Genomic DNA, 96,090 nt, shown 5'->3' on the forward strand with positions numbered 1-96,090 from the left:
GAAATCCGGCAGGTCGACGAGAGCGAGCAGCAGGCCGGCGACCCAGAAGACGTGCATGTGGGTGAAGAGCGCGAGCAGGCCGAGCACGGCGACGATCTCGAACTGCAGCTTGTGGCCGCGATGGGCCATGCGCTCGGGCAGGGTGTGGATGCGCAGGAAGACCAGCCCGAAGCCCAGCACCGAGACCAGCAGGATGCCGCCCGCCACGAGCAGAAGCGGGTCCGCGCCGTCCGCCCCCGGCAGGAAGAACGGAAGCGCATGCGGCGCGGCCGGATGCATCTCGGCAGTCGTTGTCACGGCCCCTCTTCCCCTGCCTTTGCCAGGAGGATAGCGCCGCGTGGCGCGGTCGTCACCGCCGCTGCGCCGATCCCTTCACCCCGACCGCAGCGCGAAGACGCCAAGCTCGCTGAGGCTGCGCAGCATGACCTGCAACCCGATGCCGACCTGGGTGACGCCGAGCACCACGCCGAGGATCTGCAGCGGCGTGCCCAGCCAGCGCAGGATGGCGTGGGCGTAGATCATTGCGAGCCAGTCGACCGCCAGGATGGCCATCACCACGCCGCCGACCATCAGCTTCGACGCCATGTCCTCGGCCAGCGCCACGAAGACGATGGTGGCCGCGATGCCGTAGGGCGTCACGATGGTCGGGAAGGCCAGCGGGTTCATCGCGAGCCGCCTGGCGTCGCCGGCCGGGACCTCGGCGGGTTGCGGGGCGGCCGGCGGCGTCGCGGCGAACTGCTCCATCACTGTCTTCAGCGCGACCAGGAACAGCACCAGCCCGCCAGTCAGCGCCAGGACATTCGGCGACATGTTGAAATTGTCCATCGTGCTGCGACCGAGCGCGCCGGCGACGACCAGGGCGGCGGCCGAGGCGAGGATCGCTCGCGTGGCCATGTTCCGGCGCGCCGCGGCCTCCAGGCCGCGCGTCAACCGGACGAAGGGCATCAGGATCTTGATGGGGCCGAGCATCAGAAAGAGCAGCATGAACATCTGCTTCCAGCCGATGTCCGACAGCTGGCGGGCGCTGTCCATCACGTCCGTCCCGTGAGCGCGGCGCGGATCTCGGCCACCGCCGCGTCGATCCGGAGCGGCAGGATCGCTTCGCCCCGCTCGGCCGAGGCGCGGGACGGATCGCCGGTGGCGCCGAGCGGGGCCAGCGCCGACCCGCGCCGACCTTCCAGTCGCGAGAGGTCCACGCCGCGCGGCTGAACCGCCATCAACTCCGAGGTGTCCATGATGCCGGCATGCCCGCCGATCGTCGCTGCGGTCTCCCCGCGCTCCCTGAGCCACGCCTCCTGCCGGTCCGCGGCCGTGTAGAAGGATGCGACCGAGAGCACCCTAGTGCCCCGCGCCCGCCAGGCCGCATCCAGCCGCGTCGCGACGGCCTGCTGCGGCGCCTGGCTCTCGCCATGGTCGGCGATCAGGCAGATCGCGGTGAATCCCGCCGACTTCAGGCTGCGCGCGATGCCGTCGAGCAGGCCCTCGAACACCGCGGGCGTGACGCCGATCGTGCCGGGGAAGCGCATGTTGTTCGACGGCGGATCCCAGTCGCCCTGCGGCACGAAGGAGATCACCGGCGCGACGAGCGTGCGGCCGAGCGCGCGGGCGATCCGCTGCGCGGCGTGGCGCACGATGTGGTCGTGCTTGGACAGGATCATGTGCGGGCCGTTCTGCTCGATCCCGCCGCTCGGGACGATCACGGTCCGCCAGCCCGCTTCGATAGCCGCGCGCACCTCGGGCCAGGTCATGTCCGCGAGTTCGAGCGTCTCCGGCAGCGGGGTCGCGGCCGGGCGCGGGGCCAGCAGCAGGGCCGCCCCGCCCGTTGCCACGGCGCCGAGGCCGATCCCGATGGCCGCCCGCCGTCCTCTCATCCCCGCTGCCCGCGGTCGCGTTGCGTCATGACGTGGGCTCCCCGGATTCCCTTCGGCGTCCCGATGGCCGATACTGCACGCCAGGTGACCTTCCAGCCACTGCCCCGTCACACGAGCGAATGACCTTGCCCGACTACGACCCCGCCCAGGCCGCGTCCCGCTGGCTCGACAGCCTGGGCGGGCTGCTGACCGATGCGGGCTCCCCCTTCTGGTGGCCGACGCTGCTCGCGGCGGGCGTCGCGGCGGTGCTGCTGTCGCTCTTCGCCGGGGTGAAGCTGCGCGACATCCCGCGCGCTCTCTTCCCGCACAGCCGGCAGGACATGCTGCGCGAGCTGCCCGTGGACATCGCCTGTTTCGTGATCGGCAGCGCGGTGCCCTTCCTGCTCGGTCCGGCACTGTTCCTGACCAGCATCGCCGGCGCCTCGGTCGCGGTGCTGTTCCTGTCGCCATTGACCGGAATCCCGCAGGCCGGGGGGCCGGCCCCGGGGATGGCGATGCTGGTGGCGGCGGCCGTGCTGGCCTTCACCGCGGGCGACTTCATGCTCTACTGGTCGCACCGGCTCTTCCACCGCATCCCGCTGCTGTGGCGGTCGCACCAGCTCCACCATGCTCCGCCGGTGCTGACCCCGCTCACGGCCTTCCGCTTCTGGCCGTGGGAGGCGCTGGTGCATTTCTGCTTCGGCGCCTTCGGGCAGGGCTTCGGCCTCGGCCTCTGCGCCGCCATCGCCGGGGTCGAGGTGACGCCCTACCAGGTGCTGGGCGTGAACGTGGTGGCGCTGGCCTGGAACATCGCCTTCGCCAATCTCCGCCACAGCCATGTGCCGCTGGGCTTTCCGCGCTGGATGTCTTTCGTCCTGGTCAGCCCGCACATGCATCAGGTCCACCATTCCGTGGCCGCGGAGCATCACGACCGGAATTTCGGCACGGCGCTGGCGCTGTGGGACTGGCTGTTCGGGACGCTCTACCTCCCCCGCAAGGACGAGCGCTTCCGCTTCGGCCTCAGTCCCTAGCGACGGGCTGGCGGAGACGGCGCGCCGGACAGGTCGATCAGCCGCTGCGACGCGACTGCCAGGCCGGCGTGTCGCGCATCAGGCCGAGCGCGACCAGCTGCTGCGGCCCGACATAGGCGAGGCTGCGCGGACCGGCGAGCGAGAAGCCAGGTTCGCGCTCGATCCGCGCGAGATAGCGGCGGTATTCGCGCGAGCCGTCGTAATGCGCGCCGCGCGCCACAGCATCCAGCGCGCGGGCGTGGAAGTCCTGCAGGAACTTGAAGTGCAGCAGCACGCCGGTCGGCTGGTCCTCCGCCATGGCCATCGGTGCCACCAGATGCGTGGAGGAGAGCAGCCGCGCGCCCTCGCGCCAACGCAGCAGCGGCAGCTTGGTGACGGTCGGGGAACGCGGCGGCGCAAGCCAATCGAGCCGTTCCCGCAGCGCCGGCACGCGCCAGGCCAGGTTCCAGGCGCGCTGCCGCAGCCAGGTCAGCGGGCGATGCGGGTCGGCCTCGGGGAAGAAGAGCCGTTCGCGCACGCCGCCATAGTCCAGCGCATAAGGAAAGTCGGGCACCTCCTCCCGCCTCAGCCTCGGCGCTTCGAACAGCGGCGCCGCCTCCGTCAGGTCGTCGCCGGATCGGTAGGCAACGTCGGCGAGCGGACCGCGCGGGAAGCAGTCCAGCATCACGGTCCGCAGCGCCTCCGACCCCAGCGCGTCGAGGTGATCGCAGAGCGCGGGCAGGCCGACGCGGTCGCTGCCGGGGAAGACCAGCAACTCGTCGGCATCCACGACCAGGGCCCAATGACCGCGCGCCCAGCGGTCCAAGACCGCATTGGCCCATTCGATCCCGAAGCCGGAGCCGGCGTAGCTGCCGGGCGCGTGGATCAGATGCGCCCCTGCGCCACGCGCGATCTCCGCCGAGCCGTCGGTGGAGCCGTTGTCGATCGCGATCAGCCGAGCGACGCCGAGCTCGCGCAGATGCCTCAGCGCCGCCGGCAGCCGCAGCGCCTCGTTGCGCAGGACCATGAGGCAGATCACCTCCCCCTGACGGGGACGCGGCGCGTCGCCGATCGGGGCCAGGTCGTCGGGCAGGTCGTGCGCAGACATGGCCATGCTCATGCCGCGGAAAGCGTCGCGGGGGTGGAAGGGTTCCGCCCGGCGGCCGGCGCGGCCATGATGGCGCCCGGGGAACCAGGGACACGGATCAGGACGATGACGACCCCCATCACCTCGCCGAGCGTCGCGAAGGCGAGCGCCATGCTGCTAGCCGTCCGTCAGGGCGGCGCCGTCCTTCGAGGGCTCGGCGACGGCGCGCCGGCCGACGAGGCCGAGGCCTGGGCCGTGCAGCTCGAGGTCCTGCGGCGCCGAGACGGCCGGATCGGCGGCTACAAATGCGCGACACCCCAGGGCAAGCCGACCTCCGCCGCCCTGCTGGATGCGCGAGGGCTGAAGACCTCTCCGGCGTCCTGGCCGTTGCCGGCCGGTGCGCGAATCGGGATCGAGACGGAGGTCGCCTTCCGCCTGGCGCGCGACCTGCCGCCGCGCGCCGCGCCGTACGAGGGCGCGGAGATGCCGGACGCCATCGAGTCCTGTTTTCCCGCGATCGAACTGGTGGTCAGCCGCTTCGCCGACGTCGGGGCGGTGTCGCGGCTGGAGGTGGCGGCCGACAACATCGCGCATGAGGCGCTGGTCTGCGGAGCCGCGGTGGCGGATTGGCGGCGGCTCGACCTGAACGACCTGCATGTGCGCCAGAGCGCCGGCGGTGCCGTGCAGGTGGAGCGCCGCGGGGCCTCGCCGCCCGGCCATCCCCTGCAGTCGCTTGCCTGGCTCGCCAACCACCTCCAGTCCTTCGGACTGCACCTCAGGGCGGGCGAGGTCGTCACGACGGGAAGCTGGACCGGCCTGCTCCATGTGCCGGGCGGCCAGCGCGTGGTGGGCGGCTTCCGCGAACTCGGCGAGGTCGTCGTCGAGCTAGGCTGACGCTCCGCGCAGCGCAGCCCAGACGCGCTCCGGCGTCGCCGGCATGTCGAGATGCGCGACGCCGATCGCGTCGCAGACCGCGGAGATCACCGCGGGCAGCGCGCCCACCGTGCCGGCCTCGCCCGCGCCCTTGGCACCGATCGGGTTGGTCGCCGTGGGCTGTGGGTTGGACAGCACGGCGACAGCGGGCAGGTCGGCCGCGCGCGGCAAGGCATAGTCCATGAAGCTCGCGGTCAGCATCTGCCCGCCCTCGTCGTAGCGCATCGTCTCCATCAGCGCCTGGCCCGCGCCCTGCGCGACCCCGCCATGGATCTGGCCCTTGACCAGCATCGGGTTCACGACCGTGCCGACATCGTCAACCACGGTGTAGCGGTCGAGCCGCACCGCGCCGGTCTCGGGGTCCACCTCGACCTCGCAGATATGGCAGCCATTGGGGAAGGTGGCGTTGCCCGGCGCGACGGAAGCGTTGGCGGTGAGGCCCACATCCTCGCCGGATGGCCGCGCGCCGGGCGCGAAGGCGGCGCGCGCGACCTGGTCGAGCGTGACGAAGCGGTCCGTGCCGACGACGCTGAAGCGGCCGGGCGTGAACTCGATATCGGCGGGCGAGGCTTCGAGCATATGCGCGGCCAGGCGCTTGCCGCGCTCGATCACGCGATCCGTCGCGACGATCGCCACGGTGCCTCCGGCGACGACGCTGCGGCTGCCGAAGGTGCCGCGGCCGTAGGGCAAGGCATCGCTGTCGCCGGCGACGACGCGGATCCGCTCCGGCGCGATGCCCAGGCGCTCGGCCAGGATCTGGCGGAAGACGGTCTCGTGCCCCTGGCCGTGGTTGTGCGTGCCGAGGAGCAGCGTGGCGCTGCCGTCGGGCGCGATGCGGAGCTCCGCCCCTTCCTCCATCGGCGCGTTCATCGGGCCGGCGCTGATTTCGATGGCGTTGGCGATGCCGAGGCCCCGACGCATGCCGCGTGCCTCGCTGGCGACCTTGCGCGCGGCGAAGCCGGCGAGGTCGGCGGCGTCCTCGGCCATCGCCATAGACTTCGCGAAGTCGCCGCTATCGTAGATGAAGGTCAGGCCCGTGCGGTACGGCATAGCGTCCCGGGGGATCAGGTTGCGGCGGCGGATCTCGATCCGGTCGAGCCCCAGCTTCGCCGCGGCGAGGTCGATGGCCCGCTCGATCGCATAGGTCGCCTCCGGGCGTCCGGCGCCGCGGTATGGCGCAGTCGGCTGGGTGTTGGTGAAGGCGCCGCGCACGACGGAGGCGATGGCGGGCGTGCGATAGACGCCGGCCAGGCCGCCGAGGTTGTTAGTGCTGCTGTGCGGCGTAAGGATCGTGAGATACGCGCCAAGATTGGCCGCCGTCGTCACGCGCAGCGCGAGCAGGATGCCGTCCTCGTCCAGCGCGAGCTCGATCCGGTTGTGCGTGTCGCGCGCATGCGGATCGGAGAGCATCGTCTCGGCCCTATCGGCATTCCAGTGCACCGGCCGGCCCAGCGCCCGCGTGGCATGCAGCAGGCAGAGATGCTCGGGCGTCGGGTGGCTGCGCAGCCCGAAGCCGCCGCCCATGTCGGGCGAGACCAGGCGCAGCGCCGTGTTGGGCACGCCCATCGCCTCGGCCAGCAGGTCGCGCAGGCTGTGCGGGCCCTGGCTGCCGACGCGCAGCGTGAAGCGCTCTTCCGCGGGATCCCAGCTCGCGAGCGCGGCGCGCGGCTCCATCGGCGTGCCGTTCACACGGGTGATGCGGGCATCGAAGGTCACGACATGCGGCGCGGCGGCGATGGCGGCATCCACGCGCGCGACATCGCCGGCCTTGAACTCGAAGCAAAGATTGCCGGCGGGCAGCCCGGGCCAGACCTCCGGCGCGCCGGGCGCGAGCGCGGTTTCGGCGTCCGTCACCGCCGGCAGGGCTTCCCAGGTGACCTCGACCGCTTCCACAGCGTCGCGCGCCGCGGTGACGGAGGTCGCGACGACCATCGCGACCGCATCCCCGACGTGACGCGCGGCGTCCTTCGGCAGCGCGTGCCAGGGCGGCCGCGGCATGGGCGAGCCGTCCGGCAGGTTGCGCGGCACCAGGCAGGGCAGGGGAGAGAGGCCGGCGAGGTCGGCGCCTGTGAAGACCGCGACGACGCCGGGCATGGCGTGCGCGGCTGCCGTGTCGATCCCGCCGATCCGCGCCGCGCCGTGCGGGCTGCGCACGAAGGCCGCATGCAGCGCATCGGGCGGGACGTGGTCGGCGCCGTAGCGGCCGACGCCGCGCAGCAGCCTTTGATCCTCGACGCGGCGCGGCGAACCGCCGATGCGCCAGGGCGATGCGGGAGCGTTCATGGCGGTTTGCGTGCCACGCGCGCCCGCCGGCTTCAAGCCGGTGGCTTGTGGCGGGCTGCCGGTGCGGCATTCTGATGGGCAGGAGGATGGTCCGATGGCTCATGACGGCGGCGAGGTGCCGGTCGCCTCGCGCGGCAACACGATCTGGGGCAGCGATGCGATGGCGGAGACGCTCCGCGCGCTTGGCATTCGCTATGTCGCGCTCAATCCCGGCGCGTCCTATCGCGGGCTGCACGACAGCCTGGTGAACCACCTCGGCAACGCCGATCCGAAGATGCTGCTCTGCCTGCACGAGAACGTCGCTGTCGCGGTTGCGCATGGCTTCGCCAAGGCCTGTGGCGAGCGGATGGGCGTGATCCTCCACAGCAATGTGGGGCTGCTGAACGGATCGATGGCGCTGTTCAATGCGTGGTGTGACCGCGTGCCGATGCTGGTGCTGGGCGCGACGGGCCCGGTGGACGCGGCGAAGCGCCGGCCCTGGATCGACTGGATCCACACCGTGCAGGACCAGGGCGCGCTGATCCGCCACTTCGTGAAATGGGATGCGCAGCCCGCATCCATTCCCGCGGCGACCGAGGCGCTGCTGCGCGCCGACCGCGTCGCGCGCACCGCGCCGGAGGCGCCGACCTACGTCAACCTCGATGCCGCGCTGCAGGAAGCGCCGCTGGCCGAGATGCCGCCGCGCCCGGATGCCTCGCGCTTCGCCCCGCCGCCGCCCGCCGTGCCAGCCCCGGACGCCGTCACGCAGGCCGTCGCCATGCTGCGCGCGGCGACACGGCCGGTGCTGCTGTTCGGGCGCATGTCGCGATCGCCGCGCGACTGGGCGCGCCGCGTCGCCCTGGCCGAGGCGCTGTCGGCGAGCGTCGTGTCGGAGTTCAAGGTCGGCGCTTCCTTCCCGACCGCGCATCCGCTGCATGCCGGCCCGCCCTCCATGGCGCTGGCCCCGCAGGCCGCGGAGGCGCTGAAGCAGGCCGACCTGATCGTCTCCTTCGACATGCTCGACCTCGCGGGGATGCTGAAGACGGCCGGCGCTTCTGCGAAGGTGATCAACGTCTCGCTCGACCATCTCCTGCACAATGGCTTCGGCGGCGAGCATATGGGCCTCCCGCCGCAGGACCTCCACCTGGCCTGCCTGCCCGACATCGCGCTGCACGCGATCGCCGACGCGATGGGCGTCGAGGCGGGCACCCTGCCGGGCGAGGACGGGCCGTCCTGCCCCGACCGCCTGCCGCCGGAGGCGCCGCTCGACGTGCAGAGCTTCACGCGGGCCGTCGGCATGGGCCTGGCCGGAGAGCGCGCCTGCATCGTGCGCCTGCCGCTGAGCTGGGACACCACGGCCTGGCGCTTCACGCACCCCATGGACTTCCTGGGCTTCGATGGCGGCGGCGGCATCGGCTCCGGCCCCGGCATGCTCGTCGGCGCGGCGCTCGCGCTGCGCGGCGGCGACCGACTGCCGGTGGCCGTGATCGGCGACGGCGATACGTTGATGGGGGTCCAGGCCTTCTGGACAGCAGTGCATTACGGCATCCCGCTGCTCTGCATCGTTTCGAACAATCGTTCCTTTTTCAACGACGAGATGCACCAGGAGCGCGTCGCGATCCAGCGCGGCCGTCCCGTCGAGAACCGCTGGATCGGCCAGCGCATCGCGGGGCCCGACATCGACCTTGCGGCCATGGCGCGTGCGCAGGGCGCGGTCGGCATCGGGCCGGTGACGACGGTCGGCGATGCCGCCGTCGCGATCCGTGACGGCGCCGCGCAGGCGCGCGCCGGTGGCGTTGTGCTGGTGGATGTGCGCGTCACGCCCGGCTATGGCGCCGACATGGCCGCGGTCACGCGCGGCTGAGGATCATCACGCAAGCGGCGGCTCACGCAGGTTTGCCGCGCGGCCCTGCAGGCAGCCGGCGCAGTGTTCCGCCGGCGCGCAGGGAGGCGACGCCGGCCGATGCACTCACGTCTACTGCTTCTCGTCGAGGATGACCCGCTGGTGCGGCTCACCCTCGCCGAAGCCCTGTCGGAAGCCGGCTTCGAGGTGCTGGAGGCCGAGGATGCCGAAACCGCCATCGGGGTGGTCGCCTCGCGCGACGACCTTTCCGTGCTGCTGACCGACATCAACCTGCCCGGCGCCGACGGCTTCACGCTGGCGCGCGCCGCGCGGCGCCTGCGGCCCGACCTGGCGGTGGTCTATGCCTCGGGGCGTCTGCATGAGCCCGATCCGCGCCGTGCGCTGCCGGGTGCGGCGTTCCTCGCAAAGCCCTTCAGCGTGTCCTCGGCCGTCCAGGCGCTTGAAGGCGCGCTCGAGCGGTAGCGGTCACAGCCGCGCCAGCACCGCCTCCACGGACGCGGCCGCGCTGCCGAGATAGCCCGCGGGATCCGTGAGCGTCGCGATTCCTGCTTCGTCCAGCACGGCGCTCACGCGCGGGTCCTTCGCCAGCGCGGTCGCGAGATCAATGCCTTCGCGCAACGCGGCCTGCACGGCGTGGTGAACGACCTCATGCGCGGTGCCGCGGCCAAGCTTCGGCGCGAGCCCCATCATCACGGCCTCCGCCATGATGAGGCCGCCGCCATCGCCGAGGTTGCGGCGCATCCGCGCGGCATCCACCTCCAGCCCCTGCGCGATCGGCAGGAAGGTGACCAGCGCGCCATGGGTCAGCAGCAGCACCTGGCCGAGGGCGAGCTGTTCCAGCTGCATCGCGCCGGCGCCGCGTTCATGCTCGTGGATCATCGCGTTCAGCAGTTGCGGCACCTGGCCCTGCGCCGCGCGCGCCTGCACCAACACGTATTCGCAACCGATGGGGTTGCGCTTCTGGGGCATGGTGGAGCTGCCGCCCTTGCCGGGGCCGGCGGGCTCGCTGGCTTCGCCCACTTCCGACTGCATCAGCAGCATCACGTCGGTCGCGGCCTTGGCCAGCGTGCCGTCGAGCAGCCCGCACCAGCAGCCGAGCTCCGCGATGCCGTCGCGCGCGACATGCCACGGGATGGCGGGCAGGACGAGATCGAGTTCCTTCGCGAGTTCCGCCGCGACACGCGGGCCGTCCGCGCCGAGTGACGCGAGCGTGCCGACGGCGCCGCCGAACTCGAGCTTCAGCAATCGGGGCTTGAGCTGCACCAGGCGCTCGCGCGTCGTGATCAGCGGATCGAGCCAGAGCGCGACCTTGTAGCCGAAGGTGATGGGCAGGGCCTGCTGCGCATGGGTACGGCCCGGCATGACGGTGTCGCGATGCGCACGCGCCAGTGCGGCAAGGGCAGCGATCAGCGCGTTCAGGTCGGCCTGCAGCAACGCGATGGCCTCGCGCAGCTGCAGGACCAGCGCGGTGTCCAGGATGTCCTGGGTCGTCGCGCCCCAATGCGTCCAGCGCCCGGCCTCCGGCCCCGCCAGCGCGGAGAGCTGCTTCACCAGGCCGACGGTCGGGAAGCCCATGGCGGCAGTGGCCTTCGCCAGCGCCGGCAGGTCGAGGCGCGCAACGTCGGCGGCCGCCGTGATCGCCGTCGCAGCCTCGGCCGGGATCAGGCCGAGGCGGGCCTGGGCGCGGGCCAGCGCGGCCTCGACGTCGAGCATCCGTTGCAAGGCGTTGCGCTCGCCCATGATCGCGCGCATGGCATCGCTGCCATACACCGCGCCCATCACCGCGCCATCGGCGGGATTGACGGACATCACCCCTCCTCGGCGAGGATGCGCTTGGCGATCTTGAGCGCGGAGTTGGCGGCGGGCACCCCGGCATAGGCGCCGACCTGCAGCAGCACCTCCGCGATCTCCTCCGGCGTCACGCCGGTGTTGCGGGTGGCGCGGACATGGAGCTCGAACTCCTCGTGCCGGCCGAGCGCGGCCATCATCGCGAGCGTCAGCAAGCTCCGCGTGTGGCGCGGCAGGCCGGGGCGGGTCCAGACGCCGCCCCAGACATTCGCCGTGATCCATTCCTGGAACGCGGTGTCGAGGGGCGTGACGTTCGCCTGCGCGCGCGCGACATGCGCCTCGCCGAGGACCGCCTTGCGGATGGTCAGGCCGCCTTCGCGCCCGGGCTGCGGCGACAGGGCCGCCAGGTGATCCAGTACCGCCTGCGTGATCGGCGCCTCGCGCTCGAAGGTCGGGATATGCGCGGCTTCCTGCACGACGACGAGCTTCGCGCCGGGGATCATGTCGCGCAGTGCCTCGGCGGAGGCGACGGGCGTGGCGACGTCACGGTCGCCAACGATAATGGTCGTCGGGCAGGCGATGCGGCCGGCGAGGTCCGATGCGCGGGCATCGCGCAGGGCGGCGGCGGCGGCGGCGTAGCCCTGCGGGTCGGTCGCCAGCAGCATCCGGCGCAGGCCATGCGAGGAGGCCAGCGACTGGTCCAGCACCCAGCGCGGCATGATCGCGTCCACCATCGCGGCCATGCCCTGCGCCGTCGCGGTGTCGATGCGCTGTTGCCAGAGGTCGGGCGGCGGAAACTCGGCGGCGGTGTCCATCAGGACCAGCGAGGCCACGCGGTCCGACGCCTCGGCGGCCATCTGCTGAGCGATGCGGCCGCCGATGGACAGGCCCACGACATGCGCGCGCTTCACGCCGAGCGCGTCGAGCAGCGCGACGGCATCGCGGGCGAGGACCGACACGGTCGCGGGCTCGGCGATGGTGGCGGACAGGCCATGGCCGCGCAGGTCCATGCGGATCGCACGGCGCGTGCGGGCAACGGCCGCGGCCTGCGGGTCGAAGACGTGCAGGTTCGTGCCGATGGAGTGGAGGAAGAGGACGGGCGCGGCGTCCGCGGTGGGGGCGGGGCCGTCGAGCTGGGCGTGGACGCAGAGATCGGCGAGCTGGAGGAACATCGGGGGGCCTCCGGGAGGGGGGGCGTTCTTGCCCCCTCCCCATCCCTCCCCCGCGACAGCGGGGGAGAATCCTGGGCGGGGGAGAGAAGGAGTGGGCGGCGAAAGTGATCAGACGCGCTCGAGCACCATCGCGATGCCCTGGCCGACGCCGATGCACATGGTGACCAGCGCGTAGCGCTGCTTCCGCAGGTGCAGCTCGGCGACGGCGGTCTGCACCAGCCGCGCGCCGCTCATGCCGAGCGGATGACCCAGTGCGATCGCGCCGCCGTTCGGGTTCACGTGCTCCGCATCGTCGGGCAGGCCGAGGTCTCGCGTGACGGCCAGCGCCTGGGCGGCGAAGGCCTCGTTCAGCTCGATCACCGCGATGTCGGAGAGCTTGAGTCCTGCCTTCTCCAGCACCTTGCGCGTCGCCGGCGCCGGGCCGAAGCCCATGATGCGCGGGGCCACGCCGGCGGTGGCGGCGGCCACGACGCGAGCGCGCGGCGTCAAGCCGTGCTTGCGCGCGGCGGCCTCGCTCCCGACCAGGATGGCGCAGGCGCCGTCATTCACGCCGGAGGCGTTGCCGGCGGTCACGCTCCCGCCCTCCTTGCGGAAGGGCGTGGGCAGCTTGGCCAGCGCCTCCAGCGTCGTATCCGGGCGCGGATGTTCGTCGGTGTCCACGACCACGGGATCGCCCTTGCGGCGGGGGATGGTGACCGGGACGATCTCCTCCTTGAAGCGGCCGGAGGCGATCGCCTTCCCCGCGCGCTGCTGGGACCGCCAGGCGAAGGCGTCCTGGTCGGCGCGGCTGACCTGGAAGTCCTGCGCGACGTTCTCGGCGGTCTCCGGCATGGAATCGATGCCGTGGGCCGCCTTCATCCTTGGGTTGACGAAACGCCAGCCGATCGTCGTGTCGTAGATCTCTGCGGAGCGGCTGAAAGCCTCCTGCGCCTTGCCCATGACGAAGGGTGCGCGCGTCATGCTCTCGACGCCGCCGGCCAGCATCAGCTCTGTCTCGCCGGCCTTGATGGCGCGGGCGGCGACGCCGACGGCGTCCATGCCGGAGCCGCAGAGGCGGTTGATCGTCGCGCCGGGAATGGTGTCGGGCAGCCCGGCCAGCAGCAGCGACATGCGGGCAACGTTGCGGTTGTCCTCGCCGGCCTGGTTGGCGCAGCCGAAGATCACGTCCTCCACCGCGGCCCAGTCCATGCCGGGGTTGCGCGCCATCAGCGCCTTGATCGGGATGGCGCCGAGGTCGTCGGGGCGGACCTCCTTCAGGCCGCCGCCGTAGCGGCCGATGGCGGTCCGGGCGGCATCGCAGATGAAGGCGTCGGCCATGGATTGGTCCTCCTCTTGGGAGGGGTTTCCCGCCGATGCGGGCGGGCGTCAACTGAGTGCCCGGACCAGCCACAGCGAGAGGCCAGGGAAGAGGACCAGCACCACCAGACGGATCACGTCCATGCCGATGAAGGGCAGCACGCCGCGATAGGTGCTGGCGATCGGCACGTCCTTGGCCAGGCCCGAGATGACGAAGACGTTGAGCCCGATCGGCGGTGCGGTCAGCCCGATGCCGACCACGACCAGGACCAGGATGCCGAACCAGATCGCCGTCTCCTCCGTCGTCAGGCCGAAATCCAGCGCGGTGATGACGGGGAAGAAGACGGGGAGCGTCAGCAGGATCATCGCGAGCTCGTCCATCACCGCGCCCAGGATGATGTAGGCCACCAGCAGGATCACCAGCACGCCGTAGGGCGGGAAATCCTGCTCCGTGATCCAGACCGCCAGCAGGTCCGGCGCCTGCGACAGGGCGAGGAAGGCGTTGAACACCTCGGCGCCGAGCAGGATGACGAAGATCATCGCCGTGGTCTCGGCGGTCGCAAAGAGACTGTCGCGCACATGCCGCGTCTTCAGCGTGCCGCGCAGGACGCCGACCGCGAGGGTTGCGATGCAGCCAACCGCGGCACTCTCGGTCGGCGTGAAGATGCCGCCATAGATGCCGCCGACCACGACGAAGGCGATCAGCAGCACGGGGATGACGTTGAGGAACGCCTCCCGCTTCTCCGCCGCACTCGGCGCCTCGCCGGGCGGGCCGAGTTCGGGCTTGAAGCGGACCATGATCGCGATCGCGACGATGTAGAGGAAGGTCGCGAGCAGGCCGGGGATCAGCGCGGCCATGAAGAGCTTGGCGATGTTCTGCTCGGTGCTGATGGCATAGACCACCAGGATGACGCTGGGCGGGATCAGGATGCCGAGCGTGCCGCCGACCGCGATCGTGCCGGTGGAGAAGCCGGGATCGTAGTTGTAGCGGCGCAGCTCCGGCAGAGCCGCGCGGCCGAAGGTCGCCGTCGTCGCGACGGACGACCCGCAGACCGCGCCGAAGCAGGCACACGCGCCGATCACGCCCATCGCCATGCCGCCGGGCCTGCGCCCGAGCAGGGCGTTCGCCGCGGCGAAGAGGTCGCGCGCCAGTCCGCCGCGTTCCGCCAGCGCGCCCATCAGGATGAAGAGCGGGATGACGGAGAGCGTGTAGTTCGCGAAGAGATGGTACGGCGTGGTCTTGAGGTAGTTGCCGAGCGCCGTCCAGTCCAGGATGTGGACATAGCCGCCCATGCCGACGATCAGCATGGAAAGCCCGACCGGCGCACGGATGGCGATCAGCCCGAGCAGCACCGCGAACCCCGTCGCGGCCAGGACGAATTCCTCGACCATCAGCGACGCAGCCCGAACAGGCGCGGCAGCCACCACAGCGCCGCGAGCGCGGTCGCGCCGAAGCAGATCGCGCCGAAGGCCACCGCCCACCAATAAGGAATGGCGAGCAGGCCGATGGTGCGCGTGCCACTCCGCCAGGTGTCCCAGGCGCCGAGCGTCATGCGCTCCGCCAGCCAGAGCGTCAGCGCGGCCCAGACCAGCGTCCAGAAACCATCCATGACGTCGGTGACGCGCTTCGGCAGCCAGGTCGTGAAGCTGTCCACCAGGATGTTGGCCTTCGTCAGCGTGCCATAGGCGAGGAAGCCGAGCACGCCGAGGCCCGATGCGATCGAGACGATCTCGAAGTCGCCACGGATCGGCTGGCTGGTGGTCCAGCGCATCAGCACGGAGATGGTCGTCACGCAGCCCGCGACGAGCAGGGAGGCGCCACCCGCGAAGGCGAGCAGCCGCGCCAGCGTCGGGATGACGCCGGCCGGCGGGCCGGAGGGCTGGTCGCTCACCCCCGCGGCTTACGCCGCAGCGTCCGCGTGTTTGGCGATCAGCCGCTGCGCGTCGGCCAGCAGTGCGGCGCCGTCGAAGCCGGCCTGGCGGGAATTGGCGATCCAGGCATCCACGACGGGCTTGCAGGCATCGACCCAGCGCTGGCGCTCGGCCTCGCTGATGGTCTGGACCTTGTTGTCGCGCCGGCGCTCGACCTGCGCGCGGACCGTCGGCGCCGGCTCGTCCCACGCCTTGGCGGCCATCGCGGCGGCGGCCATGCCGGAATTCGCGTCCAGCACCTGCTTCAGCTCCGCCGGGAGGGAGGCGTAGCGCGCGGCGTTCATCGCAAGGATGAAAGTGGTGGTGTAGAAGGTCGGCGAGCCCGGGATCTCGGTGTGGTAATGCACGAGCTCCGCGAGCCGGAGCGAGGGCACGATCTCCCACGGCACCACCGCGCCGTCGATCACGCGTTGGCTGATGGCCTCCGGCACCTGCGGGACCGGCATGCCGATCGGCGCGGCGCCGAGCGCGCGCAGCGCCTCGCCGGCCTGGCGCGTGGGGAAGCGCAGCTTGAGGCCGCGCAGATCCTCCATGCGGGTGACTTCCTTGTTCGCATGGATCACGCCGGCGTCGTGCGACCAGACGCAGAGCGGCCGCACTTCGCGGAACTCGTCGCGGAGGTGGGTTTCGTAGAATTCCTGCGTCGCGCGCGCATTGGCGGCGGCGAGCCGGTTGGCGACGAAGGGCAGCTCGAAGACCTCGATCTTCGGAAAACGCCCCGGCGTGTTGCCCGGCAGGGTCCAGACGATGTCGGCGACGCCGTCGCGCGCCTGGTCATAGAGCTGGGGCGGCGCGCCGCCGAGCTGCATCGCGGGGAAGATCTGGATGCGCAGCCGGCCCTGGCTCTCGGCCTGCACCTTCTGCGCCCAGGGCGCGAGGAAGATGCGGTGCACGTTGGACACGGCGGGCAGGAAGTGGTGCAGCCGCAGCGTGACCTCCTGCGCCTTCGCCTCCCGCACCAGGGCGGGGACGGACAGGCCGGCCGAGGCGGCCAGCAGCAAGCTGCGTCGAGCGATCATGACCTGGAGCCTCCTGGGCGCGCTGAGCGGCGCCTTCAGAACCGGAATAGATGCGCCGCTCCCGGCGATCAAGCCGCCATCAAGGCGCGGGCCTTGGCGGCGACGATCGCCGGCGTGTCGCCTGGCCTGTAGATCGCGCCGCCGATGCCGAAGCCCGCGGCACCGGCCGCGCGCCATGCCGGGATGTTGCCGGCATCGATGCCGCCGACCGGCAGGAGCATCGTTCCCCTCGGCAGGACCGCAAGCAGCGCCTTCAGCACGGCGGGCGAGCCCGCCTCGGCGGGAAAGAGCTTCAGGGCGTCCGCGCCGGCCTTGAGCAGCGCGAAGGCCTCGGCCGGCGTGAAGAAGCCCGGCACGGCCAGCATGCCGGACGCCTTGGCGGCGCGCACGACCTCGGGGTCGGCGTGCGGCGTGACCACCAGCTTCCCGCCGGCCGCGGCGATGCGGGCGCAATCCGCGGGATCGGTCACCGTGCCGGCGCCGACAAGCGCGCGGTCGCCGAAACGCGCGGCCAGGCGACGGATGCTCTCGACCGGCTCGGGCGAGTTCAACGGAACCTCGATGACCGCGAGGCCCTCGCCGACCAGCGCCTCACCGATCGCCTCGGCTTCCTCGGGCCTGACGCCGCGCAGGATCGCGACGAGCGGGCAGCGCGACAGCCAATCGTTCATGCCCATCGGAGGCTCCGCGCGACGTGGTGCAGGCCGGCGGCGACGAGGTCGGGGTCGTGACGGCGCACGGCGACGCCGTGCAGCGCCAGCGCCTCGGCATAGAGCGATGCCAGGCCCTCGGCGCCGACGAGTTCGACCTGCGTCGCGCCGGTCTCGGCGACGGCAGCCGCGATCTCGTGGCCGATCAGCAGGCCCGAGAGGTAGCTGCGGGTCTCCTCCTGCCGCAGCCGGTCCATCAGGTGCAGGGTGCGCGCGCCGAAGAGGTGATGCAGCAGCCCGCCCGGCTGGCGCGCGCGCTCCACGCCGCGCGCGAAGGCCGCGGGGACATCGGGTCCCTCGATGCTGGTGCGGGCGAGGATGGTGTTCTGCGAGATCGCGGCGAAGGCTTCGCCGGTCATGTGCGTCGTGAAGGTCGCGACGCGCCCGGCCTCGAGCCGAGCCCATTTGCTGTGTGTGCCGGGCATGCAGGCGATCGCGCCCGCGGCGCCCAGCCGGTCCGCCAGGGCGATCAGCTTCGTCTCCTCGCCGCGCATGACATCGGGCACGCCGCTGGCGTCCTCCGTCGTCAGGCCAGGGACCAAGCGGATCTCGGCGCCGTCGAAGGGGATGGCGACGGTCGCGGCGGCGATCTCCTCGGGCCCCGCAGGGCAGCGGAGGTAGGGTGCCTCCACCCAGCCCTGCCGGCTACCGACCATGCCGCAGAGCAGGATCCTCGTTTCGCCGGCGGCGAGCCAGGCTCCGATCGCCTCGCGCAGCGCGGCGGGGAAGCCGCCTTCGGGCACGGTCAGGATGCCGCCGGGCCGGTCGAGCCGGTCCGTCACCGCGCCGCCCGCCCCCAGGCGGTAGGCGCGCAGGCTGGTCGTGCCCCAATCCACGCCGATCATGCGCCCTCCCAACGCGACTGCCCCCGCCTGGATGCCCCGCCGCGTGTCGGCGCGCAATTCGGCGGCGGCTTGCCGAGGCCAGCATGGGCTGCGGCAACGGCGACGAGGACACGGCGAGCCTGATCGACCTCAGCGGCCCGTCCGCGACCTGGCGGGCCGTGACGACGATCACCGTCGGCCAGACGCCGGAGGGGATCCAGGTCAGCCCGGATGGCCGGCTGGTCGCGGTGACGGTGATGAACGGCTCCAACAAGCCGGACAATTCGCCCTTCCGCGGGCCCGGGCTGGTGCGGACTTATCGCGTGGAAGGGCAGGGCCCGGCGCTGCGCATGGTGCCGGCGGGCGAGGCGCGGGTCGGCACATGGGCGCAGGGCGCGGCCTTCAGCCAGGACGGGCGGCGGCTCTTCGTCGGCAACATGGTGGAGAACAACATCTCGGTGCTCGCGGTCGGCGCGGACGGCGCTCTTAGCGAGGGCGGGCCGGCGATCCCGCTGCCGGGCGGCAGCGCGGCGGTCCGGACGGCGGAGCGATAATGCGCATTTTAGGCTTTTAGGATTTTAAGCTTTTAGCCCTAAATCAGCATCGCGGGTGCACAGCCCGAAAAACGAAGGCGGCCGGCACCGCACTGGCAGCCGACCGCCTTAACCTGGGTATTCTAGCCTAGCGAGCGCCGGGGTGCGAGTGAAATCAGGCCCCGCCGAACTTCACCTGCTGCTGGTCGTTCTGCCCGCGCGTCGCCCAGCCCGTCGTCCGGTTCTCGATGGTGACCGCCGCGACGTACATCGCGACACCCATCACCGCCGTCATCATCAGCCCCGCGAAGACCAACGGCACGTCGAAGCGCGAGCTCGCCAGGATCATGAGGTGGCCGATGCCCTTGTTCGCCGCGACCGTCTCCGCGATGATCGAGCCCACGAAGGCCACCGTGATCGAGATCTTCAGCGAGGCGAAGAAGTAGGGCATCGCGCGCGGCAGGCCGACCTTCCTGATGATATCGGTGTGCCGCGCGCCCAGCGCGCGCAGCACGTCGCGCAATTCCGGTTCCACCGTGGCGATGCCGGTCGCGACGTTCACCATGATGGGGAAGAAGCTGATCAGGAAGGCGGTGATCACCGCCGGCACGGTGCCGATGCCGAACCAGATCACCAGGATCGGCACCACCGCGACCTTCGGCACGGAGTTGAACCCGATCAGCAGGGGATAGAGCCCGTGATAGAGCAGCGTCGAGCTGCCGATCGCAACGCCGAGCATCAGGCCGAAGACCACCGCCAGGCCGAAGCCGATCAGCGTGGTCATCAGCGTCTGCCAGGAATTCTCCAGCAGCGGCGACCACCACTTCACCATGCTCGCCGCGATGTCGGACGGCGCGGGCAGCACGAAGGTCGGGACCTGGAAGGCCTTCACGGCGATCTCCCAGATCACGAACATGCCGATGATCACCATCCAGGGCAGGGCGGCCTGCAGGCGGCGGCGGCGCTTCGCGGCAGCCGCCATCTGCTCCAGCCGGCGCAGCGCCTCGGCCGACATGCCGTTGTCCCCGGCGACGGCGCCGGGGCGGATGACGGAGCCGGTGTCGTCAGGCATTCGCGACCTCCTCGCCCTTGCGGGCGGCGCTGATGTGCTCGCGCAGGTCGTGCACGAGGGCGACGAATTCCGGCTGGTAGGTCGTCTCCAGCGTGCGCGGGCGCGGGAAGTCCACCTTGCGCTCCGCGATGATCCGCCCCGGCCGGTTGGACATCACCAGCACGCGGTCCGACAGGAAGGCCGCCTCGCGCAGGTCGTGGGTGACCAGGATCACCGTCGGGCGGCGCGCGATCCAGACATCCTGCAGGACGGACCAGAGGTCCTCGCGCGTGAAGACGTCGAGCGCGCCGAAGGGCTCGTCGAGCATCAGCAGCGCGGGTTCGTGGATCAGCGCGCGGCAGAGGCTGGCGCGCTGCTGCATGCCGCCCGAAAGCTGCCAGGGGAACTTCTCCTCGAAGCCGCCGAGGCCGACGAGGGCGAGAAGCTCCTTTGCGCGGGCGACGTATTTCGTGCGCTCCCTGGACAGCAGGCGGCGATGCGGCTCCACCACCTCGAGCGGCAGCATCACGTTGTCCAGTATGTTGCGCCAGGGCAGAAGGGTCGGGTTCTGGAAGGCCATGCCGGCGATGGAAAGCGGGCCCGCGACCTCGCCCCCGGACACCACGACAGTGCCGGCGGTGGCGGGCCAGAGCCCGGTTACCAGGCGCATCAGCGTGGACTTGCCGCAGCCCGAGGGGCCGACGACGGCGACGAACTCCCCCTTGGCGACATTCATCGTGCAGCCCTGGAGGGCGAGCGTGCCCTCCACGCCGCCATAGCGCATCGCGACACCCGCGATCTCGACGAAAGGCCGCTCCATCGCCACCCCTGACTTTCCTCTGGCGCTCGCATGTGCGCTACCGGGGCTTCCCCACGCAAGACGCAGGCCAACCGCGTCGGGCGCGCTGCGCCGCAACATGACAGCTAGTTAAGCCGAATCGCGGTGCGCTCTGCCTAGGGATTGGGCGCGGAGAGCAGCGCCGAGCAGGCAGCGGGCAGGCGCGGCGGCGTGCGAGGGCCCGGCGGAGCGGCAGGGGGGCGGCGCGCCTCGGCGGAAAACCACCATTCGAGGCTCGAGTCGCAGCCATCGCCCTGAGGCGGCGGCGCCTGGTCGCGGCATTCCGGGCTGCCGGGCTGGCAGCGCAGGCGGACATGCATGTGGCTGTCATGGCCGTACCAGGGGCGGACGTTGCGCAGCCAGGCCGCGCCGCGATGGTCCTGGCAGAGCCGCCGCTTGATCGCGGGGTTCACTAGGACGCGGTCGATGCCGGGGCTGGAGGCCGCGATGCGGATCAGGGTGGCGTGGCGGTCGGTCCAGCGCGCGGGGTCCACGGCGTCGCCGCCGGGCAGGACGAGGGAGGGGATCGAGAGATCCTCGCGCTGGGGGAGGGGCATGCGCGGCTTGGGCCGAAGGTCCAGCCAGACGTCCACGTCGAGCCCGGTCTGGTGGCTGGCATGGCCGAAGGTCAGCGGCCCGCCGCGGGGCTGGCCCATGTCGCCGATCCAGAGGTCGGGCAGGCCGGCGGCGCGCGCCTCGCCGGCGATGTGGACGACGGCCTCGACGGTGGCGGGATGGCCCCAATGCCGGTTCCGGCTGGTCCTTATGGCCTGCCAGCCCGGCCCGTCGGTAGGCAGCGGGACGGCGCCGGCGATGCAGCCGAGGGTCGTGGTGCCGATGGACCGCGTCGGCCCCGGCGAGGGCAGGGCCATGGCGGCCCAGTCCGCCGGGCGGGCAACCGGGCCCTCCGCGGCGAGGGTGGGGGCGGCGATGACGCAGAGGAGAGCGGCGAGACGGAGCACAACGGAATGGTAGCGCGGCGCGCGCGCAGCAGCGAATGGGCTTGAGGATTGGCGGCGGCGCGCCGGGCGAAGCCCCCAGCCAGACCCTCCCCCGCAAGCGGGGGAGGGAAGGCGGCAATGGCCTGTCTAGAACCGCCGCTCGAAGACCGTCACGACGTCGCCGGGCTGCAGCAGCGCCTGGCGTCCGGCCTTGAATTCCTGGGCCTGCCCGTCCGGTCCGACGCGCGTCACCGACACCGTGTCCTGCAGCGCGCGATAGTTGAAGCCGCCCGCGACGGCGACGGCCGAGAGTGTCGTCATGCCGGGCTGGTAGGGGAAGCGGCCGCCGCGCTCGACCTGGCCCAGCACGAAGACCGGGCGGTATTCCAGCACCTGGATTGCCACCGAGGGATCCCGGAACAGGTTGCGCTGCGCCATGACGCGCTCGACGGAACGCTCGACTTCTGTCGTCGTCTTGCCGGCCGCCGGCACGGATCCCACCAGCGGCAGCGCCAGCATGCCGTTGTCCGTGATGCGGAACTCGCCGGTCAAGCGCGGATCGTTGAACACGGTGACGCGGACCTGGTCCTCGGGGCCAAGGCGGTAGCCCGTGAAGCTTTCCTGCGGAAGCTGCGGCAGCCCCGCGGTCGGGTCGGCACAGGCGACGAGCGCCAGCGGGGCCAGAAACGTGGCGCGGCGGGTGAGCATTGGCGGTCCTCTCTCTCCGGTTTGGCGAATGGCGTCACCATTCCTGCCTCAGGCGACGCGCTGGCGGGCGCCACGTTTCCTTGCGCAGCCGGCTCATCACGGCCTTGTTTGGCGATGGTCGGAACCGCTGCCCCACGGTCCGGTTGAAGCCAGGGCCCCCGCCGCCGGCGCGCTGGGCCATGGTTCGGCGCTGCCACCCGATGGCGCTGAACCGCCGCTTCCGGGGAGAGTTTCACCGCGATGCTCGACAGACCTGTCGCCGAGCCCCGGCCGCCCGTGGACCGGCGTCCGGTCTCGCGCCCCGTTGCGCCGCCCATCGAGCCGGAGGGGCTCAACCTCACGGCCCTGTTAGGGGCGCTGCGCCGGCGCCGGACGGTGCTCGTGGCCTGCCTGGTGCTGTTCCCGATCCTGGCGCTGGTCGCGGCGAAGAACCTGACGCCGCGCTACACCGCCTCCTCTACCGTCATGTTCGAACCGACGGAGTACGCGGCGCGCGAGCTTCAGAGCATCCTGCGCGACGAGAGCACGACGGATGCCGTGCTGGCGTCGCAGATCGAGATCGTGAAGTCGCTCTCGGTCGCGCGACGCATCGTGGCGCGGTTCGGCCTGACGGAGCGCCGGGAGTTCGCGTGGTGGCTGGAGGACCGTGACCGGGCTGGGACGCTGCCCTTCCGCGTCCGTGAACGCCTCGCGGAGCGGCTGCAACCCGTGCTGCCCGATCTCGCGGAGATGATCGCACCACGCCCGATCGCCGATCCGCCGCCCGGCGAACTCGCCGAGATCCAGGCCGCGGAGGCGCTCATCGGGCATCTCGACGTGCAGGTCGTGCGCAACTCCCGCGTGTTGCAGATCCGCTTCACCAGCGAGGACCCGCAGCTTGCCGCCGCGGCGGCGAACCTGGCGGGGGAGCTCTACATCAGCGACCAGCTCGACGCGAAGTTCAACGCCGTGCGGCGCGCCAATGACTGGCTGGATGGGCGTATCGCCAACCTGCGGGCCGAGGTCAGCCGCAACGAGGTGCAGATCGCCGAGCTCCGCCAGGAAGCAGGGCTGACGCGCGGTGTCTCGGCCGGGCTGCAGACCGAACAGATCAGCCGCATCACCCAGGACCTGATCGAGGCGCGGAACCAGCTTGCCAGCGCCGAGGCGCGGCTCGGCGCGGTGCGCGCCGGCTCCGGGGCGGCGGACCTGACCGCACTCGGCGCGGCGAACCTGGTCACTCAGCGCGCCGCACGGGACGAGGCGCAGCGCGAGCTCAATCGGTTGAGCGCGGTGCTCGGCAACGGGCACCCGGATGTGCGGGCCGCCGCCGGGCGGCTTGCGGCCGCCGAGCGCGCCGTCGGCGCCGAGACCGCGCGCGTCGGCCAGGCCCTGGATGCCGAGATGCGCACCGCCCGCGCCCGCGTCGTGAGCCTCGAGCAGAGCCTGTCCGAGCAGCAGGAGCGGCTGAACCGCACCCAGGGCGCCGAGATTCGCATCAACGCGCTGGAACGCGAGACCGAGGCCGCGCGCAGCCTGCTTCGCGCCGTGCTGGAACGCAGCCAGACCACCGTGAGCCAGACCGCGATCGAGAAGCCGGACGCGCGCATCCTCTCGCCCGCAACGGTGCCCGGCGTGCCGTCCTTCCCGAAGCCGACGCTGTTTGTCGCCGCCGCGCTCGTGCTCGGCGCGCTGTTCGGGCTGTTGCTGGTCTGGTTCCTCGAGCAGGCCGACAGCACGCTTCGCAGCGGCGACGAGGTCCGCTCCGCGCTCGGCCTGCCATGCCTGGCGCTGGTGCCGCGGCTGCGGCGCGGGATCCTCGGGCGGATGCGGGCGCAGGACTATGTCGCGCACAAGCCGCTCAGCCCCTTCGCCGAGGCAATGCGCACCCTGCGGGCGTCGCTCTGGCTGGGTTCCGACCCGCCGCGCGTCGTGGTCGTGACGGCGGCGCGCCCCGGCGAGGGTAAGACGACGACCGCCATCTCGCTCGCGCGGTCGGCCGCGATGAACGGCGAGCGGGTGCTGCTGGTGGATTGCGACATTCGCCAGCCTGCCATCGGGCGGCTGATGCGGGCCGAGGGCTTGCCCGGCGTCACCGACCTGCTGCTCGGCCAGGCGGAGTTCGAGACGATCCTGCGCCGGGACCACCTGACGGGCCTCGACTTCATCCCCGCCGGTGCGGCGGAGGTGCATTCGCTCGGCCTCTTCATGAGCGAGGGCATGGCCGGCTTGCTGGAGAGAGTGCGGCGCGACTACGACCTGGTGGTGCTCGATGCCCCGCCGGCGCTGGCCATGGCGGATGCCCGCGTCGTATCCCGCCTTGCGGATGCCACACTGCTCTGCGTGAAGTGGCGCGACACGCCGCGTTCCGTGGTGCGCAACTCGCTCGCGCTGCTGGAGGATGCCAAGGCCCGGGTGGTCGGGGCGGCCCTCACGCAGGTGGATGCGAAGCTGCATCGCCGCTCGGGCTACGCGGACAGCGAAGTCTATCACCCCCGCTACAGCGGGTACTTCAGGGAGTAGTCGCTTGTCTCGCTACCTCGTCACCGGCGGCGCCGGCTATGTCGGCAGCCATACCGTGCTGGCGCTGCTCGATCGCGGGGACGAGGTCGTGGTCCTTGACGACCTGTCCAAGGGGCACCGCGGTGCGGTGCCGAGGGGGGCGAGGCTGGTGCAGGGCCGCTGCGCCGACCCGGTCGTGCTGGAGCAGGCCTTCGCGCTCGGGCCCTTCGACGCGGTGCTGCACTTCGCGGCGCTCTCCCTGGTCGGCGACAGCATGCGCGATCCCATGCGCTACATCGGCGACAACCTGGCCGGCGTGACGAGCGTGGCAGGCGCGGCCGTGAAGGCGGGCGTGCGGAAATTCGTGCTGTCCTCGACCGCCGCGCTCTTCGGCTTCCCCGAGCGCGTGCCGATCGACGAGGAGCAGAAGCTCGAGCCTGTCTCGGCCTATGGCGAGAGCAAGCTGGTCTGCGAGCGCGCGCTGGACTGGGCGGACCGCGTGCATGGCATGCGCTTCGCCGCGCTGCGCTACTTCAACGCTGCCGGCGCCGACCCCGCGGGTCGCGCCGGCGAGGACCACGACCCCGAGACGCATCTGGTGCCGCTTGCGATCGGAGCCGCGATGGGCACGCGCGCGCCGCTGACGGTCTTCGGTACGGACTACGACACGCCGGACGGCACCTGCATCCGGGACTACGTGCATGTCAGCGACCTCGCCGACGCGCATCTGCGGGTGCTGCCGCTGCTGGGTGAGCGGTCGGTGCGCTTCAACCTCGGCACCGGCACGGGCTATTCCGTGAAGCAGGTGATCGAGAGCGTGGGGCGGATCGGCGGCAAGCCCGTGCCCTTCTCCACCGGTCCACGCCGCGCGGGCGATCCGGCGGTGCTGGTGGCGTCCTCGGCAAAGCTGCGGGAGGCGACGGGGTGGTCGCCGCGCTATGGCGCGCTGGACGACATCGTGCGCACCGCCTGGGCCTGGCACTCGGCGCATCCCCGGGGCTACGCGAAAGCCGCCTGACGCGAAGGTTTCGACCGCGCGCGGTTCCGGGCCGGGAACCACGCGTGCTTCTTTCCCGTTCGACCGCCGGTGGAATGGGGAGCAGCGGATGGCGGCGCGGGAGCCGGTGCCGGCAGCGGCGATTGTGCTGGCGGGCCTGCTGCTGGCCTGGCCGGCGGCCTGGAACGGCTATCCCCTCGTCTTCGCCGACAGCGGGACGTATCTCGGCCAGGCGCTGATCGGCTACCTCGGCTGGGACCGGCCGCCGCATTACAGCCTGTTCCTGCACCTGCTGCATTGGCGCGTCTCGCTCTGGGCGATCCCGGTGGCGCAGGGGCTGATCACGGCTCACCTGCTCGCGCTGGTGCTGCGCGCGCTGGAACGGCCCGGGCCCTGGCCGTTGCTGATCGGCGCGCTGGGGCTGGCCGTCGCGACGGGGCTGCCCTGGCTGGTCGCCCAAATCATGCCGGACCTCTTCACGGGGCTGCTGGTGCTGGCGCTGTGGCTGATCGGCTTCGGCTGGCGCGACCTGTCCCGGGTGGAACGCGCCTACGTCATGCTTCTGGCCTGCGGCGCGGCGGCGCTGCACCTGACGCACCTGCCGATCGGTCTGGGACTTGCCCTCGTGGGCGGCATCGCGGCCGGGCGCGCCGGTGTCGCGGGACGCATGGCCGCGCCGGTGCTGATCGGGATGATCGCCGTTGTGGCGGCCAATGCGGCCGGGCATGGGCGCGTGTCGCTCTCGCCCTTCGGCGCCGTCTTCATGGGGGCGCGGCTGCTCGAGGACGGGCCGGCGCTGCGGACCCTGGACGCGGACTGCGCGGTCCAGCAGTGGCGCGTCTGTGCGATGCGGGCGGAGCTGCCGATGGCGGCGAACTACTTCCTCTGGCTGCCGGACGGGCCGTTGCAGCGGCTCGGCGGCGGGAAGGCCTGGGCGGCCGAGGCCGGCGAGATCGTCTCCCGCAGCGTGTCGCGAGAGCCCGGCACGGTCGCACTGACCGTGCTGGACAACGCGGCGCGGCAGTTCGTGATGCTCGGCACCGGCGACGGGCTGGAGGCCTGGCGCGGCGAGCCGGGGCCGGAGCCCATCATCGCGCGCTTCTTTCCGCGCGAGCTCGACGCCTATGCGGCATCGCGGCAGTCGCGCGGCCTGCTCCAGGGCGACGTCGCGCAGTTCCTGCCGCTGCATGTCGCGCTGGCCTGGGCGTCACTATTCCTGCTTCCGATGCTCGCCTGGGTGTGGCGGGCACGCGCGGCCGGCGCCCTTTGCGTGCTCGTCCTGGCCGCTGCGCTCGGCAACGCCGCGGTGACGGGCGGGCTGTCGGGGGTGAACGAGCGCTACCAGGGCCGGCTTGCCTGGCTTTTCGTCTTCGCTGCCGGCGCGGCGCTGGCGGCCTACCCGCAGGGAAGGCTGCTAGTCCGTCATGCGGTCCAGCGCCGGGACGCGACGTAGCACGAGGCGCTTGAAGAGGATCGGCAGGAGCAGCCCCGCGGCCATCAGGACGGGCGCGTGGATCGCGAAGCCCTGCTCGGTCCAGCCGATGCCGGCCGCGATCAGCACGGCCTTCACCAGGCCGATGGCGATGACGTTGAAGAGGTAGATCGCCATCGTCTCTCGCCCCAGGCTCAACGGCCAGCGCCAGCGCGCGACCGGCGCGACCAGCATCGAGCCGTGCAGCGCCGGTATGGCGAGCAGGCCGCAGAGCAGCATCGAGGATTCGCCCGGCAGCCAGAACCAGGCCATGCGCCAGTCCAGGACGGCTAAGACCAGCGCGGCCGCGAAGAGCCCCCACCACAGGGGCTGCGCCTCCGCGAAGCGCGGCAGCAGCCGCGCCTCGTGCTGCGCCACCGCGATGCCGGCCGCGAAGAACACGGCGTGACGGGCGAAGCGGTCGAGGTAGAAGACCGCCGGCAGCCCCGTCGCCATCAGCACGAGCCCCGCGATCAGCAGCCCGGGCGTCCCGATCCGCCGCCAGGCCGGCGGCGCGACGACGCTGCAGAGGAACAGCACCCAGAGGAACCAGATGAAGGTGGCCGGGCTGTTCTCCGTCGTCAGGACGAGGTCGCGGAGGCCGCCCAGCAGGCCCTCGGGCTGGTTGTCCACATGGACGACGCGCTCGGCCGCGAGCTTGCCGAAAAGCACGATGACGCCGAGGAGCAGGAAGGGCACGAGCAGCCGCTTCGCGCGGCGCCAGGCGAAGGCCGGCAGGTCGCGGTCGCTCGTGCGGATCGCGCCGCTCAGCCAGGCCGCGTAGCCGCTGAGGTAGAGGAAGAAGGGCATGTGGAAGCGGTAGATCGCGTAGCGCAGCGTGTCCCACCACTCGACGCCCGGCGGCGGCGTCGTCGCCACGATGTGGCCGAACACGACCAGCAGGATGGCGACACCCTTCGCGCGGTCGAGGTCGAGCCGCCGCGTGCGTGCGGCTGGCGGCGGGGCGAGAACGTTCACGCCTCGGCCAGCCGACGCGCCAGCTTCTCTCGCAGCAGGTCGGGCGGGCGCGCTTCCTGTCGCGCACGCCCGATCGCGGCGGCGAACCAGGCGAACTGGATGACCGCGGTGCTCGCGATCAGCGTGTTGTCGAAGGCGCTGTGGATCAACGCGGCCAGCAGCGCCGACCGCAGCACCAGCCGGTCCGCCGAACCCACCCTTCGCGTGCCCGCCCAGACCCAGGCGATGATGGCGCCGAAGATCAGGGCGCAGCCGATCATCCCGGCATCCACCGACAACCGCAGATACTCGTTGTGCGCGGCGTTGGAGCGGATCAGGCGGATCTGCGGATCCTCGGGGTCCACGATCAGCTTGCCCGCGCCGAGCCCGTAGCCGAAGAGCGGCCGCTTCTCGATCGCCTCGACGAAGTAGGGCCAGATGATGTCGCGACCGGAGAACTGCTCATAGGCGGGCGCGCCGAGGAAGCGGTCCACCACGGCCAGGATGAGTGGCCCGAGCAGGAAGACCGCCGGCAATGCACCGGCCGCGACCAGGTCGAGCTTGCGTTTCGCCGGGAAGATCCGCCGGTCCGACAGGGCGAAGACGAGGGCCAGGAACACCGCGACCGCGATCAGCGGCGCGCGTGCCTGGGTCGCCAGAAGCACCGCCAGGGCCGCCCCGCCCAGCAGCAGCCAGCGCGTCTTGAAGCCGCGGAGATATTCCAGCGTCGCGGCGAAGATCGCGGTCGTGCAGAAGCCCGCGAGGAAGGGCGGCGAATGCAGGCCCTGGAAGCGCCAGTTGTTGTCGAAGGGCGAATAGAGCCCGGTCGGCCAGACGAGGAAGGCGAAGGCCGCGGAGATCAGCGGCACCAGCACGATGGCCTTGCAGAGCGCCGACCAGACGGATCGCGGCGCCGCGGCGAAGGCGAGCACGAAGGGCGCGGTCGAGCCGATGAAGCTGCGCAGCATCTCTCCGTTCGACGACACGCGGCCCATGGGCAGCACCACCAGGCTGATGCCGGCGATGATCGCGAAGGCGAGGAACGGCCAGTTGATCGTCGGCGCGAAGCCGTAGCGCAGGCAGAGCATCGCCGCGATCGCGAAGGGGATCACCTTGACCGCCGCCGCGCCCATTGCGCCGCCGCCGGAGTCCAGCAGGCCGAGCTGGATGTCGAGCGCGAGGCCGTAGCACGCCACCAGCAGCCCGACCGCGAGCAGCGGAGCCTCGTAGAACAGCATCGCGATCATCACGGCGATTGCCGCGGGCAGCAGGGTGATGGCGGTCTCCGGCGCCACGATCGCGGTCAGCAGAAGCCCGGCCAGGGCAACGAGCGCGAGCAGGGCGGAGAGGAGCGCCGGCGGAACGGTGCGCATGCCCTCACGTTATGGGCGCGCGGCCGCGGGCGGCCCAATCAGCTTTCGGTCAGGAGAGGCCAGCCTGGATCAGATGAGTGAGCGTCCGCGCGCCCTGGGCGCCGAGGTCCCGGAGCGCCTGGCCGCGCTGACGCGGCTGCGCGGGCTGCTGATCGGCTGGGTGGTCGTCTATCACCTCGAACTCGCGCTGCACGGGCTGGGTCGCGTGCCCGTCCTGGGAAACGTGGTGATGAAGGGCTATCTCGGCGTCGACGGCTTCTTCCTGCTGTCGGGCTTCGCGTTGTTCCTGGGATATCACCGTCGGCCGCCGCTCGGCACCGAGGGCTGGCGCGGCTTCGTGCGCAGGCGCGCGGCCCGCATCTTCCCGCTGCATCTCGCCGCCCTTGCCTTGCTGCTGGCGATCGTCGTCGCGGCGGCGGCGGCGGGTGTCTCGATCCGCAACCCCGAACGCTTCGGCGCCTGGGAATTCGTCATGCAGGCGATGCTGGCCAATGCCTGGGAGACGACGCGCATCCATGCCTGGAACTATCCGTCCTGGGCGCTTTCGGCGACCTGGGCGGGTTATCTGCTCTTCCCCGCGATCCTGCCGCTGGTGCTGTGGCGCCGGCCCGCGGGCGCCTGGGCGATCGCGGCCGCCTGCGTCGTTCTGCTGACATGGCTGGGTGCCGAGGAAGCGGTGCAGCTGAACCTGACCTTGCATCTCGGCCTGCTGCGCTTCGGCCTCGAATTCGTGCTGGGCATGGCGCTGGCGCGGCTGGTCACGCTGCGGGAGATGCCGGGCCTGGCCGCCGCGGCGGCCGCGCTGCTGTTGCCGCTCGGTCTCGCGCTGCGCCTGGATGCCATGGCGGTGGCGGGGCTCGCCGGGATCATCGCCCTGCTCGGCAAGCTGCCGCCCGCCTCGGCGCCGCCGCGCGACCTTCTCTGGCGGCTCGGTGAGGCGTCCTTCGGGGTCTACCTCTGCTGGGTCTTCGTGGAGGGCGGGCTTGTCCTGCTCCAGCGCGCCGCCGATCCCGGGCCGGTCCTGCGGGTCGCGCTGATGCTGGGCGGCCTCGTCGCGACGCTCGCGCTGGGATGGCTTGCGTGGCGTTTGGTGGAGGTGCCGGCAGCCCGCCGCCTGGCGCGTCTCATGCCCTGATCGCCGCGGCGAGACGCGGCCGCAGCGCCGGCCCGTCGCCCTGCTGCAGTCGCCAGTGCCCGCCATGGGTTATGGCCCAGAGCGTGGCAGGCAGGCCGAGGCGGCGCAGCACCGGCAGCGCACGTCCGAGATCGTCGGCCCAGGCGGCCTCGTTCTCCTCGTGACCGCGCGCCCCGCCGAACTCCGTCACCATCGCCGTCACGCCGTGCCGTCGTGACCAGTCCGCGACCTGGCCGAAGCGCCAGGCCACCGCACCGGCATCGCCGCCCTCGTAGTCATGCACCTCGGCGATCGTGAGGGGATCGGCCGGCGGCGCGAGCGGCAGGAGGGATCGCCAGGAGCACCATTCATGCCCGCCCCAGAGCAGGACATGCCTCGGCGCGACGGCCCGCAGGCCGCCCAGCAACCTGTCGCGCACCGGCCGCCAGGCCTCGGCCGAGGGGAAGGCAGGCTCGTTCACCGCGGCCAGCGCGACGCGCGACGGATCCGCCGCACGGTTGAAGAGCCGCGCGCGGTCCATCACGCGTCGTGTTGTCGCCTCGTCCCAGGGCGCGTCCGAGGCGTAGAGGTCCTCCATCGCGACCAGCACGCGCAGCTCCGCCGCGACGGCGTCCTCCACCGCGGTCAGGAAGAGGCGCGGCACCTCCTCTCCGCCTCCGGCGTCGCGCGGGAGGAAAAGGCGCGCATGGTCGAAGCCGGCCTCCCGAAGGCCGACCCACCAGGCGCGACCCAGGCGGCGCGGCCGGTTGTCGGCGGCGATCGGAAACCAGCGCTCGAGATTGGCGCCCAGACGAAGCCTGGCGAACGCCGTGCGCGGGTCCGGCTGCGCGGCGGCCGGTGTCGCGAGACCGGCGGCGAGCAGGCTGCGCCGCGCGATCATGTCATGCGCCCTGCAGCGCGCCGCGGAGATAGCCGAGGTTGTAGGCCGCGCCGCAGCGCGCGCGCATGAGCGTCGCCTTGCTGGCGGGCCAGAGCAGCAGCGGCGCCTGCAGCAGCAGCTTCGCTGCGGCGCCGGGGGCGCGCCGCGGCAGGCCCGCCCGGCGGTCCCGCAGGGCATCCGTCGCGCCTTGCCAGTGCAGCCGCGACAGCAGCCAGTCCGGCCGCATCCGGGCGGCCTGGATGCTGTGCCGGACCGTGATCCGGCCGTCGTAGAAGACGCCGAGGCCGCGCGCGCGGAGGCGGTCCAGGACCTCGACCTCCTCGCCCGAGAGCAGGCGATCGCCGATCCGTCCGAGATGCTCGGGGAAGCCGCCGGCCTCGCGCAACGCGTCGGACCGGAAGGCCATGTTGGCGCCGTAGACCTCGACACCGGCCGGGACGTCGCGGCCGATCTCGCCGGCCCCCTCCCACTCCACGATCGTCAGCACGCCGCGGAGCGAGGCCGGCCACCAGCCGGGCAGGGGACCTTCCCAGGCCGGCAGGATGCGCCCGCCGAGCGCGGCGGCGCGGTTGGGCAGGGTCTCTATGGTCGCGGCCAGCCGCGCCGCCCAGTCGGGCTCGGGCACGGCATCGTCATCGAGGAAGGCGGTCCAGGCGGCGGGAGACGCCGCGAGGCCTGCATTCCGCGCGACGGAGAGCCCGGGCGCTTCGCAGCGGAGCAGGGTCGCGCCTGCGGACGCGGCGATGCCGACGATCTCGCGCGCCGCGTCGGGCGGCGAGGCGCTGTCCACCACGATGACAGGCGATGCCTCCGCCTGCTGGCGCGCCAGCCCGGCGAGGCACGCGGCCAGGTAGCCCGGCCGCGCATGGGTGCAGACGACGACGGCGAAACCGGGGTGCCGGCTCACCGCGCCGGCTCAGCCGTTGAAGCGGAACGCCCCGGCCACCTGGTCGGTCGCCGCGGCCGGCGCGGGCTCGGCCGACGCAGCAGGCTTCGCCTGCCCCATGGCCTCCTTCGCGCGCTGTTCCACTTGTCGGGTCACTTCCCCAAGGACGCGCGCGAGAACGGGAAGTTGCATGACCGGCACTACCAGCAGGCCCGAGGCCTGGGTCTGCGGCTTGGCGTCCGGCGCCTGGCCGGGCTGGCCGACGACGGCGCCGAGGGTGATGCGGGCCACGCCGTTGGCGACATGCACGTCGATGATGCCGTCACCGAAGACGGTTGGAATGCCTGCCATGTTCGTTCCTCTCGGGGTTGTCGTGCCGTGATCACGCGTCCCGCGCGGCGCCCTCTCCCGCGGAGGGGAGAGGGCCCAGCTTCACTGCTCGCGGAAGGCGCGGTGGAAGCTGTCGAAGACGGGCTGCAGCAGATAGCGGCCGAAGCTGCGCTGGCCCGTCTGGATCTGCGCTTCCGCCATCATGCCGGGCCGCAGCTGCACGCCTTCCAGTGCCTTGAGCTGGTCCTCGTCGATCTGGATCTGCACGCGGTAGTACATGGTGCCGCGGCGCTCGTCCTGCGTGACGTCGGATGCGACGAACGTCACATGACCGTTGAGGTAGGGCACCAGGCGCTGCTTGAAGGCGGGCAGCCGGATCTCCGCGACGAGGCCGGGGTGAACGAGCTCGATGTCGTTGGGCTGAACGTTCACCTCGGCGATCAGCCGGTCGCGCCTGGGAACGAGGTCCATGATGGGGTCGCCAGGGCGGACCACGGCGCCGACGGTGAAGACGCGCTGCCCGATGATGGTGCCATCCTCCGGCGACACGATCTCGAGCCGGGTCGAGACGTCCTCGGCAGCCCGGAGCTTCTCCTCGGCTTCCGCGAGCCGGACACGGACGTCGCGCAGCTCGGTCGAGGCCTCCTGGCTGCGCTGGTCCTGGATGCGCTGGATCTCGCGTTCGTTCTCCGCGATCTGCGCGCGGGTGCGGTCCATCTGGTTGCTGATGTCGGCGATGTTGCCCTCGGTCTGCGCGACCTGGCGCTGGATGGCGAGCAGCTGCGGAAGGCGCGCGAGGCCCTGCTGGAGGAGTTGGGCGGTGTTCGTCTCCTCGGCTCGCAGCAGCGTCAGCGTGCGCTGCTGTGCCTCGGTCACTGCCATGGATGACCGGATCTGCGCCTCCGCCTGGTCCACGCGGGCGCGCAGCACCATGGTCTGGCTTTCGAGTGCGACGCGGCGCGCCTCGAACAGGGCGCGCTGGCCGTTGACGGCGTCCTGGGCGCGGTCGGCGGTGGCGTTGAGGAGGTCGCGGGGGAAGGCGATCTCCCGCGCGCCGGCGAGTTCGGCGACGAGGCGTGCATCCTGTGCCATCAGCGCCCAGCGCTGGCTGCGCAGCGTCTCGGTCTGCTGCGCGGCTTGCGGCTGCTCCAGCCGGACCAGCACCTGGCCCTGGCGGACCTCGTCGCCATCGCGAACGAGGATCTCCCGCACGATGCCGCCTTCGAAGTGCTGGATCGTGCGGCGCGTGCCCTCGACCTTCAGGATCCCGGGCGCGATCGCGGCCTCCGACAGCTGCGCGAAGGCGGTCCAGCCGCCCAGGCCGACGACGAAGAGCAGGACGATCGCGTAGCCCAGCATCGTCGGCGTGCGCGTGCGGGGCCGCGGCGCGTCGAGAATGAGCGGTTCCTTCGGCGGCTGCCAGGGGGCCGGCGGGCCGGCGGCAGGCCGCGGGGCAACGGCGTTGCGGGGCAGGGCGACCTCGCTCATCGGGCGCCTCCTTCGACACGGGCAGGCACCTCGGCGGGCCGGGCCTGCTGCTGCACGAGCCGCTTGAGCACCTCGGCGCGCGGGCCGAAGGCCTCGACCGCGCCGTCGCGCATCAGCAGCACCTTGTCCACGCCCTGCACCAGGGTCGGGCGGTGGGAGACCAGGATGACGGTGGTGCCGCGGCGCTTGACTTCCTCAAGACCGCGGATGAGCGCCTGCTCTGCGTCGCCGTCCAGGTTCGAGTTCGGCTCGTCCAGCACGATCAGGCGCGGCCTGCCGTACATCGCGCGCGCGAGGCCGATCAACTGGCGCTGGCCGCCGGACAGGTGCTGGCCGCCATCGCCGATCTCCGTGTCGTAGCCCTGCGGGAGGCGCAGGATCATCTCGTGACAGCCCGCGACCCTCGCGGCCTCGAAGACTTCCTCCGGGTCGGGCTGGCCCATGCGGGCGACGTTCTGCATGACCGTGCCGTCGAAGAGCTCGACGTCCTGGGGGAGGTAGCCGACATATCGGCCGAAATCCTCGCGCATCCAGGTGAAGACGTCGGCGCCGTCGAGCCGGACGGTGCCGGCCGAGGGCTGCAGCGTGCCGATCAGGAGGCGGATCAGCGTCGTCTTGCCCGCGGCCGAGGGCCCGATGATCGCCAGCGATTCACCCGCCGCCAGGCTGAAGGAGATCCCCTTGATGATGGCGACGGGCTGGCCCGGGAAGCCGAAGGTCACGCGCTCGATGGACATGCGTCCGGTAGGCTCGGGCAGCGCCATGCCGGGCGGCCGCAGCCGGGGCAGGGACAGGAAGCCGAGCAGCCGGCGATAGGCCTGGCGCGCCTGGACCAGCTGTTTCCAGCCGCCGATCATCTGCTCCACCGGCGCGAGCGCGCGGCCCATGATGATCGAGCCGGCGATGGAGGCGCCCGAGGTCAGTTCCTGGTTCAGCGTGAGATAGGCGCCCATCCCGAGCAGGGCGACCTGGATGGCGAGCCGGACGAAGCGCGTGACGGACAGCATCAGCGCCGCGCGGTCGGCGGCCCGCTCCTGCATGGGGAGCGAGGCCGAGAGGCCTTCACGCCAGCGCTGCAGGACGGCGCCGCCCATGCCCATGCTGTCGATCACCTCGGCGTTGCGCACGATGCTCTCCGCCCGGCGCTGGCTGGACATCGCGCCGGTCGAGGCCTGCCGCAGCAGGCCGCCCGTGGCCCATTCGTTGGCGAGCGTCAGCGCGAACAGGATCAGCGCGCCGGCCAGCGCGATGAAGCCCAGCGTCGGGTGCAGCATGAAGATGACGGCGAGGTAGATCGGTACCCAGGGCACGTCGAACACCGCCAGCGAGGCCGGCGAGCCCAGCCAGGAGCGGCAGACCGCAAGGTCGCGCAGCGCCTCCATCCGGTAGGGGCGGTTGCGCAGCTGGCTCTCGATGGCGCGGATGAAGGCCTCGGGCGCGGCCTTGCCCTCGATCCAGGCCGCGAGGCGCTGCATCACCTGGCCGCGCAGCCCGTCGAGCACCGCCATGACGAGAAGCGCGAAGACGGCGATGGCCGTGAGATAGTAGAGGGTGTCCATGCTCCGGGTGGAGAGCACCCGGTCGAACACCTGCATCATGTACAGCGAGATCGTCAGCTGCAGGACGTTGACTACGCCGCTGAAGATCGCGACGGCGACGAGCTGCGTCCGGCAGGCAGCGACGGCCTTGGACAGGACCGTGTCGGCCGGCCTGTCGGGTATTCCCATGTTGATCGGCATTGGGCGCAGCATGGCGGTCAGGACCCCGCGTGGAACCGCGCAGCCAGCTGCGCCAGGTATGCGTGAAGCTTGCCGAAGACGTCGGGCGCGGCAATCCAGACGACCGCGATCAGGGCCAGCGCCACGACCAGGCTGGCGAGGTTTGCCAGCACGACCCCCCAGAAGGAGAGCCCGCGGGGAAACCTCGCGAGATGGTCGTCGACGGCCTGGCGGCGGATCGCTTCCGCCTGGTTGTGCAGCACCCGGAAGGCATGGGCATCGAGCTCAGCCTCCGCCTTCCGGCGGAAATCGGGCACGCCATCGGTGCCGAGCGGGCGCCCGGCCTGGACAGCCATGCCGAAGGCCAGGAGATCGCGCAACCGCTGATCGTCATCCGAAAGGAAGTCGCGGAGGGCGAAGCCGACGGCCGGGCGGCCTGCCGCGGCCGCAGGAGGCGGCTCCGGGCCGTCCGTCCGTGGTCCCGCCTGCTCATTGGTCGTTGCGACCATGGGACCTGTGTTGTTACGATCGTTCATGCGAGCCCAGTCTTGAAGGCATCGTGAAGCGGTCTGCCGTTTCGTTGAAGACACGCTTCCTGTAGTCGAGTGGTAGCACGGCCGGTCAGGCCTACAAACACGGGAGTGCCGCGGTGCGGGCTGGACGCCAATGGATCATTGCCGGCCTCGGCGCGCTGTTGCTGCCCCTGCCGGCGGGGGCACAGGACGTCCCGCGCGTGGATACCCAGCGCGGCGTGACCGTCTCGGGCCGGGCCCGACCGGATTACGATCCCGTGGGCATCCGGCTCGGGGGGTTCCGGGCGGATGCGGCGGCGGAGATCGGTGCGGGCTACGACAGCAACATCCTCGGCAACAACAACGGCCGCCTTAGCGACGGCTTCGCAAGCCTGGGCGCGGAGGCCGGGGTCCGCAGCGATTGGAGCACGCATGCGCTGGGCGTCACTGGCCGCGTGCTCAACCGCACGTATGCCAGTGAGGGCCAGCAGGACTGGACGGATTTCGCGGTCGGGCTCTACGGACGTTACGACTTCACACCGTATACGAGTGTCTCGGCCGCCTACAACCTGGTGCAGGAGCACCTGAGCGCCAGCAGCATCGATGTGCAGGAAGCCGGCCTGGCCCGGCCGGTTCCTTACTACTACAACGAGTTCAACGTGCAGGCGCAGACACGCCTTAATCGTCTAGGCTTTCTCGCCCTGGCCAATTGGCGCGGTTATCGCTTCTCCAACGTGGATGCCGGCCCGGCCGCCGTCCCGGGGCAATTGCCGCCGGGCGATGTCTCGGTCTTCGACTTCGACTCGATCATCGGCGCGGTGGGCACCAGCTACGAACTCTCGCCCGGCCGCTTCGTGAACGCCACCTTGCGGTACCAGAATATCAACTACTCCGACGCGTCGCAGAGCCCGCGGGACAGCAACACCTGGGAAGGCACCGTCGGCTTCACCTACGATTTCGACGGGGTCTGGGGCTTCAACGGCGAGGTCGGCTACCTGCAGCGCGACTATTCCGGCGCGGGCATCAAGACGCTCTCGGCGCCGGCGTTCCGCGGCACCCTGACCTGGCAGCCGACCCTGCTGACTTCGGTCAGCGCCTTCGTCGGGCGCAGCGTGCGGGAATCGATCCGCGACAACGCCGTCTCCTACACCGCGACCGTCGGCTCGCTGCGGGTGGACCACGAGTATCTGCGCAACGTGATCGTGGGCGCGGAAGCCGGGGTGGAGTGGGACCAGTATCAGCAGCCCAGCCAGTCGTCGACGGATGCCTACGGCGCCGTTTCCGCGCGCTGGCTGATCAACCGCAGCTTCTCGCTCGTCGGCTCCTACCAGTATTCCTGGCGCCTGAACGCGAGCGCAGGCTTGCCGGACTACAACCGCAACCTGGTCCAGTTTAGCCTGCGCATGGCGCTGTGACGGCTCTGCTGGGGCTGGACTTTGCGGATCTCGACACCGAAGGCGCCCTGGCGATGCTGGCGGCGCGGCCAGCCGCGGCGCCGTTCGGCTATCTCGTCACGCCCAATGCGGACCACCTTGTCCGCCTGGCGCGGCAGCCCGCGCTGTATGGCCCGCTCTACCGCGAGGCCGAATGGCGGCTGCTCGACAGCCGCGTCGTGGCGCATCTGGCGCGGGCGGTCGGCTTGCGTCCTCCGCCCGTCGTGCCCGGCAGCGACCTGACCGCGCGCCTGTTCGCCGAGGTGATCCGGCCCGGCGATCCCATCGCGCTGCTCGGTGGCACGCGACGCACCGCCGAGGCCATCGGGGCACGGTTCGGTCTCTCGGCGCTGCGCCATCATGCCCCGCCGATGGGCTTCGACAGCGCCCCCGCCGCGTTCGAGACCGCGCTTCGCTTCGTCGAGGACGCCCCGGCCCGCTTCGTTTTCCTCGGCGTCGGCTCGCCCCGGCAGGAGATCGTGGCGAGGGCCCTCGCCGCGCGCGGCAAGGCGCGCGGCACCGCGCTCTGTGTCGGGGCGAGCCTGCTGTTCCTGTCGGGCGAGGAGCGGCGCGCGCCGCGCGCGGTGCAGGCGATCGGGCTGGAATGGGCCTGGCGACTCGCCCAGGATCCGCGGCGCCTCGCCCGGCGCTACCTCATCGAGGATCCCGCGATCCTGGCCCTGCTTCTGCGCGAGCGTTCAGCGCGGCCCGCGGGCCGCGGCGGGTAGGGCGCCGAGGACTTCGCCCCGCAGGCGTGCCAGCGCGCCGCCACGATGCGCGGCATCGGTGCGGGCGAGGTAGTCGCGGGCGGCCGGCGAGGCCGCATAGAGATGCGCGGTGCCGGCCGGCGGGCGGAAGCGCCTTGCCATGCTCAGCGCGGCCGGCCCGGCCTTCAGCCCCTGCGCCAGGACGCCGTTGCGCGCCCCGCGGAGCTGGTAGGCGAGGAAGCGCGGGAGGAGCGTCGCCGGCGACGCGCCATGCTTCATCTCGAGATAGAGGCGGTTGCGCACGAAATGATGCCAGCGCGTGCCGGACCAGGCGAAGCGGTGCTCGGCGCTGACCTTGTGGCGGATCGCGACGTCGCCGCGGTAGCGGATGCGCCGGCCCATCTTGATCAGGCGCAGGGAAAGGTCGAATTCCTCCCAGGTGAAGAACAGCGCCTCGTCATAGGCGCCGGCGGCCTCGAAATCGGCGCGGCGCAGGGCATGGCCGGCGCCCACGAAGGTCGCGACGTCGAAGCACTCGGCCGCGCGAGGCAGCAGCGATCGCGGGAACCCCCAGGAGGAGAGGTCGTCCTCCGCCGTCGAGTGCACCAGGATGCGACAGGCGACGGCGGCGATGTCGGGCGCCTCGTCGAGCGCCGTCGCGGCCTGCCACAAGGTGTCGGGCGTCGCGAACTCCGCGTCGTTGTCGAGCGCGAAGACGACCGGTGCCCGCCCCAGCGCCGTTGCGCGGTTGCGGCCGCCGGCCACGCCGTGGTTGCGATCGAGCCTGACCAGCGTAGCATCCGGCGCCCCGTCAACGGCTTGCGCGATGGCCGCCAGTGCGTCCGGTCGGCTGCCCTGGTCGACGATCCAGACATGCTTCGCGACGCCACGCTGCAGGCGGGCCGAGGCGATCGCCGCGACGGTGTCCGCGGCCCGGTCGAGCGAAAGGATGATGACGTCCACGTCCACCGGTCGCTGCGGCGCCTCGGCGCCCGCGACATGCGCCGCTTCTGTCACAGCGCGTTGCGCATGCGGACCACGACCAGCAGCGTGCGCAGCACGATCGCGATGTCGAGCCAGGGCGACCAGTTCGCGATGTATTCGAGGTCGCTTTCGACCCGCAGCAGGATCTGGCGCTCGGTTGGCGTCGGCCCGCGCAGGCCACGCACCTGCGCCAGCCCGGTCAGGCCCGGCTTGACGCGATGTCGCGCGGCATAGTTCGCGACCACCTCGTCGAACCGCCGGTTGCCGGCCAGCGTGCCCGGCGCATGCGGGCGCGGGCCGACGAAGCTCATCTCGCCGCGCAGCACGTTGAAGAGCTGCGGCAACTCATCCAGCGATGCGCGCCGCAGGACGCGGCCGACCCTTGTCACCCGGGGATCGCCGGGCAGGACCTGCCGTTGCGCCTGGTGGTCGGTGGCGTCGGCATACATCGTGCGGAACTTGTAGACGTCGAAGTGTCGGTCGTTGAAGCCGGTGCGGCGCTGGCGGAACAGCACGGGACCCGGGCTGTCCAGCTTCACGGCGACGGCGATCGCCAGCATCGGCAGCGCGGCGACCGCGAGCGCGATTCCCGCAAACATGTAGTCGGACACCGCTTTCACGGCCGCCCGCCAGCCTGCGATCGGGACGGCGAGCATCAGCGGCGGCACCGGCGGGCGCCCGTCATCGGGCATCCGCATGGCGATGAGGTCCGGCGCCAACCGGACTTCCACCGGGCAAGCCGAGAGCTGGCCGATCAGTGCCTCGGCCCTGCGCTCCTCCGACCAGGGGAGGGCGATGATCACGACATCCACCTCGCCGCGACGGACCATCGCGAGCAGCTGCGGCATGCCGCCGAGTGACGGCAGGCCGTCCGGCGGCTGCAGCCCGCGCAGTCCACGCTCGTCGAACAGGCCAAGCAGTTCGAGGCCGGTGCGCTCGCGGCGCAGCGCGTCGGCCAGCCGGTCGGCCTGCGGGCCGGCCCCGAGGATAACGGCACGACGCGCCGCCCGGGGCGTGCCGCGCAGGCAAGCCGCCATGACGACCCGTGCTCCCGCCAGGCCGACGGCGCCGAGCGCGACCGCCATGGCGAGCCACGTGGCGTCGAGGCGCCAGAGCACACCGAAGGCCGCCGCCGAGCCGATCGTGATGGCCAGCGCCGAGAGGGCGGCAGCGCCGACGGCCCGAGCCTGACGCCGGCCGCTGAACAGCACGGGATGGTCGTATGCTCCGCTCGCCAGGCCGATGGCGAAGGTCAGCGCGACGATCAGCAGCGTAATGCGGCCATGCGGGCCGCCGCTGACGCCGCTGAATTGGTCCGCCGCGAAGCTGGCGGTCAGCATCGCCAGGATATCGATCGCCACGACCGCCGCGCTGAGCAGTGTCGGCGGCAACGGGCGCGGCAGGGCACGCCTCGCGTCGTTGGCCGCCGGCAAGGGGATGGTGGCGCCATCCTGGCGCCCGGGCCGCAGCGGCGTGACGCCGGCGAGTTCCGGCGCGGGCAGGCCATGGACGGTGTCGAGGCGAGCAGTACCGGGCTGGGGAAGGCCTCCCTCAGGGCGCAGGTTCTGATCGGCCTTGGGGGTCGCTGCGCGCATCAAGCTCTGTCTTGGTCAGGAAGGACCGACGCGGGACGCGCCGCCGAATACGAAACGTCGCGACAGGAGAAAGTTTCCGATCATGCCCGCGAGGCTGCCGGCCGCCACCCCGATCACGGGATATCGCGCTGCCAACGGCACCGTGGAGACGAGCGCCGCATAGGTCCCGTAGTTGCACGCGAAACCGACGAGGCAGACCATCAGGAACGTCGCCCATTGCTGCAGCGCCGGCTTGTCGCCCTGGCCCCGGAAGGTCCAGGCCCTGTTCAGGGCCCAGGTCGTGGTCGCCGCCACCAGATACGAGATCGCCCGTCCCCCATACAGCCCGAGCCCGAGGGCGAGACCGGCATAGAGGACCGACGTATCCACGACGAACCCAACCGTACCCACGACGCCGAAGCGCAGGAACTGCAGCGCCAGGCGGCTCCGCGCCGGGCCGATCAGGCCGGCAAGTCTCGTCGTCAGGACGCCGTCGGACATGATCATCCCTTGTTGCGGCGCAGCATGGCGCGCCCCATGCGAACGCTCAAACCACGCCCCGGTGACCGAAGAAAGGCAGAACGGGCAAGGGCGGGGTAGAGCCTGGACCTCCCCGCTCACGGCTGCGAGGCTTCGGGCGTTCGTGAACAGGATGGGGTGGGATGCGGATCGGTCTGGTGGGACTCGGGCGCATGGGGGCGGCCATGGCAGGCCGTCTCGCCGCCCAGGGCCTGGATGTCGTGGGGTTCGATTCCGACAGCGGGAGAGGCGGCGTGGACCAACTCGAGGCGGTCGCCGCGCCAACCGTCGTGCTGTCGCTGCCCAACGAGGGCGCGGTAGCGGGCGTGCTGGACCGGCTGCTGCCGGCCCTTCCGCGCGGGGCGGTCGTGGCGGATACCTCGACGCTGTCGCCGATCGCCGCCCGGCAGTTCGCCTCCCGCGCGGAAGCCGCGGGGTGTCTTTACCTCGACGCGCCGGTTTCCGGCGGCCCGGCCGGCGCCGCAGCGGGCACGCTGACGGTCATGGCGGGCGGAGAGGCTGCGGCGCTGGACGCGGCCAACCCGGTGCTCACCCGTCTTGCGGCCCGCATCCTGCACGTCGGCGGCCCCGGCGCGGGGCAGGTGGCCAAGCTCGTCAACAACCTGCTGGTGGCGACGCATCTGGTCGTGGCCGGCGAGGCACTGCGGATCGGAACCGCGGCCGGCGTGCCGGCGGAGGCGCTGCTGTCCGTGATCAACTCGGCGTCCGGCCGGTCCGCAGTCACCGAGGTCAACCTGCCGCGCTGGATCCTGTCCGGCAGTTTCGATTCGGGCTTCTCGGCAGGGCTGATGCGGAAGGATGTGCGCCTGGCGCTCGAACTAGCGGAGGCAGTGGGGGCCGATCCGGAGACCTGCGCACGGGCGGCTCAGGCCTGGAACGCCGCCGAGGTCGGGGACGGCGACGACTTCAATCGGGTGACGGCGCTTCTGATGGGAAGGGCCAGGGCATGAGCGCGCCCGCGGTCCTCGAGCACGGCGTGCGGCTGCGCCTCGGCGGCAAGGTCGGCAGCCTGGTGGACGGCACGATCCGGGAAGGGCAGGGAGGGCCGGTTCCGCTCCAGGATCCCGTCACGGGGCTCCGCCTCCCGGGCTATGCCGATGCGGGCGGCGAGGTCGCACGCGCCGCCGCCACCGGCGCCGCGCGGGCGCAGCGCGCCTGGATGAGCCTGACCGCGGCCGAGCGCGGCCGGCGGCTCTGGGCGCTCGGGGGGCTGATCCGGCGCGACGCCGAGGCTCTCGCCCGGCTGGAATGCGCCAACACGGGCAAGCCGATCCGCGACTGCCGGGCCGAAGCTGCGCGGGTGGCCGAGATGGCGGAATACTGGGCCGGCTGGTGCGACAAGATCGAGGGCCGGACGATCCCCGTCCCCACTGGGCACCTCGTCTACGTCCGGCGCGAGCCGTGCGGCGTCGTGCTGGCCATCACGCCCTGGAACGCGCCGCTGTTCACCTGCGGCTGGAACGTGCTGCCGGCGCTGGCAGCCGGAAACGCCGTCGTGCTCAAGCCGAGCGAGCACACGCCGCTGACCTCCGTCGCCTTCGGCCGCCTGGCGATCCAGGCCGGGCTGCCGGAGGGCGCCGTGCAGGTCGTGGCGGGCCTTGGCGTGACATCCGGCGCCGCGCTGCTGGCAGCGCCGGAGGTCTCGATGGTCACCTTTGTCGGCGGGCCCGCGACGGGCGCGCAGATCGCGGCGGCCTGCGCCGCGCGCACCGTACCCTGCGTGCTCGAGCTCGGCGGCAAGAGCGCCAATATCGTGTTCGACGACGCCGACCTGCCCGTCGCGGTGCAGGGCGCGCAGCAGGCTATCTTCGCGGGCAGCGGGCAGAGCTGCGTCGCCGGCTCCCGGCTGCTGGTGCAGGCCAGCATCCACGACCGGTTCGTGGAGGCGCTCGCGAAGGCGTCGCGCCGCATCGCGCTCGGCGATCCGCTGCTGCCGGAGACCGAGGCCGGCCCCGTCTGCACGGCGCGACAATTCGAGCATGTGTCGTCCCTTCTGGAAGCCGGGGCGAAGGAAGGCGCCCGCGTGCTGGCTGCGCCGCGCGGCGAAGCCTTGCCGAAGGGTGGCTTCTGGGTGCCGCCGACCATCCTGGCTGGCGTCGAGAACGACGCCCGCGTGGCGCAGGAGGAGATCTTCGGCCCGGTCGTCGCCGCCATTCCCTTCACCGACGAAGTGGAAGCCGTCGCGCTCGCCAACGCCACGCGCTTCGGCCTGGCCGGAGCGGTCTGGACGCGCGATGTCGGACGCGCCCATCGCGTCGCGGCCGGCGTCCGGGCCGGCACCTTCTGGGTGAACGGATACCGCACCATCCATGTCAGCGCGCCCTTCGGCGGTTTCGGTGCTTCCGGCCACGGCCGTTCCTCCGGCCAGGAGGCGCTGAATGCGTATACGCAGGCCAAGGCGGTGTGGGTGGAAACGGCCGCCGTCCCGGCCCTGGGCTTCGGGCATCGGCCGCCCGGCGACCTCAGGTGACAGGCGCCGTGCGGCCAGTGACATTTCGCCATGGCCCAGGCGCCTTCCGCGTACCGGTCCCTATGCGCTAGCTTCGCGCCGCTTCATACGGGAGACAAGAAACATGTTCCGTCGCGACCTGCTCGGCGCTGCCGCCGCAGCCTCGGCATCGGCGTCCCTGCCGCGCTTCGCCATTGCGCAGCCCGCGCAGCAGCGCGTGATCAAGTACGTGCCGCACGCCAATCCCGGCAACATCGACCCCTTCACCAACACTGCCTTCATCGCGCGTGACCACGCCTACCTGGTCTACGACCAGCTCTATGGCATGAACGAGCGCTTCGAGATCCAGCCGCAGATGGTGCAGGGGCATGTCGTCGAGAATGACGGCCTGCTCTGGCGCTTCACGCTGCGCGAGGGCCTGAAGTTCCACGACGGCTCCGCCGTGCGCGGGCGGGATTGCATCGCCTCCATCCGCCGCTGGGGGCGTCGCGACGCCTTCGGGCAGGTGCTGATGGCCCGCGTCGCCGACATGACGGAAGAGAGCGACCGCGTCTTCATCATCCGGCTCAACAAGACCTTCCCGAAGATGCTGGAGGCCTTCTCGAAGGTCACGACCAGCTGCCTCTTCATCATGCCGGAGCGCCTGGCGAACGTTGACCCCTTCACGAACATCACGGAGGCCGTGGGCTCGGGTCCGTACCGCTTCATCGCCAACGAATGGAACCCGGGCTCCCGCCTGGCCTATGCCCGGAATGCGGATTACGTGCCTGCCCCGTCCGGCACCGCTTCGATGACCGCCGGGCCGAAGGTGGCGCATTTCGACCGGGTCGAATGGCACATCATCTCGGATCCCTCGACGGCGTCCGCCGCGCTGCAGGCCGGCGAGATCGACTGGTGGGAACAGCCGACCGCCGATCTGTTCCCGGCGTATCTGCGCGGCGCGAATGCGCGCAACATCCAGGTGGACGTCATCAACGGGTCAGGGCTGATCGGCATCTTCCGCCCGAACCACATGAGCGCGCCGTTCAACAACCCGGCGGTGCGTCGCGCCGTGCTGACGGCCATCAACCAGATCGACTTCATGACGGCGGTGATCGGCACGACCGGGATTGAAGGACGGGCCGACCTGCGGCGGGAGGGCATCGGCTTCTTCGCGCCGGAGTCGCCTTCCGCCTCCAATGTCGGCCTCGACCGGCTGCGCAAGAGCGTCGATGCGGCTCGCGCCGAACTCCAGGCGGCCGGTGCGATGGGGGCTCGCCTCGTCCTGCTGAACGCCACGGACCTCGCTTCGATCAACGCGGCGACGCTGGTCGGCGCGGATCTGTTCCGCCGCATGGGGTTCAACGTCGAACTGGTGTCGGCGGACTGGGGCACGGTGGTGGCCAGGCGCGCGAGCCGCAATCCGCTCGAGCAGGGCGGCTGGTCGGGCTTCTTCACCTTCTGGTCCGGCGTCGACCACTGGAATCCGGCGAGCCACGCGGCCATTCGCGGGAATGGCGAGAATGCGTGGCCGGGGTGGCCGACGATCCCCGCGATCGAGGCGCAGCGCGACGCCTGGTTCGATGCGCCGAACGACGCGGCGGCCAGGGCGGCAACGGCGGAGATGCAGCGCATCGCCTTCGAGGAAGTGCCCTACATGCCGACCGGCATGTACTACCAGCCCACCGCCTATCGCCGGAACCTGACCGGCATGCTGAAGGGCCAGCCGCCGCTATTCTGGAACATCCGCCGCACCTGATGTCCCACGAGGGGCGGCGTCGCGCCGCCCCTTGCCTGGCTGCACCGCTTCCTGTTGATGGCGGGGATCCGGCACGAGGGCCGGGCCTTGCGGAGGTTCTCTTGTGATGTTGCGACGCCGCCTGCTTTCTGGCGTGGGTTCCGTTGTCGGTCTGGCCGCCCTGGGCTCGCCTGCGCTCGGGCAGGGCACGTCCGGGGCACCGCGGGTGCTGAAGTTCATCCCGCAGGCGGACCTCGCGGTGCTCGATCCCGTCGTCACCACGGCCTATGTGACGCGGCATCACGGCTACATGGTATGGGACACGCTGTACGGCTTCGATGCCGACTACAGGCCGCAGCCGCAGATGGTCGAGAGCCACAGCGTCGAGAATGACGGCAAGCGCGTCACCATGCGGCTCCGCGACGGGCTGAAGTTCCACAACAACGAACCCGTCCGCGCCCGCGACGCCGTCGCCTCCATACGCCGCTGGGCGGCGCGGGACCCGCTGGGCCAGGTCCTCATGGCGGTGACCGAGGAACTGTCGGCGCCGGACGACCGTTCGATCCGCTTCGTGCTGAAGCGGCCCTTCCCCATGCTGTTCGAGGCGCTGGGGAAGCCCTCCACGCCGGTCTGCTTCATCATGCCGGAAAGCCTGGCGAGCCAGGATCCGAACCAGCCGCTGCGCGGCGACCTCATCGGCTCCGGCCCGTTCCGCTTCGTGCCGGGAGAGCGGGTTCCCGGCGCACGTGTCGTCTACACGCGCTTCGAGGAATACGATTCCCGCGACGACGGCACGCCGAGCTGGACTGCCGGCCCGAAGCGCGTGCATTTCGACCGCGTCGAATGGCACGTCATGCCCGACCCCGCGACCGCCTCCGCCGCGCTGCAGAACGGGGAAATGGACTGGTGGGAACAGCCGACCGGCGATCTCCAGCCCGCGCTGCGGCGCAACCGGAACGTCGTGATGGAGATCCCGGATCCGACCGGGCTCTGCGCGATCGCGCGCTTCAACCATCTGCATGCGCCCTTCGACAAGCCGGGGGTGCGTCGGGCCCTGCTCGGTGCCGTGAACCAGGCGGATTTCATGACAGCGGTGATCGGCAATGATCGCAGCCTGTGGCGCGAGGAGGTCGGCTTCTTCCCGCCGGGCACCCCGATGGCGTCCGATGCGGGCCTCGCGGCACTGACCTCGGCGCGCAACATGGACAAGGTGCGGGCCGACCTGGCGTCCGCAGGCTACAATGGCGAGCGCATCGTCCTGATGGCGGCGTCCGACTTCCCCAGCCTGAACGCGCTGGCCCAGGTCGCCCACGACATGCTGCGCCGCGCGGGCATGAATGTGGAGTTCGTGTCCACGGATTGGGGGACGGTCGTGCAGCGTCGAGCCAGCCGCGAGGCACCGGAGCGCGGCGGCTGGAGCATGTTCTGCACCTTCTTCGCCGGCGTCGACATGTTCAACCCAGGCGTCCACACAAGCCTGCGCGGCAACGGGCCCGAGGCCTGGTTCGGCTGGCCGACGATCCCGCGCATCGAGGAGTTGCGCCAGGCCTGGTTCGACGCCTCCGACCTGGCCGGGCAGCAGCGGGCCGCGCGCCAGATCCAGGAAGTCGCCTTTGCCGAGGTGCCCTACCTCCCGCTCGGCCAGTATTTCCAGGCGACCGCCTATCGACGCGGCCTGACGGGCGTCCTGAAGGGGCTACCTCTGTTCTGGAACGTGCAGAGAAGCTGAGCCGGATGCTGATCTACGACGTCGGCATGCACAACGGTGACGACACCGACTACTACCTCTCGAAGGGCGCGCGCGTGGTGGCGATCGAGGCGGATGCGGAGCTCTGCGCCGCAGCGGCCGCGCGCTTCTCCGGCCCGACCGGCGAGGGCCGCCTGACGATACTGAACCTCGCCGTGTCCGGCCGTGACGGCGAGGCGGATTTCTTCATTCGGGACCATGAGACCGTTCTGAGCAGCCTCCAACCCGGGGGCAAGGGGCCGCAGCCGAGGGTGGTTCGGGTGACGCTGCGCCGCCTGTCCGGGATCTTCGCCGAACACGGAACGCCGGATTTCGCAAAGATCGATATTGAAGGTTCGGATCATCTTGTCCTTCGCGATCTGAGAGAAGCCCGGGCGCTGCCGGCCCATCTGTCGGTCGAGGCCCACACCTTCGACGTGGTGCTGGAGTGCCTGCGTGCCGGGCATTCGCGCTTCCGTCTGGTGAACGGCAAGACGGTGTCCCGACGCTTCGGTTCGGCACGGATCAAGACGACGGCCGGTTCCGCCGCCTTCGCCTTTCGCCACCATTCAAGCGGGCCGTTCGGCGATGACCTGCCCGATCCCTGGCTGAATGCCGAGCAGTTCGTCATCCACTGGCTGCATCGCGGCACACTCCTGGGTCCGGGCTGGTACGACGCGCACCTTCTGCAATGAGTATCGCTTGCGGCGCTGCGGAGGTGCTGATCTGATGGGACAGCAAGGATAGTGGCGAATGAGGACCATGCGCCGTAGGACGTTCGTGGGAGCCGGCGCGGCCGGCGTCATTCAGGTCGCGCTTCCACGGCCCGCCCTGACGCAGCCCGCGTCCAGCCGGCTGATCAAGGCGGTGCCGCAGGCAAACCTGACCAGCCTGGACCCGATCTGGACGACGGCGAACGTCACCCGCAACCACGGCTACCTCGTCTACGACACGCTGTTCGGGACGGACGCCAATTTCCAGCCGCAGCCGCAGATGGCCGAAGGCGCGACGAGCGAGGATGGCGGCCGGCGCGTCGTGGTCACGCTGCGAAGCGGGTTGAAGTTCCATGATGGCGAGGCCGTGCGCGCGACCGACTGCGTGGCGTCGCTTCAGCGCTGGATGAAGCGCAGCCCGATCGGCCAGAAGCTCGAGACTTTCGTGGACGCGCTGGAGGCCGATGGAGACCGGCGGATCGTGTTCCGCCTCAAGCAGCCCTTCCCGCTGCTGACAGCCGCGCTCGGCCAGATATCCAACAGCCCGCCCTTCATCATGCCGGAGCGCATCGCGCGCACCGACCCCTTCCAGCAGATCCGGGAGGTGATCGGCAGCGGGCCATGGCGCTTCATCCCGCGCGAATTCAACTCCGGCAGCCTCGTCGCGTATGAGCGCTTCGCGGAGTACAGCCCGACGCCGGTCGGTCGCCCGAGCCTGACCGCGGGGCCCAAGATCGCAAACTTCGACAGGATCGAGTGGCACATCATCGTCGATCCCAGCACGGCGGCGGCCGCGCTGCAGACCGGGGAGATCGACTGGTACGAGCAGCCGCCGCCCGAGATCCAGATGCTGCTCCGCCGCAACCGCGCCGTCGCGGTCGAGCCGATCGATCCGCTGCCCCTAACCGGCGTCATGCGCTTCAATCACCTGCACCCGCCCTTCAACGACAAGCGGATGCGGCAGGCGATCCTGCCGGGAGTGTCGCAGACCGACTTCATGCAGGCGATCAACGGTCCCGATCCGTCGCTGATCATGACGAATGTCGGCATCTTCACCCCGGGCACCCCGCTGGCGAACGACACCGCGCTGGGCGCCCTGATCGGCCCGCGCAGCGTGGATCGGGCCCGCCAGCTGATGCGCGAGGCGGGCTACACCAACCAGCCGATGCGCGTCATCGGTCCGACCGACATCCTGGCACCGGCTGCGATGACGCAGGTCGGGGCGGACCTCGTGCGGCGGCTCGGCTTCAACGCGGACATCGTGCTCACGGACTGGGGCACCACGGTGCAGCGGCGCACGAGCCGCGAGCCGGTGGAGCGCGGCGGCTGGTCCATGCTGTTCACCAGCTTCTCGTCCTTCGACTTCGTGGATCCTTCCGCGCATTTCCCGCTGCGCGGCAACGGGCTGCAGGCCTGGCCTGGCTGGCCGACGATCCCGCGGCTCGAGGAGTTGCGCGACGCCTGGTTCCTGGCGCCGAACCTTGCCGCGCAGCGTGATCTCGCGCGCGAGATCCAGGAGGTCGCGATGGACGAACTGCCCTATGTCCCCGTGGGCTCCTATCTCTCGATCACGGCGTTGCGGCGCAACCTGGTGGACCGCGTGGCCGGGATGCAGCTTTTCTGGAATCTGCGGCGGAGCTGAGGCCCGCCTTTCGTCGGTCCAACCTGGTTCAGGAAAGAGAGCAATGCACGGCAGGCGCGGCGTCATGGCGGCGGGAGCGGCGGCAGTTGTCGCGCCGCGCATCGCGAATGCGCAGAACGCGGCGACGCGGACGTTGCGCGTGATCCCTCAGGCGAACCTGACGGCGCTCGATCCCGTCTGGACGACGGCGGTCGTCACGCGCAATCACGCCTACCTCGTCTACGACCAGATCGCCGCGGTGAACCTGGCCGGCGAGCCGAAGCCGCAGATGGCGGAGGGCTGGACCGTCGAGAATGACGGCAGGACATGGACCTTCACCCTGCGCGAGGGACTCAGGTTCCACGACGGGGAGCGGGTGCGCGCCCAGGACTGCAGCGTCTCGATCCGCCGCTGGGCCCAGCGCGACACCTTCGGCCAGGCGTTGTGGCAGGTCGTGGACGACCTCTCGGCCCTGGACGACCGGCGGTTCCGCTTCCGGCTGAAGAAGCCTTTCCCGCATCTGGTCCTGGCCATGGCGAAGAGCCAGAACCCGGCCTTCGTCATGCCGGAGCGGCTGGCGAACACCGATCCCTTCCAGCAGGTGCGGGAGGCCGTTGGCAGCGGTCCCTTCCGCTTCGTCCAGGCCGAATGGAACCCGGGCCAGCGAGCGGTCTGGACCCGCAACGCGGACTACGTGCCGAGGCAGGAGCCGGTGGACGGTCTGGCCGGTGGCCGCGTGCCACGGCTGGAGCGCGTGGAATGGACCATCATCAGCGATCCCGCCACCGCGGCCTCGGCGCTCATGACGGGCGAGCAGGACTACTGGGAGTATCCGCTGCACGACCTGCTGCCGCTGCTGAAGCGGAACCGCGAGGTCGTGTTGAACCAGCGGCTGCAGGAGGGCACCTACGGGGTCTGTCGGTTCAACCATCTTCATCCGCCCTTCAACAACGTCGCGGTGCGCCGCGCCTTCGCCATGGCCGTGGATCAGCGCGACTACCTGCGCGCGGTGGCCGGCACCGATGCGGACGCCTGGGGCACCTGTGAGGGGGTCTTCGCCTGCGGCACCAGCCTGGCCAGCGAGGACGGCAGCGACCTGCTGCGGCAGCACGACATCGATCGCGCCAAGGCGGCGCTCGCGGCGTCCGGCTACGCCGGCGAGAAGGTCGTGCTGATGGCGCCCGGCGACTATCCGCAGATCAACGCCCTGTCCCTCGTCTCGGCCGACCTCATGCGGCGCCTCGGCATGAACCTCGAGGTCCAGTCCACGGACTGGGGCACGATGGTGCAACGGCGCGCGAGCAAGGAGCCCGTGGATCGCGGGGGGTGGAGCATGATCCATACCACGACCTCCGGTACCGACATCGCCGTGCCGGCGATCCATCTTTTCCTGCGCGCCAATGGGGCTGATGCCTGGTTCGGCTGGCCGAGCGATGCGCGCATCGAGGAGTTGCGGACGCAATGGCTCGACGCCTCGTCACCGGATGAAGGCCGGCGCATCGGTGCCGAGCTGAACCGCCGCGCCATGGAGGTGCTGCCCTATGTGCCGCTGGGCTTCTACTGGCAGCCATCGGCCTGGCGGCGGAACGTGACGGGTGCCTTCCGCACGCCCACGACGGTCTTCTGGAACATCAGCAAGGGTTGAACCTGATGCGCTTCTCTCGCCGCGCCGTGCTCGGCGCAGCCGCCGGCCTGGCCGCACCCCGGATCGCCTTCGGACAGGCGCAGGCACGCACGCTCCGCTTCGTGCCACAGGCCAACCTCGCCAGCATCGATCCTATCTGGTCCACCGCGGTCGTGGTGCGGAACCACGGACTGATGGTCTACGACACGCTCTACGGGCTCGGCGCCGATCTCCAGCCACGGCCGCAGATGGCGGCGGGGCATGAGATCGGCGAGGAGGGTCGGCGCTGGACGATCACCCTGCGCCCGAACCTCCGTTTCCACGACAACGAACCGGTCCGTGCCCGCGACTGCGTGGCCTCCATCCAGCGCTGGATGAAGCGCGACGTGCTGGGCCAGCGCCTAAATCTGCTGATGGACGAGATCCGCGCGCTGGACGACAGCCGCTTCGAGATCCGGCTGAAGAAGCCCTGGCCTGGGCTTGCCTATGCCTTCGGCAAGCCGTCGGCGAACATGCTGGCCATCATGCCGGAACGCGTCGCGCGCACGGATCCCTTCACGCAGATCACCGAGGCCGTGGGCAGCGGGCCCTACCGTTTCCGCCAGGATCAGTTCCGCCCGGGCGACGTCGCGGTCTACGAGCGTTTCGCCGGCTATGTCCCGCGCGAGGAGCCCGTCAGCTTCCTGGGCGGCGGCAAGGTCGCGAATTTCGATCGGGTGGAATGGCGCATCATTCCTGATCCTGCCACCGCGGCGGCCGCGCTGCAGAACAACGAGGTGGACTGGTGGGAGACGCCGCTGCCCGACCTGTTGCCCCGGCTGTCGCGCAGCCGCGACATAGCCGTCGACCTCGTCAGCAGCGCGGGCAACCTCGGCGTTATCCGCTTCAATTTCCTCCACCCTCCCTTCGACAATCCGGCCGTGCGCCGCGCCTTGCTGCCGGCCATCGACCAGCGCGCCTTCATGAACGCGGCAATCGGCACCGATCCCGCGCTGTCGCGCGTGCCGGCCGGCGTGTTCACGCCGGGCACGCCGCTTTCGAATGACGCCGGGCTCGAGGTGCTGACCGGGCCGCGCGACATCGAGGCATCCCGGCGGGCGCTGCGCGAGGCCGGCTACAGCGGGCAGCGCATCGTCCTGCTCTCCGCGACCGACCTGCCGGTGCTGCAGAACCTGGCGGAGGTGGCGTCCGACCTGCTCCGGCGGATCGGCTTCAACGTGGATTTCCAGCAGATGGACTGGGGCACGCAGATCCAGCGGCGCACCAACCGCGGTCCTGTGGACCAGGGCGGCTGGAGCGTCTTCTGCACGACCTGGGAGGGGCTGGACGTCTCGGTGCCGGGCACTCACGCTCCGATCCGGGGCAATGGCGCGAATGCCTGGTCGGGCTGGCCGACCATGCCGCGCCTCGAGGAACTGCGGGAGGCATGGTTCGAGGCGCCCGACCTGGACGCCGAACGGCGCGTCGCGCGGGAGATCCAGCAAACCGTTTGGCAGGAGGTGCCCTTCATCCCGCTCGGCCAGGTCCTGCCGCCGATGGCCTACAGGCGCAGCATCACCGACGTCGTGAAGGGCGGCCCGGCGGTGTTCTGGGGCGTTCGGCGGGCGTGACGCCCGCTGCCCGGCCGGTCCGCCCGCGCCGTGGCATGACGCGTGCTTCGGCCGGAACGTACTGTGGCGGATTTTCGCACTGATCGGAGACCCCGGCTTGCCGCTTTGCAGCCGGGGACGCTGGCGCGCCGCTCATGGATAGGGCAGTTTGCCCCGGTCTGGGGCAGAAACAACGGGGAGAGATTGCATGGATCGTAGGTCGTTCATCAAGGCGGGCGCAGGCGCCATCGCGGCGACCGGCGGCCTCTCCGCCCCCGCCTATAGCCAGGCGGCCACTCGCACGCTGCGCTTCGTCCCCCAGGCGAACCTGGCCAATTTCGACCCGATCTGGGGGACGCAATACGTCGTCCGCAACGCGGCGGTGCTGGTGTGGGACACGCTCTATGGGTTCGACGACAAGCTCGAGCCACAGCGCCAGATGGTCGAGGGCGAGGAAGTCTCCTCCGACGGGAAGACCTGGACCTTCAAGCTGCGCGAGGGCCTTCGCTTCCATGATGGCGAGCCCGTGCGCGCGCGCGACGTCGTCGCCTCGATCAACCGCTGGATGCCGCGGGACCCGATGGGGCAGCTGCTGCGCGCCCTGAACGTCGAACTCGCTGCCGTTGACGACCGGACCTTCCGCTGGGTGCTGAGCGCGCCCTTCAGCAAGATGAGGATGGCGCTCGGCAAGAATGCGACGCCCATGTGCTTCATCATGCCGGAGCGCATCGCGACCCGCTTCGACAGCTTCACCCAGATCAACGAGTATGTCGGCTCCGGTCCGATGCGCTTCGCGCGCAACGAATGGGTGCCGGGCGCCCGGGCGGTGTTCACCCGCTTCGACCAGTATGTGCCGCGCAACGAGCCCGCGAGCTGGCTCGCCGGCGGCAAGCGCATGATGGTGGACCGCGTCGAGTGGATCGTGATGCCCGATCCCGCCACGGCCTCGGCCGCACTGCAGAACGGCGAGGTCGATTGGTGGGAGAACCCGATCACCGACCTCGTGCCCGTCCTGCGCCGCAACCGGAACATCCGCGTCGATATCGCCGATCCCCTCGGCAACATCGGCAGCTTCCGCATGAACCACCTGCATCCGCCCTTCAACAACCTGAAGGTGCGCCAGGCCGTGCTGACCGCGCTGAGCCAGGAAGACTACATGCGGGCGCTGATCGGCGACGACCGCAACCTGTGGCAGGTCATGGGTGGCTTCTTCACGCCGGGCACGCCGCTCTTTACCGAGGAGGGCGGCGAGATGATGAAGGCCGCCAACCTCGAGCGCGGGCGCCAGCTTCTGCGGGAGTCCGGCTACAACAACGAGCCGGTCATCTGCGTGGTCGCGCAGGACCAGTCGATCACCAAGGCCTTCGGCGACGTGACGGCCGACCTGCTGAAGAAGCTCGGCATGAACGTGGATTTCGTCGCGACGGATTGGGGCACGGTCGGCCAGCGCCGCGCGATGAAGAACCCGCCCAACCAGGGCGGCTGGAGCATGTTCCACACCTGGCATGCCGGCGCGGACGCCATCAATCCGGTCGTCTACAATGCGGTCCGCGCCAATGGCGACGGCGCCTGGTTCGGCTGGCCGAACATCCCGGCGCTGGAGGCCGAGGTGCCGAACTGGCTTGCCGCCACCAGCATGGAGCAGGAACGCGCCGTCATCGGCCGCCTGAACCGGGCGGCGGTGGAGAACGTCGTCTATGCGCCGACCGGCTTCTTCCTGAGCTACCAGGCCTGGCGCAGCAACGTCTCCGGCATCGTGAAGGGGCCGATCCCCTTCCCCTGGGGCGTCTCCAAGTCGTGAAAAGGCAGCCGGCTGCCGGATGTGCGAAGCGGGTAGGCTTCGGTGCCCGCTCGCCCCATCCGGCGGCCGGCACCGCCGCAGGCAGGTACTGAACCATGTTCGCCTACGTCATCCGCCGCGTCATCGCCACCATCCCCGTGATGGCGGTCGTGGCGTTGTTCGTGTTCTCCTTGCTCTATATCGCGCCGGGCGACCCTGCGGCTGTGATCGCCGGTGACCAGGCGACCCCTGCGGATGTCGAGCGCATCCGCGCGAGCCTTGGCCTCGATCGTCCCTACCTCGTCCGCTTCGGCGCCTGGGTCTGGGACATCCTTCGGGGCGACCTCGGCACCTCCATCTTCACCAACCTCCCGGTCAGCACGATGATCGCGCAGCGCATCGAGCCGACGCTGTCGCTGATGATCGTGACCTTGATCCTGGCGGTGTCGCTCGCCGTGCCGATGGGCGTGGTGGCGGCCTGGAAGCAGGGGACGCTGATCGATCGCGCGGTGATGGCGTTTGCGGTGCTGGGCTTCTCCGTGCCCGTCTTCGTCGTGGGCTACCTGCTGGCCTACTTCTTCGCTCTCGAGTGGGACATGCTGCCGGTGCAGGGCTACACGCCGTTCGCGCGAGGCTTCTGGCCCTGGCTCGAGAACCTGATCCTGCCGGCGATCGCGCTGGGGACCGTCTACATCGCGCTGATCGCGCGCATCACGCGCGCCACCATGCTGGAGGTGCTGCAGCAGGACTACATCCGCACCGCCCGGGCCAAAGGGCTCGGCCAGACCGCGATTCTATTCCTGCATGCGCTGAAGAACGCCGCCGTGCCGATCGTGACCGTCATCGGCATCGGCATCGCGCTGCTCATCGGCGGCGCCGTGGTGACGGAGAGCGTCTTCGCGATCCCTGGCCTCGGGCGCTTGACGGTGGACGCGATCCTGAGGCGCGACTACCCCGTCATCCAGGGCGTCGTGCTTCTGTTCAGCTTTGTCTACGTGCTGGTCAACCTGGTGATTGACCTCGCCTACACCCTCTTTGATCCGAGGATCCGCTATTGAGCACGGCAACCCTCCAGGCCGCAACGACGGCCACGGCCGGGGTGGCGGCGGCGCCCCCGATGCCGGACATCATGCCGCCCGTGAAGGCCCGTAGTGGCATCCTGGGCTTTCTCTGGCGCAATCCGACCATCGCGATCGGCGGCCTTCTGGTGCTGCTGATGCTATGCATTGCGGTCTTCGCGCCCTGGCTGTGGACCAAGGACCCAACCGCGCTGGCGCCGGCGCTTCGCACGCGTGAGCCCTCGGCCACCAATTGGTTCGGGACGGACATGCTGGGGCGCGACGTCTATTCGCGTGTTCTCTACGGCACGCGGGTCTCGCTGACCGTCGGCTTCTCCGTCGCGATCTGTGCGTCCTTCCTGGGACTGACGATCGGGCTGATCTCCGGCTTCATCCGCGCGGCGGACGCCGTGATCATGCGGATCATGGACGGGATGATGTCCATCCCCTCGATCCTGCTGGCCATTGCGCTGATGGCGCTGACGCGGGGGTCGGTCGGGAACGTGGTCCTCGCCATCACCATTGCGGAAATACCGCGCGTGTCGCGCCTGGTGCGCGGCGTCGTGCTGTCGCTGCGCGAGCAGCCCTATGTGGACGCGGCCGTCGCATCGGGCACGCGGACGCCGATGATCATCCTGCGCCACATCCTGCCGAACACGCTGGCGCCGCTGATGGTCCAGGCGACGTACATCTGCGCCAGCGCGATGATCACCGAGGCGATCCTGTCCTTCATCGGTGCCGGCACGCCGCCGATCATTCCGTCCTGGGGCAACATCATGGCCGAGGGCAGGGCGCTCTGGCAGGTGAAGCCCTACATCGTGTTCTTTCCCGCGCTGTTCCTGTCCGTCACCGTCCTGGCAGTCAATCTGCTCGGCGACGGTCTGCGCGACGCGCTCGATCCGCGCATGGCCAAGAGGCTGTAAGTCATGATGCCCTCAAACGCCGGGCGGCCGCTCCGCGGCCTTGGCTTCGCGGCACTCGCCGCGGCCGCCGTTCGGCGGCTCGGCCCGCCTGAAGCGTGGCGGACTGCCTGCCAGCCCAATCCGGAGACGGTCTGACGTGGCACTGCTCGAAGTCGAGAACCTGCAGACCCACTTCCGCACGCCGGATGGCATCAACCGCGCCGTGGACGGGCTGAGCTTCCATGTGAACGCCGGCGAGACCATCGCCATCGTGGGCGAGTCCGGCTGCGGCAAGTCCGTGACTTCCATGTCGATCCTGCGGCTCATCCCGGAGCCCCCGGGCAAGATCGCGGGCGCCGTCCGCTTCAACGGCAAGGACCTGCTCAAGCTCTCCGACAGGGAGATGCGCTCGATCCGCGGCAACGAGATCAGCATGATCTTCCAGGAGCCGATGACGTCGCTAAACCCGGTGCTGACCGTCGGGCGGCAGATCGGCGAGACGCTGCGCCTGCACCAGGGCATGAACAAGCAGCAGGCCGAGCAGCGCGCGATCGAGATGCTGCGCCTGGTCGGCATCCCGGCCCCGGAGCGCCGGGTGAAGGAGTACCCCCATCAGCTGTCCGGCGGCATGCGCCAGCGCGTGATGATCGCCATGGCGCTCGCCTGCAACCCGAAGCTGCTGATCGCCGACGAACCGACGACCGCGCTCGACGTAACGATCCAGGCGCAGATCCTGGACCTCATGCGCGACCTCAAGCACCGGGTCGGCGCGGCGATCGTGCTGATCACCCACGACCTCGGTGTCGTCGCCGAAGTCGCGGAACGTGTCGTCGTCATGTATGCCGGGCGGAAGGTCGAGGAAGCCGCCGTTGGCCCGCTCTTCAGGAACCCGCGCCATCCCTATACGCAGGGGCTGCTGGGGTCAGTTCCCAAGATCGGCTCGTCTCTGACTGGCACCGAAACCCGGCTGGCGGAGATCCCCGGCCTGGTGCCGAGCCTCAAGAGGAAGATCGAGGGGTGCGTCTTCGCCTCGCGTTGCCCGCACGCGACCGATCTCTGCCGCAGCATCTCGCCGGCGCTGGAGGAGAAGGCCCCGGGGCACGTGGCGGCCTGCCACTACGCCCTGCGCGAGGGAGCCCTCGCGGCATGAGCACGCCGGTCCTTCAGGTCAACGATCTCAAGAAGCACTTCCCGATCCGCGCCGGCTTCCTCGGCGGCACGACCGGCTATGTGTACGCCGTGGACGGTGTGTCCTTCGACATTGCAAAGGGCGAGACGCTGTCGCTCGTCGGCGAATCCGGCTGCGGCAAGTCCACCGTCGGTAAGGCCGTGCTCCGGCTTTTCGACATCACCGCGGGCCAGGTGATCCTGGACGGCCAACGTATCGACGACATGGCGGCCGGCACGCTGCGGCCGATGCGCCGGCGCATGCAGGTGGTCTTCCAGGACCCCTTCAGCTCGCTCAATCCCCGCATGCGGGTTCGGGACATCCTCGCCGAGCCGATCCGCAATTTCGGGATGGCAAAGGACTCCGCCGACCTCGAGGCGCGCGTCGGCAAGCTGATGGACACTGTCCGCCTCCCGCGCGACGCCGTGAACCGCTGGCCGCACGAGTTCTCGGGCGGCCAGCGACAGCGCATCGGCATCGCCCGCGCGCTGGCGGCGGAGCCGGACCTGATCATCTGCGACGAGGCCGTCAGCGCGCTCGACGTCTCGGTCAAGGCGCAGATCGTCAACCTGCTGCAGGACCTGCAGACGGAACTCGGCCTGGCGCTGCTCTTCATCAGCCATGACCTCGCGATCGTCGAGCACATGACGCATCGCGTCGCTGTCATGTATCTCGGCAAGATCGTGGAGGTCGCGCCGAAGCGGAGCCTCTTCGCCGCACCGAAGCACCCCTACACCGAGGCGCTGCTGTCCGCTGTTCCGGTGCCGGAGCCTGGCGCGGCGCGCGAGCGGATCATCCTGAAAGGCGACGTGCCGAGCCCGATCAACCCTCCCCCGGGCTGCCGTTTCCACACGCGCTGCCCCTATGCCTTCGACCGCTGCCGCGTCGAGGAGCCGCCTCTGCGTGTCGTGGCCGACGCGGTGGGTGAGGGGCATGTCGCGGCCTGCCACCTGCATGACCGCCCGGCTTCCGAGAACCCGCTGGCCGGGGCGAAGGGTGCGCAGATCCTGGCAGTGGGCTGACTGCTTCTCCCCGCGGGACGGCCGCGTTCAAGCTCTCCGTGGGGGCCGGGCTATCGCCGACGCCGGCAGTTCACGCGGCCGCGCTTGACGGAATGCCGGACCGGGGCGACCTTTCCGGCACGCGCGGCACGTCTGGGGCCGCCGATGACAGACGCATAGTCGGGGAGGTGTTCATGCCGCAGGTCACGCTGACGGTGAACGGGACCAAGCACACGGTCGAGGTCGAGGCGCGGACGCTCCTGGTCGAACTCCTGCGGGAGAAGCTGCGCCTGACCGGCACCCATGTCGGCTGCGACACCAGCCAGTGCGGCGCCTGCGTGGTCCATATGGGCGGGGACAGCGTGAAGTCGTGCACGATCCTCGCCGTGCAGTGCGACGGCGCCTCCGTCACCACGATCGAGGGCCTGGCCAAGGCCGACGGCACCCTGCATCCCATGCAGGAAGCCTTCCGCGAGTATCACGCTCTGCAGTGCGGCTTCTGCACGCCAGGCATGGTGATGTCGGCGATCGACCTCGTGAACAAGCACCCGGGCGGCCTCACCGAGCAGGAGATCCGCGAGGGTCTCGAGGGCAATCTCTGCCGCTGCACGGGCTACCACAACATCGTGAAGGCGATCGGCGCCGCAGCCGAAGTGATGCAGGGCCGCCGCAGCGAGATCGCCAAGGCCGCCGAGTAGGCAGTTCCGCGGGGGCGGGCCGGCCGGCGCGTCGCCGCGCCCCGGCCCGGTTCAGCGAGAACGGGGAGGACAAGCAATGAACGTCGTGGCACCCTTCGAGGGCATCGGCGCGTCGGTACGCCGCAAGGAAGACTTCCGGTTCCTGGCCGGGCGCGGGCAGTACACCGACGACATCAATCGGCCGGGCCAGACCTACGCCTTCATCCTGCGCAGCCCGCATGCGCATGCCACGATCAATCGCATCGACACGGCGGCCGCGAAGGCGATGCCGGGTGTCGTGGCGATCTTCACGGGCGAGGACATGGCCGGGATCGGCGGCCTGCCCTGCGGTTGGCAGATCCACAACAAGGACGGCTCGCCGATGGCGGAGCCGAAGCACCCTGTCCTGGCCGAGGGCAAGGTGCGCCATGTCGGCGATCCCGTCGCGGTCGTGATCGCGGAGACGAAGGCGCAGGCGCGCGACGCCGGCGAGGCGATCGTGGTGGACTATACGCCCCTCGCGGCCGCCGCGACGCTCGACCAGGCACTCAAGGCCGGCGCGCCGCAGGTCCATGACGGCGCCCCGGGCAACCTCTGCTACGATTGGCATATCGGCGACAGGGCAGCGCTCGATGCGGCCTTCGCCAAGGCGCACAAGGTCGTCGCGTTCGAGACGACGAACAACCGCCTGGTGCCGAATGCGATGGAGCCCCGAGCCGCGATCGGCGAATACGATCCGCAGTCCGGCGACTACACGCTCTACACCACCAGCCAGAACCCGCATGTGATCCGGCTGCTGATGGGCGCCTTCGTGCTCAGCATCCCCGAGGCGAAGCTGCGCGTCGTCGCGCCCGACGTCGGCGGGGGCTTCGGCAGCAAGATCTACCACTACGCCGAGGAAGCGATCGTCACCTGGGCGTCCGCCAGGGTGAAGCGCCCGATCAAGTGGACCGCCGAGCGCACGGAATCCTTCATGTCCGACGCGCATGGCCGCGACCATGTGTCCAAGGCGGAACTGGCGCTGGACGCCGAGGGCAGGATCCTCGGCCTGAAGGTCCATACCTACGCCAACATGGGCGCCTATCTCTCGACCTTCGCGCCTTGCGTGCCGACTTATCTCTACGCCACCTTGCTGGCGGGCGTTTACAGCACGCCGGTCATCTACGCCGAGGTCAAGGCCGTCTTCACCAACACCGTGCCGGTCGATGCCTATCGCGGCGCCGGCCGACCGGAGGCGACCTACCTGCTCGAGCGGCTGATGGATGTCGCGGCCGCCGAGATCGGCATGGATCGCGTCGAGTTCCGGCGGAAGAACTTCATCCCCGTCGACGCCTTCCCCTATCAGACGCCGGTAGCCCTGCAATACGACAGCGGCAACTACTTCGCGACGCTGGATGCTGCGCTCGAAGCCGCGGACTGGAAGGGCTTCGAGGCGCGGCGCGCCGCGGCGAAGGCTAGGGGCAAGCTGCGCGGCATCGGCATCTCCACCTATCTCGAGGCCTGCGGCATCGCGCCCTCGGCCGTGGTCGGCAGTCTCGGCGCGCGCGCCGGCCTCTATGAGGTCGGCACGATCCGCGTGCATCCCACCGGAAGCGTCACGGTACTGACGGGAACGCACAGCCACGGGCAGGGGCACGAGACGACGCTCGCCCAGCTCGTCGCCGACCGGCTCGGCGTGCCTCTGGCGAATATCGACATCGTGCATGGAGACACCGCCAAGGTGCCCTTCGGCATGGGCACCTACGGCTCCCGCTCGCTCGCAGTCGGCGGCTCCGCGATGTTCAAGGCGATGGACAAGATCATCGCCAAGGGCAAGCGCATCGCCGCCCACCTGATGGAAGCCGCCGTCGAGGACGTGGAGTTCGACCGCGGCACGTTCCGTGTCGCTGGCACGGACAAGACGAAGACGCTGACCGACATCAGCCTCGCGGCCTATGTCCCGCACAACTACCCCATCGAGGAGATCGAGCCCGGCCTCGATGAGACGGCGTTCTACGACCCCAAGAACTTCACCTATCCCGGTGGCTGCCACATCGCCGAGGTCGAGATCGACCCGGAGACGGGCAAGGTCAGCATGGTGAACTTCACCGCGGTGGACGATGTGGGCCGCGTGATCAACCCGATGATCGTCGAGGGCCAGGTGCAGGGCGGTGTTGCCCAGGGCATCGGCCAGGCGCTGCTGGAGAGCGCGATCTACGACGCGGACGGCCAGCTCATCAGCGGCTCCATGATGGACTACACCATGCCGCGCGCCGACGACCTGGCGCCGATCAGCGTGGCGACGCACACCACGCTTTGCACGCACAACCCGCTCGGGGTTAAGGGGTGCGGCGAGGTGGGGGCGATCGGCTCGCCGCCGGCGGTCATCAATGCCGTGGTGGACGCGCTGAAGGACCACGGCGTCCGCCATATCGAGATGCCGGCGACGCCGGCGAAGATCTGGAACATCATCAACGGCAGCCACAGGATGGCGGCGGAGTGAGGGAGACCCACCATGTATGATTTCTCCTACCATAAGCCCTCGACCGTCGCCGACGCGGTGAAGCTGCTCGCGGGCGATCCGGACGCGCGCGCGATCTCAGGCGGCATGACCTTGCTGCCGGCGCTGAAGCTGCGGCTGAACAAGCCGACGGCGCTCGTTGACCTGTCCGGCATTGCCGAGCTGCGCGGCGTGAAGCGCGAAGGCAACACGGTTGTCATCGGGGCGTTGACGAAGCACTACGAGATCGCGACCAACGCCGACATCAAGGCCTCCATCCCCGCGCTCGCCGCCATGGCGTCCACCATCGGCGACACGCAGGTCCGGAACCGCGGCACGATAGGGGGCTCTGTCGCGAACAACGACCCGTCGGCGGACTATCCCGCGGCGCTGATGGCACTCGGCGCCACGATCCAGACCAACAAGCGCAAGGTCGGTGCCGACGACTTTTTCCAGGGCATGTTCGCCACCGCGCTCGAGACCGGTGAGATCGTCACCGCTGTCCATGTCCCGGTGCCGGAGAAGGCGGGCTACGCAAAGATGAGGAACCCGGCGAGCCGTTACTCCATGGCCGGCGTCTTCGTCGCCAGGGGGCCTGCCGGCGTGCGCGTCGCGGTCAACGGTGCCGGCGCAAACGGCGCGTTCCGCGTCGCGGAGATGGAGAAGGCGCTGACAGCGAACTGGTCGCCTGACGCCGTCGCCGGCATCAAGCTCGACGCCGGCATGATGAACGGCGACATCCATGGCAGCGCCGAGTACCGCGCGCACCTCGTGACCGTGATGGCCAAGCGCGCCGTCGCCGACGCGGGCTGACCGCCGCTTTCGACACGAGAGTAGAGCAGGCGCCGGGGAAACCCGGCGCCTGTCGTTCTTGCCGTCCTATTAACGCTCGTAGATCAGGCGGGCGCGGACCGTCCCCGGCAGCGCCCGCAGTTCTGCCAGGATCGCGTCGGCGTCGTTGCGGGCTTCCACGCTCTCCACCACGACGTAGCCCAGCTCGGAATCCGTCTGGTAGTACTGCGCCGCGATGTTCAGGTTCCGGCGACCAAAGCTTTCGTTGATGCGGGACAGGATGCCAGGCGCGTCGCGGTGCAGGTGCGTCCAGCGCGCGCCTGTCGGGCGGGCCGGCAGCTGGACCTGTGGCATGTTCACCGCGCCCACCGTCGCGCCGGTGTCGCTGTAGTCCACAAGTTTGCGGGAGACCTCGGCACCGATACGGTCCTGCGCCTCGGCCGTGCTGCCGCCGATATGCGGGGTGAGGATGACGTTCGGCAGGCCCTGCAGCGGCGACACGAAGGGATCGCCGTTGCGCTTCGGTTCCTCGGGGAAGACATCGATGGCGGCGCCGAGGATCCGCTTCTCCCGCAAGGCCGCGGCCAGCGCGTCCACGTCCACCACCGTGCCGCGGGCGTTGTTGATGAAGACCGCGCTCGGCTTCATCAGCGCAAGCTCCGCCGCCCCGATCATGCCGATCGTCTCCGGCGTCTCCGGCACATGGATCGTCACGACGTCCGACCGCCGCAGCAGATCGCCGAGGTTGGCGCAGGGCTCGGCATTGCCATGCGGCAGCTTCGTCGTGTGGTCGTGGTACATGACCCGCATGCCGAACGCCTCTGCCAGGACCGAGAGCTGGCTGCCGATATTCCCGTAGCCGATGATGCCGAGCGTCTTGCCGCGCATCTCCCAGGAATTCGTCGCCGACTTGTCCCATCCGCCGGCATGCGCGGAATTCGACCGGTCCAGGATCCCGCGCAGCAGCATCACCGCTTCGGCCAAGGTCAGTTCCGCGACGGAACGCGTGTTGGAGAACGGAGCGTTGAACACCGCGACGCCTCGGCGGGCCGCCTGTTGCAGGGCAACCTGGTTGGTGCCGATGCAGAAGCAGCCGATCGCGATCAACCGGTCCGCGGCATCCAGCACCTCCTCCGTCACCTCGGTTCGCGACCGGATCCCGAGGATGTGGACGCCCTTCACCGCCTCGATCAGCGCCCGGCCTTCGAGGGCGCGCTTCTCGCGCTGGATCGTGGTGTAGCCGGCATGGCCGAACAGCTCGACAGCGCTGTCGGCGATGCCTTCCAGCAACAGGATGCGGATGCGTTCCTTCGGCAGGGAGATGCGGTCGGTCATGACAGTGAATCCGGGGAGGGGGCAGCGTTCTGCCTGCGTTGCGGCTGCCGGGCAAGTGCGGCGCCCAAGCCTTGCCGCACGGCCAGGGCGGGATTACGCGACCTTCACAAGGCAGCCGCCGGTAAGGAGCCCAGCTTGTCCATCGACACGGTCGTCTTCGATGTCGGCAACGTCCTGATCCGCTGGGATCCGCGCTTCCTCTATCGCAAGCTCTTCGCGGAGGAGGCGGCCATGGAACGCTTCCTGGCCGAGGTCTGCACGGACGGCTGGAACCTCGAACAGGATCGTGGCCGGCTCTGGGCTGAAGCGGTAGCCGAGCGGGTGGCGCTGTTCCCGCAGCATGAGCCGCTGATCCGGGCCTATTCCGAGCGTTGGCACGAAATGGTCCCGGGCGAGATCGAGGGCACCGCGGCAATCCTGCGCAACCTCCTGGCCGCGGGCGTGCCGACCTATGCCATCACCAATTTCAGCACCGAGAAGTTCGCCGAGGCCCAGGCCCGCTTCCCCTTCCTGCGTGACTTCCGGGACGTCGTCGTCAGCGGTCTCGAGGGGCTGGTGAAGCCCGACCCCGCGATCTACCGGGTCCTGTTGGAGCGCAATGGCCTGGTCGCCGGCCGATGCCTCTTCATCGACGACAGCGAGAAGAATGTCCGTGCGGCGGAGACGGTCGGCATGCGGGCGCACCATTTCCGGGACGCCGCGACCCTGGCGGAGGAACTGCGCGAGCTTGGCCTGCCGGCCTGACCGATCTTGGCAAACGGCTCCGGCTCGCGTACGCGGCGCGGGAAAGCGCGCGGAGCGGAACGGACATGTCCGACATCGAGATCGTCATCGCTGACGAGGTCTTCCACGCCAGATTCGAGGTCAAGGATGCCCCCAGGACGGTCACGCGCTTCCGCGAACTCCTGCCCTTCAGCGACCGCATCATCCATGTCCGCTGGTCCGGCGAGGCATGCTGGATCCCGATGGGCGAGCGGGACCTTTCGCTCGGCTTCGAGAATGCGACAAGCCATCCCGCCCCCGGCCAGGTCATCGTCTACCCCGGCGGCATGCCGACCAGCGTGAGCGAGACGGAGATCCTGGTCGCCTATGGTCCGTGCTGCTTTGCCTCCAAGGCCGGGCAGCTCGCGGGCAACCATTTTCTCTCCATCCTGGACGGCGGCGAGCGCCTGGCGAAGCTGGGGCGCGCGGTCCTTTGGGAAGGCGCGAAGTCCATCACCTTCCGCCTGAAGGTCTGAGCGCTCAGCGGTCGGCGAGGTCGGCCAGCACGCCCGCCAGCACCCGCGCGCCGGCCGCGAGGTGCGCGGGAGAGGTGTATTCGCTGGGATGATGGCTCACGCCGCCGCGGCTCGGGACGAAGATCATGCCGCTTGGGCAGACCCGCGCGAGGAACTGCGCGTCGTGGAACGCGCCGGAGGGCAGGCGTAGCGTGCCGAGGCCCTGTGCCCGGGCCGCCTTTTCCACGGCGTCGCGCACCAGTCGGTCGAAGGTGATAGGGTCGGCGTTGAAGCGCTCCGTCACGGTGGCCGAGCAGGTGGTCAGGGCGCCCTTCACCACGCGCTCGATCGCGTCGCCGCGCTCGGCCAGCACGGTGCGGTCGGGATGGCGAAAATCGATGCTGAAGCGCGCGCGCTCCGCCACCGAGTTCGAGCTGTTCGGGCTGATCTCGATGCGGGCCACCGTGAATCGCAGCACGTCTTCGGGGTCGTGCATCAGCGCGTTCAGCGCGGCGATCGCCCGCAGCATGTCCTGCACGGCGTCCTTGCGGAGCCGCAGCGGCGTGGTGCCCGCATGGTCCGACCGGCCGTGGATCTCGACCGTGAACCAGCGGCTGCCCTGGATGCCGGTGACGACGCCGATCTCGAGGTCCTCGGCCTCCAGTCGCGGGCCCTGTTCGATATGCGCCTCGACATAGGCGGAGGGGGTAGCGCCATCCACCACGCCGAGGCCGCGCCGCGGGATGTCCCTTTCGGCTTCCAGCTGCCTGCGCAGCTCGGCGCCGAAGGTCAGGCCCTCCGTGTCCGTCACAGCGTCCCAGGTGTCCGGCGGCCGGTAGCCCGTATAGGCCATGGAGCCCATGCAGCCCGGCGCGAAGCGGCCGCCTTCCTCGTTGGTCCAGGCCACGATCTCGATCGGGCGGCGTGTCGCCATCCCGGCCTCCCGGATGGCCTGCACGGCCTCCAGCGCGGCGAGCACGCCCCAGATGCCGTCGAAGCGCCCGCCATTGGGCTGGCTGTCCATGTGGCTACCGGCCAGCACCGGCGCCAGCGCGGGCTCGGTCCCCTCCATGCGCAGGAAGAGATTGCCGATGACGTCCACGGAGGGGGTCAGGCCGAGCGGCTCCGCCCAGGCGATCAGCAACCGGCGCGCCTGGCGGTCGAGCTCCGTCAGGCAGGCCCGGTTGACCCCGTCGCCGGGTATGGCGCCGAGCTTCGCCATTTCCATCAGCCGGTCCCATTGCCGGGTCTCGCTGACGGCGGACGCCGGATCGGCCGCGACGCGGTCCATGCGCAATCTCCTCTCCGCGCGGGACGCGGGCGGCAGTCGCCCTAGCGCGCCGTCACGGTCAGGCCAAGCTGCTGGATCGCACCGGCGGGATCGCCGCCGAAGCGCGCGCCGAGTTCGGCCATGCCGATCGGCTTGGGGGGACGCAGCGAGATCTCCAGCGTGCCGGGCTGGCGGATGAAGCTGGCCAGCGCCTGGCGGGCTGGCGCCAGGGGATCGGCCGCCGCCGGCCCCTTGCCCGGCGCGGCCTGCCCTCGGCTGGGCGCTCCGCCGGGCAGCGGCATGGCCAGGACCATCTGTGCCCATTGGTCACGAAGGCGCGCCTCGGGCACGCGCTGCTGGCGCGCCTGCTGCGCCAGGATTCGGCCGAGCAGCCCCTGGTCGCGCAGCGTGATGGTCGCGTCGGCGAGTCTGGCGGCGGCCAACTCCGCCATCATCGCATCCGGGTTGACCGGAGAACCTGGTGGCGGCGCCCCCGGCATGCCTTCGAGCTGCGCCGAAAGGCTCAGCGTTGCAGCGCGCAGCCACTCGACGCGCAGCGGTGCAATCTCGAGCCGCCCGCCACCGCGGTTCGCGGAGCCGCGCAGTTCCAGGCCGCCGGCGACTTCGGTGTAGCCCAGCTCCTCCAGCCAGGGCGCCTGGCCGCGTGGGGGCGTGACGCGCAGGCCGTCGAGCGCCATCGCGCCCGTGGCCCGCCCGTTCTCGAGCCCGCCCCCGGTGGAGAAGCGGGTGAGGGCAGCCACGGGCTGGCCTTCGAGCGACATCTCCAGACCTTCCATGGCCAGTCGCTGAGACGTGCCGGGCAGCGGATCGGGCACTTGCACACCCCGCACCAGCGCCGCGACGGTGCCCGCGGCATCGATGCCTGATGCCGCGATCCGCGCGACGGAGAGGTCGGTCCTGCCGGTGCTCGGCGTCGGGGTTGCGATCCGGACCTGCTCGATGGCCAGGGAGGTCAGCCGGCCGGGTACCCAGTCCTGCAGCGCAAGTCGCCCAAGCGCCACGGTGACGTCGTTCCTGGGGTCTCGGACATCCATCGCCTCCGCCGCCAGACGGGAGGCCCGGAAGGCGAGCGGGTCGAAGGCGTCGCCCGACAGCGGCAGCGTCAGCGCTTCCAGCGCCACGCGGCCAAGCCGGAAGACCTGGCCGTCATTGGGGCCGGCACCGGCAAAATCGAGTCCCTCCAGCGTGCCTGAGCCAAGCCCGCTGCGCCGTGCATCGCGCAAGGCCAGCCGATCCAGGCGGAACCGGCCATTTCCCGGCGACTGCCCCTGGGCGCCTTCGATCTCCAGCACATCCGCCGACATCGCCGACCAGTCCACGGGTTTGCCGGCGACGGGGATCGGCACGCCGGCCATCACCACGCGCTGTGCCTGGCCGGCGCTGCCATCGGCGCCCTCGTGCCGGATGCGAACGGCCTCGGCCCGGCCGATACGGGTGTCCGTGACGTCTGTCAGCAGCAGTTCGGGGATCGAGAGCCGATCGGTCCCTTGGGACAGCACGACGTCCGTCAGCGTCGAGCGTCCTGTGACGGGGTCCACGCGCCGACCGCCGATAACGAGGCTTCCGCCCGGGCCAAGGGAAGCGCGGAGACGCTCGATCGCGGCATCCAGGCGGCGTTCCGCTTCGGCCTGCGCCAGGGCTCCGGCAGCCAAGACCATCATCACGCCGGCCGTGGCGTAGGCTGGAAGTCGCGATCGCATGGCTTGGCCTCCGACAGGTTCCGGCAGCGGCGCAACTCTACGGCGCGAGAAGGCGGCTTCCAATCCGGCGCTTCGTCCCGCCGGGCTTGCCGCGCGGTCTGGGCGGCGCGATTGTTGCAATGCACAGGGACGATGAAGCCCCGGGACCCCGATCGTCATGGACTCTGCCTACCTCGCTGAATGGGCGAACCTGCTGGTCCGCTGGCTTCACCTGATCGCGGGCATCGCCTGGATCGGGACCAGCTTCTATTTCATCGGGCTCGACAATCAGCTTGATCCGCCGCGCGACGGCAATCCGCGCGTCAAGGGGGAGCAATGGTCGATCCACGGCGGCGGGTTCTATCACAAGCAGAAGTATGCGCTGGCGCCTGCCGAACTGCCGGAGAAGCTGCACTGGTTCAAATGGGAGGCCTACTGGACCTGGATCAGCGGCTTCACTCTCTTTGTGCTGATCTACTGGTGGAATGCTTCGACCTACCTGGTCGACCCGCAGGTGCTCGACCTGCCGCCCTGGCTGGCGGTCGTGCTCAGCGCGTCGATGCTTGCTGGTGGCTGGGTGATCTACGACCAGATCTGCCGGTCGAACTTCGGCGAGGACGAAAGGAAGCTTTCCATCGCCATGGTGGCGCTGCTGATCGTCGCGGCCGTGCTCGCCTGCAACCTGTTCAGCGGCCGCGGTGCCTTCCTTCAGGTCGGCGCGATGACGGGAACGATCATGGTGGCCAACGTCGCCATGGTGATCATGCCGGGCCAGCGCCGGATGGTGGCGGCGATGCAGGCGGGGCGGGAGCCGGACCCCAAGGACGGCCGCTGGGGCAAGCAGCGCAGCGTCCACAACACCTACCTCACGCTGCCGGTGTTGTTCCTGATGATCAGCCCGCACTACCCCATGACCTGGGGCAGCCGCTGGAACTGGGTGGTGCTGCTGGCGATCGTGCTGGCCGGCGCCCTGGTGCGGCAGTATTTCGTCTCGCGGCAGTTCGGGCGCAATCCGATCGCGCTGCCGCTCACCGCGGCCGCCGTCGTGGGCGGTTTGATGATCGTGCTGAGGCCCGCCCCCGGGCCGCAGCTTGCGGGCATCGACGTGCCTTCCTTCACGGAGGTCCAGGCGATCGCGGCCTCGCGTTGCGCCAGCTGCCACGCGGCGCGCCCGACCTTCGACGGCATCGCCGCGGCGCCGAAGGGTGTCATGCTCGACACTCCACAGAACCTGCGTCGCTGGGCCCAGTCCATGCGCCAGCAGATCGCGACCGAGGCGATGCCGCCAGGCAACCTGACCGAGATCACGCCGGAGGAACGGGCGAAGCTGCTCGCCTGGATCGCTGCCGGCGCACCGGCGAACTGAGCCATGGCCAAGCCCTCCGCCCTGACCACCCATGTCCTCGATACCGCCGCCGGGCTGCCGGTCCAGGGCGTGAAGGTGGAGCTCTGGCGCCTCGAGGCCTCGGGCCTCGTCAAGGTCACGGAGCGCCTGACGAACGCCGATGGCCGAACGGACAGCCCGCTGCTGACGCCTGACGATTTCGTGGCGGGCTCCTACGAACTGCGCTTCCACATCGGCGCGCATTTCGGGGGTGCCGGCTTCCTGGACGTCGTGCCGATCGCCGTGAAGCTGCAGGTGGGGCAAGGACATTACCACGTCCCGCTGCTCTGCTCGCCATGGAGCTACGCGACCTATCGCGGGTCCTGAGGTGGTCTTGCCGGACCGGCCATGCCGGAGGCAGGGTCAGCCAGGCTTCACGGGAGGAAGACGATGACGCGGGTCGCGGTGCTGGGCGCGGGCACGATGGGTCATGCGCTGGCTCTGGTTTATGCCCTGGGCGGCCATGAGGTCCGGCTGACCGACAACTCCATGGCGATGCTCGACAAGGCCGGCGGCCTGATGGAGACGGCACTGGCCTCCCTGGTTGAAGCGGGCGAAGCGCCGGAAAGCTGCACCGCGGAGTGGCTGCAGAACCAGGTCACGCGCCTGCCGACGCTCGCCGAGACGCTGGAGGATGCCGAACTCGTCGTCGAGGCCATCGTCGAGAATCCGGAGGCGAAGCGGACGCTCTACGCCGAGGTGGACCGTATCGCGCCGGCCGATGCGGTGATCGCGTCGAACACCTCCTATCTCGATCCCTTCCCGCTGATCCCGGAGCGCCGCCTGACGCGGTCGCTGATCATGCACTGGTACACGCCGCCCTACCTGGTTGACCTCGTGGACATCGTGGCCAGCCCGCAATGCGAGTCCACCACCGTTGAATGGGCGGCGGGCCTGGTCTCCGCCATGGGCAAGGTGCCGCTCGTCATGAAGACCTTCGTGCCGGGTTACATCGCGAACCGTATTCAGTCCGCGATTCATGCCGAGGTCTACCGGCTGATCGACGAGGGCGTTGCGACGGCCGAGGAAATCGACACCGCCGTCGTGCACGGCCTGGCGCTGCGCATCCCGATCGTAGCCGTCATGGCGAAGGCCGATTTCACGGGACTCCCGCTGCTTCAGCACGCGCTGCGCAACGCGACCTACCAGCCACCGCCGCCGTCCGAGAAGAGCGATACGCTCGACAAGCTGATTGCCGAAGGGCGGACCGGCGTGATGGCAGGCAAGGGCTATTACGACTGGGACGCCGATACGCAGAAGCTGTTCGCCGCGCGCGACCGGCGTCTTATGGCTCTGAAGAAGGCGATGCGCGAGATCGGCACCATGGCCGGCGCCACCCGGGCGACGGAGTAGGACCGTGACGATCACCTACGACCTTCGCGGGAAAGCCGCGCTCGTCACCGGAGCCGCGTCCGGCATCGGCTTGGCGACCGCGACGATGCTGGCCAGGGCCGGTGCGACCGTGGCGATCAACTTCCTGCCCGGTGACGCCCGCGGCACGGAAGCCGTCGAACGGCTCCGGTCGGAGGGTGCCAACGTCATCGCGGCGCGCGGCAACGTCGGCGATGCCGAGGACTGCGCGCGCATGGTGAACGCCGCGGTGCGCGACCTCGGGCGCCTGGACTACCTCGTCAACAACGCCGGCACGCCCGGCACGCGGACGGCGATCGCACCACATGAGCTGGACCGGCTGACCGAGGATCTCTGGCATGAGGTGCTGGAGGTCAACCTGATCGGCGTGTTCCGCTGCACCAAGGCCGCGGCGCCTGCGCTCAAGGCGGCACGCGGTGCCGTGGTCAGCACGGCGTCGATAGCCGGCCTCAACTCGCCAGGCTCGTCCATGGCCTATGGCGCGAGCAAGGCCGGCGTGATCAGCCTGACCAGGAACCTGGCGCGTGGCCTCGCACCGGAGGTGCGGGTCAACGCCATCGCGCCAGGTGCCGTCGATTCGACATGGATGATCGAATGGACCAACGAGCAGCGCGTGAGCTCGATCGAGAACGCGTTGCTGAAGCGCCGCTGCACGCCGGAGGACCTGGCCGAGGTCATTGTCTTCCTGCTGGCCGGCGCGGCGATGGTGACGGGGCAGACCATCGTGGTGGATGGCGGGCTGACCACCTGATCCGCCCGCGACCGAAGGAGAGCATTCATGCCGAAGGTGGACACCGCGCGCTTCATCGCGGACCTGCAGGCGCTGCGGAAGATCGGCGAGTTCAAGACCGGCGTGCATCGCCCGACCTACACGCCGGAGGACATGGAAAGCCGCCGCTGGCTGATGACGCGCATGGAGGAGGTCGGGCTGGAGTCCGAGCTCGACGGCATCGGCAACGTCATCGGCCGGCACAAGGGCCCGGGCCAGAAGCTGCTGGTCGGCAGCCATATCGAGACCCAGAACGAGGCCGGCTGGCTGGACGGCGCGCTCGGCGTCCTCGGCGGCGTGGCGCTGGCGCGCGCGGGGCTGCCCGTGGACGTCGTGGCCTTTGCCGACGAGGAAGGCCACTACGGCGGCTTCATCGGCAGCCGCAGCTTCATCGGCCAGCTCGAGGAGGAGGAGATCGACCGGCTCGCCAACCGCTACCACGGCAAGCCGTTGCGCCAGGCGCTGAAGGAGGCGGGGCTCGAAGGCCGCCCCCGCATCCGCATGGAGCCCGGCCGCCACAAGGGCTTCCTCGAGATGCATATCGAGCAGGGGACGCAGCTCGAAAGCGCCGATCTGCGCATCGGCGTGGTCACGGGCATCGTCGCGATCCGCCAGTACCGCCTGACCTTCACCGGCATGCAGGATCATGCTGGCGGCACGACGATGGAGGAACGCCGCGACGCCGGGCTTACGGCCGTGCGGCTGCTCGCCGAGATCGACCGTCACTTCCCCCTGGTGCGTGGACCGCGCAGCACCTGGACGACGGGGCGCATCAGCCTGGATCCCGGCGCGGCATCCATCATCCCTGGCCGTTGCGAGGTGCTGTTCCAGTTGCGCGATGTGGACAGTGCCGTCATCGCCCGCATGGAGGACTGCCTGCGCGCCCTGGTGCAGGAGAGCAACCGGCGCGAGAAGTGCCCCTGCGTGCTGGAGCCCGTCGCCCTCTCGACGCCGGCGCTCTGTGATCCCGAGATGCAGCAGGCCCTGGCCGATGCGGCGGAGGCGCTGGCGCCCGGCGCCTGGCAGCGCATGCCGAGCGGCGCGGGGCACGACGCACAGTATCTCTCGCGCGTCATGCCGGCCGCGATGCTCTTCGTGCCCTCGATCGGCGGCATCAGCCACCACTGGGCCGAGGACACGAAGGAGGAGGACCTCGCGCTCGGCGTCGAGGTCCTGGCGGAAGGGGCGGCGCGCTACCTCGCGCGATAGCTCGCTATTCCGCCTTGATCTGGGCGGTGCGGACGACCTCGCCGAACTTGGCGTGCTCTGCGCGCATGAAGGCGCCGAAGTCGGCGGCGTTGCGCGCGCGGACCGTGGCGCCTTGCTGCGAGATCCGCTCCGCCATCGCGGGCTCCGAGAGGGCGCGCAGCGTCTCGGTTTCCAGCTTCTGCAGCGCGGCGGCGGGCACCCCGTTCGGCGCGACCAGGCCGAACCAGATCACCATCTCGTAGCTCGGGATCCCGGCTTCCTGCACGGTCGGGACATCCGGCAATTGCGGGTGCCGGCGGCTGCCGGAAACGGCGAGCGGGCGCAGCGCGCCGGACTGGATGTGCGGCAGCAGCAGTGGGATGCCCTCGAACCCCACGTCGATCTCGCCGGCGAGCAGCGCGGTCGCGACCGGCGCGGCGCCGCGATACGGGACATGGGTGATGTCCACGCCGGCGCGCAGCTTAAGCAGTTCGAACGCCAGGTGCGTGCTGCCGCCGATGCCGGCCGAGGCATAGTTCAGCGCGCCAGGCCGCGCCTTCGCCTTGGCCACCATGTCGGCGACCGAGATGATGCCGGCGCGCGGCGGCGAGACCAGCACGATCTCGATCTCCGCGCAGCCGCAGACAGGCGTGAGGTCGCGCAGCGGATCGAAGCCGGCATTCGCGAAGAGGTGCGGGTTGATGGCGATCGTCGCTGTGTTGGCGATGCCGATCGTGCGGCCGTCAGGGCGGGCCTGCACGACTTCCCGCGTGCCGATCATGCCACCGGCGCCGACCTTGTTGTCCACGACAACGGTCTGGCCGAGCGAGGCCGGCAGCCGGTCCGCCAGCAGCCGCGCCAGGCCGTCGTTGAAGGCGCCAGGCGGTGCCGGAACGACGATGCGGAGCGCGCCGTCCTGCGCGCGCGCGATCGCGGGCAGCGCCAAGCCAGCCGCCAGCAGGGTCCGTCGCTTCATCGGTCCTTCCTCCCTCAGTCCGGTCCGAGCCCGCGCATGTTCCCGCGCGGCGGTCAGTCCAGCAAGGTGGCTGCGACCCGCAGCAGGGAGCCATCAGGCACGCGCAGCGCCTCCAGGACCTGGAAGTGATCGGCGCCGGGCACCGGCACCAGCGGCCCCGGCGCATGCGCCGCGCTGCGGAGCGCATGGAAGTCCCGGGATTGCCGGCAGAGCTCCGGCAGTTCCGCGCTGCCATACGCGATGGCCAGTGGCTTGTGCACCACGGGCCGCCGCATGGGCGATAGCTCCGCAATCTCCTCATCGCTCAGCTTCAGCGCGGCGTTGAGGTAGGTGTCGCGGATTGGCGCGAGCTCGAAGATGCCGGAGATGGCGAGGCCGGCGGTGACCGCGGGATGCTCGAGCGCCAGGGCGGCCAGGTGGCCGCCCGCCGACCAGCCGGAGGCGACGATCGGACCGCCGATGCCGTGCTCCGGTCCGTGCGCGGACAGCCAGTCCAGCGCCGCCTGCACCTGCCAGGCAATCCGCGTCAGCGACGCCTCGGGCGCCAAGCTGTAGCCGTTGAAGGCGACCGACCAGCCCATGGCGAGCGCACCTTCGGCATAATGCGCGAAATCCTCGCGACGGTTGCGCTGCCAGTACCCGCCGTGGATGAAGACCAGGCAGGGCGCGTCCCGGCGCGGCCCAGGGAACAGGTCCCAGGCCTCGCGATCCGCTTCGCCGTATCGGAGGTCGAGACGGGCCGGATGCGCGGTCCGGAACGCGGCGGCCGCGGCGTCCCGTTCCGTGGTCCATTGCGCGCTGCAGGCCACCGCGGCCGCGTTGTTGTAGGCGGCGTCGCGCTCGGCCTGGCTCGCCGATGCCCAGAAGGCCGGCAGTCGGGTCATGGCTGCATCTCCCGAATCGGGCTGCCCGCGAGATAGGCCTCGATCACCTCGACGGCAGTGCGGAAATAGGCCTCGTAGTTCTGGGTCGAGACGTAGCCGAGATGCGGCGTCAGCATCGTCCCGGGGCAGGACAGCAGCGGATGCCCGGGCGGCAGCGGCTCCTCGTCATAGACGTCGAGGCCGGCCCGGATGCGTCCCGCCTTCAGCGCGGCGACCAGCGCGGCCTGGTCGATGAGCGGTCCGCGCGAGGTGTTCACGATCGCAGCCCGGGGCTTCATCGCGCCGAGCTCCGCTGCGCCGACGATCCCGCGCGAGCGGTCGGACAGGATCAGGTGCAGCGTGACGACGTCGGCACGGGCGAAGAGCTCCTGCTTCGACACAAGCTCCGCCCCGGCAGCGGCGGCCTTCTCGGCTGTGAGGTTCTGGCTCCAGGCGATGACCTTCATGCCGAACGCAGCGCCGATCCTGGCCACTCGCGTACCCAACTTGCCGAGCCCGACGACGCCGAGGGTCAGCCCCTCGACCGAGGTGCCGACGCTGGTCTGCCAGTCGCCGGCACGCAGCGAAGCCTGCTGCGCCGGGAGGTCGCGCAGCAGGTTCAGGATCAGCCCCCAGGTGATGTCCACGGTCGGCGCGCCAAAGCTCGCCGTCCCGCAGACCGTGATGCCGCGCGCCTTGGCCGCGGCGACATCGATGCCGCGGTTACGCTCCCCCGTGCTGATCAGGAGCCTGAGGTTCGGCAGGCGCTCGATCAGCGCCGAGGGGAAGGGCGTGCGTTCGCGCATAGCGAGGATGCCGTCGAAGGGCGCGAGCCGCGCGACCAGCGCGTCCTGGTCCTTCAGCGTGTCGCGGAAGACATCGATCTGGACGCGGCCGGACAACCGGTCCCAGGGGCCCATCGACAGGGTCACGCCCTGGTAGTCGTCGAGGATCGCGAGGCGCTTCAGCGTGGGCATGTCCGTCTCTCCCGCAGGCTGGCCCCGCTTTGCTGCGTGGGCAGGACGGCGTCAATCGGCGCCGGGTGCAGCGACGACCAACGCGGCCGCGGCAGCGCGAAGGCTTTCTGGCAGGGGCTGCGGCTTCGTCTGGGTCGCGCGGTCGACATAGACGTGGACGAAGTGCCCCTCGGCGCTCGCGGCCTCCTCGTCCTCGCGGAAGATCGCGATGCCGTAGCGGATGGCGGTGTTGCCCAGCCGGTCCACGCGCAGCCCGGCCGTGACGGTCTCCGGGAAGGCGACCGGGGCGTGGTAGCGGCAGAGCGTCTCGACCACGACGCCGATGACAGGACTGTCCGTCAGGTTGATCGCGCCGGAAGCCAGCAGGAAGCGGGCGACGACCGTGTCGAACCAGGAATAATAAGTGACATTGTTGACGTGCCTGTACACGTCGTTGTCCATCCAGCGGGTCGGGATCGCGAGGAAGAACCGGTAATCGGCACGGGTCGGCAGGCTCTTGGCCATGGGGCGGCTGGCTCCGTCGTCAGCAGAAAGCAGGGTAGGGGGTGCCCGAGTCGCGGTTGCATGAATGCCTCAGGATTTTCGGCCAAGTCGTTCTGTTTCGGAACAATGGCCTCGCGCCGCTTCGCCGCGAGCCAAGGCGCTGCTATGCAGGAGTCACAGACCCGATCCCGAGAACCCGAAGCGCGATGTCCGCGGCCTCCAGGCCCCCTGCCGCCCGTCTTGAGCCCTTCCGGCTGCGCGGGGCCAATTTCAACCTGCTGGTTCTGCGTCTGCTCGATCATCGGGCCGAGGCGGTCGTTCCGGCGCTCGGCGACCAATTCCGCCGCGCGCCCGGCTTCCTGCGCTTCGCCCCGATCGTGATCGGCCTCGACGACATCCAGGCGCAGCCGGCGGAGGTGGATTTCGCCGCGCTGGCCCAAGGGCTGCGGGCGATCGAGATTGTCCCGGTCGGCACGACTGGCGGCACGCCGGAGATGCGGAACGCCGCGATGGGCGCCGGGCTCCCGCCGCTGAAGCTGGCCGGCGGCAAGGAGACCGACATCCCCCTGGCCGAGGCGCCGGTCTCGACGGTCGCGGAACCCGCGCCGCCACTGCCTCCGGCTCCTGCGGCGGAACCGCAGCCGGCGGGGCTTGGTAGGCCGTCCCTGGTCGTGGACCAGCCGGTGCGCGCGGGCCAGCGCATCTGGGCCCAGGGTACCGACCTCATCGTCATCGGCACGGTCAACCCGGGCGCCGAGGTCATCGCGGACGGGAACATCCACGTCTACGGCCGGTTGCTCGGCCGGGCGATCGCGGGCGGGCAGTCCGAGATGGGTGCACGGGTCTTCGCGACGCATTTCGAGCCCGAGCTCGTCTCGATCGCCGGCTACTACGCCGTGCGCGACGGGCTGGGGAATGCCCCGATCGGCAAGGCCGTCATGGCCCGGCTTGTCGGCGAGCAGATGAGGTTCGATCCGCTGGGCTGATGCCCAGTGAGGTCCCAGGTGTCCGGGCAGGGGGTAAGCATGGCGGAAGTCATCGTCATCACGTCGGGGAAGGGGGGCGTCGGCAAGACCACGAGCTCGGCTGCCTTCGCGACCGGTCTCGCGCAGCGCGGCAAGAAGGTCACCGTGATCGACTTCGATGTCGGCCTGCGCAACCTCGACCTCATCATGGGGGTCGAGCGACGCGTGGTGTTCGACATCGTCAACGTGATCCAGGGCGACGCGCGCCTGAACCAGGCGCTGATCCGCGACAAGCGCGTGGACACGCTGCAGATCCTTCCGGCCAGCCAGACCCGCGACAAGGATGCCCTGACGCGCGAAGGCGTCGGCACGATCATCGAGGAACTGCTGAAGGACAACGACTACGTCATCTGCGACAGCCCCGCCGGGATAGAGAAGGGCGCGCTGCTCGCACTCTACTATGCCGATCAGGCGATCGTGGTGACAAACCCCGAGGTGTCGTCCGTACGCGACAGCGACCGCATCCTCGGCGTTCTGCAGTCCAAGTCGAAGCGGGCGGAGGACAAGCGCGAGCCCGTCAAGGAGCATCTGCTCGTCACCCGCTACGACCCTGCACGCGTCGAGAAAGGCGAGATGCTCAAGCTCGACGACATCCGCGAGATCCTGGCCATCCCGCTGCTCGGCGTGATCCCCGAGAGCGAGAGCGTGCTGAAGGCGTCCAACACCGGCACGCCGGTCGTGCTGGACACCGACAGCGTCGCCGGCCAGGCCTACAAGGATTCGGTCGGGCGCTTCCTCGGCGACAAGGTCGAGCATCGCTTCCTCGAGGCCCAGAAGAAGGGCCTGTTCTCGCGTCTGTTCGGGGGGAGGGCTGCCTGATGAGCTGGCTCGATTTCTTCCGGGCTCGCAAGCAGGAGACCCCGCCGACCGCCGCGGCTGCGAAGGAGCGGCTGCAGATCGTGCTCGCGCACGAGCGAATCGGCCGCACGCGGGAGGACTTCCTGCCGAAGCTGCAGCAGGAGATCGTCGCGGTCGTAGCACGCTATGTCGCGATCGATCCGGGCCGGGTGAACGTCTCGCTCGACCGCGGCGGCGACATGTCCACGCTCGCGATCGAGATCGACCTGCCGGGACCCGGCGCAGATCGGATGCGGGCAGCGAGCTAGGCTCGCCCGCTTAGATCTCCCACTGGAAGCCGTCCACGATGATGTGCTGTCCCGTGATGAAGCTGGACTGATCGGTCGCGAGGAAGGCGACGGTGCGCGCGACATCCTGCGGCTTGCCCACGCGCTGCAGGGCGATCTTCTTCGCGAGCTCCGCGCCGCGCGACCGCGTCAGCACGTTGCCGATCTCTGTCTCGATGACGCCGGGGCAGACCGCGTTCACTGCGATCTCCGGTCCCAACTCCTTTGCCAGCGCACGTGTCATGCCGAGGATGCCGGCCTTCGCGCTGGCATAGGCGAACTTGCTGACTGCGCTCGTCACGCCGCCGGTATGCGCGTTGAGAGACGACATGGAGACGATCCGGCCGCCGCCGCCCTTGCGCATCAGCGGCACGAAGGCCTGGATGTAGTTGAAGCAGGATTTAAGGTTGATCGCGATCGTGCGGTCGAACTCCTCCTCCGTGCAGTCCAGGATCGTCCTGGGGTTCGACTTGCCGGCATTGTTCACCAGCGCGTCGCAGCGGCCCCACTCGCGCTCGACGGCCGCGGCGATCTCCTTTGCGCGGGCGTGGTCGGCAACATCGGCCTCGAAAGTCAGGACGCGGGCGCCCATGCTCTCGAGCTCGCCGCGCGTGCGCTCCATCTCCGCGACCAGCAGGTCCACCAGCACCAGGTCATGCCCGCGCTCCGCCAGCGCGTGCGCGCAGCCACGCCCGATACCTCTCGCGCCTCCGGTGACGACCGCTACCTCGCGCATGATCCACCCCTCCTGTCGGTCAGAGACCCAGAATGGCCTCGACGATTTCCTGCACTTCGAGCGCCTCGCGAAGCGTCGCCAGGTTCTGCGGCCGGCCCGCTGTGAGCGCGGCGACCTTGTCCAACTGACGCTTCAGCACCAGCGGGCGCATCTTCTCGTTCGGCAGCGCATCCGGTGCGGCGTGCCAGCTGCGATCCGCGCCCAGTTTCTCCGCGAAGGACCAGTCGCGTAGCCGGACCGCCCCGCCTTCGGATTCGAGGATCCAGAGGTTGTGGTCGTCGGCTGTGGTCTTGCCGACCTCGCCGGTGATCTCGACGGGCAATCCACCCGCCTTCAGCGTCGCCGAGATCGCGTCCTCCGAGCCGTCGCCCGCTGGGAAGCGGGCGTCGCGCGACAGCAGGTCCAGCGGCCCAAGCTGCCGCCTGGTGAGGAAGAGGAAGTGCGACAGCACCTCCCGCGTGAAGCCGCCTTCGGCGCGGCGCGACAGCCAGGGTGCGGCCGCCTGCTGCCAGCCGCGCGGCCATCTTGCGAAATCCAGGCGGATCGTCAGCTTGCGCGGCGCGCCGAGCGTCTGGCGCCAGGCCGACAACTGCTCGACGGCGAGGGAGGATGCCATGGGGAAGTTCACGGCTGCCCTGGCTTGGCGTTGCTCCGCTTCGGCTACGAAGGCGCGCGCCGCCGGCAGGTCGGACGCGAGAGGCTTCTCCAGGAAGACCGCCTTGCCGGCCTCGATCGCCGCGCGGGCATGCTCGATATGCGAAGAGGGTGGCGAGGCGATGTAGAGGACGTCGCAAGCCGCGATGACAGCGCCGGGGGAGGTGAGCATCGGCGCGCTCGTCCCCACGCCGGCCAGGCGCATCGCTGCGGCCGGCGAGGGATCCCAGACCGCGGCAAGCTCCACCGCGTCGTGGTCGAGTGCCGCGCGGGCCAGCCGCTCGCCCATGATTCCGAAGCCGATGATGCCGAGCCTGACCGTCATGGGTCGCTCCGGTGATGGCCGGCCTGGCGACCGGCCCTGAGTTGCGAAAGCCGCCACGCCAGGATGACCAGCGAGACCGCGGCCAGCACGGCACAGGCGACGAAGAAGGGCAGCGACCAACTGCCGGTATGCGCCACCAGGAAGGCGAAGACGGAAGGCGCGGTCAGGTAGCCCAGGAAGCACAGCATGATGGCCCCCGAGGTCGCTTCCGCCACGCGGTCCGGTGGCGCGACCCGCGCGACCTCGGCCAGGAAGATCCCGTTCCAGGAGGCGGCGGTGAAGCCGCAGAGAAAGGCGAGGACGAGGCCAAGAGCCCAAGGTGCCGAGGGCGCCATCAGAACGAAGATCAGCGAAAGCAGCGCCGCGAGCAGGCCATGAACCGTCAGGCTGCGCACCGCGTCGCCCAGCCGGTCCGCCGCCCATCCCAGCCCGATCCGGCCCAGCACGCCGGCGACCTGCATCGTCGCGAAGACCGTGCCCGCGGCGGTCAGCGTCAGGCCGTGCGCCTCCACCAGCCAGGTCACGGTGAAGTTGAACAGGCTGCCTTGAAGGCAGGCGAAGGCGAAGGCCTGCACGCAGAGCGGCGGCAGCACCGGGTTCATCTTCAGCGTGGTGACCGGCGCGGCCAGGCGCTTAAGGGTGAGCGCCTCGCTCAGCGGGACGTCGGGCAGGCGCTCGGCGTCCAGGACGTCGCGCATGGGCTGCAAGGCCAAGGCGACGCCGCAGCCGAGTGCGATGCCGACGAGAAGCGCGGCTTCCCAGCCCCAGATGGCGGCCACCGGCGCCGCGATCAGCCCCGCCAGTGCGCCGCCGGCCGGCGCGCCGGCCTGCTTCACCGAGAAGATCAGCACGCGATGCCGCGGCGGCGCCGTTGCCTGCAGGATGCGGCTGCCGGCCGGACCGGTTGGCCCGTAGCCGATGCCCATCAGCAGCGACGCGATTGGAACCAGCCAGGCTTGCCCCAGCGCCGCCAGCCCGAGTGCCGCGCTTCCGACAAGTGTCCCGATCTGCAGCATCCGCGCCGGCCCGAAGGCCGCGACAAGCGGCGTGCCGAACAGCAGGAAAAGGATGGCGCCGAGCGTGTTGATGGAGGCGAAGTTGCCGATCGTCTCCGGCGGCAGGCCAAGATCGGCCGTCATGCTCGGCGCGACGACCGGGATTGTCTGGCTGACGAAAGTGCCGATGGTCTGCACCATCAGCGTGACCGAGAGGGCGGCGACCCAGGAAACGCGCATCTCGGCCCAAGCCTGTCGCGGGAATGGCGCCTCGTCTACCGGCGGAAGCGGATATCCAACCCCGCGGCCATCCAGCGCGCCTCGATCGCGTCCATGTCCGTATTGCCGGATGGGTTGGTCTTGCTTGGCTGTTCGTGCAGCCAAGGCGCGCGCGAGCGCCGCCACAGCCCGAGCAGGCGGCGCAGTTCCGGCAGGGGCTCGGCGTGGTCGTCCACCCTGAGCGAGAGGTCGGGAAAGTCCTCCGTCGTCACCACGGTGAGCGCCGCGGATTGGCGCCCGCGCCGGTCTCCGCCGGCGGCCTCGCCCGCATCCATCGCCGCGAGAAGACGCTCCGGCAATGACAGCGACGCGTGCTTCGACCAGGCCGCCCGTGTTTCCGTCAGCACCGCCGAGCCGGCGAGCATGTTGCCGGCGAAGGACGCGCCCTCGGCCGCGAGGTCGCCGCACCATTCCACGCAGTTCGCGCCGGTGAAGGCGGCGTTGCGGCCATGCCGGTCGATGGCGTGCACCTGGCGCATGCCCTTTCCTTCGTCGCCGACCAGAGCAGCTTCGATGGCGGCTGCCGGCGTCAAGCCGCGTTCCATGCCATCCAGGATGGCGGGCCCGAGATAGCGGTTCGTCATGGATTGCGTGGACACCGCGCCGACACCCGCCCGCACGAAGGGGCAGGACGCGCCAACGGCGAAGGCGCAGGTCGCGACGGCCACGGCGAAGGCGCCGGTAGCGGGGTCATGGGCGGCGATGGACCAGGTCATCCCGGATTCGTCGCGCGGTTGCGCCGGCGGGGCAAGGGCGACTATTCCGGCGCCAAGACCTGCAGGGAGGAACCGTCATGTCCCGCGCCATCACGCGCCGTCTTGTCCTGGCTGGCCTTGCCGTTCCGGCGCTCTGGCCCGCCGGCACGCGCGCGCAGGCGACCTGGCCCGACAAGCCCGTGCGCCTGGTCGTCCCCTTCGGCCCGGGCGGCGCCATAGACACCCTCTCGCGCACAGTGGCCGCGAAGTTCGCGGAAGTCAGCGGCGGGCAGAACCTCGTCGTCGAGAACCGCGCCGGCGCCGGCGGGACGATCGGCGGGCTCGCCGTGTCGCGCGAGCGGCCGGATGGCTACACGCTGCTGATGGCGGATATCGGCGCCAACGCCATCGGGAAGGAACTGATCCCCTCGCTCGCCTACGATCCGCCGACCTCCTTCACGCCGATAATTCAACTCGTGAACCTGCCGGCGGTGCTGATGGCGCATCCCTCGGTCCCGGCCAACACCGTCCAGGAGGTCATCGACCAGGCGAAGGCGCGGCCCGATCGCTTCACCTATTCCTCGGCTGGCAACGGGAATGGCAGCCATCTCTTCATGGCGCTGTTCCTGCGCGAGGCCGGCATCAGGATGGTGCACGTCCCGTATCGCAGCGGCGCGGAGATGGTGACCGCGCTCGTCCGCGGCGACGCTCAGTTCGGCTTCCCGACCGTCTCCTCAGGCCTCCAGCAGATCCGGGCCGGCAATGCGAAGGCCATCGGAATCGGCACGACGGGTGGCACGCCTCTGCTGCCGGGCATCCCAGCGGTGTCCACCGTGCTGCCTGGCTTCGAGGTCGCGGTTTGGCACGGCATCACCGCGCCGGCTGGCATGGATCCCGCGCTGACCCGACGCATCAACGAGGTCTTCGCTCGGATCATCGCCATGCCGGACGTGCAGCAGACCATCTTCAACGGCCAGGCTGGCATGGTCGTCGGCGGCTCGCCCGAGGATTTCGCCAACCACATCCGGAGCGAAGTCGCGCGGTGGACGCCCATCATCCGCGAGGGCGGCATCCGAAGCGAGTGACGTCAGGCGCAGCCGAGCCGGGTTGCCAAGTCGTTGAAGTCCGATGCCACGATGTCCCAGGCCTCGGACGGGGCGAGGTCGGTCGCCTGGTTCGGCCCGTGCTCAGTCGGTCGCGCGACGAAAGCCGTCCGCAGCCCGCATCGCCGTGCCGCGGCGAGGTCGCCGTTATGCGCGGCGACCAGCATGCAGGCGGCGGGATCGAGGCCCAGGATATCCGCAGTCCGGAGGTACGCCTCGGGCTGCGGTTTGTAGGCCTGCGCGACCTCGGCACCCAGGATCGCGTCCCACGGCAGGCCAGCGCGCTTCGCCATGTTCAGCAGCAGCGCGACATTACCGTTCGACAGCGGCGCAATGATGAAGCGGCTCTTAAGTCGCTCCAAGCCGCCGATGGAATCCGGCCAGGGATCGAGCCGATGCCAGGCTCGGTTCAGATCGTCGATCTCGGCTTCCGGCAGCCCAGTCGGATCCACGCCGACCGAACGGAGGATGCCGAGCAGGTTCTCCCGATGCAGCGTGTCGAGCCGCGTGAAGGGCCGCACGCCGCTGCGCACGGCCTGCATCGCGGGCTGGTAGCGGTCGCGCCAGGCATCGGCGAAGGCATGCGGGTCCGCATTGATCCCGCGGCGCGCGAAGAACACCGCCGCCTCGCGCGCGACGCCGCTGCGCCAGTCCACGACCGTGCCGAAGACGTCGAAGAGCAGCGCGCGGACCCCCTGCATGCCTCTCACTCCGCCGCCTTCTGCGGCGGCAGGTTGCCCGCGATCTCCGCCCATTTGCGGTCGAAGTCCCAGACCTCGGGAAAGCCCATGAGCTCGCACATCCGCCCGAAGCCGTAGGAGGCGTCTGCCGGCAGGTTGTTGGAATGCCCATCCTTCTTGAGGGTGGCGTAGGCGCGCTCGAGCGCTGCCGCGACCGTCAGGAAGCCGACCGCCGGATAGATCGCGATGCGGTAGCCCATGGCGTGCAGCTTTTCCGCCGGCAGGATCGGCGTGCGGCCGCCCTCCACCATGTTGGCGAAGAGAGGTTTCCTGATGCGCCTGCCGACCTCGGCCATCTCGGCCTCGGTCTCCGGGCTCTCGATGAAGATCACGTCGGCGCCGGCCTCGGCGTAGATCTGGCCGCGGCGGATCGCCTCGTCCAGGCCGAGCGTGGTGCGCGCGTCGGTGCGGGCGATGACTAGGAAGTCCGGGCTCTTCCGCGCCTCGACGGCGACGCGGATCTTCAGCGCCATCTCCTCGGCCGGGATGACGCGGCGGCCGGGCGTGTGGCCGCACTTCTTCGGCATCTCCTGGTCCTCGAGCTGGATTGCTGTCACGCCCGCGGCCTCGTAGCCCATCACGGTGTGACGCACGTTCAGAAGCCCGCCATAGCCGGTGTCCGCGTCGGAGATCAGCGGCGTGCGGCAGCCCCGGGCGATCGTGCCCATGCGCGAGACCATGTCGGTGTAGGTCGCGATGCCCGCATCCGCGACGCCGAGATGCGACGCCACCGTGCCGAAGCCCGTGGCGTAGAGCGCCTTGAACCCCATGCCGTCCGCGACCTTCGCTGAGATCATGTCGAAGACGCCGGGGGCGAGGATGAACTCGTTCGCGTCGAGCGCGCGGCGAAGGCTGGGGTCGGCCATGGCTGTGTCCTCCGTGATCGGAGGAGGGGTGACGCGGCCGGCGCCCGGCGTCAACGTGGCCGGGGAGCCGAAGGGGTAGGACGATGACCGAAAAGCCTGTGCTGGCGATCACCGGGGCAGGGAAGGGGATCGGCGCGGCCGTCGCCCGGCTGGCGGCGGCGCGGGGGGATGACCTGCTGCTGACCTGGGGCAGCGATCGCGCCGCCGCCGAGGCAACGGCGGCCGCCTGCCGGGCCTCCGGCGCCGCTGTCGAACTGGTCCAGGCCGATGCGGCCGATCCAGCCGCAACGGCCCAGGCATTCGCCGCCGGGGATGCGCGGTTCGGTCGGCTCGACGCCTTCGTCGCCAATGCCGGCATCACCGGGCCGGCCTCGTCCTTCCTCGACAGCAGCGACGAGACCTGGCGGCGGGTCATGGAGATCAACGTGATCGGGCTAGCGACCGCCTGCCGGGAGGCTGCGCGGCGGATGGCCACGTCCCGCGGCGGCCGGGGCGGCGCGATTGTCTGCGTCGGGTCACGCGCGCCGGCCTTCGGCTCACCGTTCGAGTTCGTGCACTACGCCGCCAGCAAGGGCGCCGTGGATCCCTTAGTGCGAGGACTCGCCAAGGAACTGGTCGGCGAGGGAATCCGGGTGAACGCAGTTGCGCCGGGCATGATCGACACTGCCATCCATGCCTCGGCCGGCATCCCCGAACGTGTGGACCGCATCGTGCCGACCGTCCCCATGAAGCGCCTGGGCACGCCCGAGGAGGTGGCCGAGGCCGTTCTCTGGCTGCTGTCTCCAGCCGCATCCTATGTGACCGGGGCGGTGCTGGACGTCAGCGGGGGGCGGTAGCCCGTCGCTGTGCGACTCGGGTTGACGCTTGGCAAGGGGGCGTCGCGAGCGGTATCTCGCGGAGATGCGAACGACCCGCCGACCTCTCCTGGGTGCCGCCCTTGGCCTTGCGGCTGGGCGCCTGGTGTCTCCGGCCGAAGCCGTCACTGCCGGGCCGGCCGCCCTGGCCGTGGATTCCGTGGGCGCCGCGCGTCTGGCGGAACGACTGCTCGAACTCGACCAGGATGGCCTCGACCCCCGGCACTACAACATTCCTGATCCTGCCTCCGCCGCCGGTCCCGAGGGCCGTGCCGCGCTGCAGCGCGCGGCGAGCCTGGCGCTGCACGACCTGCTGGTCGGCCGGGTGCCTGAACTGCGAGGCCGACCCGACCTGCGTCGCGACGTCGCCTCGGTTCAGGTGGAGCGTTGGCAGGCCGAGCTTGCGGGCTCCGCCAATCCTGCAAGCGTCATCGACCGTGCGGCGTTGCTCCCGCCCGAGGCTGCCACGCTGAAGGCGGAGCTGGCGCGGGCGAAGCTGATTGCGCGGCGGGGCTGGGGGACGATCCCGGGCGATGCGACGATCGAGCCTGGCAGCACCGATGCCGTGCGCGTGCCGGCCCTGCGTGCACGCTTGGCGGCAGAGGATCAGGAACTCGCTGCCACGCCGGACAGGGGCGCCTTCTATGACCCCGCGCTCGAGGCCGCGGTGAAGCGTTGGCAGCAGGCCAACGGGCTCGAGGTCGATGGCCGCGTCGGCCGCATTTCCATCGCTCTGCTCAACCGCCCGGCCTCCGCCCGCGTGGACCAGCTTCGCGTGGCGCTCGACATGCGCAGAGCCTCGGCGCCCGAGGGGAATGAGCGCCGGATCGAGGTGAACGTGCCGGACTACCGCCTCTCCGTCACGGAGAACGGGCGCGAGATCCTGGGCATGGCGGTCGTCGTCGGGCGGCGCGACCGGCAAACCCCGATGCTGCGCGTGCGCATGACGTCTATCCAGTTCAACCCGCAATGGGGTGTGCCGGAACGCAACGCCCGAGAGGATCTGCTGCCGCGGCTTCGTCGTGACCCGCAGGCCGTGATGGACCGCGGCTTCCGCATCTACCAAGTCGTGAATGGCGAGCGGGTTGAGGTGGATCCGCGGACAGTGGATTGGTCGCAGTACAACGCCCAGCGCTTCCCCTACCTGATCCGTCAGGATGCCGGGGACGCGAATGCGCTGGGCCGCATCAAGTTCATCATGCCGAACAGCGACGACATCTACATGCACGATACCCCCGACCGCCATCTCTTCCGGCGGCCCGACCGCGCCTTCTCCTCGGGCTGCATACGGCTCGAGAGACCGTTGGATTTCATGGCGATGCTGCTGGAAGGCACGCCGGGCTGGGATGTCCCGCGCGCCCAGCGCGCGATCGAGAGCCGTGCGACGAGCACCATGACGCTCGGCCGCAGCCTGCCCGTGCTGCTGCGCTATCGCACCGTGACGGTGGATGGCGCGCATGTGCGCGTGCGTCCCGACATTTACGACCTGGATGCGGCGTATGCGCGCGCGATGGCCGCGCCGGCGCGTCCGCAGATGGCGTCGCTTTCGGGCGCGCGGTGATGGCACGACTTTTCGGGCACGAGGCCACCTGCGCCTGTTGCGGGGCGGAGCAGGTCATGCCGCGCCGCGGCTTCCTGGCGGCGGCCGCGGGCGCTGCGGCGTCGCTCATCGCCGCGCCCACCCTTGCGCAGGGCGCGACGCGAAGCCTGACCGTGCGGCGGCAGATCACCAACGAGACCTTCTCGGGCGTCTATTGGCGCGACGGCCGCTACGACCGCGAGGCCCTTCGCGAGCTCGACGTGGTCTTCCGCGATCTTTCGGCCGCCGAGGTGACGCCGATGGATCCGCGCCTGTTCGACGTGCTCTTCGCCGTGGCGGATGCCGTGGACAGCGACGAAGGCTTCGACGTGATCAGCGGGTATCGCACGCCGGAGACGAACGCGGCGCGATCGCGGCAGAGCGGGCGGGTCTCCACGGTGTCGCTGCACATGTCGGGGATGGCGGCGGATTGCCGGATTCCGGGTCGCAGCAGCCTGGAGGTCGCGCGGCGTGCGGCCGACCTGCAGCTCGGCGGTGTGGGCCTGTATCGCCGCGACGGCTTCATGCATCTGGATTGCGGGCCGGTCCGTCGCTGGTGAGCGTCAGCCCCACGGGTCGTTGAAGCGCAGGCCGGCCGCGCGGAATGCGCAGCCGACGGCGATCGCCGCCGCCATCGCCGAATAGGTCTGCGCGTTCGGCAGGCGCTTCAGCAGGCAGGCCAGAGCTTCCCGTCGTCGGCCACGCTGCGCGAGGGCGACGGCCAGCAGGATTGGTGCTTCCTCCCCGACCAGGCGGGGACAGAGTTCGCAGCCGATCGTGAGGGCTGCGCTTTGCGCCAGGGCGCGGAGCATCGCATCGAGGGGTCCGGCCGCGGCCTCGGCGCGTTCCGTTGCCAGCAGTCGGCGAAGGGCAGGGGCCGTGGGCTCGCCGCGCCGGCAGGCGGCGGCCCAGGCGCGAGCGGCATCCACCAGCAGGCGTTCGGCCGGGGGCAGGTCCTCCGGCGTCGCATCGGTGTACGGCCATGCGGGCAGTCCGCGTGTCGCCATCGTTCCGGGGTCTCCCTGTGCGCCCGGCCAGTCTGGCTGAATTGAGAATGATTCTCAACTGCAGGACGGCATCACCGGAAGTCACGGGATGGTGGCATGGCCGCGGCGCCCCGCTTTGCCGCGCGGATCGAAGGATCGCGGGGATCGTGCAGATTCGGGCTGCGGACCTCGTCGGCATTGGCCAGCACGCGGTCCCATCTCGCCTCCTCCAGCGTGTGCAGCCCGTCGAGCAGGCGGGACCAGTCGTGCAGGCGGCGGACGACGAGGTGGATGATCGGGACTTCCCTGGTTTCGGTGCGCTCGACGCGGCCCTCGGCCAGCACCAGCCGGGCGCCGACCACCGCGGCGCGGTCGCGTGCGACGATGTCGGGGTAGAGCACCAGATTGGCGGTGCCGAACTCGTCCTCAATGGTGAAGAACACCACGCCCTTGGCGCTGCCCGGCCGCTGCCGCACCAGGACGAGGCCGGGGACCTTGATCCATCGCCCCTGCCGCGCGGCGTTCAGCGCGCGCGTGTCCACGCCGCCGAGCTCGGCCAGCCTTGGTCGCAGCAGCGCGACGGGATGCCGGCGCAGCGACAGGCCCGTCGCGGCATAGTCCAGCACGGTCTGCTCGCCGGCGGTCTCGGCGGGCAGGCTGGGCTTGAGGTCGTCGCGCGCTTCCGACAGCGGCAGCGGCGCCTCGATTCCTGCGGCTTCCCAGAGCGCGTGGCGACGACCATCGGTCAGGGCGCGCAGCGCATCGGCCCGCGCCAGCGCATCCACCGCGCCGCGGTCGAGCCTGGCGCGGCGGGCGAGGTCGGCGACGTCGCGGAAGGGCGCGACGGCGCGCGCTTCCATGATGGCCTCGCCGTCCTCCTTCTTCAGCCCGGCGATCAGACGGAGGCCGAGGCGGAGGGCGACTGCCCCCTCCCCATCCCTCCCCCGCAACTGCGGGGGAGGGAGCAGAAGCTCAGGCGCGGCGCTTTTTCCCTCCCCCGCAGTCGCGGGGGAGGGCAGGGAGGGAGCCACTTCTCTACGACCCTCCAGCGTGCAGTCCCAGTCCGACCACACGACGTCGATCGGCCGCACCTCCACACCATGGTCCCTTGCGTCGCGCACGATCTGCGCCGGGGCGTAGAAGCCCATGGGCTGGCTGTTCAGCAGCGCCGCGGCGAAGGCCGCGGGGTGATGGCACTTGATCCAGGCCGAGACATAGACGAGCGAGGCGAAGCTCGCGGCATGGCTTTCCGGGAAGCCATAGGTGCCAAAGCCCTCGAGCTGACGGAAGCAGCGCTCCGCGAAGTCCGCGTCATAGCCATTCTGCGCCATGCCGGAGAGGAACTCCTCTCGGAACTTCCAGATCTCCCCGGTATTGCGGAAGGTCGCCATGGCGCGGCGGAGTTCGTCGGCGCGGCCGGGCGAGAAGCCGGCGCCGACGATCGCGATCTTCATCGCCTGTTCCTGGAACAGCGGCACGCCGAGCGTCTTGCCCAGCACCTCCTCCAGGCCAGGCGGGATGTCCCGCGGCTCCTCGTTGTTCCGGCGACGCAGATAGGGATGCACCATGTCGCCCTGGATCGGGCCGGGGCGGACGATCGCGACCTCGATGACGAGGTCATAGAACTTCTCCGGCCGCAGCCGAGGCAGCATGTTCATCTGCGCGCGGCTCTCGACCTGGAAAACGCCGAGCGAGTCCGCCTTGCGCAGCATGGCATAGGTCTCGTCGTCGTCCTGCGGGACGGAAGCCAGCGTGTAGCGCTCCCCGCCCGTCCCCTCGATCAGCTCGAAGGCGCGGCGGATGCAGGTCAGCATGCCGAGGCCCAGCACATCCACCTTCAGGATCTTCAGCGCCTCGATGTCGTCCTTGTCCCACTCGATCGTGGTGCGGTTCTCCATTGCGGCCTTGACCACCACCGTGTGCTCCACCAGCGGGCCGCGGGTGATGACGAAGCCGCCGACATGGGTGGCGAGGTGGCGCGGGAAGTCCTGGATCTCCTCGGCGATCTCCATGGCGTGACGGATGCGCGGATCGGCGTCGGGGCGCAGGCCGTTGTCGGCGGCGAGATCGGCCAGCGACTTGTCGCCGGAACCCCAGACGGATTTCGCGATGCGCGCGGTGACATCCTCTGTCAGGCCCATGGCCTTGCCGACCTCGCGGATCGCGCTGCGCTCGCGGTAGCGGATCAGCGTCGCGGCGATGGCGGCGCGGTCGCGGCCATAGCGGTCGTAGATATGCTGGATGACCTCTTCGCGCCGCTCATGCTCGAAATCGACGTCGATGTCGGGCGGCTCGTCGCGGGCGGCGGAGATGAAGCGCTCGAACAGCATATCGTGCTTGTCCGGCGCGACGGCGGTGATGCCAAGCGCGAAGCAGACCGCCGAATTCGCCGCCGAGCCGCGGCCCTGGCAAAGGATTTCCTTCGACTGCGCGAAGCGCACGATCTCGTGGACCGTCAGGAAATAGGCGGCGTAGTTGAGCTGCGCGATCAACGCGAGCTCATGCTCGATCTGCTTCGCCACGGCGTCCGGCACGCCATCGGGCCAGCGTTCGCGGCAAGCGGCCTCGACGCGCGCTTCCAGCGTTTCCTGCGGCGTGCGGCCGGGATCGAGAATCTCGTCGGGGTATTCGTAGGAGAGTTGCCGCAGCGAGAACTTGCAGGTGTCGAGCACCCGCTGCACCGCCTCGATCGCCTCGCGATGGCGGGGCAGGCGGCGCGCCACTTCCTGCGGCGGCAGGAGGTAGGCCTCGGCATTGGCCTCGGCGTGGTAGCCCAGCCGCTCGACCGTCGTGCCGAGCCGGATCGCGGTCAGCACATCGGCAACGCGCCGGCGCGACGCGACGTGGTAGCGCACGCCGCCCGCGGCGATCAGGGGCAGGCCGCTCGAGGCCAGCAGGTCCAGCCGCGCCTGGTCATCGCCGCGACAACGGTGATCCACGGCGCAGAAGAGCGGCAGGGCAAGGCGGCGCCGCAGCGCCTGCGCGTCTCCGCGCATCCGGCGCAGGACACCCACATCGGGCCGCGCCGGTGGGATGGCAGCCATCACGCTGCCCTCGGCGCCGGCGATCAGCATGTCGCGGGTGAGGTGGATCTCGCCTTTCTCGCCCTGCATGCGCGCCTCGGAGAGCATGCGGCAGAGGCGGCCCCAGGCTGGGCGGTCGGCGGGCCAGGCCAGGTATTCCGCGCCGTCCTGCAGGCAGAGCCGGATCCCTGCGACGAAGCGCATGCCGGCCTGCTCCGCCGCGACCAGGCCGCGCACTAGGCCGGCAACGGAATTGCGGTCGGCGATGCCGATCGCCTCCATCCCCAGCGCATGCGCGGCCGCGACGTATTCGCGGGGATGCGACGCACCTTCGAGGAAGGTGAAGTTCGACATGGCGGCGAGTTCGATGGGCATCACAGCCGCCCGTGGATGAACCAGCGCGCCGCCGCCCCGAAGCCGGACCGGCAGACCCAGAGCCGCGCGCCGGACGCCAGTTCCACCCGGTAGTAGTCGCGGCCCGGCCGGTCCGGCCGCTCGCGCCACCATTCCGGCTCCAGCCGTTCCGGCCCTTCCGCCGCCAGCACACGATGGGCAGTCCTGCCGAGGCGCAGCAGGGAAGGGGGCGCGTCCGGCACCATCGCGACGGCGCCGATCTCGATGGGGCGGCGCAGCAGGCGCAGGGGGCGTGGGGCGCGCGGCCAGCCCTGCGGCACCACGATGCTCGCCGTGGCGGCGACGCGCATCGCCTCGCGTTCCGGCCAGTGGCTCTCGGCGGGGGCCAGGCGCCAGACCTGCACGCGCTGCGCCAGGCGGTCGAAGAGGCGGGCGAGTTCATCGGCCTGCAACGCGCCGGACCCGCCGAGGCAGGCGCCCTGGGTGCCGGTCATGGGCTCCGTCACCTCAGCGCCGAGGGTGATGCGGTCGAAGCCGAAGCCGGGTTCGAGCTTCTCCAGCTTTTCCGCGAAAAGCCGGGCGAGATGGGTGGGATCGCGGCCGGCAAGGCCCATGCTGATCGCGACTTCCTGCACCGCGCCGTCCACGCGATGCGCGCGCAGCACCACGCGCCGCGCGCCGCGGCCGGCGGCTTCCAGCTTGCGGCAGAGGACCCGCAACAGGCCGTCCACGACGAGGTCGATGGCCTCTCGCGTGATCAGCGGCTCCAGGAACTCTCGCGTAGCGTCGAATTCGGGCGGCGGGCGGATCGGCGAGACCGGCGCGGCGATCTCGCCTGCTGCCTCGTCCAGCGCGCGCAGCAGCGCCGCGCCGAAGCGCCGGGCCAGCGGAGCACGTGGCTGGCGCCGGACCTCCGCGATGCTGCGCAACCCCATCCGCGCCAGGGTCGCCACGATGTCCGGATCCACCGGCAGCACCGACAGGCCGAGCGGCGCGACCGCCTCGGCCTCCTGGCCCGGCAGCACCACCAGCCCCGAGGCGCCGGCGTGTGCCAGGGCCAGCGCCGTGCCCGGCGCGCCTGCCGTCACGCCGCAGGCCGTCACGCCAAGCCGCGCCATGCCCTTCTCCGCCCGGCGCAGCAGCGCGGCCTCGCCGCCGAAGAGATGGGCGGCGCCGGTGATGTCCAGCACCAGTGCTTCGGTCCCTGCGATGGCGACGAGGGGTGAGAAGCGCATGGCCCAGAGGGCGAGCCGCTCCAGGAAGGCGGCATCCGCGGCGGGATCGGCCTCGATCGCTTCGGCATCAGGGGCTATGGCCTGGGCATCGGACAGGGCCTGGCCGGGGCGGATGCCGGCGATCCCGGCGACGGCGACAACCTCGCGCCGTGGGCCGATGGAGTGCCAGACCAGGACCGGGCCCCGGCGTCGCAGTCGCTCCACCGCCAGGCAGGGCAGGGCGAGGGCCAGATGCCGGCGATCGCTGGCGGCGGGCGTGACGCCCACTGCCTGTCTGAAGGAAAAAGGGTCCGATGGCGGGCCCAGTCCCGGCAGCGGCAGGTGGGGCGGGCGGGCGGCGCGGCGCCGGCTCATGCACGGCGCCGGTTGCGCGTGGGGGCGGCCAAGGTGCCGCCCTCGGTCTCCAGCCGGTCGGTCGTGGTGCGCCAAGCCACCGTCCAGCTCCGCGGCGTGCTGCCTCGGCCACGCAGCAGATCGAGCTGCCAGCGTGGATCCCCGAGGCTGTGCGCGGAGCCGCCGCTGCCGGCCAGCGCATCAACCCGCCAACGCGTCAGTGCGGCTGAGGGGCCGGCTTCCTCGGTATCCGGACGCAGCAGCAGGCCGAGTGCCCCGCCGGCCTCCGCGGCAAGCTGCAGGCGCCGGGCTGCGGTCAGGTCGATATCGGACAAGGCCAGCAGTGCCCCGCCAACGGCGGCGCAGCGCAGCGCCTCCTCCATCGCCCAGAGGCCATCGGCCGGCCGCGGTGCCCGGACGAGGACGAGTTCGGCCGGCGACAGGCCATAGCGTACCAGGCCCGACGGCCAGGCATCGGGATCGGGCCCGATCCACAGGACCGGCCCGCCGGTCCGCCCGAGGATGACTGCCGCGAAGCCCGCGGCTGCCCCAGGCTCCGCTGCCAGAACTTCGTGCAGTCCGGCGCGGGCCAACCCGCCCTGAGGCAGATGCGCATCGATGTCTTCGGACAAATGCACGACCCCGGCTTGGCTTCGGGCGAGCGCAGCCGCGGCCCCTGCACGCTCGAGCCGGCCGACCCGAGCCCGCAGCGCGGCGAGCAGGGCCGGACGGTCCATTGGCAAGGGCTCGGGTGGCTGTGGATAGGGGGCGTTGTCGGAGGACATGGGAATTGTTCACTATATGTTCCCATCATGCATCGTCGCCGGTCAAGCTGTTTGCGGGCGAAGCCTCGTGGGAGGCACAGAATATTATATATAATCAACATATTAGTGAATAATTCTGAGATCTGACAAGAGCTTTCTTCCGAGCTCTCGCCTATCGCCAAGCGTTTCTGCGGCTCCCCCTTTCTCAACGCTGCATAGCGCCTCCTGCCACCGCAACCCTCAGCGACTCGTCCCTGATGACACGGCCTCGCCTCCCCTGCGCGTGAGGCGGGCGCTTACGAAGCCGTGAGGAGATCGCAACCGTCATCGTCCTGTCGCGTCTCGCTCGCCATGCCCGGAGGGGGAGGCACCACGGCATTTGGAGACAGGGCAGTGAAATTGAATCTACTGATTGCGACCGCGATGATGCTCAGCCTGGCCGGCCCATTGGCAGCCGAACCCCAGCACCGGCAGGTCCAGCGGGGCACGGCGTCCTACTACCATCCGCAGAACTTCACGAACCGCCCCATGGCCAATGGAGATCGCTTCGACCCGAATTCGAACGCTGCCGCGCATCGAACCCTGCCGCTCGGTACCGTCGCGGACGTGACCAACCTCAGCAACGGCGAAACGCGCCGCGTGGTGATCGAGGACCGCGGGCCTTATGTCGGTGGGCGTGTGATCGACCTCTCGCCCCGCATCGCCGACGAACTCGGCATGCGCCACGCTGGCCTGGCTCCTGTGGAGGTGAGGCCGGTGGGCCAGTTGCCCAATCGCGGGCGCGACGGCCAGAGCGGCCTCGACTGACCCCGATCGGGGCCGCGGGTCACCGCGGCCCCACCACCGATGTCAGCGCCACATCCAGGGAGCATGCGGCGACAGCGTTTCGATGTCCCAGGGCGCGCGGTTTGCCTCTTGATGGGCATCGGCGCGCGAGATGCCGATGTCCTTGAGCATGCGCTCATCCATCCCCGCAATGTGGCGGCGGGTCTCGATCGTGCGCATCATCAGGGCGAGCCAGGCAAGCCAGCCCACCGGTTGCCTCCGCGCCTGGCAGGCAACGGGACGGCTGATCACGGAGCCGGACATCTCTGCGGTCCTTTCCCTCTGCTTCGAACCGCAGGCAGCCTCACCCGATCGCAATCATCAATCCAACGAATTATGTTGACGATTGGCATCATGCGGATTGATGTTGGGCGCATGTTCGGTCTGCCACCGGGGTTGGATCCCGACCTGTTGCGCACCTTCGTGCTGATCATCGAAGGCGGCTCATTCACCCGCGCCGCAGAGCGCGTAGGGCGGACGCAGTCCGCCGTCTCCATGCAGATCAAGCGGCTCGAGGATCTGCTCGGTCAACCGCTGCTGGTGCGCACGCCGCGTGGCGTGCAGCCGACGCCGCAGGGGATGTGGCTGCTGGAGCGGGCACGCGCGCTGCTGACCCTGAACGACGAGATCGTCGGCAATTTCCGCTCTCCGCCGATGGTGGGGACGGTCAGGCTCGGCACGCCGGACGACTATGCCCTGAACTGGCTGCCGAAGATCCTGGCGCGCTTCGCGGAAGCGCATCCGGCTGTTGAGCTGGACGTCACCTGCATGAACTCCGACGTGCTGGCGCAGCAGATCCAGGATGGGCGCCTGGACCTCAGCTTGATCAGTGAAGGTCAGGAGCCCCAGGGCTGGCCGACGCAGCGGATCTGGCGCGGACCGCTGCGCTGGGTCGGCAGCCCGGCGCATGCGTTGCACAAGCGCGATCCCCTGCCGCTCGCGCTGGCTCGACCCGACAATTCCTGCATATGGCGGAACGCCGCGCTGAGTGCCCTTCGGGCGCAGGGCAGGACAACACGGGTGACCTACAACTCGGCCACCCAGACCGGTTGTTTCACTGTGGCTCTGGCGGGGCTCGCGATCACGGTCAGCACGCCCTGCACGCTGCCCCAGGGCCTGAGTTGGCTAGGCGAAGCCGAGGGGCTGCCGCCTCTGCCGGAGATGGGGATCTTGCTGGTACGGCACGAGGCGTCCCTGAACGTGCCCGTCGCCGACGCGTTGGCGGCGCATATCACGGAGGGATTCCGGCGGGCAGGTTCGTCCGACGTGCCCATGGCGGCCTGATCGAGGCGCGCGGCGGTTTTTCGTCGTCGGGGGTTTGACAGCCCAGATCGAGGCGACTAGATACCCGTCACCGACGACGAACGCGTTGGCCACTTGAAGTTCCGGGCAAGACCCGCTAGCTTCTCTGGCCCGCCGAGGTTGGCGGTACCGGGACAGGCGGCCTGAGTGCCCCGAAAGGGGACAGGCTTCTTTGTCCCA

At 70.4% G+C, this 96,090-nt stretch carries 90 protein-coding genes; 43 read left to right on the forward strand and 47 right to left on the reverse strand.

Features of this window, described 5'->3' with window-relative positions; all coding sequences use genetic code 11:
* The 3 genes from ACLF3M_RS25660 to ACLF3M_RS25670 form a co-directional block, all read right to left on the reverse strand.
* A partial coding sequence (locus ACLF3M_RS25660; protein WP_430659838.1) for a hypothetical protein occupies positions 1-297 on the reverse strand: 297 nt, incomplete at its 3' end.
* Between the two features lie 75 nt (positions 298-372).
* Positions 373-1,032, reverse strand: a complete 660-nt coding sequence (locus tag ACLF3M_RS25665) for a MarC family protein (RefSeq protein WP_430659839.1) — start codon at positions 1,030-1,032, stop codon at positions 373-375.
* Positions 1,032-1,871 carry a creatininase family protein gene (locus ACLF3M_RS25670; RefSeq protein ID WP_430659840.1) on the reverse strand — a complete coding sequence of 280 codons (840 nt, stop codon included), beginning with the start codon at positions 1,869-1,871 and terminating at the stop codon, positions 1,032-1,034. Before ACLF3M_RS25670 ends, ACLF3M_RS25665 begins: the two co-directional genes overlap by 1 nt.
* A 119-nt stretch (positions 1,872-1,990) precedes the next feature.
* Here ACLF3M_RS25670 and ACLF3M_RS25675 point away from each other — a divergent pair, with 119 nt between their 5' ends.
* The gene (locus ACLF3M_RS25675; RefSeq protein WP_430659841.1) at positions 1,991-2,881 is read left to right on the forward strand and encodes a sterol desaturase family protein; all 891 of its coding nucleotides are present in this window, start codon (positions 1,991-1,993) and stop codon (positions 2,879-2,881) included.
* Positions 2,882-2,918: 37 nt separating this feature from the next.
* Here the strand turns inward: ACLF3M_RS25675 and ACLF3M_RS25680 are convergent, their stop codons facing one another.
* Positions 2,919-3,968, reverse strand: coding sequence for a glycosyltransferase family 2 protein (locus tag ACLF3M_RS25680; protein ID WP_430659842.1), 1,050 nt, complete (start codon positions 3,966-3,968; stop codon positions 2,919-2,921).
* 8 nt (positions 3,969-3,976) lie between these two features.
* Positions 3,977-4,120: a hypothetical protein gene (locus ACLF3M_RS25685; RefSeq protein WP_430659843.1), complete on the reverse strand. Its 144-nt coding sequence runs from the start codon at positions 4,118-4,120 to the stop codon at positions 3,977-3,979.
* Between ACLF3M_RS25685 and ACLF3M_RS25690 the strand changes: the two genes are divergently transcribed.
* Positions 4,119-4,841, forward strand: a complete 723-nt coding sequence (locus ACLF3M_RS25690) for a 2-keto-4-pentenoate hydratase (RefSeq protein ID WP_430659844.1) — start codon at positions 4,119-4,121, stop codon at positions 4,839-4,841. The genes ACLF3M_RS25685 and ACLF3M_RS25690 overlap by 2 nt on opposite strands.
* Here ACLF3M_RS25690 and ACLF3M_RS25695 read toward each other — a convergent pair.
* Positions 4,833-7,163: a xanthine dehydrogenase family protein molybdopterin-binding subunit gene (locus tag ACLF3M_RS25695; RefSeq protein WP_430659845.1), complete on the reverse strand. Its 2,331-nt coding sequence runs from the start codon at positions 7,161-7,163 to the stop codon at positions 4,833-4,835. The two genes, ACLF3M_RS25690 and ACLF3M_RS25695, sit on opposite strands and share 9 nt — an antisense overlap.
* Before the next feature lie 94 nt (positions 7,164-7,257).
* Between ACLF3M_RS25695 and ACLF3M_RS25700 the strand changes: the two genes are divergently transcribed.
* Entirely contained in the window at positions 7,258-9,006 is a 1,749-nt protein-coding gene (locus tag ACLF3M_RS25700; protein WP_430659846.1) for a thiamine pyrophosphate-binding protein, read from the forward strand.
* A gap of 99 nt (positions 9,007-9,105) precedes the next feature.
* Positions 9,106-9,468: a response regulator gene (locus tag ACLF3M_RS25705; protein ID WP_430659847.1), complete on the forward strand. Its 363-nt coding sequence runs from the start codon at positions 9,106-9,108 to the stop codon at positions 9,466-9,468.
* A gap of 3 nt (positions 9,469-9,471) precedes the next feature.
* On the opposite strand, the gene ACLF3M_RS25710 is transcribed toward ACLF3M_RS25705, so the two are convergent.
* The 8 genes from ACLF3M_RS25710 to ACLF3M_RS25745 form a co-directional block, all read right to left on the reverse strand.
* Complete coding sequence (locus ACLF3M_RS25710) at positions 9,472-10,815, reverse strand: class-II fumarase/aspartase family protein (RefSeq protein WP_430659848.1); 1,344 nt, start codon at positions 10,813-10,815, stop codon at positions 9,472-9,474.
* A complete protein-coding gene (locus ACLF3M_RS25715; protein ID WP_430659849.1) occupies positions 10,815-11,966 on the reverse strand; it encodes an alpha/beta fold hydrolase in 1,152 nt (383 codons plus the stop codon). The genes ACLF3M_RS25710 and ACLF3M_RS25715 overlap by 1 nt, the downstream gene beginning before the upstream one ends.
* A gap of 108 nt (positions 11,967-12,074) precedes the next feature.
* Positions 12,075-13,283, reverse strand: a complete 1,209-nt coding sequence (gene pcaF, locus ACLF3M_RS25720; RefSeq protein WP_430659850.1) for a 3-oxoadipyl-CoA thiolase — start codon at positions 13,281-13,283, stop codon at positions 12,075-12,077.
* A 48-nt stretch (positions 13,284-13,331) separates the two neighbouring features.
* Entirely contained in the window at positions 13,332-14,654 is a 1,323-nt protein-coding gene (locus ACLF3M_RS25725; protein ID WP_430659851.1) for a TRAP transporter large permease, read from the reverse strand.
* Positions 14,654-15,154, reverse strand: coding sequence for a TRAP transporter small permease (locus ACLF3M_RS25730; protein WP_430659852.1), 501 nt, complete (start codon positions 15,152-15,154; stop codon positions 14,654-14,656). Before ACLF3M_RS25730 ends, ACLF3M_RS25725 begins: the two co-directional genes overlap by 1 nt.
* Before the next feature lie 9 nt (positions 15,155-15,163).
* A complete protein-coding gene (locus ACLF3M_RS25735) occupies positions 15,164-16,213 on the reverse strand; it encodes a TRAP transporter substrate-binding protein (RefSeq protein ID WP_430659853.1) in 1,050 nt (349 codons plus the stop codon).
* A 68-nt stretch (positions 16,214-16,281) separates the two neighbouring features.
* A complete protein-coding gene (locus tag ACLF3M_RS25740; protein ID WP_430659854.1) occupies positions 16,282-16,890 on the reverse strand; it encodes a 2-dehydro-3-deoxy-6-phosphogalactonate aldolase in 609 nt (202 codons plus the stop codon).
* On the reverse strand, positions 16,881-17,768 hold the full coding sequence (locus ACLF3M_RS25745) for a 2-dehydro-3-deoxygalactonokinase (protein ID WP_430659855.1): 888 nt from the start codon (positions 17,766-17,768) through the stop codon (positions 16,881-16,883). Before ACLF3M_RS25745 ends, ACLF3M_RS25740 begins: the two co-directional genes overlap by 10 nt.
* 83 nt (positions 17,769-17,851) lie before the next feature.
* Between ACLF3M_RS25745 and ACLF3M_RS25750 the strand changes: the two genes are divergently transcribed.
* Positions 17,852-18,301: a hypothetical protein gene (locus ACLF3M_RS25750; RefSeq protein WP_430659856.1), complete on the forward strand. Its 450-nt coding sequence runs from the start codon at positions 17,852-17,854 to the stop codon at positions 18,299-18,301.
* A gap of 154 nt (positions 18,302-18,455) precedes the next feature.
* Here the strand turns inward: ACLF3M_RS25750 and ACLF3M_RS25755 are convergent, their stop codons facing one another.
* The 4 genes from ACLF3M_RS25755 to ACLF3M_RS25770 form a co-directional block, all read right to left on the reverse strand.
* Positions 18,456-19,352, reverse strand: a complete 897-nt coding sequence (locus ACLF3M_RS25755; RefSeq protein WP_430659857.1) for an ABC transporter permease — start codon at positions 19,350-19,352, stop codon at positions 18,456-18,458.
* Positions 19,345-20,151, reverse strand: coding sequence for an ABC transporter ATP-binding protein (locus ACLF3M_RS25760; RefSeq protein ID WP_430659858.1), 807 nt, complete (start codon positions 20,149-20,151; stop codon positions 19,345-19,347). The genes ACLF3M_RS25755 and ACLF3M_RS25760 overlap by 8 nt, the downstream gene beginning before the upstream one ends.
* A 134-nt stretch (positions 20,152-20,285) precedes the next feature.
* Complete coding sequence (mepA, locus tag ACLF3M_RS25765; RefSeq protein WP_430659859.1) at positions 20,286-21,131, reverse strand: penicillin-insensitive murein endopeptidase; 846 nt, start codon at positions 21,129-21,131, stop codon at positions 20,286-20,288.
* A gap of 126 nt (positions 21,132-21,257) precedes the next feature.
* A complete protein-coding gene (locus ACLF3M_RS25770; RefSeq protein ID WP_430659860.1) occupies positions 21,258-21,818 on the reverse strand; it encodes a polysaccharide biosynthesis/export family protein in 561 nt (186 codons plus the stop codon).
* A 240-nt stretch (positions 21,819-22,058) separates the two neighbouring features.
* Here ACLF3M_RS25770 and ACLF3M_RS25775 point away from each other — a divergent pair, with 240 nt between their 5' ends.
* The 3 genes from ACLF3M_RS25775 (at position 22,059) to ACLF3M_RS25785 (ending at position 26,749) form a co-directional block, all read left to right on the forward strand.
* Positions 22,059-24,320, forward strand: coding sequence for a GumC family protein (locus ACLF3M_RS25775; RefSeq protein ID WP_430659861.1), 2,262 nt, complete (start codon positions 22,059-22,061; stop codon positions 24,318-24,320).
* Between the two features lie 4 nt (positions 24,321-24,324).
* Positions 24,325-25,317, forward strand: coding sequence for a UDP-glucose 4-epimerase GalE (galE, locus tag ACLF3M_RS25780; RefSeq protein WP_430659862.1), 993 nt, complete (start codon positions 24,325-24,327; stop codon positions 25,315-25,317).
* 88 nt (positions 25,318-25,405) lie between these two features.
* Complete coding sequence (locus tag ACLF3M_RS25785; RefSeq protein WP_430659863.1) at positions 25,406-26,749, forward strand: hypothetical protein; 1,344 nt, start codon at positions 25,406-25,408, stop codon at positions 26,747-26,749.
* Here ACLF3M_RS25785 and ACLF3M_RS25790 read toward each other — a convergent pair.
* The gene (locus tag ACLF3M_RS25790; protein ID WP_430659864.1) at positions 26,711-27,745 is read right to left on the reverse strand and encodes an acyltransferase family protein; all 1,035 of its coding nucleotides are present in this window, start codon (positions 27,743-27,745) and stop codon (positions 26,711-26,713) included. The two genes, ACLF3M_RS25785 and ACLF3M_RS25790, sit on opposite strands and share 39 nt — an antisense overlap.
* Positions 27,742-29,097: an O-antigen ligase family protein gene (locus tag ACLF3M_RS25795; protein WP_430659865.1), complete on the reverse strand. Its 1,356-nt coding sequence runs from the start codon at positions 29,095-29,097 to the stop codon at positions 27,742-27,744. The genes ACLF3M_RS25790 and ACLF3M_RS25795 overlap by 4 nt, the downstream gene beginning before the upstream one ends.
* Before the next feature lie 73 nt (positions 29,098-29,170).
* Here ACLF3M_RS25795 and ACLF3M_RS25800 point away from each other — a divergent pair, with 73 nt between their 5' ends.
* Positions 29,171-30,232 carry an acyltransferase family protein gene (locus tag ACLF3M_RS25800; RefSeq protein WP_430659866.1) on the forward strand — a complete coding sequence of 354 codons (1,062 nt, stop codon included), beginning with the start codon at positions 29,171-29,173 and terminating at the stop codon, positions 30,230-30,232.
* On the opposite strand, the gene ACLF3M_RS25805 is transcribed toward ACLF3M_RS25800, so the two are convergent.
* The 6 genes from ACLF3M_RS25805 to ACLF3M_RS25830 form a co-directional block, all read right to left on the reverse strand.
* Positions 30,222-31,112: a glycoside hydrolase family 5 protein gene (locus ACLF3M_RS25805; protein WP_430659867.1), complete on the reverse strand. Its 891-nt coding sequence runs from the start codon at positions 31,110-31,112 to the stop codon at positions 30,222-30,224. The two genes, ACLF3M_RS25800 and ACLF3M_RS25805, sit on opposite strands and share 11 nt — an antisense overlap.
* Before the next feature lies 1 nt (position 31,113).
* Entirely contained in the window at positions 31,114-32,019 is a 906-nt protein-coding gene (locus tag ACLF3M_RS25810) for a glycosyltransferase family 2 protein (RefSeq protein WP_430659868.1), read from the reverse strand.
* Positions 32,020-32,028: 9 nt separating this feature from the next.
* Complete coding sequence (locus ACLF3M_RS25815) at positions 32,029-32,349, reverse strand: hypothetical protein (protein WP_430659869.1); 321 nt, start codon at positions 32,347-32,349, stop codon at positions 32,029-32,031.
* Positions 32,350-32,430: 81 nt separating this feature from the next.
* A complete protein-coding gene (locus ACLF3M_RS25820) occupies positions 32,431-33,816 on the reverse strand; it encodes an HlyD family type I secretion periplasmic adaptor subunit (protein ID WP_430659870.1) in 1,386 nt (461 codons plus the stop codon).
* Positions 33,813-35,555 carry a type I secretion system permease/ATPase gene (locus tag ACLF3M_RS25825; RefSeq protein ID WP_430659871.1) on the reverse strand — a complete coding sequence of 581 codons (1,743 nt, stop codon included), beginning with the start codon at positions 35,553-35,555 and terminating at the stop codon, positions 33,813-33,815. Before ACLF3M_RS25825 ends, ACLF3M_RS25820 begins: the two co-directional genes overlap by 4 nt.
* A 17-nt stretch (positions 35,556-35,572) precedes the next feature.
* Positions 35,573-36,043 (reverse strand): hypothetical protein, encoded by a 471-nt coding sequence (locus ACLF3M_RS25830; protein WP_430659872.1) that lies wholly within the window; start codon positions 36,041-36,043, stop codon positions 35,573-35,575.
* Between the two features lie 140 nt (positions 36,044-36,183).
* Here ACLF3M_RS25830 and ACLF3M_RS25835 point away from each other — a divergent pair, with 140 nt between their 5' ends.
* Both ACLF3M_RS25835 and ACLF3M_RS25840 read left to right on the forward strand, forming a co-directional pair.
* Positions 36,184-37,461 (forward strand): outer membrane beta-barrel protein, encoded by a 1,278-nt coding sequence (locus tag ACLF3M_RS25835; RefSeq protein WP_430659873.1) that lies wholly within the window; start codon positions 36,184-36,186, stop codon positions 37,459-37,461.
* Positions 37,458-38,207 carry a WecB/TagA/CpsF family glycosyltransferase gene (locus ACLF3M_RS25840; protein WP_430659874.1) on the forward strand — a complete coding sequence of 250 codons (750 nt, stop codon included), beginning with the start codon at positions 37,458-37,460 and terminating at the stop codon, positions 38,205-38,207. Before ACLF3M_RS25835 ends, ACLF3M_RS25840 begins: the two co-directional genes overlap by 4 nt.
* On the opposite strand, the gene ACLF3M_RS25845 is transcribed toward ACLF3M_RS25840, so the two are convergent.
* From ACLF3M_RS25845 to ACLF3M_RS25855, 3 genes are read right to left on the reverse strand one after another with little or no spacing between them, the layout of a single operon-like run.
* Positions 38,178-39,203, reverse strand: coding sequence for a glycosyltransferase family 2 protein (locus ACLF3M_RS25845; RefSeq protein WP_430659875.1), 1,026 nt, complete (start codon positions 39,201-39,203; stop codon positions 38,178-38,180). The two genes, ACLF3M_RS25840 and ACLF3M_RS25845, sit on opposite strands and share 30 nt — an antisense overlap.
* Complete coding sequence (locus ACLF3M_RS25850; protein WP_430659876.1) at positions 39,200-40,765, reverse strand: exopolysaccharide biosynthesis polyprenyl glycosylphosphotransferase; 1,566 nt, start codon at positions 40,763-40,765, stop codon at positions 39,200-39,202. Before ACLF3M_RS25850 ends, ACLF3M_RS25845 begins: the two co-directional genes overlap by 4 nt.
* 15 nt (positions 40,766-40,780) lie before the next feature.
* Positions 40,781-41,245 (reverse strand): GtrA family protein, encoded by a 465-nt coding sequence (locus ACLF3M_RS25855; RefSeq protein ID WP_430659877.1) that lies wholly within the window; start codon positions 41,243-41,245, stop codon positions 40,781-40,783.
* Positions 41,246-41,406: 161 nt separating this feature from the next.
* Between ACLF3M_RS25855 and ACLF3M_RS25860 the strand changes: the two genes are divergently transcribed.
* From ACLF3M_RS25860 to ACLF3M_RS25935, 16 genes are all read left to right on the forward strand, one after another.
* Positions 41,407-42,234, forward strand: a complete 828-nt coding sequence (locus tag ACLF3M_RS25860; protein ID WP_430659878.1) for an NAD(P)-dependent oxidoreductase — start codon at positions 41,407-41,409, stop codon at positions 42,232-42,234.
* Entirely contained in the window at positions 42,231-43,754 is a 1,524-nt protein-coding gene (locus tag ACLF3M_RS25865; RefSeq protein ID WP_430659879.1) for an aldehyde dehydrogenase family protein, read from the forward strand. Before ACLF3M_RS25860 ends, ACLF3M_RS25865 begins: the two co-directional genes overlap by 4 nt.
* A 103-nt stretch (positions 43,755-43,857) precedes the next feature.
* Positions 43,858-45,471 (forward strand): ABC transporter substrate-binding protein, encoded by a 1,614-nt coding sequence (locus ACLF3M_RS25870; protein WP_430659880.1) that lies wholly within the window; start codon positions 43,858-43,860, stop codon positions 45,469-45,471.
* Between the two features lie 106 nt (positions 45,472-45,577).
* Positions 45,578-47,179: an ABC transporter substrate-binding protein gene (locus ACLF3M_RS25875; RefSeq protein WP_430659881.1), complete on the forward strand. Its 1,602-nt coding sequence runs from the start codon at positions 45,578-45,580 to the stop codon at positions 47,177-47,179.
* A 5-nt stretch (positions 47,180-47,184) separates the two neighbouring features.
* On the forward strand, positions 47,185-47,871 hold the full coding sequence (locus tag ACLF3M_RS25880; protein WP_430659882.1) for an FkbM family methyltransferase: 687 nt from the start codon (positions 47,185-47,187) through the stop codon (positions 47,869-47,871).
* Positions 47,872-47,938: 67 nt separating this feature from the next.
* Positions 47,939-49,531: an ABC transporter substrate-binding protein gene (locus ACLF3M_RS25885; RefSeq protein ID WP_430659883.1), complete on the forward strand. Its 1,593-nt coding sequence runs from the start codon at positions 47,939-47,941 to the stop codon at positions 49,529-49,531.
* Positions 49,532-49,574: 43 nt separating this feature from the next.
* Positions 49,575-51,155 (forward strand): ABC transporter substrate-binding protein, encoded by a 1,581-nt coding sequence (locus tag ACLF3M_RS25890; protein ID WP_430659884.1) that lies wholly within the window; start codon positions 49,575-49,577, stop codon positions 51,153-51,155.
* A 5-nt stretch (positions 51,156-51,160) separates the two neighbouring features.
* On the forward strand, positions 51,161-52,744 hold the full coding sequence (locus ACLF3M_RS25895) for an ABC transporter substrate-binding protein (RefSeq protein ID WP_430659885.1): 1,584 nt from the start codon (positions 51,161-51,163) through the stop codon (positions 52,742-52,744).
* Positions 52,745-52,931: 187 nt separating this feature from the next.
* A complete protein-coding gene (locus ACLF3M_RS25900) occupies positions 52,932-54,524 on the forward strand; it encodes an ABC transporter substrate-binding protein (protein ID WP_430659886.1) in 1,593 nt (530 codons plus the stop codon).
* 95 nt (positions 54,525-54,619) lie between these two features.
* Complete coding sequence (locus ACLF3M_RS25905; protein ID WP_430659887.1) at positions 54,620-55,561, forward strand: ABC transporter permease; 942 nt, start codon at positions 54,620-54,622, stop codon at positions 55,559-55,561.
* Complete coding sequence (locus tag ACLF3M_RS25910; protein WP_430659888.1) at positions 55,558-56,484, forward strand: ABC transporter permease; 927 nt, start codon at positions 55,558-55,560, stop codon at positions 56,482-56,484. The genes ACLF3M_RS25905 and ACLF3M_RS25910 overlap by 4 nt, the downstream gene beginning before the upstream one ends.
* A 136-nt stretch (positions 56,485-56,620) precedes the next feature.
* Positions 56,621-57,613, forward strand: coding sequence for an ABC transporter ATP-binding protein (locus tag ACLF3M_RS25915; RefSeq protein WP_430659889.1), 993 nt, complete (start codon positions 56,621-56,623; stop codon positions 57,611-57,613).
* The gene (locus ACLF3M_RS25920; protein WP_430659890.1) at positions 57,610-58,653 is read left to right on the forward strand and encodes an ABC transporter ATP-binding protein; all 1,044 of its coding nucleotides are present in this window, start codon (positions 57,610-57,612) and stop codon (positions 58,651-58,653) included. The genes ACLF3M_RS25915 and ACLF3M_RS25920 overlap by 4 nt, the downstream gene beginning before the upstream one ends.
* A 173-nt stretch (positions 58,654-58,826) precedes the next feature.
* Positions 58,827-59,330, forward strand: coding sequence for a (2Fe-2S)-binding protein (locus ACLF3M_RS25925; RefSeq protein WP_430659891.1), 504 nt, complete (start codon positions 58,827-58,829; stop codon positions 59,328-59,330).
* 76 nt (positions 59,331-59,406) lie between these two features.
* Positions 59,407-61,791 carry a xanthine dehydrogenase family protein molybdopterin-binding subunit gene (locus ACLF3M_RS25930; protein ID WP_430659892.1) on the forward strand — a complete coding sequence of 795 codons (2,385 nt, stop codon included), beginning with the start codon at positions 59,407-59,409 and terminating at the stop codon, positions 61,789-61,791.
* Between the two features lie 12 nt (positions 61,792-61,803).
* Complete coding sequence (locus tag ACLF3M_RS25935; RefSeq protein ID WP_430659893.1) at positions 61,804-62,601, forward strand: FAD binding domain-containing protein; 798 nt, start codon at positions 61,804-61,806, stop codon at positions 62,599-62,601.
* A 69-nt stretch (positions 62,602-62,670) separates the two neighbouring features.
* Here the strand turns inward: ACLF3M_RS25935 and serA are convergent, their stop codons facing one another.
* Positions 62,671-63,915, reverse strand: coding sequence for a phosphoglycerate dehydrogenase (gene serA, locus ACLF3M_RS25940; RefSeq protein ID WP_430659894.1), 1,245 nt, complete (start codon positions 63,913-63,915; stop codon positions 62,671-62,673).
* A gap of 135 nt (positions 63,916-64,050) precedes the next feature.
* Between serA and ACLF3M_RS25945 the strand changes: the two genes are divergently transcribed.
* A complete protein-coding gene (locus ACLF3M_RS25945; RefSeq protein WP_430659895.1) occupies positions 64,051-64,659 on the forward strand; it encodes an HAD family hydrolase in 609 nt (202 codons plus the stop codon).
* A gap of 65 nt (positions 64,660-64,724) precedes the next feature.
* On the forward strand, positions 64,725-65,153 hold the full coding sequence (locus ACLF3M_RS25950) for a DUF3830 family protein (RefSeq protein WP_430659896.1): 429 nt from the start codon (positions 64,725-64,727) through the stop codon (positions 65,151-65,153).
* Positions 65,154-65,157: 4 nt separating this feature from the next.
* On the opposite strand, the gene ACLF3M_RS25955 is transcribed toward ACLF3M_RS25950, so the two are convergent.
* Positions 65,158-66,423: a M20 family metallo-hydrolase gene (locus tag ACLF3M_RS25955; RefSeq protein WP_430659897.1), complete on the reverse strand. Its 1,266-nt coding sequence runs from the start codon at positions 66,421-66,423 to the stop codon at positions 65,158-65,160.
* A gap of 41 nt (positions 66,424-66,464) precedes the next feature.
* Complete coding sequence (locus ACLF3M_RS25960; protein WP_430659898.1) at positions 66,465-68,123, reverse strand: hypothetical protein; 1,659 nt, start codon at positions 68,121-68,123, stop codon at positions 66,465-66,467.
* A 157-nt stretch (positions 68,124-68,280) separates the two neighbouring features.
* Here ACLF3M_RS25960 and ACLF3M_RS25965 point away from each other — a divergent pair, with 157 nt between their 5' ends.
* The 5 genes from ACLF3M_RS25965 (at position 68,281) to ACLF3M_RS25985 (ending at position 72,835) form a co-directional block, all read left to right on the forward strand.
* Entirely contained in the window at positions 68,281-69,468 is a 1,188-nt protein-coding gene (locus ACLF3M_RS25965) for a urate hydroxylase PuuD (protein WP_430659899.1), read from the forward strand.
* A 3-nt stretch (positions 69,469-69,471) separates the two neighbouring features.
* The gene (gene uraH, locus ACLF3M_RS25970) at positions 69,472-69,813 is read left to right on the forward strand and encodes a hydroxyisourate hydrolase (protein ID WP_430659900.1); all 342 of its coding nucleotides are present in this window, start codon (positions 69,472-69,474) and stop codon (positions 69,811-69,813) included.
* A 63-nt stretch (positions 69,814-69,876) separates the two neighbouring features.
* A complete protein-coding gene (locus ACLF3M_RS25975; protein ID WP_430659901.1) occupies positions 69,877-70,839 on the forward strand; it encodes a 3-hydroxyacyl-CoA dehydrogenase family protein in 963 nt (320 codons plus the stop codon).
* A gap of 4 nt (positions 70,840-70,843) precedes the next feature.
* Positions 70,844-71,608, forward strand: a complete 765-nt coding sequence (locus ACLF3M_RS25980; RefSeq protein ID WP_430659902.1) for an SDR family NAD(P)-dependent oxidoreductase — start codon at positions 70,844-70,846, stop codon at positions 71,606-71,608.
* Positions 71,609-71,635: 27 nt separating this feature from the next.
* Entirely contained in the window at positions 71,636-72,835 is a 1,200-nt protein-coding gene (locus ACLF3M_RS25985) for a Zn-dependent hydrolase (protein WP_430659903.1), read from the forward strand.
* 4 nt (positions 72,836-72,839) lie between these two features.
* Here the strand turns inward: ACLF3M_RS25985 and ACLF3M_RS25990 are convergent, their stop codons facing one another.
* The 4 genes from ACLF3M_RS25990 to ACLF3M_RS26005 are packed head-to-tail and all read right to left on the reverse strand — an operon-like array spanning position 72,840 to position 76,134.
* Positions 72,840-73,790, reverse strand: coding sequence for a Bug family tripartite tricarboxylate transporter substrate binding protein (locus tag ACLF3M_RS25990; RefSeq protein WP_430659904.1), 951 nt, complete (start codon positions 73,788-73,790; stop codon positions 72,840-72,842).
* Between the two features lie 53 nt (positions 73,791-73,843).
* Positions 73,844-74,674 carry an alpha/beta hydrolase gene (locus ACLF3M_RS25995; protein ID WP_430659905.1) on the reverse strand — a complete coding sequence of 277 codons (831 nt, stop codon included), beginning with the start codon at positions 74,672-74,674 and terminating at the stop codon, positions 73,844-73,846.
* Positions 74,671-75,630 carry a D-2-hydroxyacid dehydrogenase family protein gene (locus tag ACLF3M_RS26000; RefSeq protein ID WP_430659906.1) on the reverse strand — a complete coding sequence of 320 codons (960 nt, stop codon included), beginning with the start codon at positions 75,628-75,630 and terminating at the stop codon, positions 74,671-74,673. Before ACLF3M_RS26000 ends, ACLF3M_RS25995 begins: the two co-directional genes overlap by 4 nt.
* Before the next feature lie 51 nt (positions 75,631-75,681).
* On the reverse strand, positions 75,682-76,134 hold the full coding sequence (locus tag ACLF3M_RS26005; protein WP_430659907.1) for an acyl-CoA thioesterase: 453 nt from the start codon (positions 76,132-76,134) through the stop codon (positions 75,682-75,684).
* A gap of 185 nt (positions 76,135-76,319) precedes the next feature.
* On the opposite strand from ACLF3M_RS26005, the gene minC reads away from it, so the two are divergent.
* Genes minC through minE form a run of 3 tightly spaced genes read left to right on the forward strand, consistent with a single transcriptional unit; the run spans position 76,320 to position 78,244 of the window.
* Positions 76,320-77,099, forward strand: coding sequence for a septum site-determining protein MinC (gene minC / locus ACLF3M_RS26010; RefSeq protein ID WP_430659908.1), 780 nt, complete (start codon positions 76,320-76,322; stop codon positions 77,097-77,099).
* A gap of 39 nt (positions 77,100-77,138) precedes the next feature.
* Positions 77,139-77,957, forward strand: a complete 819-nt coding sequence (minD, locus tag ACLF3M_RS26015) for a septum site-determining protein MinD (RefSeq protein ID WP_430659909.1) — start codon at positions 77,139-77,141, stop codon at positions 77,955-77,957.
* Positions 77,957-78,244, forward strand: a complete 288-nt coding sequence (minE, locus tag ACLF3M_RS26020; protein WP_430659910.1) for a cell division topological specificity factor MinE — start codon at positions 77,957-77,959, stop codon at positions 78,242-78,244. The genes minD and minE overlap by 1 nt, the downstream gene beginning before the upstream one ends.
* 10 nt (positions 78,245-78,254) lie before the next feature.
* On the opposite strand, the gene ACLF3M_RS26025 is transcribed toward minE, so the two are convergent.
* The 4 genes from ACLF3M_RS26025 to ACLF3M_RS26040 are packed head-to-tail and all read right to left on the reverse strand — an operon-like array spanning position 78,255 to position 81,967.
* Positions 78,255-78,998, reverse strand: a complete 744-nt coding sequence (locus ACLF3M_RS26025; protein ID WP_430659911.1) for an SDR family NAD(P)-dependent oxidoreductase — start codon at positions 78,996-78,998, stop codon at positions 78,255-78,257.
* A 19-nt stretch (positions 78,999-79,017) separates the two neighbouring features.
* Positions 79,018-79,977 (reverse strand): Gfo/Idh/MocA family protein, encoded by a 960-nt coding sequence (locus tag ACLF3M_RS26030; RefSeq protein ID WP_430659912.1) that lies wholly within the window; start codon positions 79,975-79,977, stop codon positions 79,018-79,020.
* Positions 79,974-81,212 carry an MFS transporter gene (locus ACLF3M_RS26035; protein WP_430659913.1) on the reverse strand — a complete coding sequence of 413 codons (1,239 nt, stop codon included), beginning with the start codon at positions 81,210-81,212 and terminating at the stop codon, positions 79,974-79,976. Before ACLF3M_RS26035 ends, ACLF3M_RS26030 begins: the two co-directional genes overlap by 4 nt.
* A 35-nt stretch (positions 81,213-81,247) precedes the next feature.
* Complete coding sequence (locus ACLF3M_RS26040) at positions 81,248-81,967, reverse strand: DUF1028 domain-containing protein (protein ID WP_430659914.1); 720 nt, start codon at positions 81,965-81,967, stop codon at positions 81,248-81,250.
* A gap of 77 nt (positions 81,968-82,044) precedes the next feature.
* Between ACLF3M_RS26040 and ACLF3M_RS26045 the strand changes: the two genes are divergently transcribed.
* Complete coding sequence (locus tag ACLF3M_RS26045; RefSeq protein ID WP_430659915.1) at positions 82,045-83,031, forward strand: Bug family tripartite tricarboxylate transporter substrate binding protein; 987 nt, start codon at positions 82,045-82,047, stop codon at positions 83,029-83,031.
* A gap of 2 nt (positions 83,032-83,033) precedes the next feature.
* Here the strand turns inward: ACLF3M_RS26045 and ACLF3M_RS26050 are convergent, their stop codons facing one another.
* The gene (locus tag ACLF3M_RS26050; RefSeq protein WP_430659916.1) at positions 83,034-83,750 is read right to left on the reverse strand and encodes a haloacid dehalogenase type II; all 717 of its coding nucleotides are present in this window, start codon (positions 83,748-83,750) and stop codon (positions 83,034-83,036) included.
* Positions 83,751-83,755: 5 nt separating this feature from the next.
* The gene (locus tag ACLF3M_RS26055; protein ID WP_430659917.1) at positions 83,756-84,655 is read right to left on the reverse strand and encodes an isocitrate lyase/PEP mutase family protein; all 900 of its coding nucleotides are present in this window, start codon (positions 84,653-84,655) and stop codon (positions 83,756-83,758) included.
* Positions 84,656-84,738: 83 nt separating this feature from the next.
* Here ACLF3M_RS26055 and ACLF3M_RS26060 point away from each other — a divergent pair, with 83 nt between their 5' ends.
* The 3 genes from ACLF3M_RS26060 (at position 84,739) to ACLF3M_RS26070 (ending at position 87,648) form a co-directional block, all read left to right on the forward strand.
* Positions 84,739-85,491, forward strand: a complete 753-nt coding sequence (locus ACLF3M_RS26060; protein ID WP_430659918.1) for an SDR family oxidoreductase — start codon at positions 84,739-84,741, stop codon at positions 85,489-85,491.
* Between the two features lie 64 nt (positions 85,492-85,555).
* Complete coding sequence (locus tag ACLF3M_RS26065) at positions 85,556-87,070, forward strand: L,D-transpeptidase family protein (protein WP_430659919.1); 1,515 nt, start codon at positions 85,556-85,558, stop codon at positions 87,068-87,070.
* Entirely contained in the window at positions 87,070-87,648 is a 579-nt protein-coding gene (locus tag ACLF3M_RS26070; RefSeq protein ID WP_430659920.1) for a DUF882 domain-containing protein, read from the forward strand. Before ACLF3M_RS26065 ends, ACLF3M_RS26070 begins: the two co-directional genes overlap by 1 nt.
* A 3-nt stretch (positions 87,649-87,651) precedes the next feature.
* Here the strand turns inward: ACLF3M_RS26070 and ACLF3M_RS26075 are convergent, their stop codons facing one another.
* The 4 genes from ACLF3M_RS26075 to ACLF3M_RS26090 form a co-directional block, all read right to left on the reverse strand.
* On the reverse strand, positions 87,652-88,095 hold the full coding sequence (locus tag ACLF3M_RS26075) for a hypothetical protein (protein ID WP_430659921.1): 444 nt from the start codon (positions 88,093-88,095) through the stop codon (positions 87,652-87,654).
* 71 nt (positions 88,096-88,166) lie between these two features.
* A complete protein-coding gene (locus ACLF3M_RS26080) occupies positions 88,167-91,472 on the reverse strand; it encodes an error-prone DNA polymerase (protein WP_430659922.1) in 3,306 nt (1,101 codons plus the stop codon).
* Positions 91,472-92,953 carry a Y-family DNA polymerase gene (locus tag ACLF3M_RS26085; RefSeq protein ID WP_430659923.1) on the reverse strand — a complete coding sequence of 494 codons (1,482 nt, stop codon included), beginning with the start codon at positions 92,951-92,953 and terminating at the stop codon, positions 91,472-91,474. Before ACLF3M_RS26085 ends, ACLF3M_RS26080 begins: the two co-directional genes overlap by 1 nt.
* An 83-nt stretch (positions 92,954-93,036) precedes the next feature.
* Positions 93,037-93,756 carry an ImuA family protein gene (locus tag ACLF3M_RS26090; protein WP_430659924.1) on the reverse strand — a complete coding sequence of 240 codons (720 nt, stop codon included), beginning with the start codon at positions 93,754-93,756 and terminating at the stop codon, positions 93,037-93,039.
* 450 nt (positions 93,757-94,206) lie between these two features.
* Here ACLF3M_RS26090 and ACLF3M_RS26095 point away from each other — a divergent pair, with 450 nt between their 5' ends.
* Positions 94,207-94,590 carry a septal ring lytic transglycosylase RlpA family protein gene (locus ACLF3M_RS26095; RefSeq protein WP_430659925.1) on the forward strand — a complete coding sequence of 128 codons (384 nt, stop codon included), beginning with the start codon at positions 94,207-94,209 and terminating at the stop codon, positions 94,588-94,590.
* A 42-nt stretch (positions 94,591-94,632) separates the two neighbouring features.
* On the opposite strand, the gene ACLF3M_RS26100 is transcribed toward ACLF3M_RS26095, so the two are convergent.
* Positions 94,633-94,818, reverse strand: a complete 186-nt coding sequence (locus ACLF3M_RS26100; protein ID WP_430659926.1) for a DUF1127 domain-containing protein — start codon at positions 94,816-94,818, stop codon at positions 94,633-94,635.
* 126 nt (positions 94,819-94,944) lie between these two features.
* On the opposite strand from ACLF3M_RS26100, the gene ACLF3M_RS26105 reads away from it, so the two are divergent.
* Positions 94,945-95,892, forward strand: coding sequence for a LysR family transcriptional regulator (locus ACLF3M_RS26105; RefSeq protein WP_430659927.1), 948 nt, complete (start codon positions 94,945-94,947; stop codon positions 95,890-95,892).
* The last annotated feature ends 198 nt before the right edge of the window (positions 95,893-96,090 follow it).

This window comes from Falsiroseomonas sp. HW251 (assembly GCF_050563545.1).
GTDB lineage: Bacteria > Pseudomonadota > Alphaproteobacteria > Acetobacterales > Acetobacteraceae > Falsiroseomonas.

What these genes read in the sequence shown, in the direction of transcription:
- ACLF3M_RS25855 (WP_430659877.1), bottom strand. Translation starts at nt 41,245, where the DNA reads ATGTCCGACGGCGTCCTGACGACGAGACTTGCCGGCCTGATCGGCCCG.
- ACLF3M_RS25690 (WP_430659844.1), top strand. Translation starts at nt 4,119, where the DNA reads ATGCTGCTAGCCGTCCGTCAGGGCGGCGCCGTCCTTCGAGGGCTCGGC.
- ACLF3M_RS25670 (WP_430659840.1), bottom strand. Translation starts at nt 1,871, where the DNA reads ATGAGAGGACGGCGGGCGGCCATCGGGATCGGCCTCGGCGCCGTGGCA.
- ACLF3M_RS25740 (WP_430659854.1), bottom strand. Translation starts at nt 16,890, where the DNA reads ATGGGCATGAACGATTGGCTGTCGCGCTGCCCGCTCGTCGCGATCCTG.
- ACLF3M_RS25705 (WP_430659847.1), top strand. Translation starts at nt 9,106, where the DNA reads ATGCACTCACGTCTACTGCTTCTCGTCGAGGATGACCCGCTGGTGCGG.
- ACLF3M_RS25905 (WP_430659887.1), top strand. Translation starts at nt 54,620, where the DNA reads ATGTTCGCCTACGTCATCCGCCGCGTCATCGCCACCATCCCCGTGATG.
- ACLF3M_RS25920 (WP_430659890.1), top strand. Translation starts at nt 57,610, where the DNA reads ATGAGCACGCCGGTCCTTCAGGTCAACGATCTCAAGAAGCACTTCCCG.
- ACLF3M_RS25900 (WP_430659886.1), top strand. Translation starts at nt 52,932, where the DNA reads ATGGATCGTAGGTCGTTCATCAAGGCGGGCGCAGGCGCCATCGCGGCG.
- ACLF3M_RS25850 (WP_430659876.1), bottom strand. Translation starts at nt 40,765, where the DNA reads ATGCGCGCAGCGACCCCCAAGGCCGATCAGAACCTGCGCCCTGAGGGA.
- minD (WP_430659909.1), top strand. Translation starts at nt 77,139, where the DNA reads ATGGCGGAAGTCATCGTCATCACGTCGGGGAAGGGGGGCGTCGGCAAG.
- ACLF3M_RS25735 (WP_430659853.1), bottom strand. Translation starts at nt 16,213, where the DNA reads ATGATCGCTCGACGCAGCTTGCTGCTGGCCGCCTCGGCCGGCCTGTCC.
- ACLF3M_RS26000 (WP_430659906.1), bottom strand. Translation starts at nt 75,630, where the DNA reads ATGCCCACGCTGAAGCGCCTCGCGATCCTCGACGACTACCAGGGCGTG.
- minE (WP_430659910.1), top strand. Translation starts at nt 77,957, where the DNA reads ATGAGCTGGCTCGATTTCTTCCGGGCTCGCAAGCAGGAGACCCCGCCG.
- ACLF3M_RS25870 (WP_430659880.1), top strand. Translation starts at nt 43,858, where the DNA reads ATGTTCCGTCGCGACCTGCTCGGCGCTGCCGCCGCAGCCTCGGCATCG.
- ACLF3M_RS25860 (WP_430659878.1), top strand. Translation starts at nt 41,407, where the DNA reads ATGCGGATCGGTCTGGTGGGACTCGGGCGCATGGGGGCGGCCATGGCA.
- ACLF3M_RS25710 (WP_430659848.1), bottom strand. Translation starts at nt 10,815, where the DNA reads ATGTCCGTCAATCCCGCCGATGGCGCGGTGATGGGCGCGGTGTATGGC.
- ACLF3M_RS25725 (WP_430659851.1), bottom strand. Translation starts at nt 14,654, where the DNA reads ATGGTCGAGGAATTCGTCCTGGCCGCGACGGGGTTCGCGGTGCTGCTC.
- ACLF3M_RS26055 (WP_430659917.1), bottom strand. Translation starts at nt 84,655, where the DNA reads ATGGCCGACCCCAGCCTTCGCCGCGCGCTCGACGCGAACGAGTTCATC.
- ACLF3M_RS26050 (WP_430659916.1), bottom strand. Translation starts at nt 83,750, where the DNA reads ATGCAGGGGGTCCGCGCGCTGCTCTTCGACGTCTTCGGCACGGTCGTG.
- ACLF3M_RS25985 (WP_430659903.1), top strand. Translation starts at nt 71,636, where the DNA reads ATGCCGAAGGTGGACACCGCGCGCTTCATCGCGGACCTGCAGGCGCTG.
- ACLF3M_RS26035 (WP_430659913.1), bottom strand. Translation starts at nt 81,212, where the DNA reads ATGCGCGTTTCCTGGGTCGCCGCCCTCTCGGTCACGCTGATGGTGCAG.
- ACLF3M_RS25995 (WP_430659905.1), bottom strand. Translation starts at nt 74,674, where the DNA reads ATGACCCGACTGCCGGCCTTCTGGGCATCGGCGAGCCAGGCCGAGCGC.
- ACLF3M_RS25800 (WP_430659866.1), top strand. Translation starts at nt 29,171, where the DNA reads ATGAGTGAGCGTCCGCGCGCCCTGGGCGCCGAGGTCCCGGAGCGCCTG.
- ACLF3M_RS25700 (WP_430659846.1), top strand. Translation starts at nt 7,258, where the DNA reads ATGGCTCATGACGGCGGCGAGGTGCCGGTCGCCTCGCGCGGCAACACG.
- ACLF3M_RS26045 (WP_430659915.1), top strand. Translation starts at nt 82,045, where the DNA reads ATGTCCCGCGCCATCACGCGCCGTCTTGTCCTGGCTGGCCTTGCCGTT.
- ACLF3M_RS25975 (WP_430659901.1), top strand. Translation starts at nt 69,877, where the DNA reads ATGACGCGGGTCGCGGTGCTGGGCGCGGGCACGATGGGTCATGCGCTG.
- ACLF3M_RS25895 (WP_430659885.1), top strand. Translation starts at nt 51,161, where the DNA reads ATGCGCTTCTCTCGCCGCGCCGTGCTCGGCGCAGCCGCCGGCCTGGCC.
- ACLF3M_RS25820 (WP_430659870.1), bottom strand. Translation starts at nt 33,816, where the DNA reads ATGAGCGAGGTCGCCCTGCCCCGCAACGCCGTTGCCCCGCGGCCTGCC.
- ACLF3M_RS25955 (WP_430659897.1), bottom strand. Translation starts at nt 66,423, where the DNA reads ATGGACCGCGTCGCGGCCGATCCGGCGTCCGCCGTCAGCGAGACCCGG.
- ACLF3M_RS25950 (WP_430659896.1), top strand. Translation starts at nt 64,725, where the DNA reads ATGTCCGACATCGAGATCGTCATCGCTGACGAGGTCTTCCACGCCAGA.
- ACLF3M_RS25925 (WP_430659891.1), top strand. Translation starts at nt 58,827, where the DNA reads ATGCCGCAGGTCACGCTGACGGTGAACGGGACCAAGCACACGGTCGAG.
- ACLF3M_RS25665 (WP_430659839.1), bottom strand. Translation starts at nt 1,032, where the DNA reads ATGGACAGCGCCCGCCAGCTGTCGGACATCGGCTGGAAGCAGATGTTC.
- ACLF3M_RS25745 (WP_430659855.1), bottom strand. Translation starts at nt 17,768, where the DNA reads ATGATCGGCGTGGATTGGGGCACGACCAGCCTGCGCGCCTACCGCCTG.
- ACLF3M_RS26030 (WP_430659912.1), bottom strand. Translation starts at nt 79,977, where the DNA reads ATGACGGTCAGGCTCGGCATCATCGGCTTCGGAATCATGGGCGAGCGG.
- serA (WP_430659894.1), bottom strand. Translation starts at nt 63,915, where the DNA reads ATGACCGACCGCATCTCCCTGCCGAAGGAACGCATCCGCATCCTGTTG.
- ACLF3M_RS25960 (WP_430659898.1), bottom strand. Translation starts at nt 68,123, where the DNA reads ATGCGATCGCGACTTCCAGCCTACGCCACGGCCGGCGTGATGATGGTC.
- ACLF3M_RS25885 (WP_430659883.1), top strand. Translation starts at nt 47,939, where the DNA reads ATGCGCCGTAGGACGTTCGTGGGAGCCGGCGCGGCCGGCGTCATTCAG.
- ACLF3M_RS25815 (WP_430659869.1), bottom strand. Translation starts at nt 32,349, where the DNA reads ATGGCAGGCATTCCAACCGTCTTCGGTGACGGCATCATCGACGTGCAT.
- ACLF3M_RS26070 (WP_430659920.1), top strand. Translation starts at nt 87,070, where the DNA reads ATGGCACGACTTTTCGGGCACGAGGCCACCTGCGCCTGTTGCGGGGCG.
- ACLF3M_RS25875 (WP_430659881.1), top strand. Translation starts at nt 45,578, where the DNA reads ATGTTGCGACGCCGCCTGCTTTCTGGCGTGGGTTCCGTTGTCGGTCTG.
- ACLF3M_RS25715 (WP_430659849.1), bottom strand. Translation starts at nt 11,966, where the DNA reads ATGTTCCTCCAGCTCGCCGATCTCTGCGTCCACGCCCAGCTCGACGGC.
- ACLF3M_RS25750 (WP_430659856.1), top strand. Translation starts at nt 17,852, where the DNA reads ATGGGCTGCGGCAACGGCGACGAGGACACGGCGAGCCTGATCGACCTC.
- ACLF3M_RS26060 (WP_430659918.1), top strand. Translation starts at nt 84,739, where the DNA reads ATGACCGAAAAGCCTGTGCTGGCGATCACCGGGGCAGGGAAGGGGATC.
- ACLF3M_RS25865 (WP_430659879.1), top strand. Translation starts at nt 42,231, where the DNA reads ATGAGCGCGCCCGCGGTCCTCGAGCACGGCGTGCGGCTGCGCCTCGGC.
- ACLF3M_RS26075 (WP_430659921.1), bottom strand. Translation starts at nt 88,095, where the DNA reads ATGGCGACACGCGGACTGCCCGCATGGCCGTACACCGATGCGACGCCG.
- ACLF3M_RS25990 (WP_430659904.1), bottom strand. Translation starts at nt 73,790, where the DNA reads ATGAAGCGACGGACCCTGCTGGCGGCTGGCTTGGCGCTGCCCGCGATC.
- ACLF3M_RS25760 (WP_430659858.1), bottom strand. Translation starts at nt 20,151, where the DNA reads ATGGAGCGGCCTTTCGTCGAGATCGCGGGTGTCGCGATGCGCTATGGC.
- ACLF3M_RS26040 (WP_430659914.1), bottom strand. Translation starts at nt 81,967, where the DNA reads ATGACCTGGTCCATCGCCGCCCATGACCCCGCTACCGGCGCCTTCGCC.
- ACLF3M_RS26065 (WP_430659919.1), top strand. Translation starts at nt 85,556, where the DNA reads ATGCGAACGACCCGCCGACCTCTCCTGGGTGCCGCCCTTGGCCTTGCG.
- ACLF3M_RS25675 (WP_430659841.1), top strand. Translation starts at nt 1,991, where the DNA reads ATGACCTTGCCCGACTACGACCCCGCCCAGGCCGCGTCCCGCTGGCTC.
- ACLF3M_RS25685 (WP_430659843.1), bottom strand. Translation starts at nt 4,120, where the DNA reads ATGGCGCTCGCCTTCGCGACGCTCGGCGAGGTGATGGGGGTCGTCATC.
- ACLF3M_RS26090 (WP_430659924.1), bottom strand. Translation starts at nt 93,756, where the DNA reads ATGGACCGTCCGGCCCTGCTCGCCGCGCTGCGGGCTCGGGTCGGCCGG.
- ACLF3M_RS26080 (WP_430659922.1), bottom strand. Translation starts at nt 91,472, where the DNA reads ATGCCCATCGAACTCGCCGCCATGTCGAACTTCACCTTCCTCGAAGGT.
- ACLF3M_RS25880 (WP_430659882.1), top strand. Translation starts at nt 47,185, where the DNA reads ATGCTGATCTACGACGTCGGCATGCACAACGGTGACGACACCGACTAC.
- ACLF3M_RS25890 (WP_430659884.1), top strand. Translation starts at nt 49,575, where the DNA reads ATGCACGGCAGGCGCGGCGTCATGGCGGCGGGAGCGGCGGCAGTTGTC.
- ACLF3M_RS25695 (WP_430659845.1), bottom strand. Translation starts at nt 7,163, where the DNA reads ATGAACGCTCCCGCATCGCCCTGGCGCATCGGCGGTTCGCCGCGCCGC.
- ACLF3M_RS25930 (WP_430659892.1), top strand. Translation starts at nt 59,407, where the DNA reads ATGAACGTCGTGGCACCCTTCGAGGGCATCGGCGCGTCGGTACGCCGC.
- minC (WP_430659908.1), top strand. Translation starts at nt 76,320, where the DNA reads ATGTCCGCGGCCTCCAGGCCCCCTGCCGCCCGTCTTGAGCCCTTCCGG.
- ACLF3M_RS25795 (WP_430659865.1), bottom strand. Translation starts at nt 29,097, where the DNA reads ATGCGCACCGTTCCGCCGGCGCTCCTCTCCGCCCTGCTCGCGCTCGTT.
- ACLF3M_RS25680 (WP_430659842.1), bottom strand. Translation starts at nt 3,968, where the DNA reads ATGTCTGCGCACGACCTGCCCGACGACCTGGCCCCGATCGGCGACGCG.
- uraH (WP_430659900.1), top strand. Translation starts at nt 69,472, where the DNA reads ATGGCCAAGCCCTCCGCCCTGACCACCCATGTCCTCGATACCGCCGCC.
- ACLF3M_RS26025 (WP_430659911.1), bottom strand. Translation starts at nt 78,998, where the DNA reads ATGCGCGAGGTAGCGGTCGTCACCGGAGGCGCGAGAGGTATCGGGCGT.
- ACLF3M_RS25825 (WP_430659871.1), bottom strand. Translation starts at nt 35,555, where the DNA reads ATGCCGATCAACATGGGAATACCCGACAGGCCGGCCGACACGGTCCTG.
- ACLF3M_RS25755 (WP_430659857.1), bottom strand. Translation starts at nt 19,352, where the DNA reads ATGCCTGACGACACCGGCTCCGTCATCCGCCCCGGCGCCGTCGCCGGG.
- ACLF3M_RS25785 (WP_430659863.1), top strand. Translation starts at nt 25,406, where the DNA reads ATGGCGGCGCGGGAGCCGGTGCCGGCAGCGGCGATTGTGCTGGCGGGC.
- ACLF3M_RS25965 (WP_430659899.1), top strand. Translation starts at nt 68,281, where the DNA reads ATGGACTCTGCCTACCTCGCTGAATGGGCGAACCTGCTGGTCCGCTGG.
- ACLF3M_RS25805 (WP_430659867.1), bottom strand. Translation starts at nt 31,112, where the DNA reads ATGATCGCGCGGCGCAGCCTGCTCGCCGCCGGTCTCGCGACACCGGCC.
- ACLF3M_RS25830 (WP_430659872.1), bottom strand. Translation starts at nt 36,043, where the DNA reads ATGGTCGCAACGACCAATGAGCAGGCGGGACCACGGACGGACGGCCCG.
- ACLF3M_RS25775 (WP_430659861.1), top strand. Translation starts at nt 22,059, where the DNA reads ATGCTCGACAGACCTGTCGCCGAGCCCCGGCCGCCCGTGGACCGGCGT.
- ACLF3M_RS26105 (WP_430659927.1), top strand. Translation starts at nt 94,945, where the DNA reads ATGTTGACGATTGGCATCATGCGGATTGATGTTGGGCGCATGTTCGGT.
- ACLF3M_RS26005 (WP_430659907.1), bottom strand. Translation starts at nt 76,134, where the DNA reads ATGGCCAAGAGCCTGCCGACCCGTGCCGATTACCGGTTCTTCCTCGCG.
- pcaF (WP_430659850.1), bottom strand. Translation starts at nt 13,283, where the DNA reads ATGGCCGACGCCTTCATCTGCGATGCCGCCCGGACCGCCATCGGCCGC.
- ACLF3M_RS25770 (WP_430659860.1), bottom strand. Translation starts at nt 21,818, where the DNA reads ATGCTCACCCGCCGCGCCACGTTTCTGGCCCCGCTGGCGCTCGTCGCC.
- ACLF3M_RS26095 (WP_430659925.1), top strand. Translation starts at nt 94,207, where the DNA reads ATGATGCTCAGCCTGGCCGGCCCATTGGCAGCCGAACCCCAGCACCGG.
- ACLF3M_RS25935 (WP_430659893.1), top strand. Translation starts at nt 61,804, where the DNA reads ATGTATGATTTCTCCTACCATAAGCCCTCGACCGTCGCCGACGCGGTG.